This window comes from Agrobacterium leguminum, assembly GCF_005144435.2.
Taxonomy (GTDB): Bacteria; Pseudomonadota; Alphaproteobacteria; order Rhizobiales; family Rhizobiaceae; genus Agrobacterium; species Agrobacterium leguminum.
Genome location: NZ_CP120216.1, coordinates 228,113 through 343,455, shown reverse-complemented (window position 1 = coordinate 343,455; position 115,343 = coordinate 228,113). Strand labels below are relative to the sequence as shown.

At 58.1% G+C, this 115,343-nt stretch carries 101 protein-coding genes and 1 pseudogene (1 of these 102 cut by a window edge); 56 read left to right on the top strand and 46 right to left on the bottom strand.

The window, feature by feature from the left end; genetic code table 11:
- The 3 genes from CFBP4996_RS28260 to CFBP4996_RS28250 form a co-directional block, all read left to right on the top strand.
- Positions 1-182: the final stretch of a hypothetical protein gene (locus CFBP4996_RS28260; RefSeq protein WP_080855237.1), read on the top strand. The gene continues 1,810 nt to the left of window position 1, outside the view; the window shows 182 of its 1,992 coding nt (coding positions 1,811-1,992); its start codon lies off the left edge, out of view; the stop codon is at positions 180-182.
- A gap of 310 nt (positions 183-492) precedes the next feature.
- On the top strand, positions 493-2,301 hold the full coding sequence (locus CFBP4996_RS28255) for a zeta toxin family protein (protein WP_080855236.1): 1,809 nt from the start codon (positions 493-495) through the stop codon (positions 2,299-2,301).
- A gap of 239 nt (positions 2,302-2,540) precedes the next feature.
- Complete coding sequence (locus CFBP4996_RS28250) at positions 2,541-3,176, top strand: LysE family translocator (RefSeq protein ID WP_080855235.1); 636 nt, start codon at positions 2,541-2,543, stop codon at positions 3,174-3,176.
- A 477-nt stretch (positions 3,177-3,653) separates the two neighbouring features.
- On the opposite strand, the gene CFBP4996_RS28245 is transcribed toward CFBP4996_RS28250, so the two are convergent.
- A complete protein-coding gene (locus CFBP4996_RS28245; RefSeq protein WP_080855234.1) occupies positions 3,654-4,115 on the bottom strand; it encodes a LysR family transcriptional regulator substrate-binding protein in 462 nt (153 codons plus the stop codon).
- A complete protein-coding gene (locus CFBP4996_RS29600) occupies positions 4,085-4,504 on the bottom strand; it encodes a LysR family transcriptional regulator (protein WP_424243873.1) in 420 nt (139 codons plus the stop codon). Before CFBP4996_RS29600 ends, CFBP4996_RS28245 begins: the two co-directional genes overlap by 31 nt.
- Before the next feature lie 637 nt (positions 4,505-5,141).
- Here CFBP4996_RS29600 and CFBP4996_RS28240 point away from each other — a divergent pair.
- The 3 genes from CFBP4996_RS28240 to panC all read left to right on the top strand — a co-directional run bounded on the left by CFBP4996_RS28240 (position 5,142) and on the right by panC (position 9,329).
- Positions 5,142-6,980 carry a methyl-accepting chemotaxis protein gene (locus CFBP4996_RS28240; protein WP_080855232.1) on the top strand — a complete coding sequence of 613 codons (1,839 nt, stop codon included), beginning with the start codon at positions 5,142-5,144 and terminating at the stop codon, positions 6,978-6,980.
- 436 nt (positions 6,981-7,416) lie between these two features.
- Entirely contained in the window at positions 7,417-8,226 is an 810-nt protein-coding gene (gene panB / locus CFBP4996_RS28235; protein WP_080855231.1) for a 3-methyl-2-oxobutanoate hydroxymethyltransferase, read from the top strand.
- 251 nt (positions 8,227-8,477) lie between these two features.
- Entirely contained in the window at positions 8,478-9,329 is an 852-nt protein-coding gene (gene panC, locus CFBP4996_RS28230; RefSeq protein WP_080855416.1) for a pantoate--beta-alanine ligase, read from the top strand.
- A 128-nt stretch (positions 9,330-9,457) separates the two neighbouring features.
- On the opposite strand, the gene CFBP4996_RS28225 is transcribed toward panC, so the two are convergent.
- Together CFBP4996_RS28225 and CFBP4996_RS28220 are read right to left on the bottom strand one after the other, a co-directional pair.
- Entirely contained in the window at positions 9,458-10,255 is a 798-nt protein-coding gene (locus CFBP4996_RS28225) for a FadR/GntR family transcriptional regulator (RefSeq protein ID WP_162936157.1), read from the bottom strand.
- A 59-nt stretch (positions 10,256-10,314) separates the two neighbouring features.
- On the bottom strand, positions 10,315-11,742 hold the full coding sequence (locus CFBP4996_RS28220) for an amidase (RefSeq protein ID WP_080855229.1): 1,428 nt from the start codon (positions 11,740-11,742) through the stop codon (positions 10,315-10,317).
- 265 nt (positions 11,743-12,007) lie between these two features.
- On the opposite strand from CFBP4996_RS28220, the gene CFBP4996_RS28215 reads away from it, so the two are divergent.
- From CFBP4996_RS28215 to CFBP4996_RS28190, 6 genes are all read left to right on the top strand, one after another.
- Entirely contained in the window at positions 12,008-12,886 is an 879-nt protein-coding gene (locus CFBP4996_RS28215; protein ID WP_080855228.1) for a DMT family transporter, read from the top strand.
- 544 nt (positions 12,887-13,430) lie between these two features.
- Entirely contained in the window at positions 13,431-14,918 is a 1,488-nt protein-coding gene (locus tag CFBP4996_RS28210; protein ID WP_080855227.1) for an ABC transporter substrate-binding protein, read from the top strand.
- 52 nt (positions 14,919-14,970) lie between these two features.
- The gene (locus tag CFBP4996_RS28205; protein ID WP_080855226.1) at positions 14,971-15,918 is read left to right on the top strand and encodes an ABC transporter permease; all 948 of its coding nucleotides are present in this window, start codon (positions 14,971-14,973) and stop codon (positions 15,916-15,918) included.
- Positions 15,915-16,787 (top strand): ABC transporter permease, encoded by an 873-nt coding sequence (locus CFBP4996_RS28200; protein ID WP_080855225.1) that lies wholly within the window; start codon positions 15,915-15,917, stop codon positions 16,785-16,787. Before CFBP4996_RS28205 ends, CFBP4996_RS28200 begins: the two co-directional genes overlap by 4 nt.
- Entirely contained in the window at positions 16,784-18,430 is a 1,647-nt protein-coding gene (locus tag CFBP4996_RS28195; RefSeq protein WP_080855224.1) for an ABC transporter ATP-binding protein, read from the top strand. Before CFBP4996_RS28200 ends, CFBP4996_RS28195 begins: the two co-directional genes overlap by 4 nt.
- A gap of 18 nt (positions 18,431-18,448) precedes the next feature.
- On the top strand, positions 18,449-19,636 hold the full coding sequence (locus CFBP4996_RS28190) for a M20 metallopeptidase family protein (RefSeq protein WP_170988540.1): 1,188 nt from the start codon (positions 18,449-18,451) through the stop codon (positions 19,634-19,636).
- Positions 19,637-19,735: 99 nt separating this feature from the next.
- Here the strand turns inward: CFBP4996_RS28190 and CFBP4996_RS28185 are convergent, their stop codons facing one another.
- The 6 genes from CFBP4996_RS28185 to CFBP4996_RS28160 all read right to left on the bottom strand — a co-directional run bounded on the left by CFBP4996_RS28185 (position 19,736) and on the right by CFBP4996_RS28160 (position 28,421).
- Positions 19,736-23,047: a molybdopterin-dependent oxidoreductase gene (locus CFBP4996_RS28185; RefSeq protein ID WP_080855223.1), complete on the bottom strand. Its 3,312-nt coding sequence runs from the start codon at positions 23,045-23,047 to the stop codon at positions 19,736-19,738.
- Between the two features lie 32 nt (positions 23,048-23,079).
- Positions 23,080-23,871 (bottom strand): ABC transporter permease, encoded by a 792-nt coding sequence (locus CFBP4996_RS28180; RefSeq protein WP_080855222.1) that lies wholly within the window; start codon positions 23,869-23,871, stop codon positions 23,080-23,082.
- Complete coding sequence (locus CFBP4996_RS28175) at positions 23,871-24,770, bottom strand: ABC transporter permease (RefSeq protein ID WP_162936156.1); 900 nt, start codon at positions 24,768-24,770, stop codon at positions 23,871-23,873. Before CFBP4996_RS28175 ends, CFBP4996_RS28180 begins: the two co-directional genes overlap by 1 nt.
- Positions 24,757-25,833, bottom strand: a complete 1,077-nt coding sequence (locus CFBP4996_RS28170) for an ABC transporter ATP-binding protein (RefSeq protein WP_080855220.1) — start codon at positions 25,831-25,833, stop codon at positions 24,757-24,759. The genes CFBP4996_RS28175 and CFBP4996_RS28170 overlap by 14 nt, the downstream gene beginning before the upstream one ends.
- A gap of 9 nt (positions 25,834-25,842) precedes the next feature.
- Complete coding sequence (locus CFBP4996_RS28165; RefSeq protein WP_162936155.1) at positions 25,843-26,913, bottom strand: ABC transporter substrate-binding protein; 1,071 nt, start codon at positions 26,911-26,913, stop codon at positions 25,843-25,845.
- Between the two features lie 527 nt (positions 26,914-27,440).
- Positions 27,441-28,421 (bottom strand): hypothetical protein, encoded by a 981-nt coding sequence (locus CFBP4996_RS28160; protein WP_170988541.1) that lies wholly within the window; start codon positions 28,419-28,421, stop codon positions 27,441-27,443.
- Between the two features lie 381 nt (positions 28,422-28,802).
- Between CFBP4996_RS28160 and mocR the strand changes: the two genes are divergently transcribed.
- The 6 genes from mocR (at position 28,803) to CFBP4996_RS28130 (ending at position 36,244) form a co-directional block, all read left to right on the top strand.
- A complete protein-coding gene (mocR, locus tag CFBP4996_RS28155) occupies positions 28,803-30,512 on the top strand; it encodes a rhizopine catabolism transcriptional regulator MocR (RefSeq protein WP_233283495.1) in 1,710 nt (569 codons plus the stop codon).
- 58 nt (positions 30,513-30,570) lie between these two features.
- The gene (locus tag CFBP4996_RS28150; RefSeq protein ID WP_080855216.1) at positions 30,571-31,947 is read left to right on the top strand and encodes an aspartate aminotransferase family protein; all 1,377 of its coding nucleotides are present in this window, start codon (positions 30,571-30,573) and stop codon (positions 31,945-31,947) included.
- A gap of 86 nt (positions 31,948-32,033) precedes the next feature.
- A complete protein-coding gene (locus CFBP4996_RS28145; RefSeq protein WP_233283502.1) occupies positions 32,034-33,035 on the top strand; it encodes an ABC transporter substrate-binding protein in 1,002 nt (333 codons plus the stop codon).
- Positions 33,036-33,181: 146 nt separating this feature from the next.
- Entirely contained in the window at positions 33,182-34,246 is a 1,065-nt protein-coding gene (locus CFBP4996_RS28140; RefSeq protein WP_121490381.1) for an ABC transporter ATP-binding protein, read from the top strand.
- Positions 34,243-35,451 (top strand): ABC transporter permease, encoded by a 1,209-nt coding sequence (locus tag CFBP4996_RS28135; RefSeq protein WP_080855214.1) that lies wholly within the window; start codon positions 34,243-34,245, stop codon positions 35,449-35,451. The genes CFBP4996_RS28140 and CFBP4996_RS28135 overlap by 4 nt, the downstream gene beginning before the upstream one ends.
- A gap of 4 nt (positions 35,452-35,455) precedes the next feature.
- Positions 35,456-36,244, top strand: coding sequence for an ABC transporter permease (locus CFBP4996_RS28130; RefSeq protein ID WP_080855213.1), 789 nt, complete (start codon positions 35,456-35,458; stop codon positions 36,242-36,244).
- A gap of 220 nt (positions 36,245-36,464) precedes the next feature.
- Here CFBP4996_RS28130 and CFBP4996_RS28125 read toward each other — a convergent pair whose 3' ends face one another.
- Positions 36,465-37,373: a LysR family transcriptional regulator gene (locus CFBP4996_RS28125; RefSeq protein WP_080855212.1), complete on the bottom strand. Its 909-nt coding sequence runs from the start codon at positions 37,371-37,373 to the stop codon at positions 36,465-36,467.
- Between the two features lie 107 nt (positions 37,374-37,480).
- Here CFBP4996_RS28125 and hglS point away from each other — a divergent pair, with 107 nt between their 5' ends.
- From hglS to CFBP4996_RS28105, 4 genes are read left to right on the top strand one after another with little or no spacing between them, the layout of a single operon-like run.
- Complete coding sequence (hglS, locus tag CFBP4996_RS28120; protein WP_080855211.1) at positions 37,481-38,878, top strand: 2-oxoadipate dioxygenase/decarboxylase HglS; 1,398 nt, start codon at positions 37,481-37,483, stop codon at positions 38,876-38,878.
- An 11-nt stretch (positions 38,879-38,889) separates the two neighbouring features.
- On the top strand, positions 38,890-40,308 hold the full coding sequence (locus tag CFBP4996_RS28115; RefSeq protein ID WP_080855412.1) for an FAD-binding oxidoreductase: 1,419 nt from the start codon (positions 38,890-38,892) through the stop codon (positions 40,306-40,308).
- Between the two features lie 20 nt (positions 40,309-40,328).
- Positions 40,329-41,852: an L-piperidine-6-carboxylate dehydrogenase gene (amaB, locus tag CFBP4996_RS28110; RefSeq protein WP_080855210.1), complete on the top strand. Its 1,524-nt coding sequence runs from the start codon at positions 40,329-40,331 to the stop codon at positions 41,850-41,852.
- A 22-nt stretch (positions 41,853-41,874) separates the two neighbouring features.
- A complete protein-coding gene (locus CFBP4996_RS28105; protein ID WP_080855209.1) occupies positions 41,875-43,110 on the top strand; it encodes a pyridoxal phosphate-dependent aminotransferase in 1,236 nt (411 codons plus the stop codon).
- A 154-nt stretch (positions 43,111-43,264) separates the two neighbouring features.
- On the opposite strand, the gene CFBP4996_RS28100 is transcribed toward CFBP4996_RS28105, so the two are convergent.
- The 8 genes from CFBP4996_RS28100 to CFBP4996_RS28065 form a co-directional block, all read right to left on the bottom strand.
- Positions 43,265-43,741 carry a nitrate reductase associated protein gene (locus CFBP4996_RS28100; protein WP_080855208.1) on the bottom strand — a complete coding sequence of 159 codons (477 nt, stop codon included), beginning with the start codon at positions 43,739-43,741 and terminating at the stop codon, positions 43,265-43,267.
- Between the two features lie 60 nt (positions 43,742-43,801).
- Positions 43,802-44,686 (bottom strand): aspartate dehydrogenase domain-containing protein, encoded by an 885-nt coding sequence (locus CFBP4996_RS28095; RefSeq protein ID WP_080855207.1) that lies wholly within the window; start codon positions 44,684-44,686, stop codon positions 43,802-43,804.
- Position 44,687: 1 nt separating this feature from the next.
- The gene (gene lysA, locus CFBP4996_RS28090; protein ID WP_080855411.1) at positions 44,688-45,965 is read right to left on the bottom strand and encodes a diaminopimelate decarboxylase; all 1,278 of its coding nucleotides are present in this window, start codon (positions 45,963-45,965) and stop codon (positions 44,688-44,690) included.
- 131 nt (positions 45,966-46,096) lie between these two features.
- Positions 46,097-47,845 carry a thiamine pyrophosphate-binding protein gene (locus CFBP4996_RS28085; RefSeq protein WP_080855206.1) on the bottom strand — a complete coding sequence of 583 codons (1,749 nt, stop codon included), beginning with the start codon at positions 47,843-47,845 and terminating at the stop codon, positions 46,097-46,099.
- 40 nt (positions 47,846-47,885) lie between these two features.
- Entirely contained in the window at positions 47,886-48,614 is a 729-nt protein-coding gene (locus tag CFBP4996_RS28080; RefSeq protein WP_080855205.1) for an amino acid ABC transporter ATP-binding protein, read from the bottom strand.
- On the bottom strand, positions 48,607-49,263 hold the full coding sequence (locus CFBP4996_RS28075; RefSeq protein ID WP_080855204.1) for an amino acid ABC transporter permease: 657 nt from the start codon (positions 49,261-49,263) through the stop codon (positions 48,607-48,609). Before CFBP4996_RS28075 ends, CFBP4996_RS28080 begins: the two co-directional genes overlap by 8 nt.
- Before the next feature lie 11 nt (positions 49,264-49,274).
- A complete protein-coding gene (locus CFBP4996_RS28070) occupies positions 49,275-49,940 on the bottom strand; it encodes an amino acid ABC transporter permease (RefSeq protein ID WP_162936170.1) in 666 nt (221 codons plus the stop codon).
- Positions 49,941-50,046: 106 nt separating this feature from the next.
- Positions 50,047-50,862 (bottom strand): transporter substrate-binding domain-containing protein, encoded by an 816-nt coding sequence (locus CFBP4996_RS28065; RefSeq protein WP_080855409.1) that lies wholly within the window; start codon positions 50,860-50,862, stop codon positions 50,047-50,049.
- 226 nt (positions 50,863-51,088) lie between these two features.
- Here CFBP4996_RS28065 and CFBP4996_RS28060 point away from each other — a divergent pair, with 226 nt between their 5' ends.
- Positions 51,089-52,006 carry a LysR substrate-binding domain-containing protein gene (locus CFBP4996_RS28060; protein WP_080855203.1) on the top strand — a complete coding sequence of 306 codons (918 nt, stop codon included), beginning with the start codon at positions 51,089-51,091 and terminating at the stop codon, positions 52,004-52,006.
- Between the two features lie 36 nt (positions 52,007-52,042).
- On the opposite strand, the gene CFBP4996_RS28055 is transcribed toward CFBP4996_RS28060, so the two are convergent.
- From CFBP4996_RS28055 to CFBP4996_RS28025, 7 genes are all read right to left on the bottom strand, one after another.
- The gene (locus CFBP4996_RS28055; protein WP_080855202.1) at positions 52,043-52,354 is read right to left on the bottom strand and encodes an NIPSNAP family protein; all 312 of its coding nucleotides are present in this window, start codon (positions 52,352-52,354) and stop codon (positions 52,043-52,045) included.
- A gap of 11 nt (positions 52,355-52,365) precedes the next feature.
- Positions 52,366-53,091, bottom strand: coding sequence for an SDR family NAD(P)-dependent oxidoreductase (locus tag CFBP4996_RS28050; RefSeq protein ID WP_080855201.1), 726 nt, complete (start codon positions 53,089-53,091; stop codon positions 52,366-52,368).
- Between the two features lie 14 nt (positions 53,092-53,105).
- On the bottom strand, positions 53,106-53,447 hold the full coding sequence (locus tag CFBP4996_RS28045) for a RidA family protein (protein ID WP_080855200.1): 342 nt from the start codon (positions 53,445-53,447) through the stop codon (positions 53,106-53,108).
- 57 nt (positions 53,448-53,504) lie between these two features.
- Positions 53,505-55,271 carry an FAD-dependent oxidoreductase gene (locus CFBP4996_RS28040; RefSeq protein WP_080855199.1) on the bottom strand — a complete coding sequence of 589 codons (1,767 nt, stop codon included), beginning with the start codon at positions 55,269-55,271 and terminating at the stop codon, positions 53,505-53,507.
- Positions 55,268-56,425 (bottom strand): NAD(P)/FAD-dependent oxidoreductase, encoded by a 1,158-nt coding sequence (locus CFBP4996_RS28035; RefSeq protein WP_162936154.1) that lies wholly within the window; start codon positions 56,423-56,425, stop codon positions 55,268-55,270. The genes CFBP4996_RS28040 and CFBP4996_RS28035 overlap by 4 nt, the downstream gene beginning before the upstream one ends.
- A gap of 19 nt (positions 56,426-56,444) precedes the next feature.
- Positions 56,445-57,317 carry a fumarylacetoacetate hydrolase family protein gene (locus CFBP4996_RS28030; RefSeq protein ID WP_080855197.1) on the bottom strand — a complete coding sequence of 291 codons (873 nt, stop codon included), beginning with the start codon at positions 57,315-57,317 and terminating at the stop codon, positions 56,445-56,447.
- A gap of 193 nt (positions 57,318-57,510) precedes the next feature.
- Positions 57,511-58,614 carry a saccharopine dehydrogenase family protein gene (locus CFBP4996_RS28025; RefSeq protein WP_080855196.1) on the bottom strand — a complete coding sequence of 368 codons (1,104 nt, stop codon included), beginning with the start codon at positions 58,612-58,614 and terminating at the stop codon, positions 57,511-57,513.
- Positions 58,615-58,735: 121 nt separating this feature from the next.
- On the opposite strand from CFBP4996_RS28025, the gene CFBP4996_RS28020 reads away from it, so the two are divergent.
- Positions 58,736-59,167 (top strand): Lrp/AsnC family transcriptional regulator, encoded by a 432-nt coding sequence (locus CFBP4996_RS28020; protein ID WP_080855195.1) that lies wholly within the window; start codon positions 58,736-58,738, stop codon positions 59,165-59,167.
- Positions 59,168-59,469: 302 nt separating this feature from the next.
- The gene (gene panB, locus CFBP4996_RS28015) at positions 59,470-60,279 is read left to right on the top strand and encodes a 3-methyl-2-oxobutanoate hydroxymethyltransferase (RefSeq protein WP_080855194.1); all 810 of its coding nucleotides are present in this window, start codon (positions 59,470-59,472) and stop codon (positions 60,277-60,279) included.
- A 107-nt stretch (positions 60,280-60,386) separates the two neighbouring features.
- Here panB (CFBP4996_RS28015) and CFBP4996_RS28010 read toward each other — a convergent pair whose 3' ends face one another.
- Positions 60,387-61,331 carry a DMT family transporter gene (locus tag CFBP4996_RS28010; RefSeq protein WP_080855193.1) on the bottom strand — a complete coding sequence of 315 codons (945 nt, stop codon included), beginning with the start codon at positions 61,329-61,331 and terminating at the stop codon, positions 60,387-60,389.
- A gap of 254 nt (positions 61,332-61,585) precedes the next feature.
- Between CFBP4996_RS28010 and CFBP4996_RS28005 the strand changes: the two genes are divergently transcribed.
- Entirely contained in the window at positions 61,586-62,440 is an 855-nt protein-coding gene (locus CFBP4996_RS28005; RefSeq protein ID WP_080855192.1) for a helix-turn-helix transcriptional regulator, read from the top strand.
- 536 nt (positions 62,441-62,976) lie between these two features.
- On the opposite strand, the gene CFBP4996_RS28000 is transcribed toward CFBP4996_RS28005, so the two are convergent.
- From CFBP4996_RS28000 to CFBP4996_RS27975, 6 genes are all read right to left on the bottom strand, one after another.
- Entirely contained in the window at positions 62,977-63,708 is a 732-nt protein-coding gene (locus tag CFBP4996_RS28000) for an amino acid ABC transporter ATP-binding protein (RefSeq protein WP_080855191.1), read from the bottom strand.
- An 8-nt stretch (positions 63,709-63,716) separates the two neighbouring features.
- Positions 63,717-64,376: an amino acid ABC transporter permease gene (locus CFBP4996_RS27995; RefSeq protein WP_080855190.1), complete on the bottom strand. Its 660-nt coding sequence runs from the start codon at positions 64,374-64,376 to the stop codon at positions 63,717-63,719.
- A 2-nt stretch (positions 64,377-64,378) separates the two neighbouring features.
- On the bottom strand, positions 64,379-65,044 hold the full coding sequence (locus CFBP4996_RS27990) for an amino acid ABC transporter permease (protein ID WP_080855189.1): 666 nt from the start codon (positions 65,042-65,044) through the stop codon (positions 64,379-64,381).
- Between the two features lie 57 nt (positions 65,045-65,101).
- Positions 65,102-65,914 carry a transporter substrate-binding domain-containing protein gene (locus CFBP4996_RS27985; RefSeq protein ID WP_080855188.1) on the bottom strand — a complete coding sequence of 271 codons (813 nt, stop codon included), beginning with the start codon at positions 65,912-65,914 and terminating at the stop codon, positions 65,102-65,104.
- 103 nt (positions 65,915-66,017) lie between these two features.
- Positions 66,018-67,232 carry a pyridoxal phosphate-dependent aminotransferase gene (locus CFBP4996_RS27980; protein WP_080855187.1) on the bottom strand — a complete coding sequence of 405 codons (1,215 nt, stop codon included), beginning with the start codon at positions 67,230-67,232 and terminating at the stop codon, positions 66,018-66,020.
- Positions 67,233-67,533: 301 nt separating this feature from the next.
- The gene (locus tag CFBP4996_RS27975; RefSeq protein WP_080855408.1) at positions 67,534-68,415 is read right to left on the bottom strand and encodes a LysR family transcriptional regulator; all 882 of its coding nucleotides are present in this window, start codon (positions 68,413-68,415) and stop codon (positions 67,534-67,536) included.
- A 96-nt stretch (positions 68,416-68,511) separates the two neighbouring features.
- Here CFBP4996_RS27975 and CFBP4996_RS27970 point away from each other — a divergent pair, with 96 nt between their 5' ends.
- The 4 genes from CFBP4996_RS27970 to CFBP4996_RS27955 all read left to right on the top strand — a co-directional run bounded on the left by CFBP4996_RS27970 (position 68,512) and on the right by CFBP4996_RS27955 (position 72,149).
- Positions 68,512-69,144, top strand: coding sequence for an NADPH-dependent F420 reductase (locus tag CFBP4996_RS27970; RefSeq protein WP_080855186.1), 633 nt, complete (start codon positions 68,512-68,514; stop codon positions 69,142-69,144).
- Between the two features lie 31 nt (positions 69,145-69,175).
- Complete coding sequence (locus CFBP4996_RS27965; RefSeq protein ID WP_080855185.1) at positions 69,176-69,649, top strand: YybH family protein; 474 nt, start codon at positions 69,176-69,178, stop codon at positions 69,647-69,649.
- Positions 69,650-69,752: 103 nt separating this feature from the next.
- Positions 69,753-70,847, top strand: coding sequence for a serine hydrolase domain-containing protein (locus CFBP4996_RS27960; protein WP_080855184.1), 1,095 nt, complete (start codon positions 69,753-69,755; stop codon positions 70,845-70,847).
- Between the two features lie 90 nt (positions 70,848-70,937).
- Positions 70,938-72,149, top strand: coding sequence for an NADH:flavin oxidoreductase/NADH oxidase (locus CFBP4996_RS27955; RefSeq protein ID WP_080855183.1), 1,212 nt, complete (start codon positions 70,938-70,940; stop codon positions 72,147-72,149).
- Positions 72,150-72,185: 36 nt separating this feature from the next.
- On the opposite strand, the gene CFBP4996_RS27950 is transcribed toward CFBP4996_RS27955, so the two are convergent.
- The gene (locus CFBP4996_RS27950) at positions 72,186-73,100 is read right to left on the bottom strand and encodes a LysR family transcriptional regulator (protein WP_080855182.1); all 915 of its coding nucleotides are present in this window, start codon (positions 73,098-73,100) and stop codon (positions 72,186-72,188) included.
- Positions 73,101-73,277: 177 nt separating this feature from the next.
- Here CFBP4996_RS27950 and CFBP4996_RS27945 point away from each other — a divergent pair, with 177 nt between their 5' ends.
- Positions 73,278-73,475 carry a tautomerase family protein gene (locus tag CFBP4996_RS27945; RefSeq protein WP_080855181.1) on the top strand — a complete coding sequence of 66 codons (198 nt, stop codon included), beginning with the start codon at positions 73,278-73,280 and terminating at the stop codon, positions 73,473-73,475.
- A gap of 71 nt (positions 73,476-73,546) precedes the next feature.
- Here the strand turns inward: CFBP4996_RS27945 and CFBP4996_RS27940 are convergent, their stop codons facing one another.
- Positions 73,547-74,494, bottom strand: coding sequence for a LysR family transcriptional regulator (locus CFBP4996_RS27940; RefSeq protein WP_080855180.1), 948 nt, complete (start codon positions 74,492-74,494; stop codon positions 73,547-73,549).
- A 115-nt stretch (positions 74,495-74,609) separates the two neighbouring features.
- Here CFBP4996_RS27940 and CFBP4996_RS27935 point away from each other — a divergent pair, with 115 nt between their 5' ends.
- The 6 genes from CFBP4996_RS27935 to proC all read left to right on the top strand — a co-directional run bounded on the left by CFBP4996_RS27935 (position 74,610) and on the right by proC (position 79,388).
- On the top strand, positions 74,610-75,203 hold the full coding sequence (locus tag CFBP4996_RS27935) for a nuclear transport factor 2 family protein (RefSeq protein ID WP_205529293.1): 594 nt from the start codon (positions 74,610-74,612) through the stop codon (positions 75,201-75,203).
- A gap of 49 nt (positions 75,204-75,252) precedes the next feature.
- Positions 75,253-76,206, top strand: coding sequence for a ring-cleaving dioxygenase (locus tag CFBP4996_RS27930; RefSeq protein WP_080855179.1), 954 nt, complete (start codon positions 75,253-75,255; stop codon positions 76,204-76,206).
- A gap of 156 nt (positions 76,207-76,362) precedes the next feature.
- Positions 76,363-76,962: an NAD(P)H:quinone oxidoreductase type IV gene (gene wrbA, locus CFBP4996_RS27925; protein ID WP_080855178.1), complete on the top strand. Its 600-nt coding sequence runs from the start codon at positions 76,363-76,365 to the stop codon at positions 76,960-76,962.
- Between the two features lie 61 nt (positions 76,963-77,023).
- On the top strand, positions 77,024-77,422 hold the full coding sequence (locus tag CFBP4996_RS27920; RefSeq protein ID WP_080855177.1) for a DoxX family protein: 399 nt from the start codon (positions 77,024-77,026) through the stop codon (positions 77,420-77,422).
- A gap of 57 nt (positions 77,423-77,479) precedes the next feature.
- Positions 77,480-78,490 carry an alpha/beta hydrolase gene (locus tag CFBP4996_RS27915; RefSeq protein ID WP_205529292.1) on the top strand — a complete coding sequence of 337 codons (1,011 nt, stop codon included), beginning with the start codon at positions 77,480-77,482 and terminating at the stop codon, positions 78,488-78,490.
- Positions 78,491-78,572: 82 nt separating this feature from the next.
- Positions 78,573-79,388: a pyrroline-5-carboxylate reductase gene (proC, locus tag CFBP4996_RS27910; RefSeq protein WP_080855176.1), complete on the top strand. Its 816-nt coding sequence runs from the start codon at positions 78,573-78,575 to the stop codon at positions 79,386-79,388.
- A gap of 638 nt (positions 79,389-80,026) precedes the next feature.
- Here the strand turns inward: proC and CFBP4996_RS27905 are convergent.
- Positions 80,027-80,713, bottom strand: coding sequence for a GntR family transcriptional regulator (locus CFBP4996_RS27905; protein ID WP_080855175.1), 687 nt, complete (start codon positions 80,711-80,713; stop codon positions 80,027-80,029).
- Positions 80,714-80,804: 91 nt separating this feature from the next.
- Between CFBP4996_RS27905 and CFBP4996_RS27900 the strand changes: the two genes are divergently transcribed.
- From CFBP4996_RS27900 to CFBP4996_RS27860, 9 genes and pseudogenes are all read left to right on the top strand, one after another.
- Entirely contained in the window at positions 80,805-81,809 is a 1,005-nt protein-coding gene (locus CFBP4996_RS27900; protein WP_080855174.1) for an Ldh family oxidoreductase, read from the top strand.
- A 26-nt stretch (positions 81,810-81,835) separates the two neighbouring features.
- On the top strand, positions 81,836-83,086 hold the full coding sequence (locus tag CFBP4996_RS27895; protein ID WP_080855173.1) for an iron-containing alcohol dehydrogenase: 1,251 nt from the start codon (positions 81,836-81,838) through the stop codon (positions 83,084-83,086).
- Positions 83,087-83,114: 28 nt separating this feature from the next.
- Complete coding sequence (locus tag CFBP4996_RS27890) at positions 83,115-84,566, top strand: NAD-dependent succinate-semialdehyde dehydrogenase (RefSeq protein WP_233283466.1); 1,452 nt, start codon at positions 83,115-83,117, stop codon at positions 84,564-84,566.
- 28 nt (positions 84,567-84,594) lie between these two features.
- Positions 84,595-85,752: a mandelate racemase/muconate lactonizing enzyme family protein gene (locus CFBP4996_RS27885; RefSeq protein WP_137396192.1), complete on the top strand. Its 1,158-nt coding sequence runs from the start codon at positions 84,595-84,597 to the stop codon at positions 85,750-85,752.
- 138 nt (positions 85,753-85,890) lie between these two features.
- Entirely contained in the window at positions 85,891-87,504 is a 1,614-nt protein-coding gene (locus CFBP4996_RS27880) for an ABC transporter substrate-binding protein (RefSeq protein WP_162936153.1), read from the top strand.
- Positions 87,505-87,522: 18 nt separating this feature from the next.
- Positions 87,523-88,455, top strand: coding sequence for an ABC transporter permease (locus CFBP4996_RS27875; RefSeq protein WP_080855169.1), 933 nt, complete (start codon positions 87,523-87,525; stop codon positions 88,453-88,455).
- Between the two features lie 3 nt (positions 88,456-88,458).
- Positions 88,459-89,337, top strand: a complete 879-nt coding sequence (locus CFBP4996_RS27870) for an ABC transporter permease (RefSeq protein WP_080855168.1) — start codon at positions 88,459-88,461, stop codon at positions 89,335-89,337.
- Positions 89,306-90,183: pseudogene (locus CFBP4996_RS27865) on the top strand (fumarylacetoacetate hydrolase family protein). The gene CFBP4996_RS27870 and the pseudogene CFBP4996_RS27865 overlap by 32 nt, the downstream one beginning before the upstream one ends.
- 41 nt (positions 90,184-90,224) lie before the next feature.
- Positions 90,225-92,096 carry an ABC transporter ATP-binding protein gene (locus CFBP4996_RS27860; RefSeq protein WP_080855165.1) on the top strand — a complete coding sequence of 624 codons (1,872 nt, stop codon included), beginning with the start codon at positions 90,225-90,227 and terminating at the stop codon, positions 92,094-92,096.
- 1,069 nt (positions 92,097-93,165) lie between these two features.
- Here the strand turns inward: CFBP4996_RS27860 and CFBP4996_RS27855 are convergent.
- Both CFBP4996_RS27855 and CFBP4996_RS27850 read right to left on the bottom strand, forming a co-directional pair.
- Positions 93,166-96,342, bottom strand: coding sequence for an efflux RND transporter permease subunit (locus CFBP4996_RS27855; protein WP_080855164.1), 3,177 nt, complete (start codon positions 96,340-96,342; stop codon positions 93,166-93,168).
- 1 nt (position 96,343) lies between these two features.
- Positions 96,344-97,501 carry an efflux RND transporter periplasmic adaptor subunit gene (locus CFBP4996_RS27850; protein WP_080855163.1) on the bottom strand — a complete coding sequence of 386 codons (1,158 nt, stop codon included), beginning with the start codon at positions 97,499-97,501 and terminating at the stop codon, positions 96,344-96,346.
- 178 nt (positions 97,502-97,679) lie between these two features.
- Here CFBP4996_RS27850 and CFBP4996_RS27845 point away from each other — a divergent pair, with 178 nt between their 5' ends.
- From CFBP4996_RS27845 to CFBP4996_RS27825, 5 genes are all read left to right on the top strand, one after another.
- Positions 97,680-98,354 carry a response regulator transcription factor gene (locus CFBP4996_RS27845; protein ID WP_080855162.1) on the top strand — a complete coding sequence of 225 codons (675 nt, stop codon included), beginning with the start codon at positions 97,680-97,682 and terminating at the stop codon, positions 98,352-98,354.
- Positions 98,351-99,688: a sensor histidine kinase gene (locus CFBP4996_RS27840; protein WP_170988547.1), complete on the top strand. Its 1,338-nt coding sequence runs from the start codon at positions 98,351-98,353 to the stop codon at positions 99,686-99,688. The genes CFBP4996_RS27845 and CFBP4996_RS27840 overlap by 4 nt, the downstream gene beginning before the upstream one ends.
- 191 nt (positions 99,689-99,879) lie before the next feature.
- Complete coding sequence (locus CFBP4996_RS27835; RefSeq protein ID WP_424243871.1) at positions 99,880-100,716, top strand: DUF3313 domain-containing protein; 837 nt, start codon at positions 99,880-99,882, stop codon at positions 100,714-100,716.
- Between the two features lie 176 nt (positions 100,717-100,892).
- A complete protein-coding gene (locus CFBP4996_RS27830) occupies positions 100,893-101,225 on the top strand; it encodes an ArsR/SmtB family transcription factor (protein ID WP_080855159.1) in 333 nt (110 codons plus the stop codon).
- 141 nt (positions 101,226-101,366) lie between these two features.
- On the top strand, positions 101,367-102,176 hold the full coding sequence (locus tag CFBP4996_RS27825; protein WP_424243872.1) for a MipA/OmpV family protein: 810 nt from the start codon (positions 101,367-101,369) through the stop codon (positions 102,174-102,176).
- A 242-nt stretch (positions 102,177-102,418) separates the two neighbouring features.
- Here the strand turns inward: CFBP4996_RS27825 and CFBP4996_RS27820 are convergent, their stop codons facing one another.
- The 8 genes from CFBP4996_RS27820 to CFBP4996_RS27785 form a co-directional block, all read right to left on the bottom strand.
- Entirely contained in the window at positions 102,419-103,165 is a 747-nt protein-coding gene (locus tag CFBP4996_RS27820; RefSeq protein ID WP_080855157.1) for an SDR family oxidoreductase, read from the bottom strand.
- A gap of 119 nt (positions 103,166-103,284) precedes the next feature.
- The gene (locus CFBP4996_RS27815; protein WP_080855156.1) at positions 103,285-103,710 is read right to left on the bottom strand and encodes a PaaI family thioesterase; all 426 of its coding nucleotides are present in this window, start codon (positions 103,708-103,710) and stop codon (positions 103,285-103,287) included.
- An 83-nt stretch (positions 103,711-103,793) separates the two neighbouring features.
- Positions 103,794-104,600 carry an enoyl-CoA hydratase-related protein gene (locus tag CFBP4996_RS27810; protein ID WP_080855405.1) on the bottom strand — a complete coding sequence of 269 codons (807 nt, stop codon included), beginning with the start codon at positions 104,598-104,600 and terminating at the stop codon, positions 103,794-103,796.
- 40 nt (positions 104,601-104,640) lie between these two features.
- Positions 104,641-106,047: a GntP family permease gene (locus CFBP4996_RS27805; RefSeq protein ID WP_137396195.1), complete on the bottom strand. Its 1,407-nt coding sequence runs from the start codon at positions 106,045-106,047 to the stop codon at positions 104,641-104,643.
- A 61-nt stretch (positions 106,048-106,108) separates the two neighbouring features.
- The gene (locus CFBP4996_RS27800) at positions 106,109-106,996 is read right to left on the bottom strand and encodes an NAD(P)-dependent oxidoreductase (RefSeq protein WP_080855155.1); all 888 of its coding nucleotides are present in this window, start codon (positions 106,994-106,996) and stop codon (positions 106,109-106,111) included.
- Between the two features lie 80 nt (positions 106,997-107,076).
- On the bottom strand, positions 107,077-107,706 hold the full coding sequence (locus CFBP4996_RS27795) for a CoA transferase subunit B (protein WP_080855154.1): 630 nt from the start codon (positions 107,704-107,706) through the stop codon (positions 107,077-107,079).
- Between the two features lies 1 nt (position 107,707).
- Positions 107,708-108,421, bottom strand: a complete 714-nt coding sequence (locus CFBP4996_RS27790) for a CoA transferase subunit A (protein ID WP_080855153.1) — start codon at positions 108,419-108,421, stop codon at positions 107,708-107,710.
- Positions 108,422-108,778: 357 nt separating this feature from the next.
- On the bottom strand, positions 108,779-109,708 hold the full coding sequence (locus CFBP4996_RS27785) for a LysR family transcriptional regulator (RefSeq protein ID WP_080855152.1): 930 nt from the start codon (positions 109,706-109,708) through the stop codon (positions 108,779-108,781).
- Between the two features lie 454 nt (positions 109,709-110,162).
- Here CFBP4996_RS27785 and CFBP4996_RS27780 point away from each other — a divergent pair, with 454 nt between their 5' ends.
- The 5 genes from CFBP4996_RS27780 to paaH are packed head-to-tail and all read left to right on the top strand — an operon-like array spanning position 110,163 to position 115,281.
- Positions 110,163-110,780, top strand: coding sequence for a TetR/AcrR family transcriptional regulator (locus CFBP4996_RS27780; RefSeq protein WP_080855151.1), 618 nt, complete (start codon positions 110,163-110,165; stop codon positions 110,778-110,780).
- Positions 110,781-110,787: 7 nt separating this feature from the next.
- Positions 110,788-111,936, top strand: coding sequence for an acyl-CoA dehydrogenase family protein (locus CFBP4996_RS27775; RefSeq protein WP_080855150.1), 1,149 nt, complete (start codon positions 110,788-110,790; stop codon positions 111,934-111,936).
- 37 nt (positions 111,937-111,973) lie between these two features.
- Positions 111,974-112,744 (top strand): enoyl-CoA hydratase/isomerase family protein, encoded by a 771-nt coding sequence (locus CFBP4996_RS27770; RefSeq protein ID WP_080855149.1) that lies wholly within the window; start codon positions 111,974-111,976, stop codon positions 112,742-112,744.
- A 30-nt stretch (positions 112,745-112,774) separates the two neighbouring features.
- Positions 112,775-113,776 carry an NADPH:quinone oxidoreductase family protein gene (locus CFBP4996_RS27765; RefSeq protein ID WP_233283469.1) on the top strand — a complete coding sequence of 334 codons (1,002 nt, stop codon included), beginning with the start codon at positions 112,775-112,777 and terminating at the stop codon, positions 113,774-113,776.
- Positions 113,776-115,281, top strand: a complete 1,506-nt coding sequence (gene paaH / locus CFBP4996_RS27760; RefSeq protein ID WP_080855148.1) for a 3-hydroxyacyl-CoA dehydrogenase PaaH — start codon at positions 113,776-113,778, stop codon at positions 115,279-115,281. Before CFBP4996_RS27765 ends, paaH begins: the two co-directional genes overlap by 1 nt.
- Positions 115,282-115,343 lie beyond the last annotated feature (62 nt).

Genomic DNA, 115,343 nt, shown 5'->3' with positions numbered 1-115,343 from the left:
CGAGGCAAAATTCTACTTCGAACAATCTGCCAGAATCAGACCGAAACGCGCTGCTGAGAGAGTTGCACGCTATCCCATTACCGGCGCCGGCGCCGGCGCCAAAAGCGAATGCCGACCGATTGATCCTTCTGGAAGGTTCTCGAAGCCGAGATCGGTCCCGATCGGGAAATCTTTCGCTTTAGTGAGTTCGTCCTGTCGCTCTAACACGTGAGACGCGCCCTGGGTAGTCGATCAGCGCAGGCTGCATCACTCCGCCGTGAAACATCATCCTCAGAGTCTAACCGGTTCACACTTTGCGCTTTTCTGTGGGATGGAAACGGACCATTTCAGCCTCAGAAGAGGTTGAGCATTTTGGGCCCTGCAGGTTGCGTCCGCAATGATCTAGCGGCTCTGAAAAATGCTTCGGGGTTCTGGCTGTTTTTCGCCTTATCTGGAGACAGGCTCTTTGCGACCTGACTGAGAATTTAAGTTTTGACGTGAGGTAACCGGATTATGCAAACACCCGACCAACTTGAAACACTGAATAAATTCATAGACAGAAAGAGAAAGCTAAATTCCCGACAAGCCAAGGAAATATTTGATCATGACATCCTTGGTAGCATAGGTGCTAAGGCGGGAGGGCTCACGAGCCCGCTCTTCATCGTGGTGGGCGGCCAGCCCGCCGCCGGTAAGACCTCGATGACTGGGCAACTATGGAGGAGATTGGACCAGGATGCCACCCAAGTTGTTGATGAGAACCAACTCATAACTTACCTGCCCGACAACAATCGGACTCGGATCCTGGGAACGTGTCGGGTGGCGGAAATAAATAGACTGGCTGTCACGAATTGGCGGGATCAGCTTATAGAGTACGCCTTCGCGCATCGATCAAACATCGTTTTGGAGGCACACGATGCTCCGAATCCAGTCGTACTCGCGAGAGCTCGTCGGGAAGGCTACAAGACTGAGCTTAATATCGTTTCCACGGACAGGATTACCAGTTTCACCGCCATGCATGATCGTTTCGAGCGCGGTTTGTCGCAGAACGACATCTCTGACATTGCTCTGCCGGACGCGAATGCTCACGATCGCAGTTATGATCTTTGGGCGTGCATTGCTGCGGCATCCGAGACTTCCAGCGAGTTTGGGCGGATTGCTATTGTTCGTCGATCAGGTGAAATATTGCATCAAAAAGAACTGCCGGCGGATCATGCGCAGGCAGCAAATTTAAATGTTGAGCAAAGTTCCACCCGTGCATTGATGATTGAACGCAACAGGCCGCTGGCGCAGTCTCAGCGCGACGAGATCATGACCATCTGGGACAGACTGACACGAAGCGATGTACTCCGGCACCATGCTCGCATGGACCTTCCGATGAGGTCCACTATCATCGAAATTAACTCGGCGCTTAACGATCAAGGCAATTTCGATCCTCATCAACCCGCATCGGAAAATCCGCGAGAGATGGCGGAAGCGCTTGTACGAAATATCAAGGAAGATGTAGACTCGATCGCGGCAAATAAAGAAGGTCAACATCCTCTAAGCCAACAATTTTTACCGCAGATATTATTGCTTTACAAAAGTTTAGAAGAGGAATTTCTTGGAAATCGGGCGGTTGATGTTGGAGGTGACCTGGAGCTATCCGCGGGACTGCGTAGCGCAAAGCGATCTCGACTCGATCGTGGCGAAGCGAGCACCTCCAACAACACGCGTGGCGAGCAAACCCAGGTCGCTCGACTGCCTCGGGAGCGGCCGAGGTTTCTCGTTGAGGTCTCGCAGGGCGTTTATAGGCCAATCGAGATTTATAACAGCATGGTTGTCGATCGCGACACCTTCCCCAACATGAATCGTAACCGCAGCAAAATGAATGTCCTTATTTGGTCGGAAGATTCGAATGGGTACGAAACGCCGGCTTCGCTGATGGCGCGCTCGAGAGCAACCAACAGCGACTTGTTTGCGAGAACGATGAGTGATGGGCAGTTGCCTCATAGCTTGGCGTCACGCTCTCCTGATGCATTGCCAGCAGTCTTGATCGATGGTGGAAATGGCAGCACCTTTTTGGCGAACACGAAAATTTGCCTGGACACTATCGACCAGATTCCTTCGTGGATAACGTCTGAGCGCATCCTCGTCAGGAACGAACGCGGTGGATACGATGAACTAAGCCAACGTCTGGCCGATAATACTTTTTCGCTTCTTCCCAGTTCCACGAGAGCGTGCTTAGGGTTGCGTTTACCTGAACGCGACGTTGCTCAACCAAAGTCGACCTCACGGGATTTTCTGATTAATCGCTCCCGTGACGACGCCAATGAACGAGAGTGACCATGTTAATTTGCAATCATGTGATTGTCATTCTAACGGCGCAGAGCGGTATTTCGACACGAACATCGTCTAGGTGCCAACCGACCGGATCGCTCGATTCACTCAATTTGAGAGGCGTCCTCAGCTAGGATAAGGTGAATAACAATCGTCTGGTCGCTGACAAATTTATTGTCACGATTGAATCCAGCAAAAGGTTGCGAAATGCATCGCATGACGACCAACAGCATAGGATATGGAGAATGACTTACACGGACAATCTCTGGGTTTATTTCACCTTGCTCCTCGGTATCATGCTCGTGCCGGGCCTAGATATGCTTTTCGTGCTCGCAAGCTCGCTCACTGGAGGAAAGCAAGTCGGCATGTCGGCGATGTCCGGGATCGTGGCTGGTGGAGTGGTCCATTCACTCTACGGTGCCATCGGTGTCGGTCTTCTCGCCAATCTCATACCGGCTCTTTTCACCCCGCTGCTTGTGTTCGGTGCTATCTATATGGTGTGGATCGGCCTCAGCTTAATACGAAGCTCGATCGTTATAAAAGGCGATGAGGTAAGCGTAAGTGCTTCTGCCTGGCAAGCGTTCAGGCGTGGCATGGTTACAAGCCTCAGCAATCCGAAAGCCTATCTGTTCCTGACGGCTGTTTATCCTCAGTTCATGAAGCCAGCCTATGGTCCAGTGTGGATCCAGGGTATCATCATGGGGCTCATGGCTGCCGGGACACAGATCGCCGTGTATGGTTCTGTTGTTCTGACGGCAGCTACCAGCCGCGATTGGCTAATTTCTTCCCCCAAAGTCACCATTGTTATCGGTCGATCAGCCGGCCTGCTTCTTGTTGTCGTGGCGTCATTCACGTTATGGAAGGGCCTCCAAGGCCGTTAAATGCTCTTTCGTCTTTTTGCTCGGCATTGCTGCCCCACATCCAAGAGCAAGGCGGAAATGGAAATTGTCGCACAGAACTGGTTTGTGACGGCAGGACGAAGCCGAGTGCGCGCTGCGGATTGGTCGATTCAATGCCAGAATTTACAAGCGATTGCCATGGATAACGTGACGGCAACGAGAAGGTGCCGGGGTCGCTGGCTTCCCACCGGCATTGGGATTTCCGCGTGGTTTGCCAGCGAAGTCATTAATTGTTGAAATACTCGTGACTTGGTTCGTCGCATCTTTCCGGCGGGTCGCTTGGTCCTCGTTCTGGGCGGAAGGCGGGCTAAGAGGAAGTATTGACGATCCCGTGGCAGGCAAAAGAAAGACGCGGTTCCCGGCGCGATCTTCAGCGAGGGCACTCGTCGTCGCTTGGTCCGCGACGCGGCGGAGATTGTGTTTTAAGAAAGAATTGGGGTTTGGCTGAAATGAGGGTATTTAAGAAGGTGTCACTGCAAGATCGGTTATGGCCTCGACGAGGCTGGCCTGCTTCGAGACCTTGTCACTGCCTCTGCGCCAGAACACGACATATTCATGGACGACACCCGGATAAAACGGGATGGCCTTCAGATTGAACACGTCACACTGACGAGCAATGAAGTCATTTACGACCGTAATGCCCGAACCATGGGCGGCGAAGGCCGCGCTGAAACCCACAGCTTCTGTCCGCACGCTAACGAAGGGGATATGGCCTTTGTGGGCGAACGAATTCATGACCATCAGATTAGAGGAAAACTCGCGATCAAGCGTAATCATCCTCTCTGAAGCGACGTCTTCGGCGGTGAGGACCTCCTTGCCGCCAACGGGTGGTCCGGTCGGAGAAGGCAAACGCTTCGGCTTTCCATGATCGACCTCCGTCGAAAAACCGTTCATCGAGTGGTAGACGCGATAAGCCCACATCTGCCTCCCCTGTCAGGACGAGCTGCGCAACCTAGTCGTAGCTCTGAGCCCGGACGTAGAACTCCAGCGAGGAGGTCACTTCGCTCAAGCTTGCCGACAAGCCTGGGCAAAAGAGAAAGGCAGACTATATGCGGCGCGGCGATCGTCAGGCTGTTTCGCGCGACAGTAAACGAACCAAAAATCTCGCGCTCTATATGTCCGAGCGCCTCAAAATAGCGGTCGATCTTGTTATAAATCTCCACCGCGCGAGATGTCGGTATCAAACCGCAACGATCCCGAATGAACAGCTTCTCGCCCACGGCTTCCTCAAACTGCTTGAGCTGCTGGCTGACCGCGGACTGAGTGATCTGCAAGACGCGGGAAGCCCGACGGGTCGATCCCGAACGGATAATCTCCCTGAATATCTGCGCCCGCCTCAGCCCGATCTGTTCTTTCAGATGGCCGCTATCACAGCTTCGATCCCATTGGCCCTATTGCACTCCTGTTCTGGTCACGCATTGTTTAAAGTACGCTCAGCGCGATACCCTCTAATGAGAGTTCGCTGTTGTTAAAAGTATATCAATATATTTACGTAATAAATGGCTTCGAAGCGGCCTCCGGATCTGGGAACTCTGGGCGTCGCAAGGGATCTATGATCTTTCCTGGAGGGGATTTTCTTGAAGGAATCGGCCACCCAGAGTTGGGTTGGCAACAAGCATACTGATACTGCATCGAGGTTTATCGCCGGCGATTGTATCGCAAGTCTCATTTGGATCGAGATTTCTGGCAAAGAAGACGGCTTAGCTCTGCAAGATCGGCGAGTAGTTGCGGCGAGTTCGCGACAGCACGACAATCACTGCTCACCGTCGCGCGCCAGAGCGACTAATTTTGTCAGGCGGTCTCCGGCCCAAACAGCCAAGCACAAGTGCGGTGACAGGCGCCAGCGTCGATCGAACTGCAATCCATTCGAGTTGAGCTTGGAACCGCTCAACCACAACAACCGAGTTAGCCCGTCCAACTCGTGGCCGCGGCCGAAGAGGAGTAAGAATGAAGAACCTCAAAATATCGTATCAACTTCTGCTGCTCATTGCGGTTCTCATGTTCGCGTCCGCAACCGTGAGCTATTTGCAGATCCGATCCTCAACCAATGCGATTTATGCCGAGCGATACGACATGCTCCGGACACAGGTCGAGTCCGCAACAGCAATCCTTAATTCCTACTACGAACTTGAAAGGGCCGGCACGCTGTCGCACGAAGACGCCCAGTCCAAAGCCTACGCGATGGTCTCGCGAATGCAGTATAATCCGGCCGGGTACATTCTTGGTCTCGACTACGAGACCGTTATCAGATTTCACTACAATCCCAAGCTCGTCGGGGTCAGTCAGAAGGGTCAACCCGACAAGATGGGGACGTTGTTCGGCGACGAAATCGTCGCTAAGGGCCGCTCTGGTGGAGGGATCACGACCTACTATTGGCCAAAGCCCGGAATGCCTTCGGATCAGGTTTTCAAAAAGGCAACTTATTCGCGTCAGTTCGAGCCTTGGCAGGTCGTGGTCGCAACGGGTGTTTACGTTGACGACCTGGAAGCGACGATCGACCGCGAGATCCTGGCGGTCGCGGTATTCGGCGCGATCGCGTTCATCATTGCACTTGCCGTTGCCTTTTGCGTTATGCGCAACATCACGCGGCCCCTAACGGCAGTGCATTCCGCGCTTCAGGCAGTCGCCAACGAAGATGTCGGGATTAGAATTCCGCACACGGAAATGGCGAACGAAGTTGGTATGATGGCACGAGCAACGCAAGCATTACAGGAAAAAGTTCGCGACCGACAGATGATGGCGGAGCGCGAAAAGCTGCAAAGACAGGAGGCGGACAACGAGCGTCAAAGGAACTTCAGCCAGCAGCAACAGGACGCTGCGCTGCAAGCGCGGGTAGTCGCGACGATTGGCGATGCGCTGGGAGCTTTGGCAGAGGGCGATCTCACGGTCCGTTGTAAAGACCTTGGTCCCACCTACGAGACGCTGCACCAAGATTTTAACGAGGCTCTCGGACAGCTCGAAGCGGCGATGACAAAGGTCACCGCAAAAAGCATCGATATCGGCAGCTCCAAAGAAGAAATCCGTCGAGCCTCCAACGAATTGTCACAGCGCACGGAACGTCAGGCAGCGGATCTCGAAGAAACGTCGGCGGCGCTCGACGAGTTGACGGTCGCTGTCCGTCAGACAGCCGAAGGCGCAAGTGAAGCGGCAAAACGTGTCACGTCGGTAAGTTCTGAGGCCGACCGTTCTGACCAGATTGTTGCCCAGGCAATCGACGCAATGGATGGTATCAAGCACTCCTCGGGAGAGATATCGAAAATCATTGGCGTGATCGATGATATCGCGTTCCAGACGAACCTTCTGGCGCTGAACGCCGGCGTCGAGGCAGCAAGAGCCGGAGAATCAGGCAAAGGCTTTGCCGTTGTCGCCCAAGAGGTGCGGGAGTTGGCGCAGCGATCTGCTGCTGCTGCCCGCGAGATCAAGGTGCAGATTTCTCGGTCATCCGGCCAGGTAGAGGCCGGCGTGCGTCTGGTCAGCGAAGCTGGGGAGGCACTCAAACGCATTTCGAGCCAGGTCACGGGCGCGAGAGAAATTGTTGGCAAGATCGCCCACTCAGCATCCGAGCAGGACGTCACACTTAGGTCAATCTCAGCCTCCTTGAACCAGCTCGATGCCGCCACGCAACGTAATGCGGCGATGGCGGAAGAAACGACAGCCTCAGCCGAAGCCCTTGCGGTCGATACGGATGAGCTCGTGAGTTTGATCCGAAGCTTTCGCATCGGACAGACCGACTATGGCGACAGCGAATTGCATCAGCTGGCCCACCGGTTGCGTGCGGCGGGTTGAGGATCGTCCCCAGCTGGCGGCCTAGGGATTGCTGAATCGAGGTTGATGGCGGGAGCCGGCGGCAGACTGCGTGGCGGGCTTTCTCCATTCAATTTCGAAGTTGGTCCAGGTTTACCAAGATCTAGGTGTTCGGTCGGTCTCATGAACGCTGTAATGGCATACGTCATGGATGTGCATGCGATGGGCGTGATCCTCCGTCGAACGACCAAGCGCTCGAAACCTTCATGATCCGGCTCAAGATGCCATAGATCGGAATTCGAAGAGCGGGAAGCCTGATTAGATGTAAAAAAATGTTACAACTATCTTCACAAAGTGTTTGTACAATCTGGCATCCGTGATGACAAGGAAACTATAGGCAGAGACGTTGAGGGCTCGGTACAAACTGAGAACAACCTGTTCACGACGCCATCATATCGCGTTTGTGCAAGGAGAAAAAATGAGTGTGCATGGCAATCAGAAAAGAATAACGGCGCCGGAAATCCGCGTTCGCAAGGGAGCCGAACCGATTGTTGCGCTGACGGCCTATAGCGCACTGACAGCACGCTATGTCGATCCGCATGCCGATATAATCCTCGTCGGCGACAGCCTCGCCATGGCGGAGCATGGAATGAATTCGACCATTGGCGTAACGCTCGACATGATGATTCTTCATGGAAAAAGTGTCATGCGCGGTTCAAACCGGGCGCTTGTCGTCGTCGACCTTCCTTTCGGATATTATGAAGCCAGTCCGGAAAAAGCCTTCGAGACTGCGTCGCGCGTCCTCCAGGAAACCGGCTGCTCGGCAGTCAAGCTCGAGGGCGGAGCGCACATGGCGGAGACCATCGGCTTCCTGACCGCGCGGGGAATTCCGGTCATGGGTCATGTCGGCCTGACACCGCAGTCGGCAATGACCCTTGGCGGGTTTAAGGTTCAGGGGCGTAAGGAGAGTGACTGGCCAAAGATCGAAGCGGATGCTGCCGCAGTGGCGGATGCCGGCGCGTTTGCGGTCGTTTTGGAAGGAACCGTGGAGCCATTGGCTGAAAGGATTACTGGCTCGATCTCCGTGCCGACGATCGGGATCGGCGCTTCGCCCAAATGCGATGGGCAAGTTCTCGTTCTCGAAGATATGCTGGGACTGTCCGAACGGGTCCCGCGTTTTGTCCGCCGGTTTGGCGAACTCGGAAAGGCGGCCGATGCGGCGATCGCTTCGTACGCCGCGGCTGTTCGCGATCGAAGCTTTCCAGGTGAAGAAGAAGTCTATCGCTGAATCTATGAGGTGAAATAGATCTTGTGCCGGTAATTACGACAAGCAGTATAAAAATACGCGGCAAGCGATAAAAAATATACTGGGAGGTTCCGACGATTTGTAAGCATCGCATGCAATCGCGGGCCCGCTCCACCCAGAACCTTCGGCACTTCTGAAGCTACGTTTTAAAAACTTAAGTCGGTGCGCTCGGAAAAGCGGGAAACTGATTTGAAGTCGTGCTGAGTAATCGTATCCGAAAGAAGTACATACATATGAAAATTGTTCACACTATCTCTGATCTACGTGAAACGCTTGCGGGCAAGGGACGACCCGCATTCGTCCCGACAATGGGCAACTTGCATGAAGGGCATATCTCTCTCGTGCATCTGGCAAATGATCTCGGTGATATCTCGGTGGTCAGCATCTTCGTGAACCGACTGCAGTTTCTGCCAAATGAAGATTTCGGCACCTACCCGCGCACTTGGGATGCAGATTGTGAGGCACTGAGGGGCGCCGACTGCGATGTGTTGTTTGCGCCGCGCGAGTCCGACCTGTATCCCGAACCCCAGCTATTCAAGGTTCAGCCAGATCCCGAAATAGCCGATATCCTCGAAGGCCAGTTTAGGCCAGGATTCTTCACCGGCGTCTGCACTGTGGTGATGAAGCTCTTCTCGGCGGTATTCGCAACGACGGGCGGCGGCATCGCGGTCTTCGGGAAGAAAGACTATCAGCAACTTATGATCATACGCCGAATGGTCACGCAATTCGCCCTGCCAGTCGAGATCGTGGCGGGCGAAACTCATCGCGCTTCTGATGGTCTCGCGATGAGCTCCCGAAATGGTTACCTCAGTGCAAGCGAGCGCGAACAGGCTTCGAAGCTTTCGGACGTGCTACAACGTCTTGCGGCTGTCGCGCGCAGTGGCGAAAAGTCCCTGGAAGACTTTGAGGCGGAGGCAATGAGAGAGCTTCAGGCAACCGGTTGGACGCCCGATTACACGACTGTGCGTCGAAGCCACGATCTGCAATCGCCAACGGCTGCGGAGCTGGGATCTGCAGTCCCGCTTGTGGTTCTAGGGGCTGCGCGACTGGGCGCTACAAGGTTGATAGACAATATTGAATTGTAACGACGGCTGATGCCAACCTGTTTTGGGCCTGGGAACATATTACGACACACTAATTGGTATCGGCGACGCCAGAATATTGAAGCCGAGTCGTCACGCAGTGCGAGCCGCTTTGAGCCTCGGCAACGGGTTCAATCTGAACGATCGAGATGCTGCACAAGCCGCATGCGGCCCCGCTCAATATGATCACGCATCGCTATTTTAACGGCATCGCTGTCACGGGATCTAATCAGGTCCAACAGATGATAGTGCTCGTCGATCACAGCGTTCGTGTGCAGTTCAGGGCGAAACAGCAACAGGTCGCGCATCATGATGCGGCCGTCTTCAGCGTGATATTCCAGCGACTGGATCGCATCGATAAACCGCTTGTTCCGGGTGGCGATCGCGATCGCCTCGTGAAAAAGGTAGTCGAAATGATGCGTTATGGCTCCACGGCTATGGGCATCCTCGAATTTGCGCAAAGCATTTTCCATGCGCTCCAGATCGGCATTGTCTCGTCTAAGCGCAGCGAGAGCGGCGGCTTCCGGTTCGAATGCCAAGCGGAATTCCAGATCCTCCACCAATTGACGTCCCGCCGTGGCATCCGCCGACATCGATGGAGGATTTGCATCGATCGTTTCGACCGATCCGGAGACGAAATTACCGGATCCGCGCATTGAGGTCGTTAGGCCCTCCTTGCGAAGCTCCTCAAGGGCTTGACGAACCACGGGGCGTGACACCCCGTATGTTTCCGCAAGTACCGGCTCGGCTGGGAGTTTTGCCCCCTTTTCCAGCGCCCCGGTCAGAATGGCGTGTTTCAGGCTCCCATAGACGCGCTTGTGTAGACCATCCGGTCGTCTTGTCTCGAAAAGCGTGTCGAGTACCTGATGTCTGGAAGCCCGCTCACGTTTAGCCTTCGTTTGCGTTTTTCGGTTTTTGTCGCCAAGCATTGACAGGCCTCCCGCCATTCAAGTGCTACCGGATTACTACCTCAGGTCCGGATTGTCGATCAGAGCATCGGCCAAGGTCTCTGCTGAGGGCGGATACGCTCGTAAAGGCTCGCCATCCTGAGCACCCCCAGGTCATCGTAACGCTGGCCCGTAATCTGCAATCCTATCGGTGCCCCGTCGGCGGCATATCCGCAGTTGATGGAAATACTCGGCTGGCCAGACATGTTTCCCGCGATAGTGAAGGCCACATGGTCGAACGCGCGCGTCGGATCGTTGTTAGGGGAGGCCCATTGCGCTGGAAACGACGACATCGAAGCGACCGGGGAGACCATGTAGTCATAGCTCTTCATGGCCCCAAGAATTGCCTCACGCGATGCGTCAACCTGGGAGAAGCCGGTGAAGACGTCTTCACCCGAATAGGCACCGGCAGGGGCTACCCACTCGCGAATCCACGGCAGCACCTTCTCACGGTCCGCATCGCTGAGCTTGGAGACGGCGAGCCAGGATCGGGTTCGAAGGAACCGGTTCAACCCTTCGAGCATGTCTTCCGTCATGTATGGCTCGATGAGATCGATGGTGAACCCGACTGACCGGAAGGTTTCCGCTGCGGCCTCGATGGCGGCCCGGACCTGGGGTTCTGTCGGCGTGCCAGCGCCGGCATCGAGCAGCATCGCAATCCGGACGTTGCGAGCCTTCATTTCGAGATCGTTCCAGGCGATTTCCTGATAAGGCAAGCTCATCGTATCGCGCCCGTCGGGAAGCGATATGACCGACATCAGCAGGGCCGCGTCAGCCACCGTCCGGGTCATTGGTCCGACGACGCGACCGATATAGGGAGGATCGACGGGAACACGGCCGAAGCTTGGTTTGAAGCCGACCACGCCGCACCACCCTGCCGGCAGGCGAACAGATCCACCAATGTCCGAGCCGAGATGCAGCGGACCATAACCGATCGCAGCGGCGGCGCCTGCGCCTGCGCTCGATCCGCCGGGATTTGTCTCGAGGTTCCAGGGGTTGCGCGCGAGCTTGTGGAACGTCGAAAGACCCGATGACAGCATCCCGTAGTCCGGCATGGTCGTCTTGCCGACAAGGACTGCACCGGCTTCGCGCGTGCGGGCTGCAGAAGGGCCGTCTTCTGCTGCCGGGACGAGAGGGACTGCAGCAGTCCCCAAAGGCGTCGGTGCCCCTCGAGTAGCAATATTGTCCTTGATCGTGATCGGAACGCCGTCGAGCGCGCCAACCGCGACACCCTTCATCCAACGCGCTTCCGATTGGCGCGCCGCCGCGCGCGCCGCGTCGTGATCGAGCGCCCACATCGCATTGAGATGAGGCTCGCAGGTTTCAATCCTTGCGATCACATCCTCCACAACCTCGACAGGAGACAGTCGTTTCGACCTGTACGCGTCGAGAAGCTGGACCGCGGTTAGGTCAGCGGTGCTGGATTTGCGCCCGGATTTTCCAGATTCATTCTTTTTGTCAATATTCATTGGTCACCCCATTAATTGAGCGCCAATTTGAGCGCCATAAGAAAAGAAGTCAAATTTTTTTTCAACTTTTTGATGGACAGGATGAGGAGCTTCATGTTGTATCGACCTGTCACGAAAACGCCCAATCACGAATATGCACCCGTCAGCGCTGGGAATTTCGCGGTCGACAACGCTTGTCGGCCGGAAGCCAGACTGATGACATCCAACCCACGGCACCGAGCAGCGATTTCATCGCCAGCGCCGCGCCCCTTACGAATGCACGTCTATGCGATCTCAGTCTCTCGGCCTCACCTACGCGATCTCCGCGGCAGCAGTTTTCGCGATACAAGATGGCGTATCGAAACATCTCGGCTCGACCTATCCTGTGCCGCTCGTCACTATGTTCCGGTACTGGGCATTCGCACTTTTCGTTATCTGGCTGGCAAGCAGGCAGCAGGGTGGTCTTAGGGCCGCGGCAGCAAGCAAGCGACCTTGGCTGCAGTTGACCAGGGGATGCCTTCTGGCTTTCCAGTTCGGCATCGCAACCTTTTCCTACGTGCATGTCGGACTGGCGCAGACCCATACGATCTTCGCTGCCACGCCGCTTGTCGTCGCATGCCTTTCGGCTGTTGGGCTGGGCGAACATGTCGGGTGGCGGCGTTGGATTGCCATCAGTATCGGCTTTGCCGGCGTTTTGCTGATTATCAATCCGGCCGACATCTCTCTGGACGCCAAGATCATCATCCCGCTGATCTTTACCCTCACCTACGCAATCTACTCGGTGCTGACGCGACTGAGCGCAAGGACCGATACCCCAGCCACGAGTTTCTTTTACATCGGCGTGGTCGGAACCGTCATCATGACCGTCATCGGACCATTTTACTGGACACCGATCGCGCCTAAGGATTGGTTCTCGATGATCCTGCTGCTCGCGACAGGTACTGCGGGTCACTACCTGATCATCAAGGCATACGACCTTCTGAGCGCCGTAGTCGTCCAGCCGATGTCGTATATTCAAACCCTCCTCGTCTGCATGATCGGCGTGTTTGTCTATGGGGAGCTGATGACGTCGCAGATGTTGCTTGGTGGCATCATCATCATCGCAGCCGGATCGTTCACGATCTGGCGTGAGGCAAAGGCCGCTGGCAGGAATCAGCGACTTTGAAACGCCACGTCTGCCTCTGCCGCAACATTTGCTTGGAGCAGCGTGATTGGTGGCGGCTAAGCCGCAACGCCCATGGTCGCTCCGTATGTCATCACCCGCTGTTCCGTTTTCGTGCAAGTGCTGGAGGCACCAAACAAAGCTCCAAAAAGAAGTTAAATTATTTTCCAACTTTTTTATGGACATTTGATCCGGCTTGGGTTTTGATGGCTGCAACAAGAAAAGAATGGGAACAAAACAACCGCGAGGCGCCCGGTTTGGTGGGGCGGCGGAAGCGTCGGTCTCAGACCAGGCATGTCCGGAAATTGGTTCAAGCACAGTGACGGGACTGCTGCCTGCATCTGACGGCAGTCGTCGTTGATTGCTGCGCGTGCTGCGCAAGCGGCAATACCTGGTTCAACCGATCCGTTCTTCTCATGATCGAATTACGGTTTGCTCCGATACAATCGGGCATGCCGAGCGGACGCATGAAGACCGTTGTCTGATCCGAAGGCATGATCGGCATCGAAGATTACCTGCAAATCTAAACCTAACTCCGGAGAGCTTCATGAAAATCAACAAGGTCACTTTCGCTCTGGCTGCTCTCATGCTTGCCGGTACTTCGGTTGCGGCTTATGCCCAACGTTCCGATCTTGTCGTCGGGATCGTGCTTGAACCGCCGCATCTGGATCCAACGGCCGGAGCAGCTGGCGCGATCGACGATGTCGTCTACGCCAACCTGTTCGAGGGACTGACACGCATCGGGCGCAATGGCGAGGTTCTTCCGGCGCTCGCCGAAAGCTGGACTGTGTCAGGCGATGGCAAGGTCTATACGTTCAAGCTCCATACCGGCGTGAAATTCCACGACGGGTCGGCTTTTGACGCCGAGGACGTGAAGTTCTCGCTTGACCGGGCCCGCGCCGACGGTTCGACCAATGCTCAAAAGGGTCTTTTTGCCGCCATCGAAACGGTCGAAATTGTCGATCCGGCGACCGTCAAGGTGTCCCTGAAAAAGCCGGAAGGTGCATTTCTCTACAATATGGGATGGGGTGACGCCGTCATCGTCGCGCCCGAGACGGCTGCCGGTAACAAGGAACAACCGGTCGGGACAGGTCCCTTCAAGTTCGATCACTGGGCAAAGGGCTCGGAGATCACCCTTGTCAGGAACCCTGACTACTGGGGTAAGCCGGTCGCACTCGATAAAGCGGAATTCCGCATCATCCCCGATACAGCCGCAGCAATACCAGCGATGCTGTCGGGCGATGTTCAGGCCTTTTCGAATATGCCGGCGGGTGATGCACTCGGCCAGTTCCAGGCCAATCCGCAGTTCGAAGTGGTCATTGGCACCACGGAGGGCGAGACTTTGCTGGCCATGAACAATGGCAAGGCGCCGTTCAACGATATCCGGGTCCGGCAGGCCATTTCGCATGCGCTCAACCGCGAGGAGATTATCGCGGGCAACGGGATAAGCGGTCTCGGCACGCCGATCGGCTCTCATTTCTCGCCGGCCAACAAGGCCTATGTCGATCTGACAGCCACCTATCCTTACGATCTCGCCAAGGCCAAGGCGCTTCTGAAGGAAGCCGGTCTCGAAAACGGCTTCTCGGCGAAGCTCTATCTGCCCCCGGTGGCCTATGCGCGGGATGGGGGGCAGGTTGTCGCCTCACAGCTCCGTCAGATCGGGGTCAATGCCGAAATCGTTCCGGTCGAGTGGGCCGACTGGCTGAGTGGTGTGTTCAAGGACAAGAATTACGACCTGACGATTGTCTCGCACACCGAGCCCAATGATATCGATATCTATTCGCGGCCGGACTACTACTTCAACTACAAAAATCCCGCCTTCAATGCCGTTATCGAGAAGCTGAGCGCCACCACCGACGAGGCGCAGCGCAACGAGCTCTACGGCGAGGCTCAGCGCATACTCGCCAAAGATGCCGTGGCAGGCTTCCTGTTCGAACTTCCCAAGGTCGGCGTCTGGGACGCCAGGTTGCAGGGGATGTGGCACAACGCTCCAATACAGGCGATCGATCTGACCGATGTCAGGTGGAAAGAATAGTCGCTCCGATTTCGGAACCTTCATTATGTCTTCCACAGGAGCGACCAACTGAATGACCGCCTTTCTGATCAAGCGGCTGATCATCGGAGCGATTACGCTTGTACTCGCCTCCATGGTGGTCTTCGCCGTGATGGAAGTCCTGCCCGGCGATCCGGCGCAACTGATGCTGGGGATGAATGCAACACCAGAGGCGCTGGAGGCCCTGCGCAACCAGATGGGCGCCGACGATCCGCTGTTGTTGCGCTATTTCGGCTGGCTCGGTGGCATGCTGATCGGCGATTTCGGCCGGTCGCTGACCTATTCGTCCTATGTGATCAACCTGATCGCCGAACGTGCAGTCGTCTCGGTTCCGCTGGCGGCGATCGCGCTTGCGCTTTCGACCGTCATCGCCATCCCAGTCGGTATTTTCTCGGCCTCACGGCGCGGTCGGCCGGCTGATACGGTTTCCATGGGCGTTGCACAGCTTGGAGTCGCTGTTCCGAACTTCTGGTTCGCGCTGCTTCTTGTCTATGTGTTCGCCGTTTGGCTGCGCCTTGTCCCTGCAGGTGGATTTCCCGGTTGGGGTGGGGGAGTGTGGCCCGGCCTCAAGGCGCTCGTCCTTCCCGCGATCTCTCTCGCTTTGCCGCAAGCCGCAATCCTGTCACGCGTCACCCGCTCGGCGATGCTCGAAGTGCTCGGCGAAGACTACATTCGAACCGCACGCGCCAAGGGCATGCCGCGCCGTTACGTGCTCTGGCGCCACGCTTTGCGCAACGCGATGATCCCGGTGATCACCATCATGGGCCTGCAGTTCGCTTTCATGCTGGCGGGCACAATCATCATCGAAAACGTCTTTTACCTGCCGGGACTTGGCCGTCTGGTTTTCCAGGCGATCACCCAGCGCGACCTGATCGTGGTCAAGGGTGTCGTGATGCTGCTCGTAGTAAGCGTCGTGCTCGTCAACATCGTCATCGACATCCTCTACGCTGTCGTCGACCCGCGCCTGAGGATCAAGGCATGAATATTCAGGAAAATACAGTCGACCTTCCGGATTGGCGCGTCATTGCGGGCCACGCCTTGGCCAATCGCTCATTCCTCGCCGGCGCAACCATCACGGTGCTGATCGCTGCCATGGCGCTCATCTCCTTCGTCTGGTCTCCCTACGATATCACCAATCTCGTCGTGGCCGATCGGATGAAGGGACTGTCGGCGCAGCATCCATTCGGCACGGATCATTTCGGGCGGGATATCCTGTCCATGATCATGATCGGTGCACGCAATTCCATCGCCGTCGCGGTCGTTGCGGTCGGTATCGGCATTGGCGTCGGGGTTCCGCTCGGCTGCTATGCGGCGGCACGAGGCGGTTGGGTGGACGAGGCGCTGATGCGCTTTAACGACGTCGTCTTTGCCTTTCCTGCGTTGCTGTCGGCCGTGATGATCACCGCCATCCTGGGTCCCGCTGCCATCAACGCCATCATCGCCATCGGTATCTTCAACGTACCGGTCTTTGCCCGCGTCGCCCGCGCTGGGGCCCTGTCGCTGTGGTCACGCGAATATATTCTCGCAGCTCGTACAGCCGGCAAGGGCAGGGCGCTCATCACCATTGAGCATATCCTGCCCAACATCGCCTCGCTGCTGCTGGTCCAGGGCACGATCCAGTTTGCGCTCGGCATCTTGGCCGAAGCCGGGCTTTCCTATCTTGGACTTGGCGCGCAACCGCCGATGCCATCCTGGGGGCGGATGCTGTTCGATGCGCAGACGCGCATGACTGTCGCGCCGCACCTGGCGATTTTTCCCGGTCTCGCCATCGTCATCACAGTCCTCGGCCTCAACCTGCTGGGCGATGGACTGCGCGATGTGCTCGACCCCAAACTGAGGCGACAACGATGAGCCTGCTCGAAATCGAAAATCTTCACGTTGATATCGCCGGCATTCCGATCCTCAAGGGCGTCGATATCGCCCTCGATCAGGGCGAGGTGATGGGTCTTGTCGGAGAATCCGGCTCGGGCAAATCCATGACGGCGATGACCATCATGAAACTGCTGCCGCAAGCCGCGCTTGCAAGAGGTCGGGTGACCTTCGATGGCATCGATATTCTGACTGCCCCGGAGACCGCTATGAACCGGCTTCGCGGTGATGACATCGGCATGGTGTTTCAGGAGCCGATGACGGCACTCAACCCCGTCAAGACCATTGGCGAGCAGGTGGCTGAAGGCATCCGCTGGCATACTCGAGTGAGCCGCTTCGAAGCAGAGAATGCGGCGCGGCTCATCCTCGACCGGGTCGGGCTGCCGGCAGCCAAGTTTCCGTTGTCGCGCTTCCCGCACCAGCTTTCCGGCGGTCAGCGCCAGCGCGTTGTGATCGCGATCGCCTGCGCGCTCAAGCCCAAACTGCTCATCGCCGACGAACCCACGACTGCCCTAGACGTAGTCCTGCAGAAACAGATCCTCGATCTGCTGCGTGATCTCGTCGATGAAAGAAAGATGGGCCTCCTCCTGATTTCGCATGACCTTGCGGTCGTCGCCGATATGGCGGATCGCACGACGGTCATGCGCTACGGAGAGGTCATGGAAGTGGGAGAGACGGCCCGCACCCTGTCGGAGCAGCGTCACCCCTACACGCGCCAGTTGGCACAGGCTTCAATGCATGTGCCCGAGCGGCAGCCATACCGCGACATAAAGGCCAGCGCGCCTCTCCTTGAAGTCACTTCTGTCACGCGTGACTACGCGGAACATCGTGCCTCGCTGTTCTCTCGGTCGAAACACTTCCGCGCCGTTGACGACGTCTCTTTCTCGGTAAGGGAGGGACAATCCCTGGCGCTTGTCGGTCGCTCGGGTTGCGGCAAGTCCACGCTGGCGCGGATGATCCTTGCGCTCGACAAGCCGACCGGCGGGTCGATCCGTCTCGACGGCGCCGAGGTCAGTGCCCTGAGCGAGAGGGAGCTGAAACCGCACCGCCGCAAGATGCAGGTGGTGTTCCAGGATCCTTACGGCTCGTTCAACCCCCGCTATCAGGTCAAGCGGCTGGTCGCCGAGCCATTGCACCTTCTCGAGACGCAACCGACGGCCGCCGAACAACGGGAGATGGTCGCAGCAGCCCTTCACGATGTCGGCCTCAAGCCTGCCGACATGGAGAAATACCCGCATGAGTTCTCGGGTGGCCAGCGCCAGCGTATATCGATCGCGCGGGCCATCATCACGCGCCCCAAGCTGGTCGTCGCAGACGAGCCGGTATCGGCGCTCGACGTGTCGATCCGGGCCCAGATTCTCGACCTGTTCGCCGATCTCAACAGCCGGCTCGGGGTCGCCTACCTGTTCATCACCCACGATCTCACCGTCGCTCGCGCGGTCACCGACGAAGTGATCGTCATGCATGACGGACGTATCGTCGAACGCGGGGTGACCAGAGCCGTCCTCGACGCGCCGGCGTCGGAGGCTGGTCAGGCGCTCGTAGACGCCGCGCCGGATCTCGAGCGCGCGCTCAACCGGAAGCTTCAGTCGCGGGACCGACGGTTCGTGCCAGCCAGTCAGTAGAAAAGAGATGAGACGTTCATGCTGAGTTCAATTCCCAACGACCTGTCCGCGGCGATCGATGAGATTGCAAAAAGCAACGAGGCTGCCTTTGTCGCCGTCCGTCGTGACCTCCATGCTCATCCGGAACTGGCGATGCAGGAGTTTCGGACCGCCGGCATCGTTGCTGACGAACTGGCAAAGCTGGATATTCTGTGCCGCAGTGGGGTCGGAGGCACCGGTGTCGTGGGAGAGATAATCGGCAGCCGGCCGGGACCGACATTGGTGATCCGCGCCGATATGGATGCGCTGCCGATCACGGAGAAGACCGAGCTCGAATACCGCAGCCGCCATGAGGGCCTGATGCATGCCTGCGGTCATGATATCCACACGGCCACGCTCTTAAGCGCAGCATCCATCCTGAAACGGTTTGAACAGCAACTGGCAGGCAATGTCCGCCTTGTATTCCAGCCGGCGGAAGAAACCGGCGAGGGGGCCGTCGCGATGATCAGGGACGGCGTGCTGGAAGGCGCCGATATGGCGATCGGCTTCCACAACGCCCCCCACATTCCGGTAGGTGAATTCGGATGGTGTCCCGGCGTTTCGATGGCATCCACGGATCGCTTCGATATTGTGGTCAGGGGCCACTCGGGGCACGCGGCAAACCCGTCGGAGACGATCGATCCGATCGTCGCAGCCTGTGGCCTCGTCGGACAACTGCAGACGATCGTGTCTCGCGAGGTCCATCCCAGAAGCTGCGCCGTTTTGAGCGTAGGGTCGATCCACGGCGGTTCCGCCTTCAACATCATACCTGATGAGGTCGCCATCAGCGGGACCGTCCGCACGCAGGACAACACAGTCAGGGATCTGGTTGAAAAGGCAATTCTGAGGCTGTGCGACAGCACAGCGTCCGGGATGAGGGTGGAATGCCGCCTAGACTATAAACGGGGGACGCCAGCTCTCGACAATGACGATACGTTGCTTGGAAAATTGGTGGCGGCGAGCGAGGCTCAGGTGGGAGCGGGATCCGGCCGCAAACTCGATCCATCGATGGGCGGGGAAGACTTTGCGTTCATGGGTGAAGTCGTCCCTTCGTGCCACTTCATGATTGGATCAGCGACCGCGGGGCGGAAGGATGCGTTGCATAGCTCGGTCTACCAACCTGACGATGCATGCATCAGCGTCGGCGCACGAATGTTGGCGAGAGCTGCCCTGGACATTCTGAACTGAATTGGCTCAGTAGAACTCGCTTCGCCATCCGCAGATGAGGGCTAAGCGGTCAAGCGCTGCGCCATTGGCTGTTCATTGCAGAATTAAGCCTGACGATCATCACGCATCGATCACCAGATCTGACAATGGCAATGCCTGGCACGCCAGGCACATGCCCTCCTCCAATTCGGGATCGTCGATCAGATGGCGTACACTGCCCTCAAGGATCTTGACCACACAGCTCTCGCATTGGCCGACCCGGCAACCGCTGGGCAGTTTCTCGCCGTTTCGCTCTGCGAAATCAAGAAGGACGCCGGAGTCACTCTCCCACCGGACGGTCCTGCCGGACCGCGAGAAGCGGATATTACACGCAGGCGAACTGTCACCCGCCGGTCTTGTCGGCGAGCGGAACCGCTCTGAGAAGATCTCGAATTTCGGCACGTTGCGTGCGATCAGGCCCGCCGTGAGCTCGTCCATCATCTCGTTGCTCGCGCAAATGTAAAAGCGCGGCCTCTGGCGAAGCAGGCTAGCTGGGATGTCGTCTACAGAGAAGCGCCCGGCACGGTAGTCCTCCGTCGTTTCGCCCGACCGACTCAGGTAGTTGATGATGGTCAGATTCCTGAGACGGCGGGCGTGATATTGAAGTCGCTCATGAAATGCGCGCGACTGGACGTCGCGACAGGCATAGTAAAGGGTCACCTCGGGCTCGCCGGGTTTTCCAGTCAAGCTTTCGATCAGCGACATGAACGGCGTGATCCCGATGCCAGCCGCGATCAAGACCAGTGGAAACTCGTTCGTCACAGGCACGATGAAGTTACCGCCGGGAGGCTTCAGCGTGACGATATCGCCTTCTTTGAGGACCGATGTGACCTGTCCGGAGACGGAACCATCCGGAATCCTTCGAACGGCGATGGAATAGGAGAGCGGATATTCGCAGCCCGGTCCAGTCAATGAATAGCAGCGCTCGTTTTCCCCGACGCGAATTGCAACATGCTGGCCCGGCAGGAACCCTGAAAGGGCCTGGCCATCGACCGGTTCGAACTCGAACGAGACGATATCGTTCGCTTCCACCCTTCGGGAGGAAACCCTGAACTCTCGCGCGGAATGCGAAACCGAGCGGCTGACGAGCTCGACACTGCATGCGAGGGAACGCATGGGCGATGATCCGCTGATCGGATCCCGATCTCGCTCCGGGACAAGGGCGTTATAGTTCGCACCTTTTCCATCGGCATCCAGCGAATAGCCCGGAAGACCGAGATCGGGGGCGGACTCCCACCAGCCATAGTCACCGACCACGACGTCCGGAGCCAGCTCCTCATCAAACGATGCCTTGAGCACGATGGAGCCGGTGCGTGTTGCGACACGAACCATGTCGCCTTCGCGAATGCCGTGCCGGCTTGCGAGATCTGGATGCATCTCGACGAGCGGTTCGGGCCGCTTGCGACGCAAGGCAGACATGCCCCGGTCCTGGCTATGGCGAAAGTAGCCGTTGCTTGCCGCCATCAGGACAAGGGGAAACGAGGGATCGTCGCTTTCCGGCGATGGCACGAACTCAGGCACCGGCGAATATCCGTGGCGCAGCAGCTTTTCGGAATAGAGCTCCGCTCGACCCGTTTCGGTCGGAAAGCCAGACACCCGGTACTTCTGATAGCGTTGCGTTGTCGGGATCCTGATCCCCTGAGGGTTGGCCCGCAGCGTCTCGATATCCAACCCGAGTGGCGCCAGCTGATACTTCCAGGCAGCCTCTATATCTCCATTGAAGAAAAGCTCTCCGAGACCAAGCCGCCTGGCCAACTCGAAGACGATCCAGGTGTCGGACCGGGTATCTCCCTGCAACGGCACCATTTGCTGGCGCAGCTGTACGAGCTCCTGCGCCTCCACCGAGATTTCGAAGCCGATGCGCAATGATTCATACTCCCACGGTGTCGAGACCGGGAGAAGAATGTCCGCGTAGTCCGAGGTCGGATTGTGGAACAGATCGCAGTGGACATAGAAGTCGAGGTTCTTCAGCGCTTCTTTGCCGCGGCCGGGCGCGGGGTGCGAAACGAGAAGATTCGTTCCAAAGGTCACCAGTGCGCCAACCTTGTATGGAGCATGGTCGATAATGGCGTCGTACAGGTCGGTCGACGTGATCCAGCCATTGAGTGCCGGGCCGAGCGGCCGCTCCTTCAGCCCCAATGCCTTTGCGCGCTGTTTCTCCGGCATCATGGACATGGTGTGGAGAGCAGGCGTGGGCAACGGGGTGATCTGAACATTCCCCCCGCGGACATCGAATGAACCGGTAAGCGCATAGAGCGTAGCGATCGCACGTTCAGTCTGGGTGGCGTTGCGATGCTGACCCGTACCGGTCCATGTGTGGTAGCTGATCCCGTTGGCGGTGCCCATGGCGCGCGCCAGATCCGTCAGCGTCTTCGCGTCGACACCGGTCAGTCGCTCCACGGTCTCGGGATCGTAGCGCTCGACAGCCTCTCGATAGATGTCAAATGCGGTGCGACAGACGACGTCGCCGGCGGAGGTCGAAACAACATAGCTGCCGGATAGAGCGGCCGATCCCGGTCGACCTTCTGCCGCAACAGGGGCGCCAGTCTCCTGCTCCCACACCATGTAGCCTTCAGTTGCATCTGATCGGGAAACATCGCAGGTCCGAAGAAACCTGCCGTTATCCGACCTCACGAGGAATGTCGCATTGGTCCAGTCGCGGACAAATTCCGCGTCGAAGGCTTCATTGACGATGAGCTCTCTGGCGAGACCCATTGCAACGGCGGCGTCAGTGCCGGGCCGAACGCGAAGCCAGTGGTCGGCGCGGCCTGCGAAGGCTGTGCGGCGTGGATCGATGACCGCGAGCTTGGCGCCTCTGGTGTGAGACGCGGCAATCGCCTCGGCCTGCGCGAGCCAGACATTCGACGGGTTGTGACCCCACAACAAAATGAGTTCGGAGTTGGCGTAATCCGCAGCAGGGATTCCCGAGCCAAACGTGAAGGCGTGCGCGTAGTCCTTGTGCCAGGTGCAGATCTCCGCTGCGTAGCAGAGGTTCGGGCTGCCGAACCCTCGTATAAAGCGGAGGATCCAGTCCGTACTGTCGGACAAGGGAGATGACGACCCGGACGTCACAGCGAATGCAACGGATTCCGGGCCGCCTTTGTCGACCTGGTCTTTCAATCGGCTGGCGATTTCATCGAGAGCGTCGTCCCAGGAAATTTCCATCCATCTCGGGTTCGGGTCACCCTTTGGGGAGGTCCGCCTGAGTGGCGCCGTAAGGCGTCTCGAGTTGTGAACAACTTCCGGTGCAGAACGTCCCTTCGGGCACATCGCCTTACCCGTCGGGTGCGCCGGGTTCGGCAGGACCTGCTTGAGCCAGCCGTTCTCGACCAGATTGATGGTTCCACACCGTGATTTACACAGGGTACAAAACCCGACTTTCTCCTCGATCATGATGGACCAATCTCCTAGTGCCCCTTCGACGCCTATCGCGTGGCGACGGACAGACCAACTTTCTCAAGAGCAAAGATCAGAATGACCACGAGCGCCATTTGGACCGTTGATGCTGCAGCAACGACCACCTGCTCTGCGCCAAACTGGATTTGACTAAACATATGGATCGGCAGTGTGGCCAATCCGGGACCTACGAGGAACAATGTCGCATTGATCTCCCCGAAGGATACGACGAAGGCGAAGATCGCGCCCGCCGCAACGCCGCCCTGGATGCTCGGCAGCGTGACGAGCATGAACGCCCGTAGCCGGCTCGCACCATGGACGCAGGCAGCGTCCTCGATGGCGACATCGAACAGGTTGAGGCTCGACATCACCGAGCGGATGACAAACGGAATGCCGAGCAGGGTATGCGCCAGGATCAGCCTGAGCACGATGGACATCCCGACGAACTGTGACGCCAGCAGCAGCGCGACGCCCAGGATCAGTCCGGGAAAGACGAGGGGAGAAAGCAGGAAGGCTTCGATCGTACTCTTGAACGGCAGGCGAAGGCGCGTGAGCGCCACTGCTGCCAGCGTGCCGAGGACGATTGAAAGCACGCAGGCTGCAACGGCAACGACGATGCTCCAGATCAGCCCGGAAGTCATCTGCGAGTCGGCGAAGAACGCTTCGTACCACCGGAGCGAAATTGCCTGTGGCGGGAAAGTCAGATCATTGCCCGGGTTGAACGACACAAGCGCGATGACGACGACAGGCGCGAGCACCAGCAGAAAAACAATGACGACGAAGAAATCAAGGAATGTTCGAACGATAACGGAGCTTTTCATCAGCGCACCATGTTCGGAGTGGCGAGCAGGCGGCTGAACGCGGAAGTGGTGACGAGAGTGATCAAGACCAGAACGGCAGATACAGCGGCCCCCAACGGCCAGTTAAAACCATTGATGGAGTCAAACACCACATTTCCGAACATCTTCACCCCAGGCCCGCCAAGCAGCAGCGAGACGAGATAGGTTCCCATCGTCAGGGAGAAGATGATCAAGCCGCCGGAGACGATGCCGGGCCTGCTGAGAGGAAATGTGACATGGACGAAGACTTTGAATGGCGACGCGGAATGGATCGCGGCTGCCTCCTTATACATCGGGTCGATCGTCGCCAGCGCGTTCATGATGTTGATGACCGCATAGGGAATGAGAATGGACACAAGCCCGACGATGACGGTCCATTCGGTTTGCAGGAAACTGACCGGCCGGCTGAGAAGCCCGAGCTCGATGAGAGACTGGTTCAGCAAACCTCTGCGCCCGAGTATGACCATCCATCCGTAGACGCGGATGATCGTGCTCAGCAGCAGGGGAAACATCAGCAGGATCAGGAATATCTTGCGCGCGCGCATCGACAGCCCCGCCAGCCGGTAGGCAACCGGGTAGGCAAGGACGAGACAAATCAGGGTTGTGACGATGCTCAGCCGCAGGGTCGTCCACCCGATCTTCCAATAGAAGGGGTCGGTCAAAACCACGGCGTAGTTCGACCAGGTGAAAATCAGATCGAACAGCCCGGTGTCCGACCGCGTGGCAAAGCCGAGTGCAACCACGCTCGCAAAAGGGATGGCGAGCAGGAAGATATAGTAGATCAGCGGAGGGCCGATCAGGAGCAGTCTGACGCGGTTTTGGCCGGCTCGGCCCGCCGGGGTCGCCACCACCGGCTGGCTCGCCAGTTCAACTTGAGACATAGATCGCCTCCCTGGGATCCCAGACGACGAAAATCGGATCTCCTTCTCGGAAAAAGTCGGCCCCTTTTTGCGTTTGAGCGTCGATGCGGGCGTTGATGAGCAAGCGATCATCCACTGCGACGAGAACGCGGATATCGCTGCCCATGTAGCTGACCGCGGTGACCACGCCCTTCAGTTGTGCCCCGCTATGGGAGGCTTCTGACGACAGGATTCGAAGTCTTTCGGGACGCAGGGCCAGTTTCGCAGCCTGACCATCCCTGGCCTCGGGCGGCGCAAAAAGCGGAATGCTGTGGCCGTTGACCGAACCGGTACATTCCGTGCCCGACTTGTGAACGGTTATGTCGATGACATTCGCGCTTCCAAGAAAGTTCGCCACGAAGGCCGTACGCGGCTGATCGTATAGCTCGCGAGCCGTTCCCTGCTGGACGATTTTCCCTCCATTCATCACCGCGATGCGGTCCGACATGGAGAGGGCCTCTTCCTGGTCGTGCGTCACATACAGGGCAGTGATGCCCAACTTTTGCTGGAGCGCGCGCAACTCCACCTGCATGTCGGTGCGGAGCTTCCTGTCGAGGGCGCTGAGCGGCTCATCCAGCAGAAGCAGCGACGGTCTCATGGCGATCGATCTTGCGATTGCCACGCGCTGCTGCTGACCACCGCTGAGCTCCCGCGGATAGGAACTGCCGCGTGCTTCGAGCTGAACCAGTTGCAACGCCTCTGCGACCCGGTTCCGGATATCGTCGGGCGAAGCCTTTCGCATTTGAAGGCCGAAGGCAACATTCTCCGCCACCGTCCGGTGAGGAAACAGGGCGTAGTGCTGGAACACCATCCCGATGTTGCGTTTGTGCGGCGGAAGATCGTTTACGACACGATCGCCAATCTTGATCGCCCCCTCGTCGGGATGAACAAACCCTGCAACCATCCTCAGGAGAGTGGTCTTGCCACTACCGCTCGGTCCCAGGAGAGAGAAGAACTCTCCCTCCCGGATCCGAAGGGTGGCATCCTGTACCGCCGGCAGACCACCGTAGTACTTGCTGACTTGTGAAAAATCGACTTGAGCCATGTTTTACCATCAAGCTCCGACGACTCGGTTCCACTTGTTGGTCAGATCCGACCAATTGCTGTTGAGCCAGGCGTTGTCGACATCGGCGATGCGACCATTCTCCTCGTCGGTCATTGCAATCATTTTCACGACCGAAGGATCGACGTGTTCGACCCACCGCTTGTTGGTCGGCGTCCAGCCGAAGTTCTGCGCGTAGCCGGCCATGACCTCCGCATCGATCGAGATGTTGATGTACTTCTCGACGCTCTCCATGTAGCGGGTGTTCTTGACCGGCGCATAAGCCCAATGGGCCTGGAACCCGCCTTCCTTGGGCATCACGAACTTGGTCTCGACGTTGCCCTTCTTCAGGAGCGTGTAATATTCGCCGCGGCCGATCCAGCCGATAGCCGCTTCGCCCTGCTCCAGGTTGCGCATCAGCGTGAAGGAATCGAGCGCCCACATCGGCTTCAGGGCCGCAAGTTCCTTGAGTTTCACAAGGGCGCCGTCGACATCCTTCATATTGCCGCTGGCCACCAGGCCGCAGATCATAATGACGTGCAGGCCGAAGGAATGGCTGATGTTGGGAAGCGAGATCTTGCCGGCGTATTCCGGGTTCCACATGTCGGCCCAGGATGTCGGCGGCGACTTGACCATGCTCGGATTGTAGGCGAGTCCGAGCCCGTTATAGAAATTTGCGACGTAGTTCGGCTTGATGAACCGGGAGTCGACGTTCGCGATGTTCGGAATATTCGCCGAGCTGGCATTGAGGCCGGCAAGCACGCCCTCCGCCTCGGCGCGGGCGAAGTACCCGTCCGAAAAGAAGCACATGTCGTAGGTCCGGGCTGGAATCCCGAGCTTGATCTTGGCAAGTCTTGCGGCGTTGTCGGCGCCAGCATCACGAGTGACCGAGCCTCCGGTATCCTTGGTAAAACGGCCGTCGATGAACCGCTTGTTCCAGTCTCCGAGTTCGCCGCCAAAGTCACTGACGACGAGAGTATCGGCGGCGAATGCCGATTGAACAGGAAATATTCCGGAAGCAGCGCCAGCGGCCAGCGCAATCTTTAAAACGTCACGGCGCGTCGATTTTTGATCTTCGAACATTGTCGTTCCCCTATTTTTCTGATGACAGGAACGATCTTCTCTCTGGGAATTGTGTTGGTCAATCCGCTGCGAGGGGTGCGTCGGCCGCGTTTTTCCGATCAAACCATCCGTCTTTTCGATGAATTCAGGAAGCCGGGCCAAAGGCCGCAAAACGTTCCCAAGACAGGATTCTCAGGGAAAGATGCGTCTCCCGTTCCAACTGTCAGCCAACGGGCTCATGGTGCCGGGAGGTCAATCATCGATTTACGTGCTTCGTCATCGGAAGGAAAGAGAGTTTCTCGGTATCGAAACCGAAACCGCCACTCGCCGCGTGTTTCGCATTGGAGACGCATTACTCCCCGACAAAGCTGCCGGCTGTCTGCTCCGAGTGCTGGTGGGTTCTCTCGAGCCTCGAGAACGGTGCAAGCTGAAACAGCAACCACAACTGGAAGGCTTATGCAGCCGCAGCATTGCGTTGCCCGCCCGCCATCACAGTGCAGGCAGGCCGATTGCTTTGACAGCTAAACCGGACAAGCGGTCACGGCGCACTAAAAGGTATGGCGAAGAGTGACTAAGGTAAGGTTCCAGACGACCGAGAGAAGTAGAAGGAAGAGTAGGGCGACCGGCGCACCGAACGGCACTGCCGAAAAACCAAGAACAACTGTCGCGACACTGAAACCAGCCATGCCGGGAAGGGCATGGGCAAGCATCTGCGCTGCAGCCCGGCTGCTTAGCCGCCTTTGCAGGATCACCACGAGGCTGGTCATCACGATTGGCGCCAGTGCGAGGACGCCAGACACTTTGGATCCGAACAAATGGCCTGCCAAAAGCACCAGACCAACCAAGGCCATTACACCGCAGCTTCGAACCGGCACATCCCACCAGCGCTTGCTGGCCAAGTTGATTTCGGAACCGCGCCGAAAGTCGCGTGTCAAGATGAATGCAGCCGCGAACGCAGTGATATTGACCGCTACGAGAATAACGGGATTGGTCGGAACCAGACTGATTGACCACGCGATCACTCCCCAAGCTAGAAGTGCTGGCACAAGATTGAGCAACAGTTTCGGTTGCTTAGCCAAGCGACAGTATACGGTAATAAATATAGCTGTTGCGGCAGTTCCCGCCAAGCTACTCATCGCGGCGCTCGCGAGAAAGGCCGATCCATGATCCAGCGCAAGAAAGGCAAAGGCTGGTCCGGCCGATAGTGGCAGGGTTGTAATCATTGCGCCAACGAACGGACCGCTACGCTCGACAGCAGCGGCGGCAATGACAACAACGAAAGCCGATATCGCCATCTTTATCAAGAATGCAAGAATTACAAACTGGTCCATGGTTTTCTCGAAAGTGGATATTTTATTCCAGGTTGGAGACAGGCCGTGCGGCTCTTGGCTGCGTCTCAGCAACAACAAAATGATTGAGATCGACTGCCGGATTGGCGAGGGTCGGTATTTGTTGAATGGACGCGAAAATGCGATTGGGGCGAAGGATCCGGCGCTCCCCACGACATCACCAGCGCCGACCCGGTTCAATCCCGCCTCGGCAATCGCAGTGGAAATCAGAACGCACGTTCGCTGAGGCTGCTGTGCCGGCCACGGGGCGGAGCCAGCCTTCGATATATGCGGAATGCGGGACGCCGTCTCTGACGGGGTGAGAACCCACCGCAACGAAAGCATCGACCACCCTAGCTTGCCGATAGAGCAGACGATCCAACAGGACCTGTAGCATTTTCCCTCCCGAGCCATTGCTTGGAGCCGCTTGTCATTTTGATAGCGCCAGACCCTGTGCGCGGCACGCCGTCCGGCGCCTCAAGGTGCGGGCGATAACTATTAATCAAGATCACATCAGGGCGACTATCACGAAGCTGCTTATAACTAAGTAATAATGTCGAACAGACGGCGGATACTGCCAAAGTGTATTTGGACAATATTGCGCTTATCCTGAAACCGAAATGCTTCGATCAGGATTATACTGAATTTATATTTACTTTTCGCATCTGCACTGTTGACATTGCGCTGCACAATTCGCAAATTGCCGGCGCTGGCTCAATTTTGGGGCACGCTGATTTCTTAGGCAGGATACGGCTTCTCTGGACGCATGGAAGGACCACATTGGTGAAAAACGAAGGTGCCAGTTCTGCGGTAACAGAGCTGCCTCTGGCTGCCCTTTCGATCGATCGGGCCCTCGACGAACCGATGCAGCGGCAAATCTATCGCGCTTTGCGCGACCTCATTTTGCGTCGCGTGTTGCCACCCGGCCTGCGCCTTCCCTCGAGCCGCAGCCTTGCCAAGGATATCCTTGTTTCTCGCAACACCGTCGTTGCGGCCTATGAACAACTGGCCACCGAGGGTTACGTGCAAATGCGGCCGGGTGCCCGCACATGCGTTGTCGACCTTCCCGCAGGACCATCGTCGCCGCGGTCTGTCGAAAACCCGATCAGGGGGGATGGGAACCTCGTTCGGGGCGGCCTGACAATGCGCCGCCATTCTCTTTACCCTGCACATGCGGGGCATGTCGGTTTACGTCCGAGCACCCCCGACATACGCGGTTTCCCTTTCAAGACCTGGAATCGTCTCATGGGCAGGCGCTTCCAGGCAAAAAGCGAGGAACTGTTCGGTTACAACCACGTCGCGGGTTATCCACCGTTGCAATCAGCCATTGCCAAATATCTCCAGGCCTATAGGGGCGTGCGATGCAAGGCGAGCCAGGTGGTGATCACCAACGGCGCCCAGTCCGCCCTCGATCTCATTGCGAGACTGTTGCTGAAGGAGGGCGATCTCGTCTGGATGGACGAACCGGGATACCGCGGGGCTCAGGGAGCCTTCATCGCTGCCGGCGCCCGTCTTGCGCCACTGCCGGTCAACTCCGAGGGCTGGAGACTTCAGGCTCTGCCAAGGGATCCAGTCCGGTTGATCTACACAACACCGTCATGCCAGCAGCCTCTCGGTAGTACGATGTTGATGGACCAGCGCCTCCGTCTGCTGGAGATTGCCCAGGCGCAGGGCGCCTGGATTATCGAAGATGATTTTGACAGCGAATACCGGATGTCGGGAACATCCGTTCCAGCGATGCAGGGCGTGGATGTCTCTGAGCGGACTATCTATATCGGAACGTTTGCCAAGACACTGTTCCCGGCGCTTCGCATCGGGTTCATGGTCTTGCCGGATGCCATCGGAGCCGACTTCTCGCACGCGCTGTTTGTCAGCGGCCATTTCGCAGGGCTGCCGCTACAGGCCACGCTCGCCGACTTCATCGAGCAAGGCCATTTTGCTCGCCACCTGCGGCGGATGCGCCGTCTCTACGGCATGCGGCGCGCGTATTTTCTCAAGCTCGTCGATGAGCATCTTGGCGATTGGCTCGAGCCCTTTGAAAGCGATGTCGGCATTCAGCTGACCTTCCGGCTCAAGGGGGACCTCGATGATCAAGCGATCGCGAACCGGGCGAATGCGCGTCTTCTCAATGTGATGCCACTGTCGAACCACTATCTGCACGGTCGCGCAGAGAATGGTTTCGTTCTCGGCTATGCCGCATTGGACGAGCGCACGATGGAAAGCCTCATAACCAACTTCGCCGAGATTATCCATGCAGAATCCACGTCTTCCGGACGACGCGGGAGCGGTTAATGCGCTGGCGGCCAAGCAACCTCCTAATTTACGCGTAAATCAAAGAAAGAGACAAAACATGGTCAACCCAAACTCGATCGAAGCCCGCGATATTGCATACGTGTTGCATGGCAACACCAATGGTCCGAAGCACCGTGATGTGGGGCCGCTCGTTGTTGAGGAAGGCGATGGCATCTACGTCATCGATAACAACGGCAAGCGCTACATCGAAGCGATGGCGGGACTTTGGTCCGTCGGCGTGGGCTTCAGCGAGAAGCGCCTTGTCGACGCCGCGGTCAGGCAGATGAACAAGCTGCCGTACTACCATTCCTTCTATCATCGCTCCTACGGCCCTTTGGTCGACCTTTCGGAAAAGCTCATTTCGATGGCGCCCGTCCCGATGAGCAAGGTGTTCTTCACGAATTCGGGCTCTGAGGCAAACGACACGGTCTTGAAGTTCCTCTGGTTTCGCGCCAACGCCATGGGGCAGCCGCAGAAGAAGAAGATCATTACCCGCAATCGCGCTTATCACGGCATCACGATAGCAGCTTCATCGCTGACCGGCCTGCCACACAATCATCGCTCGTTCGACCTCATCGTCCCGGATGTCATTCGCCTCACATGCCCTCACCATTACCGGGAAGCACTTCCCGGGGAGGCCGAGGAGGCATTTGCGACGCGCCTCGCAGAGGAGCTGGAGCAGCGCATCCTCGAGGAAGGGCCGGAAACAGTCTGCGCCATGATAGCCGAGCCCGTAATGGGCGCCGGGGGCGTGATTGTCCCGCCAGCCACCTACTGGACCAAGATCCAGGCTGTGCTGAAGAAGTACGATATCCTGCTGGTCGCTGACGAGGTCATCAACGGTTTCGGTCGCACCGGCGAGATGTTCGCCAGCACGACCTATGACATCGCTCCCGATGTGCTTGTCCTCTCCAAACAACTATCCTCGTCCTATCTGCCCATATCCGCAATTCTTTTCAACGAGAAGGTCGTTGAACCGATCATTGAGGAAAGCGGACGCCTCGGAATTCTGGGCCATGGATTTACGGGCGGTGGTCACCCGGTGGCAGCTGCTGTCGCGCTTGAAAACATCAACATTATCGAAGAGCGGGATCTCGCCGCCAACTCAACTGCGATGGGAGAGCGTCTCAGGGCTGGACTCAAAGCTCTGGAAGATCATCCCCTCGTTGGCGAAGTGAGGGGCGTAGGCCTCCTGGCAGCAGTTGAGCTGGTCGTCGACAAGGCCGCAAAGACCGCTTTCGAACCCGCCGGCCGCCTCGCCGCCATGGTGTCGGACGCAATGCTGGCCAATGGCGTTATGTCGCGTCCCTCCGGGGAAGCAGTCCTCTTTTGCCCGCCAATGATCATCACGGCCGACCAGGTCGACGACCTTGTTGGCCGCTTCAAGACGTCGCTGGACAACGTACTGGAATCCATCGTGCCTGCCGCAGCTTAGCCGCCTCGGTCAAAAACTCGCAATAACCAACAAAGAAGGGGAATAAGATGAAAAGAAGTGTCTCGATCGCCGCTTGCTGCGGCGCCATGACAATAGCGCTGGCAACACAAGCATCGGCCCGTGACCTGACCGTCACCTCATGGGGTGGGCCCTATCAGGAGGCGCAGCGGAAAATCTACTTCGACCCGTTTGCCGCGAAGGCTGGCATCAAGGTGCTGGACGACTCCTGGAACGGTGGCTACGGCCTCATCCAGGCCAAGGTGAAGGCCGGAAATCCGAACTGGGATGTAGTCCAGGTCGAGGCCGACGAGCTCGAACTCGGCTGTGCGGATGGTCTCTATGAACCGATCGACTGGAAAAAGATCGGCAATAAGGACGACTGGAACGAGACAGCGATCCACGAGTGCGGCGTAGGGGTGATCGTCTGGGATACCCCGCTGGCCTATGATGGCGACAAGATCAAGGACGGCCCGAAAGGCTGGGCCGACTTCTGGGATGTCAACAAGTACCCTGGCAAGCGAGGGATGCGAAAGGGAGCGAAGATGACGCTCGAATTCGCGCTCATGGCTGACGGCGTCGCAAATGTGGATGTGTATAAGGTCCTGGCAACGCCGGAAGGCGTGGATCGCGCCTTCAAGAAACTGGATGAGTTGAAGCCCAGCATCATCTGGTGGGAATCTGCCTCGCAGATGGTCCAGCTGCTTTCTTCCGGGGAAGTCGCGATGACGATGGCCTATGACGGTCGTATCAACAATCTCAACAAGAACGAAAAACGAAATTTGAAGATCGTCTGGCCCGGTAGTGTCTACGCCACCGACTTCTGGGTGATTCTCAAAGGCGCCGAGAACAAGGAGAAGGCGATGGACTTTATCGCCTTCGCCAGCCAGCCGGAGAACATGGTGAAGCTCCCGGAAATCATGGCCTACGGCCTGCCGAACAAGATCGCTGCAGCAAAGATCCCCCCCGAAATTGCCGCTACGTTGCCGGCTGCCGAGAACCTTAAGGACGCGATACCGATCGATACCGCCTTCTGGCTCGACAACAACGAAGAGCTGAACAAGCGCTTCAACGCATGGCTTGCGCAATAGCTCTCTCCGGCGTGGCAGACATCTGGTTGTTCTGCCGCGCCGGTCCAATCCGCCGATGTCGGATTGTCGGCATCTTCATTTGATCCCCGCTGCCCCGCGGCGCCAGTTGGCTCGACGCGGCGCAATGTACGAGGACGTCAACGGTGGTGAAACCCTATCCCTTCATTCGCTGCAACCGCGTATCGAAATCCTTCAATTCGCTGAAAGTGATCGACGACCTGTTCCTCGACATTGACCCTGGCGAATTCGTCAGCCTCCTCGGTCCCTCGGGATCGGGCAAGACGACACTCCTGATGATGTTGGCCGGCTTCGAGATGCCGACCGAGGGCGATATCTGGGTGGACGGCCGCCAGATCGACAGATTGCCGCCCCACAAACGCAATATGGGCGTCGTCTTCCAGAATTATGCCCTTTTTCCGCATCTAACCGTAGCTCGGAACGTGGCTTTTCCACTTGAGATGCGTGGCCTCGGACGCGCAGAGATCGAGGAGAAAGTTGAACGTGCGCTCGGGATGGTCGAACTCGCCGGCTTGAAGGAGCGAAAACCCTCACAACTGTCCGGAGGCCAGCAGCAACGCGTGGCGCTTGCCCGGGCGCTGGTGTTCGAACCGCGTGTCGTGCTGATGGACGAACCGCTCGGGGCCCTTGACAAGCGGCTGCGTGAGCAAATGCAACTGGATATCCGCGATCTGCATCGCCGCCTCGGACTAACCATCGTGTTCGTCACGCATGATCAGGCCGAAGCACTTACCATGTCGGACAGGGTGGCGGTCTTTAACAAGGGGAAGATCGAGCAGATAGGCACCCCGCAAGAGATCTATGACTGGCCAGCGACGCGATTTGTCGCCCAGTTCATCGGTGAGACCAATCTCCTCGAGGGCACGGTGGAGCAATCGGGTCATGATGGCAGTCTCGTGCGCCTTGCGGACGGTCGTAGCGTTCAAGTCTCCGGCCAGGCGATAACTGGTCAGAGTGTATGCATATCGCTTCGGCCGGAGCGGATCATGCTTGATGGATCCGGGGTCAGAACCAATTCTTTCTCAACAACGGTCGCCGACAGCATCTATTTTGGCGATCATATTCGCGTGCAGTTGGACGGTCCGCCGAATGGACTTGTTGCAAAAGCGGGGCGCCAGCGGCAGCTCCTGTCCGCCGGCGCAGAGGTCATGGCGTCCTTTGGTTCGGATGACTGCTGGATTGTGCCGGCATGACGCTCTCTGTTCCCAACCTGACTATTCGCGTCACTCCGCAAATTATACCTCACCTGCGAGCCACACTACTCCTCGCGCCACTCGTTCTGTTTCTAGGGGTCTTTTTCCTCTGGCCGCTTGCCAGCATGATGCGGACGGCGGTCTCGGACGAAGTGATGTTGCGCGTCTTTCCGTCCATGCCCGCAGCGGTGGCAGGGTGGAAAGACACCGAGCCGCCGACGGCAGCCATGCAGGCCGCACTTGTTTTCGATCTGCGTGCCGCGAGCGATCAACAGGCGATCGGGGATGCCGTACGCCGCCTTAACGCCGCCCAGGCAGGTTTCCGCTCCCTGATGGGCCGAACTGTCTCCGCCATACGCGCCAATGACGCCGAGGTCGATCTCGTCTCGATTGACGGTCGGTGGGCTGAGCCGCGGTACTGGAAGGCCATCGTTGACGGGCTTTCGCCCTATACCAGCCGCTTTATTCTGGCCGCTGTCGATCTCGGATACGCCGGGAACGGCTCATTTGTGCGGCTACCCCCCGAAACGTCGACCAACCAGTCTGTCTTCCTTCGGACGTTCTGGATCGCGCTGCAGGTGACCGTCGCTTGTGTTGTGATCGGTTTTCCCTTCGCGCTGGTGGCTGCGTCGGTAGAGGGGATCTGGCGACAGGTCTTGCTCTCCGCGATACTGATCCCGATGTGGACCTCAGTGCTGGTGCGCGCGGCAGCCTGGTTCATTTTGCTGCAAGAGCAGGGTCTTCTAAACGGCATGCTGCAGAATGTCGGTCTGACGTCCGGGCCAGTACCTCTGCTGTTTAACCGCGCCGGCGTGGTGATTGCCATGACGCACATGCTTCTGCCCTTCATGGTCCTGCCGATCTTCAGCGTACTTGTTTCGATTCCAAAAGGTCTGATGCCGGCGGCGGCCTCGCTTGGCGCTAACCCGCTCCGCGCTTTCTGGCGAGTGCTCCTGCCCCTGAGCCTGCGTGGCATCGTTTCAGGCAGTGTACTGGTCTTCATGACTTCGATCGGGTTCTACATCATGCCGGCATTGCTGGGCGGTCCTACTGACCAACTGATCAGCTCCTTCATCGCGTTTTACGCAATCGGTTCGGCCAACTGGCAGATGGCCAGCGCGCTCGGCATCATCCTGCTTGCAGCTACGATGGGACTCTATGCCGTTTACAGCCGACTGTCGGTCGATCGCAACAGCGGGATTTGATAATATGATGCGCACACTTAAGGCTTCCTACGGCATAGCCGGCACGCTGTTCATGATCGCGCCGCTTCTCGCTATTCTACCGCTATCGTTCAATGGTGGCATGTTGCTCAGCTATCCGATGAACGGCGTCTCGCTGCGCTGGTTCGAAGAGTTGTTGACCAACAACGCCTGGCGGCTGGCGATCTTCAACAGCCTGTTTATCGGCTTCGTGTCTGCTACTCTCTCGGTCATTCTCGGCACACTCGCAGCGCTGGGATTGCGGGGGCACAGCGGCGGGCTCTATGGGCTGTGCCGCATGGTCTTCCTCTTGCCAATGGTGGCACCTGTCGTCGTGCTCGGGGTCGGCATGCAGATCCTGATGTCGCGAATGGGGCTGACCAACTCATATCCCGGCGTAATTATAGCGCACACGGTGGTGGCGGTGCCCTTCGTGGTCGTGAGCGTTTCCGCTTCGTTGGCCGGAATCGACCGCACGCTTGAGCGCGCCGCTGCCAGCCTTGGTGCGCCGCCATGGACGGTTTTTCGGCGCCTGACCTTGCCGCTCGCTATGCCGGGTTTGCAGTCTGGAGCCGTGTTCGCCTTCGCGACGTCGCTGGACGAGGTGATCCTGACCTTGTTTCTGGGTGGTGCCAATCAGCGCACTCTGGCGCGAGAAATGTTTTCGCAACTGCGCGACAATGTCTCGCCGGCGATAGCGGCTGCAGCTTTCATGTTCATCGTCGGAACGACCACGTTATCAGTTTTGACAATTGCGGTCCGAGGAAGGCGCGTGGGTCTCACAACGGCAAATTAGGAACCGCGCGCCCGACACTTCAATTTCCGGTCGAGAACTAGAATTTGGAGTTATTGCTTTAGGCAAGCGGCCTCCTGGTAGCTGTGTGCTTCGTCATCGAAAGGAAAGGTCGGTTCTTGGCGTCAAAGCCGAACAGCCACTCGCCGCATGTTTCGCATTGGAAACGTATCGTTCCCGACAAAGCCGCCGGTGGTATCCGCCGAGCGAAGACACTTTTCCTTCACCGCGTAACAACGGCTCCAACCTGGGACAGCAACCATGACTGGAAGGCTCGTGCGGTCGCAGCATTGCGCCGCCCATCCGCCATCACGGTGTAATAGCCGTTCGATGTGCTCAATGGCAGATCGATTGCCGTAACGAGCAGCCCGGACGCAATTTCGCCCTCGATAAGATATTCTGGAATCAACCCGAACCCGATCCCTGCAACCGCGGCTTCGATGATCATGCTGAACTGGTCAAACCTGTTCCCATGAAGCGCTGGTATATTGTCGCCGTCATTTGCTCTGAACCAATCGACCCAAAGGCTTGGTCTGGTCGCCAGATGCAATAGAGGCGCATCGGCAAGATCAGAGGCATGCTTGACAGGACATTTCCTGACGAGGCCCGGGCTCACAACCGGTACAATGGTCTCGCCGCAGAGATAGGAGCAGGTCGCGTTCGCCCAGACGGGTTGGCCGTAGTGTATCGCCAGATCGATATCCTCTTCGTGGAAGTCGAAGGGCTCGGTCCTCGAAACTACATTGATCGAGACATTGGGGTTGGCCTCGAGAAAGGCTGGAAGCCGCCGGATAAGCCATCTGCTCCCAAAAGTCGGCAGAGTTGCGACCGTCAGAACCTTCTTGCCGTCCCCGGTTGCTTTCGCCCGAAGAACAACGTCCTCGACCTGGCGCAACAGCTTGACGATATCGGGAAGGATCGCTTCTCCCGATGAGGACAACACGACACGCTTGCGGATACGGTCGAATAAGACGACGCCAAGCTGGGCCTCAAGCATGCGAATCTGGCGGCTGACCGCGCTCTGCGTAAGGCTCAGTTCGACGGCCGCGTGCGTGAAGCTGTTGTGACGTGCAGCGCACTCGAAAGCGCGCAGGAGTTCGAGGTCGGGTATCTGAGAGCGACCGAGGTTCATTCCATACTCGCATCAAATCAGTTGAATTCTTCGCAAGAAAGCCTCGCAATCTCTTGTTATCATGAAAATGGAGAATGATTAAGCAACGAGAGCTAAAGGGCATAGTTATGGATGGCCGCGCCAATGTTTCCTCTGACCATATCCGCAGTGAATTTTCCGCCGCCATGTCCGCCATGTATCGCGACGAGGTTCCGGCCTATGGCACGCTGATGTCGCTGGTCGCCAGGGTGAATGACGAGACGCTCGCCGCCGACCCCCACCTGAAGGCGCGCCTCGAAGCGACCGACTCGCTGGAGCGCATCTCGGAAGAGCGTCACGGCGCCATCCGCCTCGGCACGCCGGAAGAACTTTCCATGATGCGCCGCGTCTTCGCGGTCATGGGCATGTTCCCGGTCGGCTATTACGACCTTTCCACCGCCGGCGTCCCGGTGCATTCCACCGCCTTCCGCCCGGTCGGCGCGGAAAGCCTCAGCCGCAACCCGTTCCGCGTGTTCACCTCGCTGCTCCGCCTCGATCTCATCGCCGACGAGGCGCTGCGCGGGGAAGCCGCCGCGGTTCTCGCCGGCCGCAGGATCTTCACCGATACGGCGGTCGCGCTGGTCGAGAAGGCCGAGCGTGACGGCGGCCTCGACGAGGCCGACGCCGCCAGCTTCGTTGCCGAAGTGCTGGAAACCTTCCGCTGGCACGACCACGCCATCGTCAGCGCCGACATGTACAAGCGCCTGCACGATGCACACCGCCTGATCGCCGACGTCGTCTCCTTCAAGGGCCCGCATATCAACCACCTGACGCCGCGCACGCTCGACATCGACAAGGTGCAGGCGCGCATGCCGCAGGAGGGCATCGCCCCCAAGGCCGTCGTCGAGGGCCCGCCAACCCGCAAATGCCCGATCCTCTTGCGCCAGACCTCGTTCAAGGCGCTGGAAGAGGCCGTCTCCTTCATCGCCGAGGACGGAAGCTGGCAGAAGGGCTCGCACACCGCCCGCTTCGGCGAGATCGAGCAGCGCGGCGTGGCGTTGACGCCGAAGGGCCGTGCGCTCTATGACCAGCTCCTGAACGAAGCCCGCGCCCGCGTGCGCCCGGCCGCCGACGGCTCCAACGCCGGCGAATACGAGGCCGCGCTCGCCGACGTCTTCAAGGCCTTCCCGGACGACTGGGACGGTATCCGCAAGGCGGGCCTCGGCTATTTCCGCTACGCGCTGACGGAAAAGGGCAAGTCGGTCACCGGCCGCAACGCCGATCTCGAAACCGCCATCGAAGCCGGCCTCATCCAGTTCGACCCGATCGTCTACGAGGATTTTCTCCCGGTCAGTGCCGCGGGGATCTTCCAGTCGAACCTTGGCGACGATGCGACGCAAGACTTCGTCGCAAGCCCCAACCAGGTGATGTTCGAGCGCGATCTGGGCAGCGCCGTGCTTGACGAGTTCGCTCATTATGCCGGCATCGAGCGCGCCTCGCTTGGGCACTGCCTGAACGTCGTCAACATGGTGGCTGCCGCCGCGTGACGGAGTTCAGCGTGATCGAGGCTTGCCATATCGAAGCGCTCGGAAGCCTGCTCGGCCAGAAGGGTCTTCTTACCGTGCCCGCCGACATGGCGTCTTACGAGACCGGCGCGCGCTACGACAAGGGCCGCGCCGCCTTCGTCGCCCGCCCGGCAACGACGGCGGAAACCTCCGCCGTCGTTGCCTATTGCGTGCGAAACGGCATCGCCCTCGTGCCGCAGTCCGGCAATACCGGCCTTGTCTCCGGCTCCACGCCGGACGAAAGTGGTCGTCAAGGCGTTCTCAGCCTCGATCGCCTGACCGCGCCTTTCGAGCTGGACCGCATTAACCGCACGGTGAAATCAGGCGCGGGGCTGCGCCTCTCCGACGTCAACGGCAAGCTGGAGCAGAGCGGCCTGTTCTTCCCGATCGATCTCGGCGCCGATCCACGCCTCGGGGGCATGATCGCCACCAATACCGGCGGCTCGCGCTTCCTGCGCTACGGCGATGTCCGCCGCAACACGCTCGGCCTCACCGTCGTCCTTGCAGACGAGGCCGGCACCGTGCTCGACCTTTCCTCGGACCTGCGCAAGAACAATACCGGCGTCGACTGGAAGCAGCTCTTCATCGGCACGTCGGGCGCCTTCGGCATCGTCACCGAATGTGTGCTGAACCTTGAGCCCGCCCCGAAACAATCCGCCACCGCCCTGCTGGTGCCCTCCTCGCCCGAACAGGTCGCGACCCTGCTCGTCGCCATGGAAGACGCGCTCGGCAGCTACCTTTCGGCCTTCGAAGGCATGTCCGGCAATGCTGTCCGCGCCGCGCTCGATCATGTGCCCTCGTTGCGCAACCCGTTCCAGGGCGGCGTGGTGCCCGGCTTCGTGATACTTGCGGAAATCTCCCGCTCCAATCAGCCGCGCGAGGGCGAGCAGCCGCTCGATGCAGTGCTGGAAGAGGTGCTGGCCGCGATCTGGGAACGCGAGGATGCACCGCTTGCCGACGCGTTCGTCGGCCCGCCGCACGAGATCTGGGCACTGCGCCATGCTCTGTCGGAGGGCGTGAAGCATAGCGGGCGCTTGATCGCCTTCGATCTGTCCTTCCGCCGCGGGGACATCATGCCCTTCCTCGCCCATATGAAGGCGGAAATGCCAGAACATTTCGAGGACGTCACGATCTGCGATTTCGGCCATATCGGCGACGGCGGCGTGCACTTCAACCTCGTCGTCGCCAAGGACGATCCGCGCCATGCCGATCCCGATTTCGAGGCGAACCTGCGCGAATGGGTCTTCACCGTGGCGGTCGAGCAGTTCGGCGGCAGCTTCAGCGCCGAGCACGCCATCGGCCGCAAGAACCAGGCCTCCTACAACAAGTACACGCCCGACGAGATCCGCAGGCTCGCGGCTGGGCTCAAGACTATCACCTCGCCGGGTCCGCTCGGCGCCATGACATTCTGAGAGACAACAGGAAGAACCCCATGACGACAGTCGACGTGAAACAGGAAACCTTGAGCCTTCTCGACAAGCTCGGCGTACCGCGCAGCGCCTGGGAAGGCGGCGACATGGCCTCCTACAGCCCGGTCACCGGCGAGGAGATCGCCAAGCTCAAGACCGTCTCGGCCGCTGAAACCGAAAAGGCCATCGACGCCGCCCACGAAGCCTTCAAGGCCTGGCGCCTCGTGCCCGCCCCCAAGCGCGGCGAGCTCGTCCGCCTGCTCGGCGAGGAGCTGCGTGCCGCCAAGGCCGATCTCGGCCGCCTCGTCTCCATCGAGGCCGGCAAGATCACCTCCGAAGGCCTCGGCGAAGTGCAGGAAATGATCGACATCTGCGATTTCGCCGTCGGCCTCTCCCGTCAGCTCTACGGCCTCACCATCGCCACCGAGCGCCCCGGCCACCGCATGATGGAGACCTGGCATCCGCTCGGCGTCGTCGGCATCATCTCGGCCTTCAACTTCCCGGTTGCCGTCTGGTCGTGGAATGCCGCTCTGGCGCTCGTAGCCGGCAATTCCATCGTCTGGAAGCCCTCCGAGAAGACCCCGCTGACGGCGCTTGCCTGCCAGGCGATCTTCGAGCGTGCGCTCGCCCGCTTCGGTGACGCCCCGGCGAACCTTTCCCAGATCCTCATCGGCGACCGTGCCATCGGCGAAGCCCTCGTCGACAACCACAAGGTCGCGCTCGTCTCGGCCACCGGCTCCACCCGCATGGGCAAGGAAGTCGGCCCGCGTCTGGCAAAACGTTTCGCCCGCTCGATCCTCGAACTCGGCGGCAACAATGCCGGCATCGTCTGCCCGTCTGCCGACCTCGATATGGCACTGCGCGCCATCGCCTTCGGCGCCATGGGCACCGCCGGCCAGCGCTGCACGACGCTGCGCCGCCTCTTCGTGCATGACAGCGTCTACGACCAGCTCGTTCCGCGCCTGAAGAAGGCCTATACGAGCGTTTCCGTGGGCAATCCGCTGGAAACCTCCGCCCTCGTCGGCCCGCTCGTCGACAAGCAGGCCTTCGACGGCATGCAGAAGGCGCTGGCGGCAGCCAAGGCCGAGGGCGGTTCCGTCACCGGCGGCGAGCGCGTCACCGAAGCCGGCAAGGACACGGCCTATTATGTGAAGCCCGCCATCGTCGAAATGCCGAAGCAGGCCGGCCCGGTCCTCGAAGAGACCTTCGCGCCGATCCTCTACGTCATGAAATATTCCGACTTCGAAGCCGTGCTGGACGACCACAACGCCGTTTCGGCCGGTCTTTCCTCGTCGATCTTCACGCTCAACGTTCAGGAAGCCGAGCGCTTCCTGTCGGCTGACGGTTCCGACTGCGGCATCGCCAATGTCAACATCGGCACGTCCGGCGCCGAGATCGGCGGCGCGTTCGGCGGCGAAAAGGAAACCGGCGGCGGGCGCGAATCCGGCTCCGACGCCTGGAAGGCCTATATGCGCCGCGCCACCAACACGGTGAACTATTCAAAGGCCCTGCCGCTCGCGCAGGGCGTCTCTTTCGACATCGAATAAGGGCGACATCGAGTAAGCGACCATGAACAGCCAGACCAAGATCGAAGAGGCGGCTTTTGTCCCCGCCGCGCGCATCGCCGCCATCGGCGTCTCGAAGATCCTGCAGATCGGTGCGCGCGCGAGCGCCATGAAGAAGGAAGGCCTGCCGGTCATCATCCTCGGCGCCGGCGAGCCTGACTTCGACACGCCCGATAACGTCAAGGCCGCCGCCAAAGCCGCGATCGACCGAGGCGAGACCAAATACACCGCGCTCGACGGGACGCCGGAGCTGAAGAAGGCGATCTGCGAAAAATTCCGCCGCGAAAACGACGTCGACTATGCACTCGACGAGGTCACCGTCGCGACGGGCGCCAAGCAGATCCTGTTCAACGCCTTCATGGCGACGATCAATCCGGGCGACGAGGTGATCATCCCGACGCCCTACTGGACATCCTATTCCGACATTGTGGAGATCTGCGGCGGCGTGCCGGTGCTGATCCCCTGCGACGCGGAAGCCGGCTTCCGCCTGAAGGCCGAGCAACTCGAAAAGGCGATTACGCCGAACACCCGCTGGGTGCTCTTCAACTCGCCGTCAAACCCGTCGGGCGCCGCCTATAGCGAAGCCGATTATCGCCCGCTGCTCGACGTGCTGCTGCGCCATCCGCATGTCTGGCTGATGGTCGACGACATGTACGAGCACATAGTCTATGACGGTTTCGAGTTTGTGACTCCCGTCGCCATCGAGCCGCGCCTGAAAAGCCGCACGCTGACGATCAACGGTGTTTCCAAGGCCTACGCCATGACCGGCTGGCGCATCGGCTATGCCGGCGGCCCGAAGGCGCTGATCAAGGCCATGGCCGTGATCCAGAGCCAGGCGACCTCCTGCCCCTCCTCAGTCAGCCAGGCTGCCTCCGTCGAGGCGCTGAATGGTCCGCAGGATTTTCTGAAAGACCGCCAGGCGAGCTTCAAGCACCGCCGCGACCTCGTCGTCTCGGCGCTGAACGCCATTCCCGGTCTTGCATGCCGCACTCCGGAAGGTGCCTTCTATACCTTCGCCGGCTGCGCCGGCGTGATCGGCAAGACGACGCCCAAGGGCAAGCGCATCGAGGCCGACAGCGACTTCACGGACTACCTTCTCGAAGACGCCCATGTCGCCGTCGTTCCCGGCTCCGCCTTCGGCCTCTCTCCCTATTTCCGCATCTCCTATGCCACGTCGGAGGCAGAGCTTGAGGAGGCTTTGAAACGCATCAGCGATGCATGTCAGAAATTACAAATCTGAGTTTCTGGTAGAAACTCGGCGCAGTCCGTTGGGCCGAGGGGCAGGGAAGGGCAGGGGTTCCGCTGCTGAAATGCGCAATATACAGTGAACCACTCCGGCGCAGACGTTAAGGCCGTCCTTCGTATCCTCTTTAGCCGCCGCTGCAGTCAGATAGTCATCCGCAATCGAATTCGCGCAGCGCCGGCACGAAGTTTTCATTGTCATGTCCCGAGCGTGTTAGTTTGAGCAGAGCAAAGCGCTGCAGGTCCGTTAAGCCTGCCCATTGAGAGAGAAGTGGAGGTTTGTGGCCTTTTGCTTCGGCCTCGCGGATTACGGCCTCGGGAACCGCGGAAATGTTCATCCATTCGGCATCATTGACGACATCGATGAGTGTGACGGATCCTCTTGTACGAAGGCCAATAAGCTCGACAAGGGTCTCACGATATTTTTCGATTTCGTCCGTGGTTTCGCAAGCCAGTTCAAGAAGCGACGCGCGATCCTCCAGCTTGAACTGACTCCACTGCCTGAGCGATAATTTCACGCCCACCAGATCCAACTTGCGGCGCACTGCCATCGGCACGCAACGGAGCGTGTTGGCAAAATCGAGCTCGAAGTCGAATATTTGACGGTTCCCGGCGGCTGATGCACTCATTGCGAACTCCTGCCTGATGTGGTCTAGGGTTGAGGGCAGAGCCCGTTTCCGATCCTGCCACTAGGAGCCAACCCGAATCCTCGCCACTCTCGATCGAAGAGCTGCAAGCACGCTTGGGGCGACTATTCTTGATGTTTTAGGGTTGAGGGACGGCACATTTCGGCTTTCAAGGGTGAGTGCGATCTCCAGACCCTCGACGCGCAGACTATGAACAGCCCCTGACACGTGCGGATCAATCCACATTTCAATGGTTGTCCGCTCGAAGCCGATACCTGCCAGGCTCAGCGACACAGCCACGTTGAGATGACGGGGAAAAGCACGAGCGGCATCTGCGGCTGACCCATGAAAAACCCTGACGGGCGCGGTTGGTGCGGCAGCGCGGAAGTCCAATCCTTGTTGAAGAACGAAAGGCTCGTGTGCCAATGACTCTGTCTTGACCCGTGTCGTCAGATGCACCGAATCGATCGTTCCCTCTGCTGCACTGCGGAGGATGTCGAGGCCGGGTATCGCACCTGTTGCAATCTGGAGCATCGCGCCATTCGCCTCGAGGATCGATTCCAGATCAGGAATTGCCAGGAGCCCGCCAGCACTGACGCAGATCAGATCCGTGCCTCTCACGCTTATATTCTCGACGATTTCCGGCATCGCCGCACCGGTGGCGACTTCGATGGCAATGTCACAATGGTCTGCCAGTCTGGAGAGTGGCACGACCGGGATGTCAAAGTTCCGGTCCGACAGGAAAGCCTGCGCTTTTGCCGCGTCACGAACGGAAACGGCCGTAAGGGAGACGCCCGGAATAGCACCTTCGACGAGAGCTGTCGCGATCTGACGGCCGGCGCTTCCCAGGCCGACCATTCCGACCTTCAAAAATTGTGGTCGGCTCCGATTGTCGCTGTGCGACGACTGTGAGGGGGAAAAGGGAGGGTGCTCGTGCTGCAACGTCATACTATCGCTCCTCGGTCAACCAGGCAGGCAGGCTGTCGGCCGCGATCATTTCCTCGAAGGACCGACGAGGCCTGATGACGTGGAAGGCATCGCCCTTGACCAACACCTCCGCAATGAGAGGGCGCGAATTATATTCGCAGGCCTGCACGGCACCGTAGGCGCCGGCGGAACCGACGGCCAACAGGTCGCCCGCTTCGACCAGTGGCATGCGACGACCAAGAGCCAGGAAATCGCCGGTTTCGCAAACGGGTCCGACGACATCGACCCGAATGGAGGCGGCCCCGGGGACAGATTGGCAAACGGGTGATATGTCGTGGTGCGCGTCGTAAAGGGTCGGCCGTATCAGGTCGTTCATGCCGGCATCGACAATCACGAAATGCCTGTCGCCTTCATGCTTCAGATAAATGACTTTGGTGATCAGCACGCCGGCATTCCCAGCGATCGATCGCCCGGGTTCCAGGATAATCTTGCATCCGAGACCACTTAGCCGATCCTTGACGACCTTGGCGTATGCGGCTGGATCAGGAGGACGTTGATCCGAATCACTATAGGGAATTCCGAGCCCCCCACCGATATCGATATGCCCAATTTGATGTCCGTCGCTGCGTAATGTTTCAATTAGTTCACGGAGCAGATCAAAGGCATTGGCGAAAGGTTCCAGATCGGTGATCTGGCTGCCGATATGCATGTCGATACCGGCAATCTCGAGGCCCGGCAGCAAGGCAGCACGCGCGTAAATCTCCCGAACACGCGTGAAGGCCAGCCCGAACTTGTTTTCCTTTTTGCCGGTGGAAATCTTGGCGTGCGTACGCGCGTCGACGTCGGGATTCACGCGCAGTGAAACTGGTGCTCTCTTTCCTTTTCCGATCGCGCGCTCATTCAGAGCTTCCAGTTCCGCTTCGCTTTCGACGTTGAAGCAGTAAATTCCGGCGTCGAGCGCGAAATCCATTTCAGGAGCCGTTTTCCCAACGCCTGAAAACACAATCCTGTCAGCAGGAATACCCGCGGCAAGTGCGCGCCTCAGCTCGCCTTCTGACACGACATCGATGCCCGCGCCTAACGGCCCGAGCGTCTTTAGCACGGCCTGGTTCGAATTGGCCTTCATGGCATAGCAAACGAGGGAATCGACGTCTGAGAAGGCATCCTGGAAAGCCAGAAATCCTCCGGCCAGCGCCGCACTCGAATATAGATAAAAAGGCGTTCCGACGGCTTCAGCGATCGCCGCGACAGACACACCTTCTGCATGCATCAGGCCATTTTGATATTCGAATGCGTTCACGGCAAACCCTTCGCGTCCCACTGGCTCCCCGAGAATGGTGTTGCCTGCGGAACGGCCCTACGACCGCCCATTGCGGCAGTGAAAACCGGCTCTGAGCGACCTGAAAAGCCAGGCCGCTCAGCAGGATCACATCAATTGAATTCCCGGTTCATGGTATCGTTCGAGAGCGGATCGGCGCCTTGCTTTCTCAGCCATGAGAAAACAGGGGGAACACGTTCGGCCAGCGACTCGATGACGATGTCGATGAAGATCGGGCCATCTTTGTGCTTTTCAGCGTAAATGATCGCGTCGCGGAATTCTTCGGCGGTTTCAACCTTGAACGATTTGATGCCGAAGGCGTCGGCAATTGCGGCCGCGTCGCCACGCGAGAAATCCACGGAATAGCAGTCGTTGGTTCCGCGTCCCTGCATACGATGCAGGCCTTTGATCCAGCCAAAGCAGGCATTGTTGAAATGCAGGAGCAGCGCTGGAACCTGCAGGCGCACCAGGGTTTCCAGTTCGCCAACGCTCATATTGAACGATCCGTCCCCGAACAGACCGATCGGGCGCTTGTCGGGGTCTGCCACCCAGGCGCCGACGACGGCCGGGATCGCATAACCAAGTCCGCCGAACGCGCGCGGTATGATGAACGTCGACTGACCGTCGATAATTTTGAAGAACCGCGTCATGTACGGCGTCGGCGTTCCGGCATCGGAGAGCACATTGGCAGGGAAAAGCCGGCTATTGTTCAGCACAGACACGACGACCTCGGGCTTGAGCGGAGACGTCGTATCGGCAGAGAATTTCATCGAGGCGTCCCAGAACGCACCGCGCCAGACATTGATCGTCTGAACCCAGCTCGTGTAGTCGCGAGCTTTCTGCTCATCGAATGCGTCAACGAGCGCTTCGAGAGCCAATCTTGCGTCGGAGCAGATCGACAAATCGTTATGAGCCGTGTTGGCGAGCACATTGGGATCGCTGTCTATCTGGACAATCTTTCGCTCGACGTTCTTCTTCGGCAATGACCAGCCGACAGTGACAACCGAACCGACCTTGCTGCCGATGTAGAGGATGAGGTCGCTTTCCTCGAGCGCGCGATTTGCATGGGGATGAAAGCCATTGTCGCCGATGACGCCAATGGCCAGTTTGTGGTCATCCGGCAGGACGCCCTGACCAGTGATCGATGTCACTACCGGAATGTTGGTCTTTTCAACAAAACGCAGCAGCGCGTCGCCGGCTTTGCCACGGTTGCAACCGCCTCCGGCGACGATAACCGGCCGGCTGCTCTCGCCCAGCAAGGCCACGAGACGCTGGACTGCATCCTGAGACGGAGCCGTTGCAAAAGAGGGGAACGAGCTGCATTCGTCTTCGGCGTAGATCGCCTCCGGAGCAATAGAGGCCTCGTGATCGAGAATGTCCTCGGGGATCACCAGGTGCACGGCGCCGGGCGTGCCGCTGGTTGCGATACGGAAAGCGCGGCGAACCGTTTCCGGAATCTTGTCGGTCGACTTGATTTGTATCGACGCTTTGGTGATCGGCTCGAACAGGGTCTTGCAGTCCAGTTCCGTAATCACACCTCTGCCTTCGCCGGACAGTGGAATGTCGATGGTGAGAAGGATCATCGCCACGGAAGACGAGTTCGCTTCCGCAACGGGCGGCAGCGAGTACATCGCCCCGGCCCCGGATGGCGCCTCGAACACGCCGACCTTGTTTGAGATGCGTGCATAGGCGTCCGCCATGTAACCGGCACTTCGCTCGTCACGGCACATGATATGCCTGATCTCGCCGACGCGGCGCTGCAATGCCGAATATAAGGAAACGTTGGTGTCGCCTGGGACACCGAACAGGTCGTTGACGCCATAACGTACAAGCATCTCTACCAGAATATCTGCGCCGTTCATTTTCGACCTTTCGGTATCTGAGTATCTCTAGCGGACAGGATCACTTGACCCTGGAGGTGCTGACGTACTTCTTTGTTTCGGGATGTTGACATTGTTCGAAAATCCGGCTCGGCGTGCCGATCTCCAGGATCTCACCGTCCTTAAAGAAGGCGACGCGATCGGAAACCTCTTTCGCAAAGCCCATCTCATGCGTGACGACGATCATCGTCATGCCCTCGGCCGCCAGCATGCGCATGGTATCGAGCACTTCGCCGGCCAGAATCGGGTCGAGGGCTGAGGTCACCTCGTCGAACAGCATATAGTCCGGCCCCATCGCCAGTGCTCTGGCGATCGCCAGTCGCTGCTGCTGACCGCCGGACATGCTGTTCGGGTAGCGGTCAAGCGTCCCGCTCAGCCCGACATGGGCGAGGTGCTTTTTCGCGATCTCGATCGCTTCATCCTTCGGCTTCCTGAGGACCTTGCGGAGCGCCAGCGTGATGTTCTGGAGAACCGTGAGGTGGGGAAAGGAATTCCATTGCTGAAAGACGATGCCGATCCGCCGGCGCAATTTGTTGAGGTCGGTGGAAGATGCATGGACCTCGACGCCATCGATACGGATCGCGCCGCTGTTGATACCCTCCAGGCCGTTGATGCACATCAGAAGCGTCGATTTTCCTGAACCCGAGCCGCCGATCAGCGATACAACCTCGCCCTTCTTTACCGTAAGCGAGACGTTCTTGAGCACCTCAAAGGTTCCGAACGACTTTCTGACTGAGTCGATTTCAATCATTTCGTACCCATCTTTGTTGAACGCGGCCGCCGGCCCAGGCAATCGGCAAGCTCAGAAGGTAATAAAGCACGCCGACGATCGTCAGGATTATGATCGGTTCCTGGATGCGCGTGATGATGATCTGTCCGGATCGCATCAGTTCGATCACGCCGATCGAGTAGACGAGCGCCGTATCCTTCATCACGCCGAGCACCAGGCCGATCCATGCCGGAAAGACGAGCCGTGTCGCCAGCGGGAATACGATGTAAGTGACGTCCTGCCAGAACGTCAGCCCGAGTGAGCGGCTCGCCCGTCTGAGGTTGGCAGGAACTTCTCGGTAGCCGCCGGCGACGATTTCGCTTTGATAGGCTGCCGTGTAGAGGATGAGCACGGCGCAGGAAACCATGAAGGGGTTCATTCCGAGCCGGAATGCCGCCTGGGCGGAGTTGGCGAGGATCAGCTGGATGATCAGCGGAACCGACTTGAGAGCGTCGGTAACAAAGACAACAGGCAGAGCAATGACCGGGCCGGAAATGCCGCGGATCAGCCCGAGGACCGTGCCGATCAGGGTTCCCCCGATCACCGCGATGATGGTCAGGAGCAAAGTGACGCCGGCGCCCCACAACAGGGATACGGTTCCATTCCAGCCGACTGCCGAGAAAAAATCCATCCGCTGCGCCCCTAATACCTGAACAGACGCCATGCGACGAGCTTGGACAAAAGGTTCAACGCCTTGATGATCAGGTAGTAAATCACCGCAGCGATCGTAAAAATCTCAAATGTGCGAAAGGTACGGGCGTTGATGTTCTGCGTAAGCGCCGTAACATCCGTGTTGAGGCCGACAAACATGCCGAGCGAAGACATCAGCACGGACCAGGAGAGCTGGTTCATCAGCGGGCTGAACACGTACCGCATGACCTGTGGTAGCGTGACCGAGAGAAAGGTCTGGAAGGCTCCTAATCCCAGTGAGCGGGCAGCACGGATCTGCGTGGCGGGCACCGCGTTGACGCCAGCAATCATCACGTCGCGAAGGTAGCCGGCATTGTTGAAGGTGATGCCAAGAATGACGGCCACCAGCGAGTCTATTCTGATCCCGAGAGAACCCAGTCCGAAGTAAAGGAAGTAGACCTGAAGAAGCGCAGGCGTGTTGCGCGCGATGCTGACCCACGCGTCCGAGAGAATATGAAGGCCGGCCGGCTTTGCCGTCTTCAGGTAGGCAAGCACAAAAGACAATACGAGGCCGAGCAGTATGGAAATGACGGCAATCTCAAGCGTCACCAGTACCCCGGGAAGGATTTCCGGGAGCCTTCTGAATGCTTGCATCCATTGGAAACGATAATACACGATAAAATTCCTGTCGGCGGACGAGCTCAAACGCGACCAGGGCGGCCGCTCTCGCGGGCACTATCCTTGTGAGACAACGCCCGCGATCGAACGGCCGGTAACGTCCGGATCAATAATAAACCTTGTCGAGCGTCAGGCGCGGTGGCGTGACGTCTTTTCCGATCCACTGTTTGAACAGTTCCTCGTAGCGCCCGGTTCTGACCTGCTGATGGACGAAGAGGTCCAGATATCGCAGCACCCCGTATTCCTCGCGCAGCGCGGCGATCGAGACGAAGTCCGGTGCCCAGGGCGCATCCGCGGGCACTTTCATCGCGCCGAACTTGCCATCCTTGACGGTCGACGCCGCCACCGTATTGGTGACAACGGTCGCGTCGATCTGGCCCTGCTGAAGCGCCAGGAAGACGTCATTCTGGTTCTGATAGGCCCGGAAGCTTCCGCCCTTGTTCCAGGCCTTGATGTCCGCCTCGAGCTTGACGGCTTCAAAAACACCGGAGACGGCGCCGACCTTCAGGCCGGCGAGATCGTCGTAGCCCTTAACAGCGCTGTCAGCGCGGGTGACGATGGCAAAGGTGAAGGAAAAATAGGGAATTGAGAGACCGATCGTCTTGGCGCGCTCGAGGGTGTCGGAGGTCGACGCCACTGCAACGTCGGCCCGGTTGGTGACGATCGCGGGGATACGGTCAGGGAAGGGGACGTCGATCACTTCCGGCTTTACGCCGAGCGCTTTTGCGAGATCCTTGCAGGTATCGACGTCGAAACCGGCCGGGTCACCCTTGGCATCCCGGAAACCCATCGGCGGGAAATCCAGCGTCACGGCACATCGCAGCGTGCCCGACGAGATGATGTCGTCAAGCTGGTCGGCGTTGGCCGAAATCGGCAAAGCCACGACGGCGAGTGCCGTCAACCCTACTATACCCAGTTTCATCATTTGGTTCCCCTATGTTTGGTTCCCGATCTTTGCCGTCGCAAACAAATTGCATGGCAGTACCAAGTCGTCGTCAGGCAGTCGGGAGACTTCCACCCAACCAACTGAGATATAATGACTATTTGCACTTTCGGCAGATGGCTTTTTGTTGCCAATCTGCAAGAATATTGCCATGATGCCCGGGCAATGAAATCGCTGAATTTCGATGAATTAATGCGGGGTTTGCATGGATTTCCGCCGCCGCCTTGTTCCGGACCTGGTGTTCCTGAGAAGTTTCGACAGTGCCGCGCGGCATGAGAACTTCACCTTGGCCGCCCAGGAACTGAACCTCACTCAAAGCACGATAAGCCGTCATATCCTGGAGCTTGAGCAACAGCTCGGGGTCTCGCTGTTCACACGCATCAGGCGACAAGTTCTGCTGACCGACATTGGTCGCAAGTTTCATAAGGATATCGAAAAACTGCTGGCCGACAGCGACGCGATCATGGCCCGGACGATCAGTTCAAGCAGCTATCAGCAGACCTTGCGGATCGCAGCTCCGACCGCGTTCATGAGCCGCTGGCTCATTCCACGGCTCTCATCCTTCACACAGAAATGGCAAAACTTGCATCTCGACCTTTTCACGTTCGACCGGCCATTCGAGCTCGAGGAACAGGCTTGCGACATCGCATTCCATCTCGGGAAAAATGTCTGGCCAAACGGACATTGCCGTTATCTGTGCAAGGAGATTTTACTACCGGTCTGCGCACCAGGTCTGGTGCGGAACAGGGATGTTCAAAAGGCTTCCGGGCTCCTGGACCTTCCGCTCATCCAAAACAGCACCCGGCCGCTCCTGTGGCAGGGGTGGTTCGAAATGACCGGGCTTCCGCTAGACTTGTCGCTGACGGGGAGCCGTGTAGACAGTTTTTCAGCCATTATATCAGCGGCATGCAACGGCTTAGGGGTGGCGCTCCTGCCCACCTATCTTATTGAGCAGGAGCTTAAGGACAAGGTTCTCGTTCCAGCGATCAATCTGTCGATGATCAACCAGGACCGCTACTATCTCGTGACGTCAGAGAAAAAGGCGGACAAGGACGTGATCGAGGAGTTCTGTCAGTGGACCTTTGCTTCGGTCAAGAACCGTGATCGCTTCGACAGCGTGTAGCATCGGGCAGCCTGCGGCTTCTTTACCCCTGCAATGTCACATGGAGAAGAAGGACGTCGGCGTCAGAAACCGGTTCTCCATCCTGCTGATATACTGGGTGCAGACCTTGAGATAGTCCTGCCAGACCACCTCCTTGGCGAGCTCCGCCCGCCGGCGATTGCGGTCTTCCATGGAATCATAGGCCCAGATGTTGATCAACTGGCTCAATTCCCCGCTTTCGGTCTGGAAGTAGCCGAGGAGGTTCCCTTGGATCTTGCGCTGCAACTGGAACGGCTCACCGCCGTAGAGCTTCGTGAAGTCGCCCATCTTGCCGGGAATGATCGTATAAGTGCGATGCTCGATAAGCATGAAGTAACCTCCTAGTAGACGGCGCGGCCGCCAGAGATGTCGAAGATGAAGCCGGTGGTGAAGGAGCAGTCTTCCGAAGCGATCCAGGAGACGAGAGCCGCAACCTCATCCACCGAGCCGAGCCGCGCCATCGGCATCTTTGCCAGAAGCGACTGGATATGTTCCTCGGGTTCGTGTCGCACCATCTCGGAATCGATCACCCCCGGTGCGACGGCATTGACAAGGATCCCCGTCCTCGCGAGCTCCTTGCCCATGCTCTTGGTCAGTCCGATGACGCCGGCCTTTGCCGCGCTGTAGGCACAGGCGTTGGGGTTACCGTCCTTGCCCGCCATCGAGGCGAAGTTCACGATACGCCCGTAGCCCCCCTGGCGCATGTACGGAAGAACGGCGCGGCCGCAGTAGAACGCGCCGTAAAGGTTGATCTTCACGACGTCGTCGAAATCCTTGTCGCTATAGTCCTCGATCGGCCCAACCGAGCCGGCGATACCGGCGCAGTTGATCAGGATGTCGATGCCACCGAGCGCGTCGGACGTCGCTTTCGCGGCGTCGGCCACCTGAGCCGAGTCCGTTACGTTGACCGCAAAACCATACTCGCCAGCGCCCGCATCCGGCTTTTTGAGATCCCAGAGCGAGAGGATGGCGCCGGAGCGTCGAAACCGCTCGGCGATCGCGCTTCCAATGCTTCCGCTTGCACCCGTGACGATCGCCTTCTTACCCTTCAGGTCAATGCTGTTCATAGTATCTCCATGTTTCAAAGAGCGGCGGTCGCGATCATCTCGACGCGATACTCGTCGGTGTAGAGCTTTGCCTGGCAGGTTGCTCTGCCCGGTCCATTGTTCGGCGCAACCCATTCATCCCAGACGGCATTCATTTCGTCATAATCGGCCATGTCCTGCAGCCACACAGTCACCTGGAGAAGCTTCGACCGGTCCGAACCATGTTCCTTCAGGATGCCTTCGATCTGATCCAGCACCGCCAGCGTCTGCTCGCCGGTCGACTTGCCCGGAGCAGCGACCTGTCCGGCGAGATAGATCGTACCGTTGTGAATGCTGGCCTGGCACATTCGTTTGCCGATGCCACTGCGTTGAACCATTGCTTCGTCTCCTTTATCGATGTGTGTGCATGCTGGGACCACTTGGCCAAGGAGTGCTCAGTCGACCGGCGCACCCTTTTCCAAGGGGTAGAGAGGATCATCCCGCCTGTTTGCCAGCGCCTCAAAGGCGGATATCGGTTGAGGCTTGAATGGCAGGCGGGGTGCGAAAAGCGAGAATTCCGTAATCGGAGCCCCTGTGCGCTCATGGACCATTTGGGCCACATTGTGCGAACAGAACCGCCCCTGGCAGGGGCCCATTCCCGCGCGTGTGAGACGCTTGACGGCCCCGATCGTCTGGACGCCGCTTCTGCATGCCTGTTCAAGGTCGCCGAGACTGACACTCTCGCACCGGCATATCAGAGTTTGGTCGCCCGCCAGCTTCGTCCCGAGCGCTGGAGCATGATAGGCGCGCCATAGACGTTCCTGAAACCGGGTTGCACGGACGTATTTTGTCCGTTCGGCCCGCAGCTCGGATTCTGCGTGGCCAACTTGCCCTGTCGCCCCTCGCGCCGCGGCAATACCGGCAATGGCGCCGCTGGCCATCGCCGCCCTCGCACCGCCAAGACCTGCGCAATCGCCGACGATCCAGACATCCGAAAGCGATGACCGGAAGCTGTCGTCGCGCACGGGTACGAGAACAGATCTGTCGTGATCGAAGGTATGCTCGCAACCGAGAGCACGCGCGATCTCGTTGGATGGATTGAACCCGTAGCCTGCACACAGGATATCCGTCGAGACAACCTTCACATCGGCGTGCGGCTTTCCGTTCTCATCGATTTTTGCCAGATGGACCCGCTCGACCCGATCGTTGCCTTCGGCAGCAACAACCGCCTGGCCAAAATGAATCGGCACGCCTTTCGCCGTCAGTAACGAGAGATATCGCAGGCCATCAACCGCGAGGTCCGGCGCGTATCGAGCGAGTGCGGCGACGTCGAAAACGCTGCGGGGCGAAATCGGATGCCCTGCTTCCGCAACGCCTACGACCCTGGCGCCGGCCTTGACCAGTTCATAGGCGACCTGAAGGTTGAGCGGTCCGTTGCCGGTGACGAAGAACCGCTTGCCGGGAACGATCTGAGACGATCGCAAAAGAGTTTGGACGGCACCCGTCGTCATCGAGCCGGGCAAGGTCCAGCCGGAAATCGGGATGCTGCGCTCGTAAGCACCGGTAGCGATGATCAGTCGCTTGTATGTGATGATCGTCGTTTTGCTGGCGGAGCTCACGGCGACGCGATTGCCTGAGAATGTCCCCCATAGCGTTGTTCCCAGCATGACGCCGGGACCGAGCGCCATTAGCCGGGCGATCTTTTCGCGACCGCTGCGGAACTGTCGATCGAGGTTGGCCACATTGATCGTGAAGGGCTCGGCGGGCTGCTTGAAATATTGACCGCCGAGCTGGTGCCGTTCGTCGATGAGAAGCGTGTCCACGCCTGCCACTGCAAGCGCCGTCGCCGCAGCAATACCGGCAGGCCCTCCACCAACGACAAGCGTATCAACCGATCGCTCGTCGCTTTCAAAACGGGCCTGACCGACGACAGGTTGCCGCCCCTGGCGACTTCGACCCACAACCATCCCATCGGCAACCTTGGTCATGCAGGCCCGCGCCTTGCCGACCCCCTCGACATCGACAATGCAGTCCTGGCAGACGCCCATTCCGCAATAAACGCCCCTTGGAGTGCCCTTGGGCTCCTTACGAAGGGTGACAATCTCTTCTGCGCTCATCGCGGCGGCGATCGTATCGCCCTCGAAAGCCTTGATGCTCCTGTCCTCGAAGGTGAATGAAATCATCCTGCGTTGATCGGAGATGCCTGGGAGGTTCGTCCTCATCGACCCACCCCCTGGTTTGCGAATCTGGCGGGAGACAACGCGCCCAAATCAAGGTTCATGGGCTTGCCGAGAACCTGCTGTGACGCCGCCCAGCCTGTGAATGGCCCACCGGTGAAACCCATGTAGGGGAAGTTGGCGACGTAGAAGCCGGGCTCGCCCGGTACTTCGCCTATGATCGGTTGCATGTCTGCGGTGATGTTGACGTAGCCCGTCCAGGAGCGAACCGCCCGCAACTCCCCGACCCGCGGGACGATGCGCAAACACGTCTCCATATTGCCGCAAAGCGATTCGATGCGGGTCCGAGACCAGTTCTGCGCGCCAAGGGGTTCCGCTTCCCAGCCACCGCCAATAATCACAGCGCCACGGACGGTCTGCTTCAGTGTCAGGCCGCCACCGCCGTAAAAGAGGATGTGGTCCAGGAAATGCTCCGTCGGCTCCGTCACCGTCGCCTGATATGGGATACCCCAGATCGGCAGTTCGAAGCCCAGCATCCCGTTGATACGATTGGCGCCCGCACCCGTGCAATTGACGACGATATCGGAGACCACGGTCCGCTTGTCGGTTACAATGCGGTAGCCGGCGGGGTCGCGATCAATAGCCTGGACAGGCTCGAAGAGATGGATTTCGGCTCCCAGTGCCTTGGCCTTCTCGGAAAAGAGCGATGCCGAAAGGAGCGAGTTTGCACTGCCTTCGAGGGGGCACAGTGCGCCACCCTTCGCCTGATCCGTCAGATATGGTGCAAGCACCCGCAATCGGTCGCGATCAACAAAATCGACCACCAGGCCCTGTGAGCGCTCGTAGTCTATCTTTCGCTTCAGCAACTCGACTTGCCGATCCGTATCGGCGACGACGAGACCACCTTTGATGTGGATTTCGAGCCGCTCGTGAAACTCTGCATCGAGCGCCGCCCAGAATTTGGCGGCCTCGATCAATATGCGGGTCGATGGAACAGCGGTACTGATATCGACGCCATCGTCTTCAAAGAGACTGGCGTCGATGATTTGCGCGTGCAGACTTCCGGCATTGGCGCCTGAAGCCTGCGTATTGATGTCGTACTGTTCGAATACTGTCACCCTGGCGCCCTCACGGGCCAGAAAATATGCCAGGGCACAACCCGTCAGCCCTCCACCGATAATCGCAACGTCGCGCTTCATACGCTTCACCGGCCAGGTTTCAGGCCGCCCGAACCCGACCCTCCCCGGTGCCAGCTGCGCTGACAGACTGCTTCTGCTCGCCGAGCCCCTCGATATGGAGACGCATCGTGTCCCCATCCTTCAGGAAACGCGGCGGCTTCTGACCCATGCCGACGCCCGGAGGGGTGCCGGTGGTGATGATATCGCCGGGCTCGAGGAGCATGAAATTCGAGCAGTAGGAGACGATCTGGGCCACGGAGAAGATCATCGTCTTCGTGCTGCCGGACTGTACCTTCTGGCCGTTGAGCTCCAGAAACATGGAGAGATTGTGGGGGTCGGCGATTTCATCGGTGGTGACGATCCAGGGTCCGACAGGGCCGAACGTCGGAGCGCTCTTTCCCTTGACCCACTGGCCGCCGCGCTCGAGCTGGTAAGCTCGCTCCGAGACATCGTTGCAGATAGCATAGCCGAGGACGTGATCGATCGCGTCGCTCTCCTCGATATAGCTGCCGCCCTTGCCGATGATGATCGCGAGCTCCAACTCCCAATCGCACTTCTCAGCCCCGCGCGGAATATAGACCGTATCGTTGGGGCCGCTGAGGCAGCTCGACGCCTTCGAGAAGATGATCGGTTCGGCCGGGATCGGCGAGCCGGTTTCCTCGGCATGGTCTGCATAGTTGAGACCAATGGCGATGAAATGGCCTGTGCGGGACAGCGGCGCCGCGATGCGCGTCGACGCAGGCACCTTCGGGAAAGCATCAAGATTGATTGAGCGGAGCTTTCGAAGCAATTCTCCGCTCAATGTTTCGGGCGAGAAGTCGTCAACAATAGACGACACATCTCGAAAACTTCCATCTGTAGCTACAACGCCTGGACGTTCGCGGCCTTTTTCACCGAAGCGAACTAACTTCATCTTAAATTTCCCATTTCAACGATAGTTGTTGTGGGACTAGAGAAGCATAGCGGCACTTACCAGGTCAAACCGGTTTCGTCCCAGTTAATACGCGTTTTCTCGATCAAATCATCCGGTTTTGCGATCCGGGTTTCTGGTTCGAGAAGCCAGTAGATGTTGCGCGCACGATGCCGTCGCTCGTGTGACGGCATCGTCAGGCTATCGCTTTCAGCCTCTCGGAAGCTGAACTGTAAAACTGGCCAAACCGGTTTTCGAGGAACTCCGGCAAGGCGATTTCTTCCTGATGCACGAAGCCGCGCTGCGGAAGCCTGCCCGAGGCAAGCATATCGAGCACTGCGCAAATGCCCGCCGCCGTCGTGATCTGGATAGCGCTCATGGTCCGCCCGGCAACGGTGGCTGCGTAAACCTTGTTGGCGTAGGTCTCCTGCAAGTATCTGCCATCCTTCCATCCGCAGACGGTGACGAAGATGACGATCACGTCCTGCATCGTGGCTGGCAACGCGTTCTCGAACACGTCTTTGAGCAGGTCGCGGCGGTTCTTGAGATTGAGATCGTTCAACAGTGCCTTGATGATCGCCAAATGGCCAGGATAGCGTACCGTTCGATAGTTCATCGTGCGCACCTTGCCTTCGAGCGATTTGGCCAAGGTGCCGAGACCGCCAGAGGTGTTGAACGCCTCATAGGTGATGCCGTCCAGTGCGAATTCCTCGCGCTCCTCGAGTGCGGGCACCTTGACGAATTTCCCTTCGACGATCGCGTCGCAGGGTTCGATATATTCATTGATCAGCCCATCGGTACTCCACGTCAGATTGTAGCTGAGGGCGTTCGAAGGAAACTGCGGAAGCGCACCGACGCGCATCCTTACGCTGTCCAGCTTGTCGAACCGGCCGGCGAGGTCATTGGCTACGATCGAAATAAAGCCTGGAGCGAGACCGCACTGGGGGATCATGGCGCAATTCGAATCTTTCGCCAGGCTCCGTACATGCTCTGTCGTGGCGACATCTTCGGTCAGGTCCAGGTAATGAACTCCAGCATCCGCTGCAGCTTCAGCGATGCTCCCGGTCAGATAGAACGGCGCGGCGGAGAGCACTGCAAAGTGGCCACGAAGTGCGTCCCGCAGTGTTGAATTGTCGGTTATATCGACGCGCACTGTTTCGATCGCGCTGGAATTTTCGATCGCCGCAAGGTGTGCCTCGCTCCGGTCGAGGACTGATACCGCATAATCGCCCGTCTCCGCGAGCATCGATGCGATAGCAGACCCGATTTTGCCTGCACCGACGACTGCAACTTTAATCATGTGTAGTCCCTCTCATCCGTGTTTCGAAGGACAGGATGGTTGACTCCCTGGCAGATATGCAGGGATAAAATGCTCAAAACGACTATAAAATTTTTATAAATTGACGGGCGAGTTGCGCAGAATGCCGATTTCCGACAAGGACCGCGAACTATTGGCGATTCTCCGAGAGAATTGTCGCTTGCCCATCGCCTCTATCGCGAAGCGGCTCCGGATCTCCCGCACGACGGCCCAGACGCGGCTCGAAAAGCTGGAGCGGGAAGGAATCATTACCGGCTACGGTGTTCGCCTCTCGGATCAATATCTCTCCACCCTCGTTCGTGCCCACATTCTGATAACGATCGCGCCGAAAGCGCTGGAATCCGTCACCCAAGGATTGAAAGACATTCAGCAGGTGCAGTCCGTTTTCTCCGTCAACGGAACTTTTGATTTGATCGCCATCGTCCAGGCTCCCGATGTTAGCGAACTAGACACTGTGATCGACAAGATTGGCGCTCTGAAAGGCGTTGAAAGAACGCTTACATCGATCATCCTGTCGACACGGGTGGCGCGCTGAGAGAACAACATCGTTGTTTGCTCAAAATCTGAAAGCGCGAGCGCCGGGGACCGAAGTTGCCGTGCCGGCCCTTTGGTCTGGGCAGAGAGAATAGACATTCAGGGAATCGAACGTTCCGACGTGGGCGACAGGTCTCATTTCCCGCGTCCGAATGGTGAGAATTCCAGAAAAGGCCACAATGAAGGCTTCGGCAGTCCAAGAAAACATCTCTGCTGAGAATGGTTGATCGTAAAGTGATCTTTCCGCGGACGGTGTGTGTGTTTACACGGTCTTGTCGTTATGAAGCTGTGCAAGGAGAAAAAATGAGCGTCCATGGCAATCAGAAAAGAATAACGGCGCCGGAAATCCGCGTTCGCAAGGGAGCCGAACCGATTGTTGCGCTGACGGCCTATAGCGCACTGACAGCACGCTATGTCGATCCGCATGCCGATATAATCCTCGTCGGCGACAGCCTCGCCATGGCGGAGCATGGAATGAATTCGACCATTGGCGTAACGCTCGACATGATGATTCTTCATGGAAAAAGTGTCATGCGCGGTTCAAACCGGGCGCTTGTCGTCGTCGACCTTCCTTTCGGATATTATGAAGCCAGTCCGGAAAAAGCCTTCGAGACTGCGTCGCGCGTCCTCCAGGAAACCGGCTGCTCGGCGGTTAAGCTCGAGGGCGGAGCGCACATGGCGGAGACCATCGGCTTCCTGACCGCGCGGGGAATTCCGGTCATGGGTCATGTCGGCCTGACACCGCAGTCGGCAATGACCCTTGGCGGGTTTAAGGTTCAGGGGCGTAAGGAGAGTGACTGGCCAAAGATCGAAGCGGATGCTGCGGCGGTGGCGGATGCCGGCGCGTTTGCGGTCGTTTTGGAAGGAACCGTGGAGCCATTGGCCGAAAGGATTACTGGCTCGATCTCCGTGCCGACGATCGGGATCGGCGCTTCGCCCAAATGCGATGGGCAGGTTCTCGTCCTCGAAGATATGCTGGGGCTGTCCGAACGGGTCCCGCGCTTTGTTCGCCGGTTTGGCGAACTCGGCAAAGCGGCCGATGCGGCGATCGGTTCGTACGCCGCGGCTGTTCGCGATCGAAGCTTTCCAGGTGAAGAAGAAGTCTATCGCTGAATCTATGAGGTGAAAGCGAAAGCTTGACTGGGGATCGTGCCACAAGCCTGAAACAGACTGGCTTGAGTTCAATACCCAAGCGTCCATAGGGCTTGATGGCAGATCGGCTAGAGATTTCGCGAGTTTGTCTCCACATCAGGGTCAGCTTGCGCGAGCTCCTTCAGCACGATCTGATTGGATGGCCTACTTTTAGCTTCCCCCCATATTGTAAGCAGTCCCGCAAGAACAACTATAGTAGATCCAATGACCATCACCTCGGTCATTGTTTCGTTGTAGACGACCACCCCAATGATGCAGACCAGTACGGTTTGCAGATACGACATGGGCTGCACAACCACGGCATCGAGCAGATCATAGGCTCGGATCAGGAAGTAGTGCGCGGCGATGCCGCTCAAGCATAATGCGATCATCCACGGCCAATCAGCAAACGCGATAGTCGTCCAGTAGAAGGGGCCGATGATACTCATCACGACAGCACCAGTCATACCGGCATAGAAAAAACTGGTGGCGGGGGTGTCGCTGCCCGCTACAAGACGGGTCAGCGTCGAATAAAGTGCAAAATTTATGGCACATAGCGCTGGCAGGGCGACGGATGCGTCGATCTTCATGTCTACCGGGTTGATGATGAGCAAGACCCCGAAAAACCCGATGCCGATTGCGCCCCAGCGTCGCCAACCCACCGCTTCACCAAGAATGGGGACCGACAGGCATGCGACCAGAAGCGGCGTCGAAGCGAAGATCGCATGCGTCTGAGCAAGACCCACATGGGCAAAAGCATAGGTTGACACGACGAACTGATTTGCCAGCAGGAGGCCACGGCCGATCTGAAGGACAGGCCGCCGCGTCCGGACAGCACTTGAAACCCCTCCTTTTGAACGGCCTGCAATCATGACCACGAACATCGCGAAAATCCAGAATCGAAGCATGATCACGAAATTTACCGGATAAAGCGCTCCGATATGTTTCGAGACACCGTCCTGAATCGCAAAGACCGTCACAGAGAGCAAGGCAAAGAGAAGACCGCAAGAGCGCGAAGATAAACCCAGGTGCATTTTTAGTTTCGATCGATTGAAACGCCCGTCATGGTCGAAACCCTGTCAGGGATATGTTGAAATCAGGACTGAGACCATTTTGTCACGACACGATGACGGGATAGGTCGACGCACGAAGTACCATAAGGCTCCACGACCGATGATCCCCCCTGCAGGGGACAGGTTCGGCTTCGTAAGCGCCGCGGCCGCAACTGGTATGATTCTTGCGTCTCGAAGGGTTGACGAGCTGCTATCTTCCGGGCCTAAGGATTCTGATGAGCACATTTTCTGAAACGGTCATCGCAAAACTTATCGACGTTGCCGACACTCCTGAGTTTCCACAAGCGTTGCTGGACTGTATTGGTCATGTGGTGTCGCTGGATGTTTCAATGATCTCGCATTACAGTGCCACCCGCGCCATCACCTGCTTTGCAGGAAGAAACAATCCGTATATTGAGGACCATTTTCTCAAGCGTTACGCTGCTGGAACGTTTCGCTTCAACCCGTTCTATCAGCATCATCTAAGAGGATTGAACAACGGCGTCTATCTGATGAAGGATCTTGCCGCCACGAATTTCGTCGCGCGTCCCGGGCAAGAGAGCTCAGATATTCGCATCGATGAGCGCGAGGAACTCGGTTATTTAACGGTTGGATGGCCGATGCGGGTGACGGAGGCTAATATCGCGCTTAGAATCGGCACTTCGCAAACGATTCAAATCGCCATTTGTCGAAGTGGTACAGGCGGGTTCAAGCAGCATGAACTGCAAACCCTCGCTCGATATTTGGATGTCTTTACCTCGTTGTATCGTCGCTTCTGCCGGAGTGAACCGCTACAGACGCCCGCGCAGCGCTTTCATCGCGAGATCGGCGTGATCGATGCCGCCGGGCTCTCCCCTCGCGAACGAGAGATCATTGGTCTCATCATCGAAGGGCGAGATACTGAAGCGATCGCTGCCTTTCTAAGGATCGGCACCGAAACGGTTCGCACCCATCGGAAGCGAGCATACCTGAAGCTTAACGTCTCGTCTCGAATGGAACTCCTGACGCTCCTCCTTCCATTCTCGGCCGATTGGTTCGGCAGGCACATTCGCGAGTGCGCAAAAATCGATCAATTCCCAAAAACGCATTGATGCAGATTTCATCGTCGGCGTCTCCGAGCCGGTTTCGCTTTCCGTCTGGAAAATGCGGAGTGCACGAGGCGGCGGGATATAGCGTAAATGGCCTCCGGAATGTTATGCGCAATCTGAATCAAGCGTTCGTGCCGGCGACAGTAATTCGCAGCGGAGACCCGGAGGCACAAAGCCTATGATCGAGTTTTCCAGCTTCTGTACCAGACCGGGAGGCAAGAAAGAATGAACGCCAAAAGTGCCGTTCCGGTCGTAGCCTGAAGCGCTCGCATTATCGCTTGTTGTTCCTGGAAAAAGGTCTCAACAGCGGTGGCCCCGAGGGCTGATACAAAAAGAATCCCGCCACAGAACAGTTGAATGATCTGCGGGATGGTGGGTGATTCAAAATCTGATTTGTGATCAGGCGCCGGCCCCCGGTCGGGCTCTGAACAATTTTTCCGGGTGCTGCCAGCTGACACAATCATTCCCTTTGCAGTTTGCAACCGTCCGGCTAAAGCCACGCCTACGACGTCCGGAGCGGTTCCATTTTTTGAAAAACGTCAGTGGTTGTTCACCCGTTTGAGGAACTGCTGGATACGCGGGTCCCGCGGATTGTCGAACATGTCGGCAGCAGCGCCGATCGACAGGATTCGACCCTTGTCCATGAAGATGACCCGATCTGCAACCTCGCGTGCAAAAGCCATTTCATGTGTTACGACAAGCATCGTCATCCCTTCATTTGCGAGGCCTCGCATAACGCCAAGAACCTCTCCGACCAGTTCAGGATCAAGTGCAGACGTCGCCTCGTCGAACAACATGATCCTCGGATCCATGGCGAGAGCACGTGCTATTGCGACGCGCTGTTGCTGTCCGCCGGAGAGTTCGGCAGGATAGGAATTCCACTTGTCGCCAAGTCCAACCTGGCCAAGGAGCTCACGTCCCCGGCTTTCAGCTTCGCTCTTGTAGCGCCCGAGGACCAGGCGCTGGGCCAGCATGATGTTTCCTCCAACGGTCAGATGGGAGAAGAGATTGAATTGCTGAAACACCATTCCAACATCCTTGCGGATGTTTTGCAGGCCATATCTGGTGGCAATCGAGTGACCGTCAACAACGATCTCGCCCTTATGGAAGGTTTCCAGCCCATTCATTGTGCGCAGAAAGGTACTTTTCCCGGAGCCACTGGGGCCGATGATGGCGACAACTTCGCCAATCTCGACTTCCAGATTGAGGCCGTGGAGAACCTCCTGGGAGCCGTATTTCTTGTGAAGATCATGTACTGAGAGCAATGCCATTTTGGCTCCTATGCTTCCGCTCTGTTGCGGCCGATCCGACGCTCGAGATGCTCGCTGAGCTTGGAGAGCGGATAGCAGATGATGAAATAAAGCACGCCGACCGTGATGAAGAATTCGAACGGGCGACCATACTGGAGCAGCAGTTCCATAGTCCTGCGCATGAGTTCGTTGTAGCCGATCACGGTGGCCAGCGACGTGTCCTTGATGACTGCGACATAAACTCCGACAAGCGCGGGAAGCGACAAGCGCAATGTCTGAGGCGTCACGATGTAGACGAGCCGATGCCAGAAGCTGAGACCCAGCGCTTCCGCCGCTTCAGTCTGCCCCTTTGGTATTGCATCGACGCCACTCCTGAGAACCTCGGCGACATACGCCCCCGAATAGAGCGATATCGCGATGAAGGCTGCCCAGAACCTGTCCACGTCTACGCCGAGCATGGGAAGCCCGAAATAGATGAAGAAGAGCTGCATGAGCAGCGGCGTTCCTCGGAATATTTCGACATAGAGCCTTAGCAAGGCATTCAAAGCCCTGATCTTCGCAACGCGCAGCGCCGCCACGATAGCTCCGACAGCAGTTCCGACAACTACCGCTATCGAAGAGAGAAGCAACGTTGTGAGAAAACTGTCCCAGAGAAGCCAGCGGACGTTCCATACGGCGGAGAAATCCATGGTCAACCTCTGGATCTTGAAGGAAACAGCAACCGCTCGAAGAGCGCGAGACACAAGGAGAGACCAAGCGTCAAAGCAAGATAGATAACGGCCGAGAAAGAGTAGACTTCGATCGTCAGATAGGTCCTGGCGCTTATCTCATTGGTAGCGCCGGTCAGTTCCGCTACAGAGATCACCGAGGCAAGAGACGAGCCCAGAACTGTCGCGACCGCCATGTTTGAGAACGCCGGAAAGATGTTACGAAGACTCACCGGGACGATAATGTAAAACAATTTTTGGAGAGGCCGCATGCCGAGCGCCGTAGCAGCCTCCCTCTGACCGGGCGGAACGGATTTGACGCCGGCACGGAAAATCTCCCCGAGATATGCACCCACATTGAGCGACAGGCCAATGATGCTGGCGGTTACCGGAGAGAATCGGAATCCCAGGCTTGGAAGCCCGTAGAAAATGACGTAAACCTGAAGCAGTAGCGGGGTATTGCGAATGATCTCCACATAGATCGTCGCGATCGTCCGCGCTACGCGGAACCGGCTCAGCTTGCCAGTGGCCACAAGGAAGGCTACACCGATTGCACAGGCAAAAGACACGAGTGAGATAAAGGCCGTGAGGCGCGCGCCAGCGAGAAGCTGCGGATACAGATCCCAGAAAGATCCCCAGTTGAGAAACATGACATGCTCCGGCGGGCGGCCACCAAGTAGGAAGCCGCCTGATAATACGTGTTGACGTTAGAAGCGGGCGAAGATCGGCGGCATGTCGGCGCCGAACCACTTCCTGTAGATTTCCTTGCTCTTGCCTGTTGCGTTCATCTCGAACACGAACTGATTGACCCAGTTGAGCCACTCCTGATCGCCGCGGCGGACGCCGATGCCGTTATAGTCGATGTAGTCCTTGACGGCATCATCGACGATGACTTCCATGTCACCGCTGAGCTTGGCTTGATAGTTCAGCAAGTTGCCGTCGTCGACGATGGCGTCAACCAGGTTTTGACGCAAGGCAAGCAGCATTTGCGGTGCGCCGTCATATGTCTGGACTGTCGCACCCTTGGCAATCGTCGAGAATAGAGCGGCACCCGTCGTCCCCTTGACAACTGCGACTGTTTTGCCCTCGAGGTCGCCAACACCCTTTACAGGCGATCCTTTCGGAACGGCAATCGCCATCTGGATGGCGGTTATATAAGGCGCTGAGAAGGACACCACCTTGGCGCGCTCGGCGTTCATCGTGAACGAGCCGATGATCATGTCGACCTTGTTTGTGCGGAGATTGGGAATGCGGTCGGCCGCCGTGGTATCGACGATTTCAAGCTCGGCGCCCAGCTTTTCAGCTGCGAGCTTGGCTACATCGACATCGTAACCGTCGGGATTGCCTTGTGCATCCTTGAACCCGACCGGCGGAATTGACAGAATGATTCCGACGCGCAGTTTCTTCCCGGATATCACTGTGTCGAGGGTCGACTGCTGCTGCGCAGAAGCCCCACCGAGGGTCGTTATCGCGAAACCGGCGAGCAAGGCGAGGCGGGCAAGTATTGGCATGACTTTCATTTTAGATTCCCCTTTTTGTTACTCATGAATATGCAAGGCAAACAGGTCGTGTCCGTGGTCCGACCATGCTTCCCAGGTTGACTGATCGACGCACGATCCTAGGTCAGGCGGATCGTCGCTGCGTCAGGAACCGCTCGATGCGCGACACACCCTCTTCGAGCTTGTCGATCGATACCGCGTGACAACAACGCAGCCAGCCTTTTCCCTCGGGCCCAAACGCGTCGCCGGGAGCCAGCCCGATCCCGGCGCTTTCGAGGAGCTCGCGGGCGAAGGAAATCGTGTCTGGCACACCGTCGATTCTGAAAAAGGCGTACATGCCGCCACCGGCGTTCGGCACCTCGACGCCGGGCAGTTCGCGAAGGCGCTCGACGAGGACGTTGCGCGTCATCCGCAAATGGGCACGCAATGCCGTGATCGTGTCTTCGCCTTGCTCAAGAGCCGCAACTGCCGCTCGCTGGCTCGGTTCGAAGACACAACACGTGTTGTATTCAATGAGCTTCTCAAATTCGGCGATGATGGCTGGTGGCGCGACCACCCATCCGATTCTGAAGCCTGTCATGAGCCACGCTTTGGAAAAGCTGTTGACGGAAATGATCCGGTCGCCGTCCTGATACCGCGACAAGAAGGATGGCGCGCACCGAAGGTCTGCTTGATGGACCAGCCTTTGATAGACGTCGTCGGCGAGAATCCAGATGCCGTATTTGCGGCAGTGGTCGACGATGATATCAACCTGCTCTTCCTTGAGCATCCAGCCCGTGGGATTTCCTGGCGAATTAAGGATCAGAACCCGTGTCTTGGGTGTGAGTGCTGCAAGTAGCCGGTCAACATCAAGTGTCCATTCACCATCGGAAATCGACAGGGGTACCCGTGTCACAGATGCGCCGAGGATTTTTGGAATCTCCGTGACGTTTGGCCAAAGTGGCGTGACAGCAACGACACGGTCACCGGGGGACATAATCGTTTGGGCGGCAAGCATCAGACCGTTGATTCCCGCGCTCACGACGGCGACACATTCCGAACCGACATGTCGTTCGTGTAGTTTGGTCAGGTACTTGCTAAGAGCAGCCCGCAAATAAGGCCTGCCGAGATTCTGCGGATAGAAGGTTTCGCCTGATTGCAGCGAGGTGATTGCAGCGTCGCGAATGAAAACGGGCGTTACCTGATCGGATTCTCCAAACCAGAACGGCAGGACGTCCGAGCGGCCCATCGCCCCGTTCGCCAGCGAACGGATTAGTGATGGCGACAGGGAAACAATCGCATCCCGCGCTAGAGCTGGAAACAAAGAGGTGTCAGAGATAATTTCAGCAACGGGGCTCATGCGTTTAGCTTTCAGTTTAGCGGCGAGCTCCCTTCACGGTGCTAGCCAAGTCATCATTGAGAAAGCTAAAGCGATTTAGAGGCGCGCAGTATCCCCCACAGGGGGTACGACGCGCATCTCATTCAGTCAGATATTCCCACAGGAAATCCGGTGGCGAGATTTATCAGCTCCGGCATAAACAACTGCACGCGAAGATCAAAATTGCGGTGATGGGACGAAGAGACGTCAGCGCTTGATGATAGCGACTATTTCCGCAGGAGGTTGTCGTGAAGAAGCTTGCGCCGTGTCGATACCCGACCAATCAGGTGAATATGTTCACCGAAAAGTCGATAAAACTGCGTAGCTTCGGAGTGACGCGGCGGTCCGGTGCATAAAGGATATGGATAGGACGCGTCGGGACGGTGTATTCCGGCAAAAGCCTCAACAGCCGACCATCCTCAAGAGCGCTCCGGACGACTTCCATAGGCTGCAATATGATGCCGAGTCCGGCGATTGCCGCGTGAAGCAGGGGCTCTGCCTGGTCGGCGACGAACCGACTGGAGACGGGCACGACCTCCCGACCGCCCGGTCCATCAAACGTCCATTGGGTACGCAAGGCAGTATGGGCGAAGCCGAGGCAATCGTGCTGCTGAAGAGCAGAGGGCGTCTCGATAGGTCCGTGCTCGCGGATGTAGGCCGGACTGGCACAAAGGGCGAGACAGTAAGGCGATAGCGGTCTGGCGATCAGGCCGCTATCGGTCAGCTCCCCGATGCGGAAAACCGCATCGTATCCCTCATCGACCAGATCGACGGCTCGATTGCTAAGGCTAAGCTCCACGGTGACTTGGGGAAAGGCCTTCATGTATTCCGGCAGGCGTGGCGACAGCGTGTGCATGCCGAAACTGACTGGAGCGTTAATTCGCAAGCGGCCACTTGGAACGGCCCGCGTCTCTGCGGCCAAGCTCTCCGCCGTTTCGACTTCCGCCAGAATGATCTTCGCACGTTCATAAAACAGCCGTCCGAAATCCGTCAGACTCTGACGTCTTGTCGTGCGGTGCAACAGCTGGACTCCCAGCTGTTGTTCGAGCTTCGACACCTGCTTGCCCACAAGCTGCGACGATTGGTTCAAGGCATCGGCTGCAGCACTGAACGAGCCCATCTCCACGGCTTTGACGAAGACCTCCATACACGCCAATCGGTCCATTCGAAACTCCATGTATCAATTGTCTAACCAATATGCCGATTTATCATCTCAAAGTTTCAAGTCAAAGATCGAGTAGAAATGCAAAGGAGACAAGTCATGAAGATTGCTGTGATCGGGACGGGCAATATGGGCGGCGCTCTGGCCCGTGCGCTTTTTTCCGCAAAAAAGGAAGTGGTCATCGGTGCCCGCGACCCGGCCAACGCCGCGGCGCTGGCTGCAGAGATCGGCTCCCAGGTCGAAGGCGGGGGGATCGCGGCGGCTCTCAAGGTCGCGGATATTGCGATCGTCGCTTTACCCTATGACGCTGCGATCGCCGTTTTGAAGAGCGCCGGTGATCTGGCCGGCAAGATCGTGGTGGATATCAGCAACCCCATCACAGCCGACTACAAGGACCTGGTGCTTGGCCACACGACATCCGCTGCCGAACAGCTGCAGGCGGCCGCGCCGACCGCGAAGGTTGTGAAGGCGTTCAACACTGTGTTTGCGCCACTCATCCCGGCAGAAGCTCGGCAGAAACAGACCGTCCAAGTCTTCGTCGCAGGAGACGATGCCGATGCGACTGCCAGAATTCGCGAGTTGGCCCAAGCGCTCGCTTTCGAGCCGCAGGATGCGGGACCGCTCAGCAACAGCCGGTTCCTCGAGCCGATCGGGGAGATGAACATTCACTTCGGCTTCTTCCTCGGCAAGGGACCGACGGTCGCCCCCGCCTGGGTTTCGGTCAGCAACTGACACAACCGCTTGAGATCATAAGGACAGCTCCATGAGATATACTCCCAAGACCGTTTTCCCCGCCGCGATCATGCTGGCGTTCTCCGCCTTGCCGTCGTTCGCCCAGCAGGCGATTGATCCAGCTCTGGCAGCGCCGATCAAGGCCTATGAGACTGCCGCAAACGCATCCGACCTCGAGGGCGTGCTGGCGGCCTATACCGACGACGCCGTCTTCATGCCGCAGAACAACCAGCCCGTCGAAGGCAAGGCTGCCGTTGGCGCGGCCTACAAGGGCCTGTTCACTGCCCTCGACCTGAACATCAATTTCACATTCGACGAAGCGCAGAAAATCTCGGAAGACTGGGCCTTCGTTCGCACCCGCTCCGGCGGAACGATCAAGCTGATCCAGAACAACAATGCCGAGATTCCGAACGCCAACCAGGAGATCTTTCTGCTGAAGCGGTCCCCGGACGGCCAATGGAAGATCGCCCGCTACATCTTCAACACGACCGCGCCTGGCCAATAATAATGGCAGGCAAGAGCCTCGGTAGATCGCGGCTTCACCTTGTTTCGACGAAGGGGCCTCGTGGCCCCTTTTCATTTCTACCGCAAAAAATTGGCATCAAATCATGAAAATTATCAACCTGATTACAGGAGTGCTTGTTGCTATGGTGACGATAAACGGCGCATCGGCGCAATCGAAGCTCACGAATACCAGCTACCGCATCGATTATGGCACCGCACTTCCGCAGGAGGCGATGGACGCTGCTAACCGAATGGCGGCCAACGGAGCCGGAGGTTTCACGATCGCCTTCGGCGAAGGTGCCGCGACGGTCTCGCGCGTCAGCTTCGGAGATATCGAACCGACGACCCGATACCCGATTGCATCAGCTTCGAAATTTCTCACGGCTGCCACGGTCATGGCCGTCGTCGACGAGGGCAAGCTGTCGCTCGACCTCCCCGTGTCGACGTGGCTTCCGAATATCTCGGGAGAAGCTGGAAAGCTGACGCTTCGCCAGCTTCTATCCCAGACCTCTGGCCTGGCCGGCTCTGCCGGGGAACTTTATGACCTTGCGCAGGATCACCGGATCACACTCGGGCAGTCGGCCGAGGATGTGACCCGACGTCCGCTTATCAGCCGTCCTGGCGAGGTCTTCGCCTATGGAAGCCCGGGATTCCAGGTTGCGGGCGCGGCCGTCGAGGCGGCAACCGGAAAACTCTGGGCAGACGTTTTCGAGGAGAAGATCGGGCGGCCGCTCAAAATGGACAACACCTACTGGATTCATCTTCGGCTTGACCGGACGGACGAATTGCCGGTGGCGGAGACGCTCAATCCTGTGCTGCAGGGCGGAGCTGTCAGCACCGCGGAAGACTATATGCGTTTTCTCAGTATGATGGCACAGGGCGGTGTCTTCGAGGGCAAGCGTATTCTTTCGAGCGCGTCTGTCGATGCGATGCTGTCGGACCAGACCGCCAATGCTCGCATGACGCCGACCGGTGCTAGCGTGCTACCGGATGCCCATTACAGCCTGGGTAACTGGTGCGAAACCTGGGATGCGCAGGGCCGGTGTAATCGGAACTCCAGCATCGGCCTGTTCGGCACCTATCCCTGGGTTGAACGCAATACGGGGCGTTTCGGCATCATCTTCCTCTATGTTCGCGATGATGCGTTCCGGTTCTGGCCCGAGATGGAAGTCATTCGAGATTCGGCAGCAGCCAAATAGGCGGGAAATCGATGGCAATGGCAGAGTGCTGCCATTGCCGGACGGACCTCTCGTCCTTTTCCACGGCAACCGAATATAGATCGAGTTTACATGTCAGTGAATGCAAATCACTCGGATCGAGCGAAGGGCGCACTGGGCCTGCCGCTGTTATTCACGCCGATGCGAATCCGCGGGATGACATTGCCGAATCGCCTGATGCTTGCGCCTATGTCGCAATATTCTGCGGGCAGGGACGGCTTCGCCGGCGACTGGCATCTTGTCCATCTCGGCAAATTCGCCCTCGGCGGTATGGGAATTGTTCTCACGGAGGCGACCGCCGTAGATCCCAACGGCAGGTTATCCTACGGCGACCTCGGTCTGTGGGAAGACGCACAGATTCTGGGAATGCGTCGGATCACGAACTTCATTCGTGATCAGGGCGTACTCTCCGCAGTCCAACTCGGTCATACGGGGCGAAAGGCTGGCCAGCAGCGACCATGGGAGGGAAAGGGGGCGCTTTCGCCGAAGGAGTGGGAACGGGGCGAAACGCCATTCCCGACTGTTGGCCCCACCGACGAGCCGGCCGAACCCGGCTATCCTGCACCACACGCATTGGAAATGCACGAGATCCCGGCTTTGGTGCATAAATTCGCCGACGCGGCAGCGCGTGCCGACGCCGCCGGCTTCGACATTGTCGAAATCCATGCCGGACACGGCTATCTGATTGCGAGTTTCCTGTCACCAGTCTCCAATACCCGCACCGACGCCTACGACGGAGATCGGGCGGGCCGGATGCGTCTCGCCCTGGAGGTCGCATGCGCCATGCGTGAGAAGTGGCCGACCCGAAAACCGCTCTTTTGCCGTCTTTCGATCGTCGACGGGGCCGAGAACGGCTGGGCTATTGATGATTCGGTGGCTCTCGCGAGTGCGCTCGGAGAGTGTGGGGTCGATCTGATCGACTGCTCGGCCGGAGGCCTGAAGAACTCGACGGTGCTCGCCAATGCCGCGCGTGTTCCGGGTTACCAGGTGCCACTTTCCGCCGAGACCCGGCGGCGCTCGAGCATGCCAACGGCATCAGTCGGCCTGATCCTCGATGCGGCCCACGCCGAGGAGATTCTGCAAAAGGGAGAGGCGGACCTGATCACAATTGGGCGCCAGGCCTTGTACGATCCTTTTTGGGCACTGCACGCGCGCCAGCAGCTTTCGGCCGATCCATCCTTCACCGGGTGGGGCGAGCAGGCGGCCTGGTGGCTCAGTCGCCGTGCGGCGGGTTTGGCGAGCTTAAGAATGGCTCCGGACGGATCATCCTTGCACGAACCATGATGTGATCTTTGGACGGTCACGCCGACAGTTGCCGGTTCAAATGCCCAGAGCGCCGGCCCGCCCTTCTGCCGCAAGCAGATCCACCACATGTCGCACCCTTGGCAGCAGGTGCTTGGTAGCGGGCCAGATCGCGGAGATTTCGACAGTGGCACCCGCCACCTCTTGAAGGACAGGAACGAGCCTTCCTTCCCTCAGATGCCTCGCCAGCAGGGAACTCGGCATCTGGGCAAGGCCGAGGCCCGCAAGGGCGGCTTCGACGATTGCTGCCCCGTCTCCGATTTCGTGCGTGGCCGGCGGATTGATGTAAGTGATCGATCCGTCAACTGCCTTGACGCGCCATGTATTGGGAATATCCCTTCGAAACCCAACGATGCAGTCATGATGCTGGAGATCCGCGACGCTGGAGGGAATGCCTCGTGCTTTGAGGTAATCAGGAGACGCAACGATTAGAACGTTTTGCTCCGCCAACTTCCTCATGATCAGCCCACTCGTGCTACTGGTTCCGCCGAAACGAATCGTGAGATCAACGCCTTCTTCAACTGGATCTATTATCCGGTCGGTCAGTGACAGCGACAGAGATAAGCCCGGATGCTGTTTTACAATCCTCGCTAGAATAGGCAAAAGAATCTGGCGGCCCCAGGCGGCGGGGGCATCAATCCGAAGACGGCCGGCCAGCTTTTGGTTCCTGGCAACCAATGCGCTTTCTGCGGCGCCGATCTCCTCGAGTGCATGCCGGCAGCTTGCCAGATAGGCCTCGCCGTCGGTTGTCAATGTCAGCTTTCGTGTGGTGCGGTGCACGAGTTTCGTGCCCAATCTCTCTTCCAACTTCGCCACGCTTTTACCGACTGCGGATTTGGTAATGCCAAGTTTGTCTGCGGCGGCGGTAAAGCTCAGGAGCGTTGCGGATTCAACGAAGGCGATGATTCCATTTAGCTGATCGGATTGTGCCATTGTAGAATTCTTCTCTACTCACTGTCGATTTTGGCGAGTTTCTCACCCCATAAAATTACAATATCGATTGTTCTCCGACAACAGACTGTCGGCGAGTGCATCTCTGAAATTCTGAGAGACGCTCAAAAGAGACAACCTATCAATCAATCTCGAAGAAGAATTCGAAAGGAGAGTATGATGCCAGTCGTGCGCGTAAGCTGGTTCAGCGGCAAGGATGCCAAGGCGAAAGCGGCTGTAGCTGCCGAAATCACCGAGAGCATCGTCAAGAACACAGGCACAGACCCCAAATACATCTACGTCCTGTTCGAGGATATTGCACCGTCGGATTGGGCAGGCTCTGGCAAATTGTTTGGTGACGAGACCGAAACGTCCTGATAGACGAAGCTCAGGCCCGAACAGCGAAATACCATCGCGGTTCGGGCTAAGAAAGTCTACCACTCCCGATCTCAGGGACGCGAGGCAGAAAGCTCCTTCTTCAGCGCCTCGATGAAGAGATGTGTACGAAGCGGCAGAAGCCTCCTGCCGGGGATGATCGCCCATATGGGGATCTGCGCCTGCCGCCAGTCCTGGAGCACACGGATCAGCCGGCCGGAACGCAGATTTTCCGCCACAAAATGATCTGCAAGCGGCGCGATACCCGCACCATTCAGCGCCATGTGCATCAAGATGCCCGGAGAGTTTGCCATCATCCGGGCTGCCGGACTTCCCTCCCAAGTCTCTGCGTCGGACTGAAGTCTCAGACGCATGGGTTCGCCAAGACGTTGATTGAGATGCAGCACGGTATGGGACATGAGGGCGGCTGGGCTCTCCGGCACCCCCAGGCTATCAAGATACTCTGGCGAGGCGTATAGCCCCATGTCGATCGTTCCGACCCTTCTGGTCGCCAGCGCCGCGTCGTCGTGGAGATCGCCGATGCGAACCGCCACGTCGAAATTCTCCGCGATCAGGTCGACACGGCGGCGCGAGACATCGACGTCCACCAAGACCCTCGGATAGGAGGCCAGGAAGCGCGTCATCAATGACGCCAGCATATCGCTCGTGAAATCGGTGGGAATCGAGATTCTCAGATGTCCGCTCGGCTCCAACGTGCGGCTATCCACGAGTGCCACCGTCGCCTCTACTTCCGCGGCGATCTGCTGCGCGTGACCGAGCACCGTTCCTCCGAAATCGGTCAACGTGATCGTCCGCGTCGTGCGATGGAGCAGCTTCTCCCCCAGGCGGTTCTCCAGCGCGATGACCCGGCGTGAGATCGTTGAATGCGGCACGCCGAGCCGCTCCCCCGCTTTCTTGAAACTCCCCTGCTGAACGACTGCGGCGAACATCATCAGGTCGTTGGGATCGGGAGCCCCCAGTCGCGGAGCCGCATGTTCCTCGGAGAAGATCGTCACGATCATTGTCCCACTAATGAGATATTGAGCACCATTACCCACCCTTTATCTTGATTTCGCGGAGGATACAATCACGCCCATAGAGGGCCGGGTTGCGCCCATTTGAAATGGAGAAGAGCAGATGACCAGAATTTCCAGACGCAAATCGCTCGCTGTCGCCGTTACAACGGGCCTAGCGCTCACGGCGTTCCTGTCCGTTTCCACCTCTGCAGCACAGTCGAGTGATGGCGATGCGCAATCGGCTGAGTCGCTTTCTGTTGTATTGGATTTCCTGTCCAACACCGCGCCTGACAAGGTGGAAGCGGCTGCGGAGAGACTCGTTGCTCCCGATGCGACCTACGTGTCGCTGAATTTCGACAATCCGGAACTGAAGAAGATCCTGCCCTGGACCGGTACGGCCAAGGGTCCCAAGGCTTACAGCGGCACGTTCATGCGCGTGGCAAACTACTGGAACATCGAAGATTTCACCGTCACGGATAAGATCGCCTCCCGGGAGGACGTCGCGATCTTCGGAAAGTTCACCTATCGCTCGGTGGCGGTTGGTCACGTCTTCACGTCGCCGTTTTCCATTCATGCCAAGGTTCGTGACGGTAAGATGACCTACTTCCAGTTCATGGAAGACACCTACGCCTCGTCGAGCTCTTTCCGTCAGTCTGGCTCCTGGACGGTGAAGACGACCAAGGATGGCGACCCGTTCAAGGTGGGCGCGGAGTAATTCTCTGCACTGCTCGTCGGTTCGTCGTGAAATAAATGGGAGAATAGTCTTGGACCTTCATCTTACCGGTATTCATCACCTGACCGCGATCACAGCGAACGCGGCCGAGAACCTGCGCTTTTATACGCAGGTTTTGGGTATGAGGCTCGTAAAGAAGACGGTGAACCAGGACGACACGACGGCCTATCACCTGTTCTACGCTGACGGCGTCGCAAACCCGGGCACCGATCTGACCTTCTTCGACTGGCCGGTCGGCCGCGAACGACGCGGAACCCATAGCGTGACGAGAACAGGCCTTCGCGTCGGGAGCCGAGAGACGCTTGTCTGGTGGAAAACCCGATTCGACGCGTTGATGCTCGCGTCAGGGGATATCGAGGAACTCGACGGGCGCGCGTCACTCGACTTCGAAGACTTTGAAGGGCAGCGGTTTCGCCTGATCGACGATGGCGCAGGCGTGCCTGGCTATCCGTGGGAACACAGTTCGGTGCCCTCGCAGCATCAGATCAAGGGGCTCGGCCCAATCGTCATGAGCGTCCCGGATATCTCCAAAACCGGGCTTGTTCTGACGCGCGTCATGAACATGACCGAGGTCCGTGTCTACGCGTCTCCGGATGGAGTGGGCGACATCCATGTGTTCAGCATGGGCGAGGGCGGCCCCTCGGCCGAGCTTCATGTCGCGGTCCAGGATGGGCGGCCGGCGGCCGGGCAGGGCGCCGGAGGCGTTCACCACGTTGCGTTCCGGACACCGGATGCGGGTCAGTTGAACAAATGGGCTGAGCGATTGAAGAATGTGCGACTGCCGTCCTCCGGTGAGGTCGAGCGCTTCTATTTCAGATCCCTCTATTTTCGTGAGCCAGGCGGAGTTCTGTTCGAAATTGCAACCGATGGGCCGGGCTTTGCGGTGGACGAACCGCTTGAGAGCCTGGGCGAAACGCTGTCGCTGCCGCCGTTTCTCGAGGCCAAACGGGAGCAGATCGAAGCGAGGTTGAAGCCGCTACGCTGAGGTTATCACTGTTGGATTCTCAATAACTCAGAGCAATAGGGGTAGGCGCCCGGGCACGAAAGGCGCTGAAACATGTCGATCATCGCATTTTTGAAACGATTGCTACACGGTGGGCCCGCCATGGCGTCGCAAACCCTCGAAAAGGAGACTGCAAGAATGGCTAAAATTCTCGTTCTTTATTATTCGTCGTACGGTCATATCGAGACGATGGCATATGCTGTCGCGGAAGGCGCAAAATCGACGGGTGCGGTCGTCATCGTGAAGCGCGTTCCGGAACTGGTGCCGGAAGAAGTCGCCAAGTCCTCCCACTTCAAACTGGATCAGGCAGCGCCGATCGCAACCGTGGACGAACTGGTCGAATATGACGCCATCATCGTCGGCGCCGGCACGCGCTTCGGCACGGTCGCCTCGCAGATGCGCAATTTCTGGGACCAGACCGGCAGCCTTTGGTTCAACGGCAAACTGGTCGGCAAAGTCGGCTCGGCCTTCACCTCCTCGGCGACGCAGCACGGCGGCCAGGAATCCACCATTCTAGGCTTCATCTCGACCTTCCTGCATCACGGCATGGTCGTCGCTGGCCTTCCCTATGCCTTCCAGGGCCAGATGGGCGTCGACGAGATCAAGGGCGGCTCTCCTTATGGCGCCTCGACCATTACGGACGGCGGCGGCTCCCGCCAGCCGTCGGCCGTCGATCTCGAAGGCGCTCGCTTCCAGGGCGCGCATGTCGCCAAGCTGGCAGCTAAGCTGGGCGCCTGACCCTATCCTTCATCGGCGCGTTCGAAGCAGCCGCGCCCGCTCACGACTTTTGGAGACAACAATGATTCAGAAACTTGACGATGCTCGCCCCTACGCACTTGCCGCCTTGCGGATTGCGCTCGGGCTGGTGATTTTCTCCTTCGGGACCGCGAAGATTTTTGGTTTCCATGCGGGACAGTTCACCCCGCCGGCTGGCTCATTGCCATGGGTCGCAGGTTTGATCGAACTTGTCCTCGGTTTTCTTTTCCTTGTCGGATTCCAGACCAGGATCGTTGCATTCCTGCTCAGCGGTCAGATGGCTGTGGCATATTTCCTGGTCCATTTTCCGCACAGCTTCTTTCCGACCGAAAATGGCGGTTATGCCGCTGCGGTATATTGCTTCACGTTCCTTTACTTCGTCGCGGCCGGAGCGGGCCCGGCAAGTATTGATGTCAAAATGTCGGCTGTGAAACCATCCTGACCGGCAAATCCGCTCAGGATCATCGCTAACTTCTGTGATGCCGGGATATGTCCCGGTATGTCGAGCTCGAAAGAAGGACTGAAGATGCGGACACTCCTGAAAATGATTCCCTTAGCGCTATGCGTGCTTGCTGGCGCCGGTGTTGCTGTCCCGATAGCAGCCTTGGCCGCTACCGCCGAAAGCCTGGCGTTCGCCCGTCAATTGCGCGGGGATTTCAAATCCCAGACTGGTTCAACCGGTGTCCTCGAGCAACTGAGCGAAAAGCGGGATTTTGAGATTGGTGCTCAATCGCCGGCACGGGAAATTCCCGTCCGGCTCTATCGCCCCGGCGGTGCAACGGATCAAACGCTGCCAATCGTACTCTTCGTTCACGGCGGAGGGTTTGTGGCTGGTGACCTCGATTCCTACGACGTAATGCTGAGCAGTCTCACCAATCGAACGGACGCGGTTGTGCTTTCCGTCGATTACCGGCTTGCACCCGAAAATCCTTTTCCCGCCGGTCTCGAAGATGCCTATGCCGTTCTGGTTTGGGCAGCGGCCAATGCTGCGACTTTCGGCGCCGATGGTACCCGCATCGCAATCAGTGGCGACAGCGCCGGCGGCAATATCGCAGCTGCAACCGCGATGCTTGCGCGCGATCGGAATGGTCCCAAACTTGCCGCGCAGTTTCTGATGTATCCGACACTCAGCAACAAGATGGATACCGCCTCCTGGAAAGAGCTTGGAGAGACCCACTTTCCCAGCCGCGAGGTGAATTCAAAGGTGATCGAAGCTTATGTGCCGGAGGGAGTGAGCCCTTATGGTCCGCTCGTAGCGCCCCTATGGGGCAAGCACACCGATTTGCCTCCGGCGTTGCTGGTCGTCGGAAATCTCGATCCGCTTCGCGATGAAAACAGGGACTACGCCGACGCTTTGAACAAGGTGGACGTGGAGGCGCGGACGGTGGTCTATCCGCGTTCCCAACACGGGTTTGTGCAGTTCTATCAGTTGAAAGACGTCAACCCGGATGGCGAAGCGGCTCTTGCTTACGGGGCGGCATTTCTCAAATCGAAGTTGGGTAGCAAATAACGATATCCATGGTCTGCTTTTTGTGCAGAAACAAGACTGCGATATTGGTTCCTGGTGAACAGGACACTAGAGGATCCTGGAAATGGCTGAAAGACTACCGCCCATACTGCTCGTTGGATGTGGCAAGATGGGAGGCGCCTTGCTTTCCGGTTGGGTTGACAGAGGCCTCGACCGGGCTGTGGTGGTAACCCCGAGGCCAGCCGCGCTGGGCAAGGTTGCCGCCGGCATTTCGGTCTTCAGCGACGCGTCGGAGATACCCGAGACATTCGTCCCTTCCGTAGTGGTCTTTGCAACGAAACCGCAATACGCCGCTGAAGTGCTGCCCCTTTACGCCCGTTACGCGGATTGCGGAGCGATTTTTCTGTCCATCATGGCCGGGCTCACGGTGGCTGGCCTCCAGGCGAAAGTCGGGGGCAAGGCGCATGTCGTCCGTGCGATGCCCAACACACCGGCAGCCATCCGAAATGGGTTCACGTGCATGTTCGCTGGCGACGGGGTCTCTGCGGCGGAGCGAGACCTTTGCGGCTCGTTGCTCGAGGCTGTTGGAGAAGTCGCCTGGCTGGAACGTGAATCCCTGCTTGATCCGGCCACCGCGATTTCCGGTGGCGGACCTGCCTATGTTTTTCTTCTGGCGGAGCTTCTCGAAGCGGCGGCCCTCGATCAGGGCTTTCCAGCTACTGTCGCTTCGCGCATGGCACGGGCAACGATCTCTGGCGCCGGCGCCTTGCTCGCGGCAAGCGAGCTCTCCCCCGCCCAACTACGCATAGACGTTACCAGTCCGGGCGGAACAACCGAGCAGGCGCTGCGGCTGCTAATGGCGCCAGATGCATGGCCGCACCTCGTTTCGACGGCGATCGACGCCGCAAGCATGCGGTCGCGCGAACTGTCTGACGACTAGGCTTTAAATCCAATCAAACCGGTGATCATCCTGTTCGATGTGATTATGTGATAGCCCAGCCTTATCCGAGCCGTTCATTGCGCTCGTAGAAACACAGAGAGGAGCGGACCGCATCAATCTTCGAGCTTGGAGTTGCCGGCGGCGAACACGTATGCGGTCTTCGCTGTTATAACGTCGGTTGCATGATCTGCCCTTTTCTTGACGGATCAGCGGCGCAGCCAGCGCATGAGAGCCGTTCTGATAAAGAGAGGTTGAACTTTGAGGGCGAAAGATGCCTTCCAGACTCGGCCGACAAGGATGTCGTACGTGGCGCTGGAAATGGCCCCGTGCTTACAAGAGATGATACAGACAGTCGCCGCAAGCCTGCGCATAGACTGTCGAAAGCGCTCGGCTTCCTAGTCTACGAGAGGCATCCCTGTTCCCTCTTTTCCACAAAGATTGACGATTACCTACACTCTGTTGGGGAAAAATTTCTGGATACTCATGGGTGATCCTGCGCCATATCCGACGGTTTCGGATCTAGCAGGCTGGTTCCCTCGACACGCGTCAATACTGCTCCGCCACCTTCAGCATCGTTGCGTGGGGGAACTGCTTACCCCATGGCATCATTTGGAAAATTGCACTATTGCAAGCCGGGATCAGGGTTCATCGAATGCATCAATAAACCGGGATTTAGATCTTTCGATATGGCGCCGCATTGCTTTTTCCGCGCGAGGCACGTTCCCTTCCTCAATCGCCTGAATAAGATCTTCATGTTCCTTGATTGCATCCGTGGTGGCTCGAGCATGGAAATAAAGTCGGAAAAGATGAACGTGTGTATGCAGGCGCTGTAGAGATTCAAAAACGAGGTCGTTTCCGCATGAGCGCGCGATATGGTTATGGAATGCCGCATCTTTCTTCGCAAATTCACCGTAGGCAGCACGAGAGGTTACTTTGCTTTCGTTTCGCATCTGAAGATCGAGTGACTTTAGTTCAGCAATAACGACCTCGTCGCGGCGCTCAGCGAGCTTGCCCGCAGCAAACGGCTCAAGCAGAAGACGCAACTCATAAAGTTGTTCAAGACGATCACGATTTAGCTGTTGTGCTGCGCTATATCCTACGAGATGCGTCTTCTCTACTAGACCGAGTGCCTCAAGACGCGAAAGAGCCTCCCGGATCGGCGTTTGTGACACACCCAGACTACGGACCAGACTATCAACAGATATCCGGCTACCGGGAGGAATTTTCAGGGACATTAGTTGCGCATAGAGGGCCTCATAGACCTCATTGCCGAGACTGGCCGGTCTTTTTAACAACTCGGTTTGCGCTTTCAGCGACGAGTTCATGTCATTCCTTTCGGCAATTTAGCGCTTGACGATGTAAATCTATCAGCTAGTGTCCCTGACATCAATCAGATATCCTATAGGATTTGATGTGATGCCTACGATCGATTCAAGACGACTTTCCGCGCTGGCCCAATCGGCGCTCCAACTTGCCGGCGCACCGGAAGAGCATGCTGCATTGCAGGCGGATCTTCTGCTGGAAGCAGAATTGCGGGGCGTGCCCTCCCACGGTCTCTTGCGACTTTCCCGCATCATTGCCAGAATTCGCAATGGCGTGGCTGATCCTCACGCGTCCGGCGAACATGTCTGGGCATCCGATGCCTTCCTGTCGGTCGATGGCCAGAGGGGGCTTGGGCCAGTCGTTGCGATTGCAACGATTGAAGCGCTTGTTGATCGGGCTAAGCAAACAGGCATAGCGGCGGCAGCCATCACCAATTCTAACCACATTGGCATGCTCGCGTGGTACGCTGAGCAGGTAGCATCGCGAGACTTTTCCATCATCGTGCTGTCTACCAGCGAGGCGCTCGTCCATCCATGGGGTGCCCGCACGGCTATGATTGGCACGAACCCGATCGCCATTGGTGTTCCGACCGAAGATGGTCCTTTCGTCATGGACACTGCCACAAGCGTTGTATCGATGGGCGAGATTCATGATCACGCACACCGCAAAGCGGCGATACCAGAGCTCTGGGCGCTGGATCAGAATGGCAATCCCACCACGGATGCGGAGGCAGCCAAGAACGGTGCGATCGCACCGTTCGGTCAGGCCAAGGGTTATGCGCTCGGCCTCGCCTTCGAGCTTCTCGTCAGCGGACTGGCTGCATCGGCGATTGGCCGCGACGTGCATGGGACTCTGGACGACACTAGCGTCTGCAACAAGGGTGATCTCATCATCGTCATGCCCGGTCCGCGGCGTGAGCTAGCATCTTACCTGCAGGCCATTCGGGACATGGAGCCGGCGGATGGTTTCGAGGCGGTGCTGATCCCCGGGGAGAGGGGGCGTGCCTGCAGGGACCAGCGGATGAAAGATGGCGTTCCTGTCGTTGACGACGTTTACGAATGCCTGTTGCGGCTTGCCGGCCAGTCGGCCGCAGCCTGATTTTGTTTGGAGTGGGAGGATCGAGATTGACGTTATTTGGAGCTGTTCGCTTGCCAAGGAATATCGTCTTTGGCACCGGCCAACGCAATGCATTGCCGCAATATGCCTCACGCGCCGGCCAGCGCGCGCTCATCGTCACTGACGAGCGTTTCGCTGCCGATGCGACATTTCGTGATCTCGTCGATGCGGTCGCCAGAGCCGGCGTGACGGCGAAGGTTTTCGCAGGTGTGATCGCCGAGCTTCCGGTCGAGTGCATCGCCGTCGGCGTGGATGCTGGCAAGGCGTTCGGCGCCGATTTTGTCATCGGTATCGGCGGCGGTTCCTGCCTCGATGCGGCAAAGGTCATCTCGCTGCTGCTCGCCCATGGCGGCAAGGCTTCCGACTATTATGGCGAGTTCCAGGTTCCCGGTCCGATTCTGCCGCTGATCTCCATACCCACGACATCCGGAACCGGTTCGGAAGTCACGCCTGTCGCCGTGCTGACCGATCCGGACCGTACCCTGAAGATCGGCATCGCCAGCCCCTATCTCATCTCCGAAACCGCCATATGCGATCCGGAATTGACCTATACCTGCCCACCTTCCTTGACGGCGGTATCCGGTGCCGATGCGCTGACGCATGCCATCGAGGCATTCACCACCGCACGTGGAGAGCCTTCCACAAATCTCGTCCACGAGCATGTCTTTCTCGGCAAAAACAGCTTCAGCGATCATTATGCCCTGCTGGCGATCCGCCACATCGGTGCTAGCCTGCGCCCGGCCGTTGAAAACGGCAGCGATATCATCGCGCGCGAACGCTTGATGTACGGCGCGATGGCGGCGGGTCTCGCTTTCGGCACGGCCGGCACGGCGGCGGCCCATGCAGTACAATACCCGGTCGGCGCTATGACGCATACGCCGCACGGTACCGGCGTTGCACTGATGATGCCCTATGTCATGCAGATCAACCGCGACTGGTGTGCGCCAGAGATCGTCGAGATCGGACAGGCGCTTGGCCTTTCCTTACCGCAAGGCCAGATCGAGGCCGCCGCCGATGCAACGATCGATGCGATCGCCGATCTTTTCAGCGCCATTGGCATTCCGGCGACACTGAAGGATCTCGGGATCAAGCGCGAACAGCTCGCTGATGTCGCCGAGCAGTCGCTGGGCATTGCCCGGCTCATCAAGAACAACCCGCGTCCACTGCATGCTGTGGCCATGGAAATGCTTGTCGGTGCCGCATTCAACGGCGATCGAGCCTCTCTAAAGGCGCATTCGGATCAAAGAAAGGCTGGCTGATATGAACATCGCGACGAAAAATTCTTCCATGATAAGCTTCGATGTCGCCTTGCTTCCCACGGGCCTCTTCATCGATGGCGAATGGCGCGCCGGGCGCGAAGGCAAGACGATCGACGTTCTCGACCCCTCGACAGGGGAAGCCATCGCCGCCGTTGCCGATGCGACAGTCGAGGATGCGATGGATGCCGTTGCCTCGGCTCACAAGGCAGCCAATGGCTGGGCGGCGACCGCACCACGCAAGCGATCGGAAATCCTGCGCCGCTGCTTCGAACTGATGATTCAGCGCAAGGACATGCTGGCCGAACTCATCAGCCTCGAAAACGGCAAAACCCTTGCCGATGCCCAGGGCGAAGTCGGCTATGCCGCTGAATTTTTCCGCTGGTTTTCCGAAGAAGCGGTGCGCCTGAACGGTGATATCTCGACAGCGCCGAGCGGTGCCTACAAGATCGTGGTGGAGCATCAGCCGATCGGCGTTTCGGTTCTGGTGACACCTTGGAATTTTCCCGCGGCGATGGCGACGCGGAAGATTGCTCCAGCACTGGCTGCCGGATGCACCTGCGTTCTGAAGCCGGCCACCGAAACGCCGATGACGGCGCTGGTGCTTGCGCAACTCTACAAGGAAGCCGGCGTGCCGGATGGTGTGGTCAACGTCATTACAACATCGAAGTCGGGTCCGACTGTCAGCGCGATGTTGAACGATCGGCGTGTTCGCAAACTGTCGTTTACCGGTTCCACGGAGGTCGGTCGTGTTCTGCTGCGCGAGGCCGCCAATACCATCGTCTCCTGCTCGATGGAACTCGGCGGCAATGCACCGTTCATCGTCTTCGATGATGCGGACCTGGATGCCGCGATCGAAGGAGCGATGGTGGCCAAGATGCGCAATGGCGGCGAGGCCTGCACGGCCGCCAACCGCTTCTATGTCCAGTCTGGCATCGCCAAGGAATTCTCGCGCCGGCTGGCCGAGTGCATGGGTTCGATGACCGTCGCCGCCGGTTACGACAAGAGCGCCCAATGCGGTCCGCTCATCAATCGCAGGGCCGTCAACCGGATCCTGGGTCTTGTGGAAGACGCCAAAGCGCGCGGCGCGACCGTTCTATCCGGGGGCGGTCCGATTGATCGTAGCGGCTATTTTTTCGCCCCGACCGTCCTTTCTGACGTGACGCCGGACTCGGAAATCGCGACTGAGGAAATTTTCGGACCGATTGCTGCAATCACCACGTTTCAATCAGAGGATGAGGTGGTCGAACTCGCCAACGGCACGGAATATGGCCTGATCTCCTATATTTATACCAGAAATCTCGCCCGCGGCCTTCGGGTCTCCGAACGCATGGACAGCGGTATGGTCGGGCTCAATCGTGGCCTTGTCTCGGATCCGGCAGCACCCTTCGGCGGCACGAAACAAAGCGGTCTCGGACGCGAAGGCGCGCATCATGGAATCCTAGAGTTCTGCGAGACCAAATATATCGCGGTGACCTGGTAAGAGAACAAATGAGCGGGGAGGGCTCGTCTTGAAGATAAAGAAGATTGACGTTTTTCAGTTGTCAATGGGAGACGCTAGTGGATGGATGCCGAAAAGCGCGTTTGTCCGCATCGAGACCGAGGATGGAACTTTTGGACTCGGTGAAGCCTCGCCGATGCAAGGCGGCTATTTATCTCTGGTCGTGATCGGCCGGGACATGGCGCCGTTCCTCATCGATAAGGACGTCTTCGATCACAGCGTCCTGCTCGATCTGCTCATGCACAAATGCATCAAACTCGGGCCCGAAGGTATTGTCACAGGAGCACTGGCAGCGATCGATATTGCGCTTTGGGACCTTCGTGGCAAGCTTTTGGGAAAACCGATCTACAAGCTGCTCGGTGGCGCTTGGAGCACGAGTTTGCCGTGCTACAGCTCCATCGGCGGAAACGCTAAGCGCTCGGTCGAAGAGACGGTCCGGGCTGTTGCTGCGCGCGTGGAGAACGAGAACCCTGCGGCGGTGAAGATTCGGTGGGACGGCGATAGAACCCGCCAGGACGTCGATATCAAAGGCGACATAGAAAAAGCCAAGGCTGTGCGCAAACTGCTCGGCGATGATTTTCAGATCGGTTTCGACGCCAACAATGGCTATTCCGTCGGCGGCGCCATGCGGGTGGGGCGAGCGCTCGAGGACCTTGGATATAGCTGGTTCGAAGAGCCCGTTCAGCATTACAACATCCAGGCCATGGGTGAGGTCGCGCAACGCCTCGACATCACGGTCTCGGCCGGAGAGCAAACTTATACCTTACAGGGATTGAAGGATCTGATCGAAGCGGGTGTCCGCATGGTGCAGCCGGATATTATCAAGATGGGTGGCATTACTGGCATGATGCAGTGCGCCGCACTTGCGCGTGCGCACGGCGTGGAGCTCGTGCCGCACCAGACGCAACCCGTCGTCGGACACTTGGCAAACATCCATGTCATGAGCACAATCATGCATCGCGCCAAGCCAGTTGAATTGGCAGATCAGTGGGAACGGGGCGCGCCGGTCTTTACCAACCCGTCACAGCCGACGAACGGAAAGTTTGAGGTCCCGGATCGACCCGGCCTCGGTATCGAGTTTGATCAGGAGGAGATGAATACGCGGCGCATCGAGGTAGCCGTCGAACCGACGATCCGCGAACCAAACGAGTACAATACAATCGCATAAGGCGCATGTCGGCCGAGATCTCCGGGAGAAACGAGGAGCGGTCGGCGCTTGAGCCAGCGATGTCTGGAGGACTATCCCCAAATACTCATGGAGGGGTGGAGACATCGCATATCTTGTCAACAAGGGAGGAGGAACAGCATGCCTATTACCCGCAGAAAACTTCTTGTTTCCGGGGCCGCCGGAACTCTCGCTATCGCGGCCGCGAATGTCATGCCTACCGTTTCACGGGCGCAGGGCGCGAAAGATACGATCAAGGTGGCTCTTGCGGCCCGATCCTCCGGCGGAATGAATCCACAGATCCTCGCGGTGAACGGTGCCGACAACTGGGTGATCAGCCAAATGTTCAATACCCTGGTCAAACGTCCCGATGGTGGCTGGGCGTTGAAGCCAGAAGACGTGCAGCCGTCGCTTGCGGAAAGTTGGACGACCTCCGGGGACGGCAAAACGTGGACCTACAGGCTGAGACGCGGCGTCAAATTCCACAAAAACTACGGAGACGTTTCCGCTGACGACGTCGTGTTCACGATCGGCCGCCATCTGGATCCAAAAATCAACACCAACTCCAAGACGTATTACCGAGGGATTGCCTCTGTCGAAGCGGCGGACCCATTGACGGTTGTCTTCAAGCTCAAGCAGCCTGATCCGTTCTTCAATACGACCGTGCTGTCGCATCTGACCGCATCGATCCAGTCCAGGCGGGCTTTCGAGGAAAAAGGCGAGGGCATCAATACCGATCCAATCGGAACTGGGCCCTACCAGTTTAAAAGCATTGACACTGCAAAGGGTGCGATTCTGACCGCATTTCCCGAACACTTCGACGGACCACCCGTCACGCCCAATCTTCAGATTCTCTACATAGCTGATACCACAGCCCGCACACTGGCGTTTGCATCGGGCGATGTCGATATGATCGAAGGTGTGCGAGCTCCCGGCTGGATCGAAACGATGCGGCAACAGTCGAGCGGAACAGAGTTCGATGCAACGGCTCCTGGAAGCTTCAACATCCTGAGCTTCAATCTGGAAAAGAAGCCACTATCGGATATCAAGGTTCGGCAGGCGATCCGCCACGCAATCGATACCTCGGCGATCGCCGGCGCTTTCGGCAGTGTTGCAACCCCGATGCTCGGGCTCATTCCCTCCCAATTCCCCGGTGCTGTCAAGCAGCAGGACTTGCCGGAGAACATTTATTACAAATACGACCCGGAGAAATCTAAGGCTTTGCTGGCTGAAGCGGGGTTCAAGGACGGGTTGACGATCCCCTGTTATATCAGCCAGCGTGAGGACTACGCGTCGATCATGTTGATGATTCAGGAACAGCTACGCGCAGTCAACATCAACCTCGACATGAAGATCATCGATCACGCGACTTATCATTCGGACAACCGGAGAGACAAGAATACGCTGATTCTTTCGTCGACGAGCTACCCGCCACTTCCGACAGCGCCGATAGCAGAACTTCTGTCAAAAGTCGCCAATGTCAAGCCGGATGGCACGGGCATCAGTAACTATAGCCATTATGGTGTGGCAATCTCAGGTATCGATGACATGCTCGACAAGGCCATGGAGGAGCCTGATATCAATAAGCGCATTGCACTTGTCAGCGATATCGAAAAGAAGATTCTGACCGATCTGCCGGCCTGCGGCGTTATCAGCCTTTCCTATCTCGTCGCCCGCAATCCGCGGCTCGATATCGGCTTCAAGGTGCAGTCCGGACCTGCTTACTGGCCGCTCAACCGCGCCAAACTCACCTGATACTGGGGAGGTTTAGCCATGATTGGCTCCATCAATTCGAAGATATTCGATGCTATTCCGACACTTTGGCTGGTGTTGACGCTTGTATTCGTCGCCCTGCGGATATTGCCGGGCGATCCGGCGTTGGTTGCGTTAGGCGATTACGCTACCCCGGAACAGCTCGCGCTGTTCCGGTCTCAGACAGGCCTCGACGCTCCATTGTGGCAGCAATATTTTACGTTCCTTCGGGATGTCGTAACTCTGGACTTCGGCTCATCCCTGATCTCCAAGGAAAGCGTCGCTGGCCTAATCGGTCACAACCTGCCGTATACAATTGCGCTAACAATCGGGGCAACCGGCCTTGGTGTGTTGCTTGGTATCCCGTTCGGCGTCTTCGCGGCTGTTCGAAAGAACAAGCTCCCAGATCAGTCGATGCGGGTATTTTCCCTCGTCGGTTACGCCATCCCTGACTTCTACCTTGGAGCCGTGCTGCTGATTACGTTCGCGCTACATCTCAAACTCTTCCCGATCAACGGCGGCGGAGAAGGTTTTGCAGATCAGCTATATCACCTTGTTCTGCCGGCGGTGACATTGGCCATCCTGAAGATTGCGTTCCTCGGACGGTTGACGAGGACGTCGCTTCTGGAAGTACTCTCGAAAGATTACATCCGAACAGCGCGTGCCAAAGGTGCGCCACCACGTAGCGTGGTCTACAAGCATGGACTGCGCAACGCATTGCTACCGATCATAACCGGGTTCGGCCTCAGTCTTCTGGCGACTTTGTCCGGATCGGTCGCCATTGAGCTTGTATTCAATCGCCCTGGTATCGGTTCGCTCCTCGTAAAGGCAATCGCGGAGCGTGACTATCCGCTCATTCAGGGCACCGTCGTCGTGTTCGCTCTGATGGTGGTGATCGTCAACCTCTCCGTCGATCTCCTCTACAACCTCATCGATCCACGTGTAAGGAACTAAGCCATGGCTACGGTCGAGATGAACACCCCCGTCGCCGTCCAGGCTAGGCCAAACGTCTTGAAGCGCATAATATTCTCAAAAGCTTCAACGACAGTTGCGTTTTGCGTCATCGTCGCATTTGCGCTTATGGCAATATTTGCACCGTGGATTGCCCCATACGATCCGTTGAAGCAAAGCTTCTTGTCGATCAATAAATATCCGTCCGCCGCCTACTGGTTAGGAACGGATCAATTTGGGCGTGATGTACTATCCAGATTGATATACGGCGCCAGAACTTCGCTGACATTCGGATTGATCGCTCCAGCTTCGGCTGCAATTATTGGTACGACGCTCGGCGTCCTTGCAGGATTTTTCGGTGGGATCACCGATCGGATAGTTTCGAAGGTCGTTGACCTGATGATGGCCTTCCCCGAGCTCCTGCTTGCCATCATCGTTTCGGCAGCGTTGGGAGGCGGTTTCTGGAATGTCGTCCTTGTCCTGACAATTGCATTCGTCCCTGGATTCGCCCGCGTGGCGCGCGCTGCAACGTTGGCGGTACGTCAGGAGCCCTATATCGAAGCTTCAATGGCTATTGGTGTCAGGACGCCGATCATCATCTTCCGGCACGTGATCCCAAACATGTCGGCGTCGATCGTACTGCTCTGGACGCTATGGATTGCATCCGCCATCCGGCTCGAAGCGGCGCTAAGCTTCCTGGGAATAGGCACGCAACCGCCAAATCCGAGTTGGGGTAACATCATACGCGAAGGACTGGGCAATATCTTCGGGTCACCCTGGCCAATCATTGGTGCGGGACTTGCGATTACCACCGTGGTTCTCGCGATCAATCTTATCGGTGATTCCGCTCGTGATGTGCTCGATCCGAATTCGAGCGACCGATAGGAGATGGCCCGTGCAATTGTTGCGTTATGATCCCATCGGGCGTGAGAGGCCGGGGGTTCTGGATTCCGATGGAGGCATACGGGATATTTCGTCCTGCTGCGGTGACCTGGACGGTGAGGCGGTCAGACATTGCAATCTAAAACGCCTGCTCGAAGTCGATATCCCGAACCTGCCCTTGGTCAACGACGATGTCAGGGTGGGCGCTTGCACCGCCCGACCTAGAAAATTCATCTGCATCGGTCTCAATTATCATTGTAGTGCAGCCGCACTTAAACAGCCGATTCTGGCTGAGCCCGCTATTGCGATGAAGGCTTTGTCGGCCATCTGTGGTGCCAACGACCCGATAGAGCTCCCAAGAGAGGCCGAGAGTCTTGATTCGGAGGTGGTGATCGGAGTGGTGATCGGTGAACCAGCAAAATACGTGACCGAAGGAGACGCGCGTGCGCACATAGCCGGGTACTGCCTCGACCTTGCAGACCATGAGTTACAGTGGAAGCGTGGCGGGAACACCAGCAAGGGACGGGGACACGATAGCTTTGGCCTGATCAGGCCCTACTTCATCCACAGTTCCGCTTGCCTGACCAACAAAACCTGAGACTGAGGCTCGATGTCGATGGAGAGCGTATGGACGGCACCACAGCTGACATAATCTTCGGTATCGATTCTCTGGTGGCATATATCTCCCGCTTCATGACGCTGCCGCCCGGCGACATCATTGTGATCGGGACACCGGCGGGGATCGGCGTTGGCATGAGCGCACCAACGTTTTCTCCGGCAAGGGCAGACAGTATCGCTTCAGGACGAGGGCCTTGGAGGACAAACCCATGTTGTTGTTGGTGCCTCTGACGCGGCCCAGTGAGCTCGGCACCACGTGAGGAGGATTTATCATGCAGACTGGCAGTGCGCGGAAGCTTGATCTTGTCGAAAAGCGTGCGATTAACAACGGTAGCATTCTCTCGGTTCGCAACCTGAGGACGGCGTTCGGTCACAATGAAAGCTGGAACGAGGTCGTCAAAGGCATCTCGTTCGATGTAAAGGCGGGCGAGACCCTGGCAGTGGTCGGCGAGTCCGGCTCGGGCAAAAGCGTGACCGGATATTCGATCATGCGGTTGCTTTCGGAAGAAACATCCCGCGTAACCGGTGAGGTCTTACTCAATGGCCGCGACCTCCTGGCGCTTGACGAAAAGGAAATGCAATCTGTCCGCGGCAACGAAGTCTCGATGATTTTCCAGGAGGCGATGACGAGCCTCAACCCGGTCTTCCCGATCGGTAAGCAGATATCGGAGGCGTTGCTCCTCCACAATCCATCCATGAGTCCGGATACCGCGAGGCGGGAGGCGCTACGCCTGATGGACCGCGTGCGTATTCCTTCTGCAAATACCCGATATGACGAATATCCTCATAATTTTTCAGGTGGCATGCGTCAGCGGGTGATGATTGCAATGGCGTTGGCATGCCGACCACAATTGCTCATTGCCGATGAGCCGACCACAGCGCTTGACGTCACCATTCAGGCCCAGATTCTCAACCTGATCAAGGAGATCCAAGAGGAGGAGAAAATGTCTGTCATCTTCATCACCCATGATATGGGCGTCGTAGCCGAGATTGCCGAACGAATGGTGGTGATGCTACGGGGGGATATCGTCGAAACTGGGACGACCGCTGCAATCTTCTCAGACGCTACCCATCCGTATACCCGCGCGCTTTTGAGTGCCGTGCCCCGCATTGGATCGATGCAGGGGAGACCTCAGCCAAGCAAATTCGCCATCATAAACCCGACGACAGGCGAAGCCATGCCAGTTGATTCAGCTGTCGAAACGGTAAAAGCCGATGACCCTCCGGTTCTGGAAGTCCGAAACCTGCGTGTGCGCTTTGATATCAAGGCCGGTTGGTTCGGTGGGATCGCAAGCAGAATCCATGCCGTTGAAGACGTCTCCTTCGATATTCGTCAGGGCGAGACATTATCGATTGTCGGAGAATCAGGATGCGGAAAATCGACGACTGGCAGGGGGCTGATGCGTCTTGTTACGCCACGCGCAGGGCAGGTCAAGCTGCTTGGACGAGATCTTATGGCGATGTCTTCAGAAGAGCTTCGGGTAGCCCGTCGCGACATCCAGATGATTTTTCAGGATCCCTACGCAAGCCTCAGTCCGCGCCGGACAGTTGGTCAAGCGATTGCTGAGCCCTTCCTCACACATAAGCTTGGAACGCAATCGGAAGCCGCCAAACTGGTTGGAGAGCTCTTGGAGCGCGTAGGACTCAAAGCCAATATGGCAGACCGCTTACCCCATCAATTCTCAGGCGGGCAACGTCAGCGCATTTGTATTGCGCGTGCGTTAGCGTTATCGCCCAAGGTTATCGTGGCTGACGAGTCGGTCTCGGCGCTCGATGTCTCGGTCAAGGCACAGGTCATAAATCTGATGATGGATCTGCAGCGAGATCTCGGAGTTGCTTTCCTGTTCATCTCGCATGACATGGCGGTTGTCGAACGAATCAGCCACCGAGTGGCCGTCATGTATCTTGGTGAGATCATCGAGATAGGACCGCGTGAGGCCATCTTCGCGAACCCTAGGCATGCCTATACCCGGAAACTACTCGCCGCCGTCCCCATACCAGATCCAGAACGGCGAACCGCAAAGCGGGCCATGGACGTCGAAGAACCACAAACCGCGTTGAGACCAGCCCACTATGTGCCGATTACTCGGCCAATGGTAGAAGTAGACGAAGATCACTTCGTCCGCGAAGATAGCAGTCCTTGACGCAGCTACGTCTCTTTAGTCGCTTTTGGGCTGCCTGTGACCGTCAGGTTTCCATCAATATAAGCGACTTGGCGATCCGCCATAGATTAATAGCTGAGGAGACCGCACAAGAGGTCATAATCCCTGCTAATGAGGGTATTGGCCAGCGGTCCAACGCCTGGCGTTCAATTCGTCGTTCCTGACGGCATTCGACATTCAACCGGAGGCTTGAAACTTGGCGATCAAGCGTCGGTGGCTGCTCGGCTAGGACTATCTTCAGGAAGAGACTCTCGAAGCTGCCGTGGTGAACCCTCGTTTTCTCAGGCTGCCACATCTCGCATGGCGAAGGCAACTGTATCAGCTGGCCGCGAGTTCCATGCAACTCAACTGCGTATCGATGTGACTAGTCCCGCCGTTTCGACGGAGGAAGCCTTATTTCGTTGATGGTCCCCGATGGATGACCATGGCGCGTCTCGCTCGAAGTCGAGGGCACTTTCAGGGGATTGCTCCAGCAATCATTTCGACATGGGTCCCGAGACACGGCCGCAATAATAGAGTTGCCGGGACGGCATCGACGCCTAGCGGGGACATCAAGGATGGCATGGTAGAAAAATCGCGATGAAGCTTACTTCATCGAACGGCTTTCGGATCGGAAATCGTAATGCTGCTGCAATGGGAGCCCTCTAGCCTCACCTGATCCTATTCCTTCAGGTACAGTCCCATGAAATCTTCGCGAGACCTGATCAGGCGTCTTCTACGATATCTTCACCCTGTGATCGTTCTTGCCGCTCTCTTGGCTGGTCCTTTGAGCATCTTGCTGCTCAGGTAAACCGGGTCGCATAGCCACAACATCACTCCGCCGATGCTGCACTATATCGAGGCCATAATCACGTTCCCCTTAACGATCGCCTGCATAACGGATGCGAACGTCTGCAGGATTTGATCCGCGGGAGCGCTGATTGAGTGGGGCTTGTATTGGTCACGCTCTTAATCGGTTTCGGCCCATCCCGAAACAGGAGGAGGGGCCATGAAGTTCACTCCGTCGATCGACGCTACGCATGTTTTGCCGCCATTATGTTGCTCGGCGGGGTCAGGATGAAGCAGTCCCTGGATGCTGCTCAATATAGCCGTCTTGGGTGTCGGAGTGTAATGTTTCTTCGCCGTGGTTGTCTGGCACCATTGGCATGAAGCGCGCCAGCCGCCGCGTGATACTGTCGATATAGGCCAGCATCGTCGGCACCACAATCAGAGTCAGGATGGTTGAGCTGATCAGCCCTCCGATGACGGCATGCGCCATCGGCGCACGCTGCGCGCCACCACCGGCCACCGCCATGCCGAGCGGGATCATGCCGAATATCATCGCCAGCGTCGTCATGACGATCGGCCGGAAACGGATGACGCCGGCGCTGATCAGGGCGTCGTTGAGCGACAGGCCACGCTTTCGCTCCTGATTTGCGAAATCGACCAGCAGGATACCGTTCTTGGTGACGAGACCCATCAGCATGATGAAGCCGATCAGCGAGAACATGTTGATTGTGCTGCCGGCGGCCATCAGGCCGAGAATGACACCTACGAGAGAGAGGGGCAGGGCCGCCATAATCGCGACCGGCTGCAAAAAACTGCCGAACTGCGAGGCGAGAACGAGATAGATGAAGATCACGGCCATGGCGAGCGCCGTCACCATATGGCCCATGGTCTCCCGCATGTTCTCGGATTCACCGCCGAACTTGATGCGGTAGCCCTCGGGCAGCTCCTGGCCGGCGATCAGCCTCTGCAACTCGCTCGTGATATCGCCGAGCGTGCGTCCGGAAACATCGGCTGACACCAGCACCTCGCGGCTGTTGTCGAAACGGCGGATTTCGGAAGCGGCTCCGACGGTCGTGATGTCCGCCACTTGGTCGACGCGCACCATTCGTGGCGTCCCATTGGCGTCCGATTGCCCCGTCGTCATCATCAGCTCGCCAATCGCAGACGGATCGGCCCGACTTTCGCCGGGCAGCCGGACGACGATGTCGTAGGTCTCACCATCCCTGTCGGTCCAGTTGGAGACCTCCTCGCCGCCAACGAGGGGCGAGAGCGAGGCGGCGAGATCGGATCGCGTGATGCCGAGATCGCTAGACGCCTCGCGCTTCAGGCGCACAGAAAGAATGGAGGTCGCTTCCCTGGCGCTTGAGTTGATGTCGACCATGCCGGGGATCTTGTGCATGTCCTCAGCCAGTTTGGCCGCGATGTCCTCGATGGTCGCACGGTCGTCGCCGAGCACGCTGAGTTGGATCGGACTGTTGCCACCACCTAGGCCTTCCTGGACGATGGCGATCTCGATGCCCGGAATGACGGCGAGCCTTTCACGGATCGGGTTTGACAGCATCTGCGGGGTTCGCCGACGTTGCTCAAGCGACACGAGGCGCACCAGCACAGCCGCTCGGTGCTTGCCCATGGTGTTGCCGGTATTGATCGTCGAATAGATCGTCTCGACCTCCGGAAACTCCCTGAGCGCTTTCTCGACCTGCCGCACCTTGGCGGACGTATAATCGAGAGACGAGCCGACCGGCGCCGTGACATTGATCTGGAAGCGGCCTTCGTCGGCGTTCGGCACGAATTCGGTCCCAACCAGCGGCACCATGAACAGGCTACCGACGAATATGCCGATGGTTGCCATCAGCGTGACGAGGCGGTGGCGCAGCGTCCAGCCGATCACATGGCGATACTGGTCGGCCAGCCATTCAAAGCCATGATCGAAGCGTGCGATTAGTCGGCCGACCGGGCCGCGCTTCGCGTCCGGATCGGCATCGGGATCGTACCAGACACTCGACAGCATCGGGTCGAGCGTGAAGGCGACGAACAACGAGATCAGGACGGCGGCCGAGACCGTCACGCCGAACTCGTAGAAGAAGCGGCCGACGATGCCTTCCATGAAGGCGACCGGAAGGAAGACAGCGACGATCGTCGCCGTTGTCGCGATGACGGCAAGGCCTATTTCGTTGGTCCCGTCGAGCGCTGCCTGGAGGTGCGACTTACCCATATGAAGGTGGCGGGTGATGTTCTCTCGCACGACGATGGCGTCGTCGACGAGGATGCCGATGGAGAGCGTCAGGCCGAGGAGGCTCAGCGTATTGAGCGTAAAGCCGAGGAAACTAATGACCGCAAGCGTGCCGAGCATGGCGATCGGCAGGGTCAGGCCGGTGATGACGGTGCTGCGCCAGGAGTTGAGAAAGAGGAAGACGATGGCGACGGCAAGGGCCGCACCCTCGATGAGCGTTGCCTGAACCTGGGAAACGGATTCCTGGATGGCCGTCGAGGCATCGGTAACGATGCGCAATTGCACGTTCTGGGAGGCAAGCTGCGCATTGAGCTGATCGAGACGTGCCTTCACGTTGGCGACGACCTGAACGGTGTTGGCGTCCTGAACCTTGACCACATCGATTGCGAGCGCGGTTTTACCGTTGTAGAGCGCCTGGCTTTCCGGGTCGGCCGCGCCGTCGGAGACGGTCGCGACGTCGCGCAGGTAGACGGGGCCGCCGCCACGGCGGGCGACGATCATGTCGAGCAAATCCTCCGGCTGTTCGATGCGGCCCTGCACCTGGATGGTGCGCTCGGAGAAGTCGCCGATCACGCTTCCGGCCGGACTGTTCTGGTTGCCGCTGCGCAGGACGTTCACAACCTCGTTGATCCCCACTCCGAGCGCACGCATGCGCGTGTCGTCAACCCTGACATCGACCTGCCGCGCCTGGCCACCCACGAGTGTCGCCTGGCCAACGCCAGAAATGGTGGTCAACTGGCGCACGACGCGCTGGTTGGCGATCTTGGTGAGAGCCGGAACATCCAGCGAGGTTGAGCTGATCGCGACGGAGAGGATGGGCTGATCGGACGGATTGAACCGCGAGACGATCGGCTTGTCGACGTCGTCAGGGAACTCCGCTTCGATCGCTGCGATCTTGTCGCGCACGTCCTGCGCCGCGACAGCTCCCTGGACTTCCAGCTTGAACTTCACGGTGACGACGGATCGCCCCTCGTAGGAAGTCGAAGTGATCTCATCGAGCCCGCTGATGGCGTTCAACGCAGTCTCGATTGGGCGCGTCACCTCTGTCTCGACCGTCTCTGGTGTAGCGCCCGAATAGGTGGTCATCACCACGACAATCGGAACGTCTACATTGGGATACTGATCGAGGCCGAGCCGTTGGAACGAAAAGATGCCCATCACCAGCAGCGCGAGCATCAGCATTGTGGTGAAAACGGGATGGGTGATGGAGACGCGGGTCAGGAACATGTCAGCCGGCCTTGTTGATTGTCACGGCGACATTCGGCCGAAGCTCGGGGAGCGGCGCGGTGATAATCGTGTCACCGTCGCTCAACCCATCGGCGATCTCGATCACGCTACCGCCGTTCCAAGCCTGTCCGACCCTTACCGGCTGGCGCTGGAGATGGCCGCTGTGCAGCTTGAGCACATAATCGCCACTCTCATCCTTGCGCAGGGAGATCGCGGGAACGACCAAGGCGTCGGCTTTCTCGCGGACCTGGATTGAACCTGTGGCAAACATGCCGCCCCAGAGCCGTTCGTCGCGATTGGAAAGCCGCAGATAGACAGGCACGAAGCGCGTTCCGCTTTCGGCAACAGGGTTGATCCGTGCCACCTTACCTTCGATCGATTGGGGACCCATGCCATCGATCTGAAGTTCGACGGTCTGGCCTATCGCCACGCGCGCAATATCACGAGTCGAAACGAGAACCTTCGCTTCCAGAACGCTGGTATCGACGACGGTTAGCAGTTCGGCATCCGCGCTCACGCGAGAGCCTGCCTCCGTTGCACGGCTTGCGATGACGCCGTCGAACGGAGCGGTGACGTCCGCATCTCGCAAGGCAACCCGGGCGATATCGACCTGTGCCGAAAGGCTCTGCACCTTCGATGTGTTCGCGGCAACATCCCTTCTGGCCTTTTCCAGCTGCTCCTTCGATGTGACGTTTTTTGCCTCGAGCTGTTCCATCCGGCTCAGCGCCTGATTGGCGAGCGTTAGTTCCGCCTCGGCGGCGTCACGGTCGCTCTGACGTTGCAGTAGCGTCGATTGCAGATCGTCCGTCTCGAACCGGAGAATGACTTCGCCAGCCCTGACTCGCTCACCTTCGCGAACGGCGAAGTCGAGGATCTTGCCTCCAGTCTTTGCCCGCATCACCACCCGATTGACAGGCTGAAGCTCACCGCTGACGCGCAGACGCTCTACCATTGACACGGGTTTGACGCTCGTCACCTCGGCATGCGTCAGTTCGAGCGGCCTGCTGATCTGGACCGCGGATGCCACGATATCCTTGACCCGCGCATTCGCATCGACGGTTCCGCCTGCGGGAGCAAGATACATGACAACAGAGGTGCAGCCGGCAAGTAGAAGGCCCGCCTTGACCATGCGCGTACGCGTTGTCCATCTGATTGCCATTGCTCATATCCTTTCGACCGGACGCGAAATAACTGTCTGAAGGTCGCATCGCTTGCTTTGGGTTCACGGTTCTAGGCTCCGACAATTGCAGCAGCATTACCGGTCCGAATCCGAATTGCGTAATCCTGCCGCAACATTCAGGGTAGAAAAGAAAGCTTCGAAAAGGGCGGTGAGCAGAATGAGACTTCTACTGGTCGAGGACGAGAGTGAACTGGCGGATGCGTTGATGGCGACGCTCGAGAAACAGGGGGTGGTGATTGACCATGCGATGTTGCTTGCCGACGCTCTCGAACTCGCGCGTCAGAACACCTACGATGCGATCCTTCTCGACCGACGTCTGCCCGATGGGGAGGGATTGACATTCATTCCCCAGCTCAGGCGGAAAGGAGTGGCGTCACCCGTGATCGTCCTGACCGCGCGAAACGATCCAAAGGAGCGGATCGAAGGCCTTGATGGCGGAGCGGACGATTACCTCGGCAAACCCTTTCTCGTCGATGAATTGATGGCACGTGTGCGCGCCGTGCTTCGCCGTCCAGCCTCCGTCGTGGAACAGAAAATCGTTGTCGGCCGCATGTTGATTGATCCTCTCCATCTCACAGTGACGATGGACAATAGTCCGTTTGATTTGCCGCGCCGTGAGCTTCTGGTGCTGATTGCGCTCGCCAAACGGCAAGGCAAGACCGTGCTGAGATCCGTCCTTGAGGCGGCCGTCTACAATTACGAGGAAGAGATCCAGTCGAACGCACTCGATGCGCATATTTCACGGCTGCGCAAGCGCCTAGCCGATTCTTCCGCCGGCGTATCCGTCCATAATATCCGGGGTGTCGGGTATCTGCTTAAGGATGATGCCTGATGGAGATAACCCGATCAAATTCCTCGCTCTGGTGGAAGCTGAGCTGGCAGCTGAGCCTTGTGTTCGTCGCTGTGGTAGCAGCCGTGATCGTAGGGCTATGTGTCTACGGCGCAATGATCCTCTCGCCCAACGTCGGGCTAAAGGACAGGCTGTCACACGCGCTTGCAAACTCACTTGTGCGCGATCAACAGGGAAGGCTCGTCCTCGAAGAAAGTGCCCAACTTCGATCGTTCAAAGCCGAGAACGACCGGCTATGGTTTGTCGCTGCCACCCAGGATGGACAATTGGTGAGGTATGGCACGCCCCCCAACTACTATGCCGGTCTAGCGCCCTACGTTCGCTTGATAAGAGATGGAGACATTCGCGGTGCGAGCGGCACCGCTGAAGACGCTTCGATCGATGCGATTGAAACACCTCTCGGTGAAGTTCGGGTCATGTACGGCGGCAACACCAGCACCGCCGACAATATCCTGACAATGCTGACGAGCCTTTCGCCGATTTATGTTCCACTTCTGGCGATCGCCCTTCCGGCGTTGTTCCTGACCATCCCCCGCATCGTCAGCCGTGGTCTCGCCGGCCTGAAGGATGTCGCGAACATGGCGCCGGAAATAGATCCCCGCCATCCCGGGACACGGCTTCCCGTCCACAAGGTACCGAAAGAAGTTGCTCCCTTGATTGTAGCCTTCAACAGCGTGCTTGAGCGGCTCGAGGCGCAGTTTCAGGCCAGACAGCGATTTTTGATTGACGCGGCCCATGAACTGAGAACGCCGATCGCCATCATGCAGACCCGCATCGAAGGCATGGAAGGGGGCAGGGAGCGCCAGCGTCTTCTCGCCGATGTCGCCCGGCTTGCCAACACGGCCGAGCAACTTCTGGCCTTCGAGCGCAACGATCAGACTGATGACCTGCAGGAGGCGGTCGATCTCATAGATATCGCGCGCACAGTTGTGGCGGATCTTGCGCCCGTCGCCATCGCAGCCGGCTATGACATTTCGTTTGAGAGCGAGAGGGAAACCCTCCAGCGGCCGGGTAGCCCTTCGGCGCTCGCCAGGGCGATCACCAACCTTGTCCGCAATGCGATTGATCACGGAGGAAACACTGGCGCGATCGTCGTCTCTGTCTCCTCTAATGCTGTGATTGCTGTTTCCGACCAGGGGCCGGGAATCCCGGCGGACCAGCTCGAATTGGTATTCGAGCCCTTCTACCGGGTGACTCCCAGAAGCACGGGAGCAGGTCTAGGCCTGGCGCTTGTAAGGCAGATCGTCTCTCGCCATGGCGGCGAGGTGACGATCAACAGTTCATCCGCGGGGACCACATTCGCAATCCGCCTATAGCACGTCGATGAACCAAGCACTGCGAACGATTGCCTAGGTCGGAGGTGTTGGCGATTTATTTCCTGTAATGTTGCCGCAATTCTTGTCGCGCATCTTCCGCCCACTGCTATCAGCAAAGGGACAGCATTGTGGGCAATAGACATAACTCGGAAGCGACGATTTCCGGCGCCGACAGGGCGAGCAGGTACCGCTTGGGACTGGCGTGGCTTGTCTTGCCCGCGGTAGCCCTTCTCGCAGGCTGCACGTCAGTTCCTCTGAAGGAGGGCGGGACGCTGACGTCTTATAATCAACTCAGCCCGTCCAAAGGCAAGTTCACTAAATCCCGTACTTTTGTCGATGCACAGGGACTGGCTGGCGTCAAAACGGTTTCGATTGTGCCGACGACCTTCTCATTCGATGCCGCCTCGCGAATAAAGTTACCGCAAGACAGGGCACTGGTCTCTAACGCTCTTGACCGCGCCGTTTGCGTCTCCCTTAGCGACAAGTACCAGATCGTCCCCATTGGACAGCCTTCAGATCTCACCGTCCGAACCGTCGTGACCGATATTATCGCGACCAACAAGACCATGGCTGGTGTCTCCACCGCCGTTTCGCTTGGGAGCAGCCTCGCCTTGCCCGTTGGAATTCCACGACTGCCTGTCGGGCTCGGTGGACTTGCAGTCGAGGCCGAGGCTATAGATATCAGCGGCACCCAACGGGCTGCGGTCGTCTGGTCCAAGGGTGCCAACTCTATCACCAACAATGCGCGCGTATCGGAAGTTGGTGACGCCTACAGCCTGGCGGCAAACTTCGGAAAATATTTCTCGCGCATGCTCGTCAGCGGTAAGGAGCCGAAAGGTCTCGATCTGTCGTTGCCTTCCGGGCAACGGCTGAATTCTGCACTTGGCGGTAAGCCGAAATACGCGGCCTGCGACGCATTTGGTCGGTCCCCAGGCCTCGCCGGCATCGTCGCGGACAAGGTCGGTGCACCGCCCGAATGGACCGACAAGCAGCCGAAGACTCCGACGCAACAGGCGTCGACGTTCTAACATCGGCCGGCTTTACCGGGCGGTAGGACGGACGGAGCAAAGGCCGAACCCCAGGCCTTCCGTCCGTCTTAAAATCCTGGCTGCCTTACCATCCTTGTAATGTTGCCGCAATTCTTCGTCGCCACAGTTGCGTCAACTTGAAAGTGGGGCGGGGCTCTCTGAAAAGGGACACAGCAATGGAAACTGAGACAATACAGCGACATTGCGTTGAGGCGGCGGCGTTTATGTCTGCCGCCGCAAACGCGAAACGTCTGTCGATCCTGCGACTGCTGACCCAGAGGGAGCATTCTGTTGGTGAACTTTCGCTTCGTGTAGGCCTCAGCCAGTCCGCGCTGTCACAGCATCTCTCAAGGCTGCGCCGAGACAGATTGGTTGAGACGCGGCGTGAGGCACAGACCATCTATTATTCCAGCACCTCGCAAGCTGTAGCGACGCTCTTGTCAACACTTGAGGGGATTTTTCCCGCTGTCGACAAACCTACGGCGCGACCGGACGTAAGTCGCACCTGATCCCGCCTTCACCCTATGTAGCCGGCTTCTTTGGCAGGCCCTTCCCATTTCCAATACCAGGAGTTTTTCGTGACGAGACAACAATTCCATCCTTGGCGAGCAAAGGCCACTCGTTCCACCCGCAGCACGGCTCGTACCTTCCTGTTTGCAAGCGCCTTAACTGGCCTGCCGATGGCGGCCCTTGCGGCGGACCTAGAGAGCGGTGGCGCCGTCACGGTGGCGCCATCGCAGCAGTTTGACACCGCACGTTACGGTGACTTCCGTGACAGGCTGGCAGACTGGAAGGTCACGATCGGCGCCGGCGCCATCTACATGCCAGAATACGAGGGGTCTGATAAGTTTGACGTCAATCCGTTCCCGATCTTCTCGGCAGAGTTCGGAGAGCGCGTCAGCGTCGATATCACTGGCGTCACCGTCGATCTCTACCAGGCCAGTGGCTTCCGCGTCGGCGTCAAGGGTGGCTATGAGATGGGACGCAAAGAAGACGATTCCGAGTATCTGCGCGGCCTCGGCGATATCGATCCCGGTGGCGTTATCGGCGGCATCGTCAGTTACGACGTCGGCCCCTTCCAAGCCTACGCAAAGCTCGACAAGACGATCGGCGGTAGCGATGGGCTGACGGGTACCGTCGGCGCCAAGGCGTCGTACAAGTACGAACGCTTCATCTTCTCCGCCGACGTGTCCGGCACCTGGGCGGACGACAAGCATATGGAATCGTATTTCGGTATCACTGCCGCGCAGTCGGCAAGTTCCGGTCTCTCGCAATACGATGCCAAGGCTGGCTTCAAACGAGTCGACGTCAAGGCATCGATCACCTATATGATGACTGAAAACTGGCTTGTGACCGGTGCGGCTGGAGCTGGCTTCCTGATGGGTGACGCGAAAGATAGCCCGGTCGTCAAGGATGATGTGCAACCATTCGGTATGCTCGGTGTGGCGTATCGCTTCTAGTTGCATCTCTTCTCGCACAGCATTGCGTCTGCACACCGACGACATCAGCGGCCTTCCGTTCTGGGTCGCTGATGTCGCTTTTGCACGACGCAGATGGGGCAGAGCAGCCGGATCCTAGGCGCATAGCCTCTAGGCAGAGGTTGTATGATAACGATAGATCTTAGCCAGTCTCGCGGCGCAACAAGCGTTCTCTTTGTGGCACCCCCGGTATAGCAAGAGTGTGGGGACGCAGCCGAATAAAGTCACACAGGCGCGCGTCCAATGGTCAGTCCGCCACAAACATAGAGAATCTGTCCGGTGACGAAGCCGCTTTGCCGGTCGAGAAAAAATGCAGTCGAGTGTGCGACATCTTCGGGTTCGCCAATACGTTTGACCGGGACGCCTTCGATAATTGCGCGCGTTCTGTCCGATCCACTTGGATTAGCACCCTCAAATAGCTCCGTGCGGATCGGACCGGGCCCGATAGCATTAACAGTAATGCCGTACTGGCCAAGCTCGAGTGCCCAGACGCGCGTCAAACCAACAAGTCCGGCCTTGGTAGCAGAATATGCGCTCCGCAATTCCTTGCCCAATGCCGCCCTGGACGACATGTTCACGACTCGGCCGAAGCCAGCTTCCTGCATTCCGGGCAACAACGTCTGCATAGCGATGAGTGCACATTTGAGATTGAGTGCGACGGCTATGTCAAATTCCTCAAGCGTCTGTTCTGCAAGGGACGCCGGGAATACTACACCGACGTTGTTGACAAGCCTCGTAATCGGACCGTCTGCCAAGGCGACCGAAAGCGCCTTTTTTGTCTGAACCTCGTCGGTCAGATCAGCCTTGATGCTCCTGACATCTCGGTGTGTCTCGCGATCGATAACGACAGGATCGTATCCCGCTTCGATACATCTCCGCACAATGGCAGCACCAATTCCTGCCGCACCACCGGTGATCAAAACCCGCTCGGGTTGATTGACGCTCGTCTTGGCTTCTCGCTCGGCTGTCATGGGATTTCCTTCACTGATGGTTTCACGTGCATGCTCGGCGTGCAACACAGCCCGCCCGCGGTTGAACCCTTTCGTTCCAGCGGTCGGTCATGAGGCAGGGTTAGAAAATTTCGCCCCTGTCAGGAGACGGCATTAGAGGCTGGGATGAGCTTGAACGTCCCATTCCCTTTGGCAACAAGGACATCGTTTTCGCCGCGAACCTCGCCTTCGCAATAGACGAGGGAGCGACCTCTTCGCAGGCATCTCGCCATCACGGTCAGCCCGGTTTCGCCCTTCTCCAGAAAGTGTGTGCCCATCTCCACCGTGACGGATCCGAACTTTAGCGGATCATGCCCTCGGGCAGCTGCGCTCATCGTGAAGTCGAGGATCCCGAGAAGGACACCGCCATGCACCTCGCCCCTGCTGTTGGTGATTTCCTTTGTCAACGGCAAATAGGTCACGCACTGATCGTCAGAAATCGAGACCGGTTCCAGTCCAATCAGGCGCATAAACGGGATGTCGATTCCAAAATAGTCATCCTTGCTCCATTGTTGAGCTTTAGTCATCCCTGATTCCCCTTCTTCACTTTGCGCAGTTCGAGGGAGCCGTGGTGCGATCACGGCCCCCGTCCGGCTCGACGTGCGTCAGGCTATTCGGATACCGGATCGGCTCCATTCATCACGTCGCGGAACTTTGGCTTTCGCTTGCCCATGAACGCTTCGACGCCTTCCTTGGACTCGGCCGTCATGTAGTAAAGCGCGAGAGCCTGCATGCCGAGGCCACCAATGCCTCGGATAGACTCCGAATCGGCATTGAACGACCTCTTTGCGATCGCGATAGCGGTCGGGCTCATCATCAGGATCTCTTCGCACCACTTGTCGACTTCCTGGTCCAGGTCTTCGGGTGCAACGACGGCGTTGATTAACCCCATGGCGAGAGCCTGATCGGCTGTGTATCGCCGGCACATGAACCAGATTTCTCTGGCCTTTTTCTCGCCGACAATCCGCGACAGGAATGCAGTACCAAAGCCCGGATCTACCGATCCTACTTTCGGTCCGACTTGACCGAGTTGCGCCGTCGACGCAGCAATCGCAAGGTCACAGCATGTGACCAGAACGTTGCCTCCGCCGATCGCGTATCCGTTCACACGTGCGATAACAGGCTTTGGGCAATCTCGGATTGCTGTCTGTAGTTCCTCGGTCGGCAAGCCGATCATACCGCGGCCGTCGTAGCCACCATCATGTGCAGACTGATCACCACCTGTGCAGAAGGCCTTGTCGCCAACGCCGGTAATGACAACAACCCCAATCTTCTTGTCCCAGGATGCTTTCGTCAGCGCATCGATCATCTCCTCGCAGGTCTGACCTCGGAAGGCATTGTATTTCTGCGGTCGATTGATGGTAATTCGGGCAACGCCGTTCTTGACGTCAAAGAGGATGTCCTCGTACTTTTCCATATCTGCCTCGTTGGGTTGTGCCTGGTCCATACCTATCGGTTCAGACTAGGCCGGTTGCGTAATAGAACGCGATCACGACCAGGACGGCGGTCGTCTTGATAAGTGTGATTCCGAAAATGTCGGCATAGGCCTGACGGTGGGTAAGGCCGGTTACCGCAAGCAGCGTGATCACGGCACCGTTGTGGGGCAGAGTGTCCATTCCGCCCCCAGCCATGGAGACGACACGGTGCAGGGCTTCCATCGAAATGCCAGCGCGCTCGGCATTTTCGACGAGTGTTTTTGCAATTGCGCCAAGTGCGATACTCACACCGCCGGAGGCGGAACCGGTGATGCCGGCGAGGGTTGTCACGGTGATGGCCGCGTTGAGCAACGGATCCGAGATGATCTTCAATGCGCCACTGACGGCAACGAATCCGGGAAGTGCCGCGATGACACTACCAAAGCCATATTCGGATGCTGTATTCATCGTCGCCAGCATCGCGCCAGCCGCGGCAGTGCGGCTTCCATCGCGAACTCCGGCAACGACTTTGCTGAACGCCAATACGACCGTTACAACAATTCCGAGCAGCAAAGCGCCTTCAACCGCCCAGATCGCCGTCACAGGTTTTACCGGAGCCTCGACCGTGGCGCGCAAGCCCGTGAATACTGATTGCGAGATGGAATAGACATCGCCGAACCAGACCGGGATCGACCGCGTCAACGCGAAATTTGCGACACCCACTACAACCAGCGGAAGGATGGCGATCCATGCACTTGTCAGGTGTTCACGGTCAGTCTGGGCCGGCTCATTGAGCAGGGTTTCCGGGTCGCCGTATCCTTCGCCTGCAAGGGCCAACCGCTTGCGTCGCCAGTTAAGATACGAGACGCCCACGAGGAAGGTGAAGCAGGTTCCGACAAGACCGAGCACCGGGGCAGCCCAACTTGTCGTACCGAAGAACGATGTCGGGATGATGTTGAGGATCTGCGGCGTGCCGGGGAGCGAGTCGGTGCTGAAGGTAAATGCACCGAGCGCAATGACGGCTGGCATCAGCCGTTTTGGAATATTGCTCTGACGAAAGAGTTCGGCTGCGAACGGATAGACGGCGAATGCCACCACGAAGGTAGAAACGCCACCATATGTGAGGATCGCGCAGACAATAACCGTTGCAACGATCGTCCTTTGTTTTCCCAGGTATCTGATCGCCAGGGCAACAATCGATGCGGCAAAACCTGACAACTCGATCACCTTGCCGAATACTGCACCAAGCAAAAAGACCGGAAAGTAAAGTTTGATGAAGCCTACCATCTGTTCCATGAACAGACCCGAGAACGCAGGGGCAATCGATGTTGGGTTGGTGAGAGCGACGGCGAACAGCGCTGCGAGCGGGGCGCAGATCACCACGCTGTATCCGCGATAGGCGCCGATAATCAAAAATGCGAGTGCAGCAAGAACGATGAGTGTTGTCATAGGCTCCTCCCAGAAAGCCATGGTGTGCGGTAAAGATCGGATTGCAGTGGCGCGCGGTGGCTTAAGCCTTGGCTTGAGGCTGGCCGGCGGCTTCGAGCCAACGGGGGCGGGCGGCTGCGCCCTCAGAATCGACATAGGCTGAGATCGCTTCCAGCAGCGGCAGCTGAAGGTCGTTGTCTTTAGCCATTCGCGACGCCAGATGAAGATCCTTGTTGAGGATGTTATGGGTCGCGGCATAGGCCTCCGCAGTGGAAGCCCAAGCGTAGTACTGGCGCCTTGCCTCGTCAGCATCGACGGTCAGGAACGAACGCCCCGTGCTCTCGTTCATGATGGGGGCAAGAGCCTCGAACGAAATCCCATACTGGCTCGCGAGCTTGATGGTCTCGGCCGTCAGATATTGTATGGCGATGCAGAGCATATTGTTGGAGACTTTAACGGCTTCCGCCGAGCCTAGCTTTCCGCAGTAGACGAGGTTGCGGCCCATCGTTTTCATAATCGGTTCAACCGATTTCACGACCGTCTCGTCACCGGCCATCATGATGGTCAAGGTTCCATTTTCTGCTCTTACGATGCCGCCGCTGATTGGCGCATCGATCACCGCGGCACCGAGGGGCCGTGCCTGTTCATGGATGCGATGAACCGTGTCGGGATGCGTCGTTGACATCACGCATATGACTGGCTGATCGCCCTCTTTCAGATTGGTGAGGATGCCGCTCGGTCCGCCGACAACGTCCATGATCTGCTTGTCGTTCGCAACGAGGATTAAAATGATGTCTGCAGTGCTGCAGTCACTGGCGTTGGTGGTCACCAGCGCACCGCTCGACGCAAAAGCATCGAGGACAGATTGAGCGCGATCGCAGATGATGACGTCATGGCCGGCAGCGAGCACGCGCCGCGCCATCGGCGCGCCCATCATGCCCGCGCCGATGAAAGCTACTTTTTTCTTCATGTGGTTCTCCTCCCACGCATAGTGGTCATGTTGCGGCAACGACCGTCGGGTTGATGTTCAACCCGACGATTGCCAAATCGTCAGAAAATGAGGGTGGGCTCGCTCCTTGACTGCAGGAAATCCGCGCTAACGCCGGGCGCAAGTTCAGCGACCTTAAGACCCTTTTCAGTTACGTCGAGCACAGCAAGATCGGTGATGATGCGATGGACGGCGCGCCGACCCGTCAACGGAAGTGAGCATTCCTTCACAAGCTTGAAGGAACCATCGCGGGCGTTGTGTTCCATCACAACGATGACACGCGGTACACCAGCGATCAGGTCCATTGCCCCGCCCATGCCCTTGACCATCTTTCCCGGTATCATCCAGTTGGCGAGGTCGCCGAACTCGTTGACCTGCATGGCGCCCAGCATGGTGATATTGAGATGGCCGCCACGGATCATCGCAAAAGAGGTTGTCGACGAACAAATCGAGCCGCCCGGAAGTATTGTGATCGTCTGCTTGCCGGCATCGATCAAGTCCATGTCCAGCTCGTCTTCGTAGGGGAACGGACCAATACCGATGATACCATTTTCAGAATGCAGCCAAACTTTCATCCCTTCGGGAACGTGTTGTGCAACTTTCGTTGGCAGCCCCACCCCAAGGTTCACATAGTCGCCGTCTTTGAGCTCCGCGGCTGCCTTGGCAGCCATCTGGTCGTGGTTCCAAGGCATATCAGTTGATCTCCGCCACTCGCTTGCGCACCGTCAGACGCTCGACCCGTTTCTCTGGATCGTGAGCCAGGACAACGCGGTCAATAAAAATCCCCGGCAAATGGAATCGATCGGGATCGATGGTGCCGATGTCGACAATCTCCTCGACCTCAGCGATCGCGACCCGGCCCGCCATTGCAACTTCAGGATTGAAATTCTGGGCAGTGCGAGCGAAAATTAGGTTGCCTTCGCGATCGGCAAGTTTTGCCTTGACCAGCGACACGTCAGCGGTGAGGGCCTGCTCAAGAAGATAGGTCTTACCGTTGAAGTCCTTGGTTTCCTTGCCTTCGGCGACTACCGTCCCGACCCCGGTTGCCGTGTAGAAAGCAGGAATGCCCGACCCGCCTGCCCGCAATCTCTCGGCCAAGGTCCCTTGAGGATTGAACTCGAGCTCTATTTCCCCGCTCAGATACTGCCGCTCGAACTCCTTGTTCTCGCCGACATAGGACGAGATCATCTTCTTGATCTGACGCGTTCCAAGCAGAAGGCCCAGGCCGAAGTCATCGACGCCTGCGTTGTTGCTTATGCAGGTCAGGTTCTGGACACGGGAATCGCGCAGAGCCTGAATGAGATTGGACGGTATGCCGCACAGCCCAAATCCGCCCACGGCGATCGTTTGGCCATCGCGCACAACATCTTCAAGTGCTTCAGCGGCACTTCGAAATACTTTATCCATGACCTCCTCCGTCACAGCCCGCAGCGATCCGTTGCGGTCAAACAACGGGCAGTGATACTCAGTTCAATTCGTGTAAATCAGTCGCTTGGACGAAACGACCGGTGCCGCTCGAAGTGTGGTTCTGCGATACCGATGATCTCCTCCGGCCGGCATCTTAAGAAACCACCCTTCACGGGCAACCCCGATCCGCGCACTGTCAATGTGCAAAAACGCACAATCAATCCATCAGGGAATGCCTGAAGGGCTGCCGAAAGCGCTTTCTCTGACGCGTATCCAGCTTTCGCTGCAGGCCGTGGTGACACGGGGACCTGCGCTGCACGAGAAGCGCAAAACAGAAAGAAGCGCCTGAAACGCGACCTATCTCGCGCGCGGCCGACGGGAGCTCGATTTCTTGCCAAGGCTGGGATGATTTGCGACCGTATCTCTCACGTGCTCCCACACGCAGCGAATTCGTCTTGTCTTGAAGAGATCTTCGGGCGTTGCGATCCACAAAGAGCGTGTGACCATCGGTCTGTCGGGAAACAGGCTGACAAGTTCGTTGCCATCAGGATCTGCGACGTATGGCGCGAGAAGGACCAGCCCCGCACCCGCGATGGCGGCCTGACGCTGGGCAAGCACGCTCGTCGCAGTGAATATTCGTCTCGGCGACGGCGTCACTTCCTTCAATATCCCATACCGTTCGCTGACCAGTCCTTCGTGGATGTAGTCGATAAAGCGGTGGTCACGGATGTCGGCTATTTCCCGGATCGGGTCATGGTCGTTCAGATAGGCCGGCGCCGCGTAAAGATAATAGTCGACATCGACGAGCCTTGCGATCTTGTAGCGTCCCATCTCAGGAGGCTCCATCGTCACCAGGATTTCGACTTCGCGCGAGACAAGGCTGGGAAATTGCGGTTGAGACATGAGCTCCACATGGATGTTGTGATGTCTCTCCAGCAGTTGCGGGATACTTGACGCCAGTATCTTTGCCCCGAACGCTTCCGGCGTGCCAATTCGCACGGTGCTTTCGCCATGCTGGCTTCCCACACACTCGTCGATCGCGGCAATTACCGCGCTTTCCATGCGCTCGGCAAAGGGAATGAGGAGTTTTCCTGCGTCGGTCAGCGCATAGCCGTCGCGCCGTCGATCGAACAGGACCGTATTGAGTTCGCGTTCGAGCTTGTCGATCCGTCGCGCGACGGTTGTATGTTGCACTTGGAGCCTGTCTCCTGCGAGCGATATGGTGCCGCACCTCACCAGCTCGAGGAAATATTTGAGATCGGTCCAATCGAGTTGGTGGTGCAGCATGTGCGGTATTCCTCCACGTCGTCGCCCGGACAGCAGTAACGACCGCCGCCGCATTGCTCTCGTGTTATTCGCTTATCGTTTTGCACCCATGCTTTTGGTCGCGCCAGCCATCTTTGCCAGCTGTCCGCAAAGTGCATCGCTATGCCTGTGGTGGGATTTACGGTCTTCGTCTGCAATTCGTTATCGCCTCAAATGTCTGGAGGCCACCAAACAACCGGGCCAGGCGGCCACTGATATCTGTTGCTGCCACTAAGCTCTCCTCGCATCGCCGTCGCAGGGACCGGCCATGCCGATCTGCCAGATGATGGACCCGAAATTCCGGAAGTCGCAAGCTCGGCAAATTATTTACCGGCCAACCGGTCATAAACTATTGACTCCTGTCTCAAGGTTCGTCAACATCCCTTCGCAAGCACGCCGTAGTTGGCCATAGCGTTATTTCCAGGAGTTTCTGCCTATGCAGGTTTCGCGTCGACAAGGCCGGCCGCCGGTGATTGAGAAGGCCTACGACCGCATCCTGGATGAAGCGGCAATGCTTTTCGGCCAGAAGGGGTTTGATGCAAGTTCGATTAACGAGGTCGCAACCAGCATCGGCATCTCCAAGGCAGCGATTTTTCATTACTTTCCGGCCAAGCAGGACATCTACGACGCAATCATCGTTCGAACGCTGAAGGGCCTGAAGGAGGCGGTGAGCGAGGCCATCGAGCAGGAAGAGGCAGGATGCGCTCGCCTGGAATGCTTTATGGTGGCGCATGGCGCTTACTTCGAAGAGCATTTCTGGAGCTTCGTGACGATGCTCATCGGCTATGGCGGAATGGGGACGTCCGGGCTCAAGCAAGAGGCTCTGTCCCTGCGCGACGACTATGAGGCGCTGCTTCGATCGATCATCGCCGAAGGTATCGAGCGTGGCCAGTTGAAGCCGGTCGATACCGCAGACACCGGCCGCGCCATTCTCTCCATGCTCAACTGGATGGCCAGATGGTTCACTCCGGGCGGGAGCCGCACCGCCGCGGAGATAGCGCAAAGCTACTACACGATAATTGTCGGCGGACTTGAACTTCCTACGAAGGATTGAAGCGATAATGGCTCTGGATTCTGATACATTCGACATGCTCCTGGACACGGTCCGTCGCTTTGTCTCCGAGCGGTTGATTCCGCGGGAGGCGGAGGTCGTCGAAACCAATTCTATTCCCGACGATGTCGTCCGCGGCATGAAGGAACTTGGGATTTTTGGGCTTTCCATAGCCGAAGAGTTCGGCGGGCTCGGGCTTTCGATGGAGGAGGAGGTACGCGTTGTCTTCGAACTCGGTCGCGCGTCTCCGGCGTTCCGATCAGTTGCCGGAACGAATATCGGCATCGGTTCGCAGTCGATCGTGATTGCAGGTACGCAGGAGCAAAAGGAAAAGTATCTACCGGCACTCGCGTCCGGGGATCTGATCGGGTCGTTTGCATTGACGGAGCCGGATGCCGGATCCGATGCAATGGCATTGCGCACAACCGCCCGCCGAGACGGCGACCAATACGTCATCAACGGAACCAAGCGCTACATCACCAATGCTCCGAGCGCCGGCCTGTTCAGTGTCATGGCGCGGACGGCACCTGAGCGGAAAGCGGACTCGATCTCGTGCTTTCTCATCGAGGCCGACACCCCGGGCATCAAACTGGGCCTCCTCGATAAGAAAATGGGGCAACGGGGCGCGTTGACCTGCGACGTTGTTTTCGAGGATTGCCGAGTGCCCGCATCTGCCTTGCTCGGAAATCAGGAGGGGAATGGTTTCCGCACGGCGATGAAGGTCCTGGATAAGGGGCGCCTGCATATTGCCGCACTGTGCGTTGGCATCGCCGACCGGCTCATCCAGGAATCGGTCGCGTATGCCAAGGACCGCAAGCAGTTCGGCCAGCCGATTGCCGAATTCCAGCTCATCCAGGCAATGCTGGCCGACAGCGAGGCCGATACCTATGCGGCTCGCTGCATGATCCTCGATGCCGCGGCGCGCCGTGATCGTGGCGAGAACACGACCCGCCAGGCGGCCTGCGCCAAGATGTTCGCCTCCGAAATGGTCGGACGCGTTGCTGACCGTGCCGTACAGATCTTCGGCGGTGCAGGCTATATGTCGGAATACCCGGTCGAGCGCTTCTACCGCGACGTCCGTCTGTTTCGAATTTTTGAAGGAACGACGCAGATCCAACAGCTTGTCATAGCGCGCGAGCTGCTGAAGGCCGCATCCTGATCCATCGGCTAATAAATCGAACTAGAAGGGAGAGAGCATGACTGTCGAACTAACGCAGCATGATGAATTTGCGGTACTGACGCTTGATCGTCCCGAAGCACTCAACGCGCTCAACGCGCTGACGATCGGCCAGATTTCGGAAGCGATCGACAAGGTCGCTCAGATGCCGGTTCGAGCACTGATCATCACCGGGGCAGGAGAAAAGGCATTTTGCGCCGGAGCTGACGTCAAAGAGCTGGTGGATATCGGCCTGGGGGCGAAGAAGCGCAAATCGGAGCTTGGGCAGTCGACGTTTGCGAAGCTCGACGGCCTACCTATTCCTTCCGTTGCCCTGATCAATGGCTACGCTTTCGGGGGCGGGCTGGAGCTGGCTCTTGCTTCGACATTCCGGCTTGCAACACCTCGTGCCGCCGTCGCACTGCCAGAGATCAAGCTTGGACTGATCCCCGGCTACGGAGGTACGCAGCGCCTACCGCGCATTGTCGGCGAGGCGAGAGCGCTTGAGATGATCCTGACTGGCCGGACTGTGAAGGCCGAGGAAGCCAAGGCGATCGGTCTCGTCCACCGGATCGTTAGCGAAGAAAACCGTCTTGCCGATGCCTTTGCTTTTGCCCGCGAGTTTTCCGGGTTCAGTCTCTCTTCGCTCGCCTACGCCCGCGAGGCTGTCAAACGTGCTTTGGCGACGCCCCTAAACGAAGGGCTGAAGATCGAGGCCGAGATTTCGACATTGGCTTTCCAATCCGCCGATGCGCGTGAAGGGATAACGGCATTCATCGATAAGCGAGCGCCGAAATTCTCGGACAATTGATCCATATCGGCACCGAGGGAGATTGAGAAAATGCGATCCTACCGGATTTTGGAGACCGGCTCTTCCAAGAACATGAAGCTCGATGACGTCGCAGATCTCACGCCTGGCGAGCGGGAAATCGTCGTTGATGTTCAGGCCGCAGGCGTCGGCTTCGTCGATGCGCTCGTCGTTGCCGGCAAGTACCAAAACGTTCCAGCGACGCCGTTTGCCCCGGGCATGGAATTTGCCGGTACAGTCCGCGCTGTGGGGCCTGGGGTCTCGAACTGCGCCCCGGGGGATCGGGTGACCGCATACACATTGAGTGGCGGCTTTGCGGAGCAGGCAATCGCTCGGGTGGGGGAGTTCTTCCCGGTGCCTGACGAGATTCCTCTCGAACAGGCCGCAATCATGTGCGGTTCCTACCTGACCGCGTATTTCGCCCTCACCAAGCGTGGTCATCTGGCCGCCGGTGAAAACGTCCTGGTGGGAGGCGCGGGCGGTGCCGTCGGTCTGGCTGCGATCCAGATCGCGCGTGCCCTCAAGGCGAAGACGATCGTTGGAACGTATCGGTCGCAAGATGATCGCCAGGCGATCCTGGACGCCGGTGCCGACGTCGCGATCGACATTTCCGGCCAGGATATCAGGGATACGCTGCGCGCTCAGGTTCAATCCGCGACCGGAGGCGATGGTATCGATCTCGTCATCGACCCGGTCGGTGGCGACTTCTTCCAGGCGGCACTGCGGACAGTGGTGTTTTCCGGCCGAGTGATCGTGCTTGGCTTTGCGGCCGGCGAGATCCCGAGCGTCAAGGTCAACTACCTTCTCCTGAAGAATATTGGGGTCCTTGGCCTGGATGTCAGCCAATACAAGACGCGCGAGCCTACGCGGGTCGAAGAGGCACAAAGGGAATTGTTCCGGCTTTGGAAAGAAGGAAAGCTCGCACCGCGAGTGGCCCGGCGGTTCCGGTTCGAGGAAACGCCTGACGCGATCGATTTCGTCGCCCAGGGACGAACCGGCGGCAGGGCAGTAATCGCAATCAGGAAGGACCGGTGATGAGCGGTATTGCCAAGAACGATGTGGTGGCGGTGATCGGCGCTGGAGCCATGGGAGCGGGTATCGCCCAGGTCGCCGCGCAGGCCGGTCATCCCGTACTGATCTACGATGCCAAGGAAGGTGCTGCGCAAAAGGGTCGCGATAGCATCCTGGCATCACTGTCGAAGCTGGTCGAGAAGGGCAAGTTGACGACCGCCGAGCTTGATGGGATCGCAAGCCGCCTGCAAGTGGCCGCCGATCTGACTGACTTGCACGTTGCGCGGCTCGTTGTCGAAGCCATCGTTGAAGACCTCGATATCAAGAGGAAAGTCTTTGCTTCACTGGAAGTCATCGTCGCAGATGACGCAATTCTTGCGACCAATACATCGTCAATTTCGGTCACGTCGATCGGTGCTGGCCTTAAACGCCCAGAGCGATTTGCCGGACTGCATTTCTTCAACCCTGCGCCGGTCATGAAGCTGGTCGAGATCGTCTCCGGGCTCGCGTCCAGCCAGGAGACGCTTGATACGCTGGTTGCTACGGCGATTGACTGGAAGAAGGAACCGGTTCGTGCCACTTCGACACCCGGGTTCATCGTCAACCGGGTTGCACGTCCCTTCTACGCCGAAGCCCTACGCCTGTTGGAAGAGGGTGCCGCAGACGCCGCGACAATCGATGCGGTCATGCGCGATTCAGGTGGTTTTCGAATGGGACCGTTTGAATTGATGGATCTAATAGGGCACGACGTCAACTTCGCGGTAACCAACTCCGTCTTCAAAGCCTATTTCGGTGATCCTCGCTATAGGCCTTCGATCACCCAGCAAGAGCTCGTCGCAGCTGGATGGCTCGGTCGCAAAACGGGCAAGGGTTTCTACAGCTATGATGGGGAAGCTTCAAGACCAGAGCCGGTAACAGTAGAAGCTGGCGCCAAGCCTCGGCAAATCACCGTCGAGGGTGGACTTGGATCAGCCGAGGCTCTTGTTACAGCGTTGGAAAACGCGGGCATAAAGGTCACCCGCAAGGGTGGCGACGGTTATATACGCCTTGACGGTGCGACACTGGCTTTCACCGATGGACGGACCGCGACGGCGCGTGTTGCGTCAGGCGAACCCCGAGATCTTGTTTTGATGGACCTGGCGCTTGACTACGGGGCCGCCTCGCGCTTTGCCGTCGCAAGGGCGGATCAAGGTTCAGATGAGTCTCTCAATTCGGTTGCCGCGATGTTCGAGACAATCGGAAAGAAGGTCTCCAAGGTTGACGACACGCCAGGACTTGTCGTCCTGCGAACGGTTTCCATGCTCGCCAACGAGGGTATGGAGGCAGTTCTACAGGGCGTCGCGTCTGCTGTTGATGTCGATCGCGCCATGACGCTTGGCGTTAATTATCCTCGCGGGCCGATCTTATGGGCGCAGCAGGTCGGTCTGGCGACCGTCTTGAAGACGTTGGAAGAGTTGCAGTCCGGATATGGTGACGACCGCTACCGCGCCTCACAGCTATTGCGCCGCAGGATCTACGCCTCGACGTGAGTGCGTCGCGCTTGTGCCGTGACCCGCGATGTTGGACGGAAACCAATCTTCCCCTTTGGCCA

Bases quoted from the DNA above. Each gene is read 5' to 3' on its own strand.
- CFBP4996_RS28200 (WP_080855225.1), top strand. From the start codon at position 15,915: ATGAATATTCAGGAAAATACAGTCGACCTTCCGGATTGGCGCGTCATT.
- CFBP4996_RS27765 (WP_233283469.1), top strand. From the start codon at position 112,775: ATGCGATCCTACCGGATTTTGGAGACCGGCTCTTCCAAGAACATGAAG.
- CFBP4996_RS27845 (WP_080855162.1), top strand. From the start codon at position 97,680: ATGAGACTTCTACTGGTCGAGGACGAGAGTGAACTGGCGGATGCGTTG.
- CFBP4996_RS28170 (WP_080855220.1), bottom strand. From the start codon at position 25,833: ATGGCTCAAGTCGATTTTTCACAAGTCAGCAAGTACTACGGTGGTCTG.
- panB (WP_080855231.1), top strand. From the start codon at position 7,417: ATGAGTGTGCATGGCAATCAGAAAAGAATAACGGCGCCGGAAATCCGC.
- CFBP4996_RS27945 (WP_080855181.1), top strand. From the start codon at position 73,278: ATGCCAGTCGTGCGCGTAAGCTGGTTCAGCGGCAAGGATGCCAAGGCG.
- wrbA (WP_080855178.1), top strand. From the start codon at position 76,363: ATGGCTAAAATTCTCGTTCTTTATTATTCGTCGTACGGTCATATCGAG.
- CFBP4996_RS28085 (WP_080855206.1), bottom strand. From the start codon at position 47,845: ATGAACGGCGCAGATATTCTGGTAGAGATGCTTGTACGTTATGGCGTC.
- CFBP4996_RS28030 (WP_080855197.1), bottom strand. From the start codon at position 57,317: ATGAAGTTAGTTCGCTTCGGTGAAAAAGGCCGCGAACGTCCAGGCGTT.
- CFBP4996_RS28000 (WP_080855191.1), bottom strand. From the start codon at position 63,708: ATGGCATTGCTCTCAGTACATGATCTTCACAAGAAATACGGCTCCCAG.
- CFBP4996_RS27965 (WP_080855185.1), top strand. From the start codon at position 69,176: ATGAGATATACTCCCAAGACCGTTTTCCCCGCCGCGATCATGCTGGCG.
- CFBP4996_RS28075 (WP_080855204.1), bottom strand. From the start codon at position 49,263: ATGGATTTTTTCTCGGCAGTCGGCTGGAATGGAACCGTATCCCTGTTG.
- CFBP4996_RS28245 (WP_080855234.1), bottom strand. From the start codon at position 4,115: ATGTGGGCTTATCGCGTCTACCACTCGATGAACGGTTTTTCGACGGAG.
- CFBP4996_RS28125 (WP_080855212.1), bottom strand. From the start codon at position 37,373: ATGAACCTCGGTCGCTCTCAGATACCCGACCTCGAACTCCTGCGCGCT.
- CFBP4996_RS28080 (WP_080855205.1), bottom strand. From the start codon at position 48,614: ATGATTGAAATCGACTCAGTCAGAAAGTCGTTCGGAACCTTTGAGGTG.
- CFBP4996_RS28040 (WP_080855199.1), bottom strand. From the start codon at position 55,271: ATGAGGACGAACCTCCCAGGCATCTCCGATCAACGCAGGATGATTTCA.
- CFBP4996_RS27780 (WP_080855151.1), top strand. From the start codon at position 110,163: ATGCAGGTTTCGCGTCGACAAGGCCGGCCGCCGGTGATTGAGAAGGCC.
- CFBP4996_RS28100 (WP_080855208.1), bottom strand. From the start codon at position 43,741: ATGAGTGCATCAGCCGCCGGGAACCGTCAAATATTCGACTTCGAGCTC.
- CFBP4996_RS27770 (WP_080855149.1), top strand. From the start codon at position 111,974: ATGACTGTCGAACTAACGCAGCATGATGAATTTGCGGTACTGACGCTT.
- CFBP4996_RS27985 (WP_080855188.1), bottom strand. From the start codon at position 65,914: ATGAAAGTCATGCCAATACTTGCCCGCCTCGCCTTGCTCGCCGGTTTC.
- CFBP4996_RS28255 (WP_080855236.1), top strand. From the start codon at position 493: ATGCAAACACCCGACCAACTTGAAACACTGAATAAATTCATAGACAGA.
- CFBP4996_RS28060 (WP_080855203.1), top strand. From the start codon at position 51,089: ATGGATTTCCGCCGCCGCCTTGTTCCGGACCTGGTGTTCCTGAGAAGT.
- CFBP4996_RS27990 (WP_080855189.1), bottom strand. From the start codon at position 65,044: ATGTTTCTCAACTGGGGATCTTTCTGGGATCTGTATCCGCAGCTTCTC.
- CFBP4996_RS28130 (WP_080855213.1), top strand. From the start codon at position 35,456: ATGATGCGCACACTTAAGGCTTCCTACGGCATAGCCGGCACGCTGTTC.
- CFBP4996_RS27880 (WP_162936153.1), top strand. From the start codon at position 85,891: ATGCCTATTACCCGCAGAAAACTTCTTGTTTCCGGGGCCGCCGGAACT.
- CFBP4996_RS28165 (WP_162936155.1), bottom strand. From the start codon at position 26,913: ATGTTCGAAGATCAAAAATCGACGCGCCGTGACGTTTTAAAGATTGCG.
- CFBP4996_RS28020 (WP_080855195.1), top strand. From the start codon at position 58,736: ATGCCGATTTCCGACAAGGACCGCGAACTATTGGCGATTCTCCGAGAG.
- CFBP4996_RS28195 (WP_080855224.1), top strand. From the start codon at position 16,784: ATGAGCCTGCTCGAAATCGAAAATCTTCACGTTGATATCGCCGGCATT.
- CFBP4996_RS28190 (WP_170988540.1), top strand. From the start codon at position 18,449: ATGCTGAGTTCAATTCCCAACGACCTGTCCGCGGCGATCGATGAGATT.
- CFBP4996_RS27890 (WP_233283466.1), top strand. From the start codon at position 83,115: ATGATAAGCTTCGATGTCGCCTTGCTTCCCACGGGCCTCTTCATCGAT.
- CFBP4996_RS27900 (WP_080855174.1), top strand. From the start codon at position 80,805: ATGCCTACGATCGATTCAAGACGACTTTCCGCGCTGGCCCAATCGGCG.
- proC (WP_080855176.1), top strand. From the start codon at position 78,573: ATGGCTGAAAGACTACCGCCCATACTGCTCGTTGGATGTGGCAAGATG.
- CFBP4996_RS27785 (WP_080855152.1), bottom strand. From the start codon at position 109,708: ATGCTGCACCACCAACTCGATTGGACCGATCTCAAATATTTCCTCGAG.
- panB (WP_080855194.1), top strand. From the start codon at position 59,470: ATGAGCGTCCATGGCAATCAGAAAAGAATAACGGCGCCGGAAATCCGC.
- CFBP4996_RS27915 (WP_205529292.1), top strand. From the start codon at position 77,480: ATGTCGAGCTCGAAAGAAGGACTGAAGATGCGGACACTCCTGAAAATG.
- CFBP4996_RS28025 (WP_080855196.1), bottom strand. From the start codon at position 58,614: ATGATTAAAGTTGCAGTCGTCGGTGCAGGCAAAATCGGGTCTGCTATC.
- CFBP4996_RS28135 (WP_080855214.1), top strand. From the start codon at position 34,243: ATGACGCTCTCTGTTCCCAACCTGACTATTCGCGTCACTCCGCAAATT.
- amaB (WP_080855210.1), top strand. From the start codon at position 40,329: ATGACGACAGTCGACGTGAAACAGGAAACCTTGAGCCTTCTCGACAAG.
- CFBP4996_RS28210 (WP_080855227.1), top strand. From the start codon at position 13,431: ATGAAAATCAACAAGGTCACTTTCGCTCTGGCTGCTCTCATGCTTGCC.
- CFBP4996_RS27955 (WP_080855183.1), top strand. From the start codon at position 70,938: ATGTCAGTGAATGCAAATCACTCGGATCGAGCGAAGGGCGCACTGGGC.
- CFBP4996_RS27795 (WP_080855154.1), bottom strand. From the start codon at position 107,706: ATGCCTTGGAACCACGACCAGATGGCTGCCAAGGCAGCCGCGGAGCTC.
- CFBP4996_RS28105 (WP_080855209.1), top strand. From the start codon at position 41,875: ATGAACAGCCAGACCAAGATCGAAGAGGCGGCTTTTGTCCCCGCCGCG.
- CFBP4996_RS27870 (WP_080855168.1), top strand. From the start codon at position 88,459: ATGGCTACGGTCGAGATGAACACCCCCGTCGCCGTCCAGGCTAGGCCA.
- CFBP4996_RS27995 (WP_080855190.1), bottom strand. From the start codon at position 64,376: ATGGATTTCTCCGCCGTATGGAACGTCCGCTGGCTTCTCTGGGACAGT.
- CFBP4996_RS27970 (WP_080855186.1), top strand. From the start codon at position 68,512: ATGAAGATTGCTGTGATCGGGACGGGCAATATGGGCGGCGCTCTGGCC.
- CFBP4996_RS27815 (WP_080855156.1), bottom strand. From the start codon at position 103,710: ATGACTAAAGCTCAACAATGGAGCAAGGATGACTATTTTGGAATCGAC.
- CFBP4996_RS27850 (WP_080855163.1), bottom strand. From the start codon at position 97,501: ATGGCAATCAGATGGACAACGCGTACGCGCATGGTCAAGGCGGGCCTT.
- paaH (WP_080855148.1), top strand. From the start codon at position 113,776: ATGAGCGGTATTGCCAAGAACGATGTGGTGGCGGTGATCGGCGCTGGA.
- CFBP4996_RS28175 (WP_162936156.1), bottom strand. From the start codon at position 24,770: ATGTCTCAAGTTGAACTGGCGAGCCAGCCGGTGGTGGCGACCCCGGCG.
- panC (WP_080855416.1), top strand. From the start codon at position 8,478: ATGAAAATTGTTCACACTATCTCTGATCTACGTGAAACGCTTGCGGGC.
- CFBP4996_RS27800 (WP_080855155.1), bottom strand. From the start codon at position 106,996: ATGAAGAAAAAAGTAGCTTTCATCGGCGCGGGCATGATGGGCGCGCCG.
- CFBP4996_RS27775 (WP_080855150.1), top strand. From the start codon at position 110,788: ATGGCTCTGGATTCTGATACATTCGACATGCTCCTGGACACGGTCCGT.
- CFBP4996_RS28055 (WP_080855202.1), bottom strand. From the start codon at position 52,354: ATGCTTATCGAGCATCGCACTTATACGATCATTCCCGGCAAGATGGGC.
- CFBP4996_RS27980 (WP_080855187.1), bottom strand. From the start codon at position 67,232: ATGAGCCCCGTTGCTGAAATTATCTCTGACACCTCTTTGTTTCCAGCT.
- CFBP4996_RS28005 (WP_080855192.1), top strand. From the start codon at position 61,586: ATGAGCACATTTTCTGAAACGGTCATCGCAAAACTTATCGACGTTGCC.
- CFBP4996_RS27830 (WP_080855159.1), top strand. From the start codon at position 100,893: ATGGAAACTGAGACAATACAGCGACATTGCGTTGAGGCGGCGGCGTTT.
- CFBP4996_RS27975 (WP_080855408.1), bottom strand. From the start codon at position 68,415: ATGGACCGATTGGCGTGTATGGAGGTCTTCGTCAAAGCCGTGGAGATG.
- CFBP4996_RS28045 (WP_080855200.1), bottom strand. From the start codon at position 53,447: ATGGTTCAACGCAGTGGCATCGGCAAACGAATGTGCCAGGCCAGCATT.
- CFBP4996_RS28035 (WP_162936154.1), bottom strand. From the start codon at position 56,425: ATGAAGCGCGACGTTGCGATTATCGGTGGAGGGCTGACGGGTTGTGCC.
- CFBP4996_RS27960 (WP_080855184.1), top strand. From the start codon at position 69,753: ATGAAAATTATCAACCTGATTACAGGAGTGCTTGTTGCTATGGTGACG.
- CFBP4996_RS27875 (WP_080855169.1), top strand. From the start codon at position 87,523: ATGATTGGCTCCATCAATTCGAAGATATTCGATGCTATTCCGACACTT.
- CFBP4996_RS27940 (WP_080855180.1), bottom strand. From the start codon at position 74,494: ATGATCGTGACGATCTTCTCCGAGGAACATGCGGCTCCGCGACTGGGG.
- CFBP4996_RS28185 (WP_080855223.1), bottom strand. From the start codon at position 23,047: ATGATCGAGGAGAAAGTCGGGTTTTGTACCCTGTGTAAATCACGGTGT.
- CFBP4996_RS28225 (WP_162936157.1), bottom strand. From the start codon at position 10,255: ATGCTTGGCGACAAAAACCGAAAAACGCAAACGAAGGCTAAACGTGAG.
- CFBP4996_RS27935 (WP_205529293.1), top strand. From the start codon at position 74,610: ATGACCAGAATTTCCAGACGCAAATCGCTCGCTGTCGCCGTTACAACG.
- CFBP4996_RS27920 (WP_080855177.1), top strand. From the start codon at position 77,024: ATGATTCAGAAACTTGACGATGCTCGCCCCTACGCACTTGCCGCCTTG.
- CFBP4996_RS28150 (WP_080855216.1), top strand. From the start codon at position 30,571: ATGGTCAACCCAAACTCGATCGAAGCCCGCGATATTGCATACGTGTTG.
- CFBP4996_RS28145 (WP_233283502.1), top strand. From the start codon at position 32,034: ATGACAATAGCGCTGGCAACACAAGCATCGGCCCGTGACCTGACCGTC.
- CFBP4996_RS27950 (WP_080855182.1), bottom strand. From the start codon at position 73,100: ATGGCACAATCCGATCAGCTAAATGGAATCATCGCCTTCGTTGAATCC.
- CFBP4996_RS28065 (WP_080855409.1), bottom strand. From the start codon at position 50,862: ATGAAACTGGGTATAGTAGGGTTGACGGCACTCGCCGTCGTGGCTTTG.
- CFBP4996_RS28250 (WP_080855235.1), top strand. From the start codon at position 2,541: ATGACTTACACGGACAATCTCTGGGTTTATTTCACCTTGCTCCTCGGT.
- CFBP4996_RS28220 (WP_080855229.1), bottom strand. From the start codon at position 11,742: ATGAATATTGACAAAAAGAATGAATCTGGAAAATCCGGGCGCAAATCC.
- CFBP4996_RS28215 (WP_080855228.1), top strand. From the start codon at position 12,008: ATGCGATCTCAGTCTCTCGGCCTCACCTACGCGATCTCCGCGGCAGCA.
- CFBP4996_RS27905 (WP_080855175.1), bottom strand. From the start codon at position 80,713: ATGAACTCGTCGCTGAAAGCGCAAACCGAGTTGTTAAAAAGACCGGCC.
- hglS (WP_080855211.1), top strand. From the start codon at position 37,481: ATGGATGGCCGCGCCAATGTTTCCTCTGACCATATCCGCAGTGAATTT.
- CFBP4996_RS27790 (WP_080855153.1), bottom strand. From the start codon at position 108,421: ATGGATAAAGTATTTCGAAGTGCCGCTGAAGCACTTGAAGATGTTGTG.
- CFBP4996_RS27805 (WP_137396195.1), bottom strand. From the start codon at position 106,047: ATGACAACACTCATCGTTCTTGCTGCACTCGCATTTTTGATTATCGGC.
- CFBP4996_RS27810 (WP_080855405.1), bottom strand. From the start codon at position 104,600: ATGGAAAAGTACGAGGACATCCTCTTTGACGTCAAGAACGGCGTTGCC.
- CFBP4996_RS28010 (WP_080855193.1), bottom strand. From the start codon at position 61,331: ATGCACCTGGGTTTATCTTCGCGCTCTTGCGGTCTTCTCTTTGCCTTG.
- CFBP4996_RS28050 (WP_080855201.1), bottom strand. From the start codon at position 53,091: ATGAACAGCATTGACCTGAAGGGTAAGAAGGCGATCGTCACGGGTGCA.
- CFBP4996_RS27820 (WP_080855157.1), bottom strand. From the start codon at position 103,165: ATGACAGCCGAGCGAGAAGCCAAGACGAGCGTCAATCAACCCGAGCGG.
- CFBP4996_RS28180 (WP_080855222.1), bottom strand. From the start codon at position 23,871: ATGAAAAGCTCCGTTATCGTTCGAACATTCCTTGATTTCTTCGTCGTC.
- CFBP4996_RS27855 (WP_080855164.1), bottom strand. From the start codon at position 96,342: ATGTTCCTGACCCGCGTCTCCATCACCCATCCCGTTTTCACCACAATG.
- CFBP4996_RS28205 (WP_080855226.1), top strand. From the start codon at position 14,971: ATGACCGCCTTTCTGATCAAGCGGCTGATCATCGGAGCGATTACGCTT.
- CFBP4996_RS28095 (WP_080855207.1), bottom strand. From the start codon at position 44,686: ATGACGTTGCAGCACGAGCACCCTCCCTTTTCCCCCTCACAGTCGTCG.
- CFBP4996_RS28240 (WP_080855232.1), top strand. From the start codon at position 5,142: ATGAAGAACCTCAAAATATCGTATCAACTTCTGCTGCTCATTGCGGTT.
- CFBP4996_RS27860 (WP_080855165.1), top strand. From the start codon at position 90,225: ATGCAGACTGGCAGTGCGCGGAAGCTTGATCTTGTCGAAAAGCGTGCG.